This window comes from Sinomonas halotolerans (assembly GCF_039615075.1).
GTDB classification, from domain to species: domain Bacteria; phylum Actinomycetota; class Actinomycetes; order Actinomycetales; family Micrococcaceae; genus Sinomonas; species Sinomonas halotolerans.
This window is the reverse complement of sequence record NZ_JBDFRB010000011.1, coordinates 18,653-105,045: the sequence shown is the minus strand read 5'-3', so window position 1 is coordinate 105,045 and position 86,393 is coordinate 18,653. Positions and strand designations below refer to the sequence as shown.

The 86,393-nt window shown below is 71.7% G+C and carries 82 protein-coding genes, 1 tRNA gene and 1 pseudogene; 38 read left to right on the top strand and 46 right to left on the bottom strand.

The genetic code is table 11. From position 1 onward, the window contains the following. Window positions 1-221 precede the first annotated feature (221 nt). From ABCQ75_RS12520 to ABCQ75_RS12505, 4 genes are all read left to right on the top strand, one after another. A complete protein-coding gene (locus ABCQ75_RS12520) occupies window positions 222-551 on the top strand; it encodes a helix-turn-helix domain-containing protein (protein WP_345883781.1) in 330 nt (109 codons plus the stop codon). Then, window positions 548-1,402, top strand: a complete 855-nt coding sequence (locus ABCQ75_RS12515; protein WP_345883780.1) for an IS3 family transposase — start codon at window positions 548-550, stop codon at window positions 1,400-1,402. The genes ABCQ75_RS12520 and ABCQ75_RS12515 overlap by 4 nt, the downstream gene beginning before the upstream one ends. 99 nt (window positions 1,403-1,501) lie before the next feature. Continuing rightward, window positions 1,502-2,740 carry an AMP-binding protein gene (locus ABCQ75_RS12510; protein ID WP_345885699.1) on the top strand — a complete coding sequence of 413 codons (1,239 nt, stop codon included), beginning with the start codon at window positions 1,502-1,504 and terminating at the stop codon, window positions 2,738-2,740. A gap of 53 nt (window positions 2,741-2,793) precedes the next feature. Next, the gene (locus tag ABCQ75_RS12505; RefSeq protein ID WP_345885698.1) at window positions 2,794-3,675 is read left to right on the top strand and encodes a 1,4-dihydroxy-2-naphthoate polyprenyltransferase; all 882 of its coding nucleotides are present in this window, start codon (window positions 2,794-2,796) and stop codon (window positions 3,673-3,675) included. A gap of 10 nt (window positions 3,676-3,685) precedes the next feature. Here the strand turns inward: ABCQ75_RS12505 and ABCQ75_RS12500 are convergent, their stop codons facing one another. Continuing rightward, the gene (locus ABCQ75_RS12500; protein WP_345885697.1) at window positions 3,686-4,075 is read right to left on the bottom strand and encodes a DUF4229 domain-containing protein; all 390 of its coding nucleotides are present in this window, start codon (window positions 4,073-4,075) and stop codon (window positions 3,686-3,688) included. Window positions 4,076-4,100: 25 nt separating this feature from the next. On the opposite strand from ABCQ75_RS12500, the gene ABCQ75_RS12495 reads away from it, so the two are divergent. After that, complete coding sequence (locus tag ABCQ75_RS12495) at window positions 4,101-4,367, top strand: PLDc N-terminal domain-containing protein (protein ID WP_345885696.1); 267 nt, start codon at window positions 4,101-4,103, stop codon at window positions 4,365-4,367. Window positions 4,368-4,586: 219 nt separating this feature from the next. Here ABCQ75_RS12495 and ccsB read toward each other — a convergent pair whose 3' ends face one another. Genes ccsB through ABCQ75_RS12470 form a run of 5 tightly spaced genes read right to left on the bottom strand, consistent with a single transcriptional unit; the run spans window position 4,587 to window position 9,558 of the window. Beyond that, window positions 4,587-5,726: a c-type cytochrome biogenesis protein CcsB gene (gene ccsB, locus ABCQ75_RS12490; RefSeq protein WP_427916097.1), complete on the bottom strand. Its 1,140-nt coding sequence runs from the start codon at window positions 5,724-5,726 to the stop codon at window positions 4,587-4,589. Next, complete coding sequence (gene resB / locus ABCQ75_RS12485) at window positions 5,723-7,468, bottom strand: cytochrome c biogenesis protein ResB (protein ID WP_345885695.1); 1,746 nt, start codon at window positions 7,466-7,468, stop codon at window positions 5,723-5,725. Before resB ends, ccsB begins: the two co-directional genes overlap by 4 nt. Next, window positions 7,468-8,226, bottom strand: a complete 759-nt coding sequence (locus ABCQ75_RS12480) for a cytochrome c biogenesis CcdA family protein (RefSeq protein ID WP_345885694.1) — start codon at window positions 8,224-8,226, stop codon at window positions 7,468-7,470. Before ABCQ75_RS12480 ends, resB begins: the two co-directional genes overlap by 1 nt. A 1-nt stretch (window position 8,227) precedes the next feature. After that, a complete protein-coding gene (locus ABCQ75_RS12475) occupies window positions 8,228-8,848 on the bottom strand; it encodes a TlpA family protein disulfide reductase (protein WP_345885693.1) in 621 nt (206 codons plus the stop codon). A gap of 41 nt (window positions 8,849-8,889) precedes the next feature. After that, window positions 8,890-9,558, bottom strand: coding sequence for a histidine phosphatase family protein (locus ABCQ75_RS12470; protein ID WP_345885692.1), 669 nt, complete (start codon window positions 9,556-9,558; stop codon window positions 8,890-8,892). 255 nt (window positions 9,559-9,813) lie between these two features. Here ABCQ75_RS12470 and ABCQ75_RS12465 point away from each other — a divergent pair, with 255 nt between their 5' ends. The 4 genes from ABCQ75_RS12465 to ABCQ75_RS12450 all read left to right on the top strand — a co-directional run bounded on the left by ABCQ75_RS12465 (window position 9,814) and on the right by ABCQ75_RS12450 (window position 12,982). Further along, on the top strand, window positions 9,814-10,380 hold the full coding sequence (locus ABCQ75_RS12465) for a YceI family protein (protein WP_345885691.1): 567 nt from the start codon (window positions 9,814-9,816) through the stop codon (window positions 10,378-10,380). A gap of 66 nt (window positions 10,381-10,446) precedes the next feature. Next, window positions 10,447-11,181 (top strand): hypothetical protein, encoded by a 735-nt coding sequence (locus ABCQ75_RS12460; protein ID WP_345885690.1) that lies wholly within the window; start codon window positions 10,447-10,449, stop codon window positions 11,179-11,181. A gap of 165 nt (window positions 11,182-11,346) precedes the next feature. After that, window positions 11,347-12,267, top strand: coding sequence for a hypothetical protein (locus tag ABCQ75_RS12455; protein WP_345885689.1), 921 nt, complete (start codon window positions 11,347-11,349; stop codon window positions 12,265-12,267). 28 nt (window positions 12,268-12,295) lie between these two features. Beyond that, window positions 12,296-12,982, top strand: a complete 687-nt coding sequence (locus tag ABCQ75_RS12450; RefSeq protein ID WP_345885688.1) for a hypothetical protein — start codon at window positions 12,296-12,298, stop codon at window positions 12,980-12,982. Between the two features lie 36 nt (window positions 12,983-13,018). On the opposite strand, the gene ABCQ75_RS12445 is transcribed toward ABCQ75_RS12450, so the two are convergent. Both ABCQ75_RS12445 and ABCQ75_RS12440 read right to left on the bottom strand, forming a co-directional pair. Then, entirely contained in the window at window positions 13,019-13,726 is a 708-nt protein-coding gene (locus tag ABCQ75_RS12445) for a redox-sensing transcriptional repressor Rex (RefSeq protein WP_345885687.1), read from the bottom strand. A 98-nt stretch (window positions 13,727-13,824) separates the two neighbouring features. Beyond that, a complete protein-coding gene (locus ABCQ75_RS12440; protein ID WP_345885686.1) occupies window positions 13,825-14,079 on the bottom strand; it encodes a glutaredoxin family protein in 255 nt (84 codons plus the stop codon). Window positions 14,080-14,143: 64 nt separating this feature from the next. Here ABCQ75_RS12440 and ABCQ75_RS12435 point away from each other — a divergent pair, with 64 nt between their 5' ends. Beyond that, a complete protein-coding gene (locus ABCQ75_RS12435) occupies window positions 14,144-14,953 on the top strand; it encodes an HAD family hydrolase (protein WP_345885685.1) in 810 nt (269 codons plus the stop codon). Between the two features lie 101 nt (window positions 14,954-15,054). On the opposite strand, the gene ABCQ75_RS12430 is transcribed toward ABCQ75_RS12435, so the two are convergent. From ABCQ75_RS12430 to ABCQ75_RS12420, 3 genes are all read right to left on the bottom strand, one after another. Then, window positions 15,055-15,153: a 30S ribosomal protein bS22 gene (locus ABCQ75_RS12430; RefSeq protein ID WP_003792170.1), complete on the bottom strand. Its 99-nt coding sequence runs from the start codon at window positions 15,151-15,153 to the stop codon at window positions 15,055-15,057. 114 nt (window positions 15,154-15,267) lie between these two features. Then, complete coding sequence (locus ABCQ75_RS12425) at window positions 15,268-15,480, bottom strand: helix-turn-helix domain-containing protein (RefSeq protein WP_345885684.1); 213 nt, start codon at window positions 15,478-15,480, stop codon at window positions 15,268-15,270. Between the two features lie 10 nt (window positions 15,481-15,490). Continuing rightward, window positions 15,491-16,621, bottom strand: coding sequence for a 3-deoxy-7-phosphoheptulonate synthase (locus ABCQ75_RS12420; RefSeq protein ID WP_345885683.1), 1,131 nt, complete (start codon window positions 16,619-16,621; stop codon window positions 15,491-15,493). A gap of 374 nt (window positions 16,622-16,995) precedes the next feature. Here ABCQ75_RS12420 and ABCQ75_RS12415 point away from each other — a divergent pair, with 374 nt between their 5' ends. Next, window positions 16,996-17,703: an ANTAR domain-containing protein gene (locus ABCQ75_RS12415; protein WP_345885682.1), complete on the top strand. Its 708-nt coding sequence runs from the start codon at window positions 16,996-16,998 to the stop codon at window positions 17,701-17,703. Here the strand turns inward: ABCQ75_RS12415 and ABCQ75_RS12410 are convergent. From ABCQ75_RS12410 to ABCQ75_RS12400, 3 genes are all read right to left on the bottom strand, one after another. After that, a complete protein-coding gene (locus ABCQ75_RS12410; protein WP_345885681.1) occupies window positions 17,693-18,517 on the bottom strand; it encodes a glycosyltransferase in 825 nt (274 codons plus the stop codon). The two genes, ABCQ75_RS12415 and ABCQ75_RS12410, sit on opposite strands and share 11 nt — an antisense overlap. A gap of 60 nt (window positions 18,518-18,577) precedes the next feature. Then, a complete protein-coding gene (locus tag ABCQ75_RS12405; RefSeq protein WP_345885680.1) occupies window positions 18,578-19,138 on the bottom strand; it encodes an ArsR/SmtB family transcription factor in 561 nt (186 codons plus the stop codon). A 96-nt stretch (window positions 19,139-19,234) separates the two neighbouring features. After that, window positions 19,235-20,476, bottom strand: a complete 1,242-nt coding sequence (locus tag ABCQ75_RS12400) for an acetoin utilization protein AcuC (RefSeq protein ID WP_427916096.1) — start codon at window positions 20,474-20,476, stop codon at window positions 19,235-19,237. A gap of 131 nt (window positions 20,477-20,607) precedes the next feature. Between ABCQ75_RS12400 and ABCQ75_RS12395 the strand changes: the two genes are divergently transcribed. Both ABCQ75_RS12395 and ABCQ75_RS12390 read left to right on the top strand, forming a co-directional pair. After that, window positions 20,608-22,020, top strand: coding sequence for a TrkH family potassium uptake protein (locus ABCQ75_RS12395; protein WP_345885679.1), 1,413 nt, complete (start codon window positions 20,608-20,610; stop codon window positions 22,018-22,020). Window positions 22,021-22,048: 28 nt separating this feature from the next. After that, entirely contained in the window at window positions 22,049-22,717 is a 669-nt protein-coding gene (locus ABCQ75_RS12390; protein ID WP_345885702.1) for a potassium channel family protein, read from the top strand. 106 nt (window positions 22,718-22,823) lie between these two features. On the opposite strand, the gene proC is transcribed toward ABCQ75_RS12390, so the two are convergent. The 7 genes from proC to ABCQ75_RS12355 all read right to left on the bottom strand — a co-directional run bounded on the left by proC (window position 22,824) and on the right by ABCQ75_RS12355 (window position 31,788). Continuing rightward, the gene (gene proC / locus ABCQ75_RS12385; RefSeq protein ID WP_345885678.1) at window positions 22,824-23,654 is read right to left on the bottom strand and encodes a pyrroline-5-carboxylate reductase; all 831 of its coding nucleotides are present in this window, start codon (window positions 23,652-23,654) and stop codon (window positions 22,824-22,826) included. Between the two features lie 247 nt (window positions 23,655-23,901). Continuing rightward, window positions 23,902-24,717 carry a sugar phosphate isomerase/epimerase family protein gene (locus ABCQ75_RS12380; RefSeq protein WP_345885677.1) on the bottom strand — a complete coding sequence of 272 codons (816 nt, stop codon included), beginning with the start codon at window positions 24,715-24,717 and terminating at the stop codon, window positions 23,902-23,904. A 110-nt stretch (window positions 24,718-24,827) separates the two neighbouring features. Further along, the gene (locus ABCQ75_RS12375; protein ID WP_345885676.1) at window positions 24,828-25,847 is read right to left on the bottom strand and encodes a Ppx/GppA phosphatase family protein; all 1,020 of its coding nucleotides are present in this window, start codon (window positions 25,845-25,847) and stop codon (window positions 24,828-24,830) included. Between the two features lie 16 nt (window positions 25,848-25,863). After that, window positions 25,864-26,403, bottom strand: coding sequence for an SseB family protein (locus tag ABCQ75_RS12370; RefSeq protein ID WP_345885675.1), 540 nt, complete (start codon window positions 26,401-26,403; stop codon window positions 25,864-25,866). Continuing rightward, on the bottom strand, window positions 26,400-29,165 hold the full coding sequence (topA, locus tag ABCQ75_RS12365) for a type I DNA topoisomerase (protein WP_345885674.1): 2,766 nt from the start codon (window positions 29,163-29,165) through the stop codon (window positions 26,400-26,402). Before topA ends, ABCQ75_RS12370 begins: the two co-directional genes overlap by 4 nt. A 193-nt stretch (window positions 29,166-29,358) precedes the next feature. After that, a complete protein-coding gene (locus ABCQ75_RS12360) occupies window positions 29,359-30,036 on the bottom strand; it encodes an ArsR/SmtB family transcription factor (RefSeq protein WP_345885673.1) in 678 nt (225 codons plus the stop codon). Window positions 30,037-30,093: 57 nt separating this feature from the next. Then, the gene (locus ABCQ75_RS12355) at window positions 30,094-31,788 is read right to left on the bottom strand and encodes a DUF7059 domain-containing protein (RefSeq protein ID WP_427916095.1); all 1,695 of its coding nucleotides are present in this window, start codon (window positions 31,786-31,788) and stop codon (window positions 30,094-30,096) included. A gap of 35 nt (window positions 31,789-31,823) precedes the next feature. Between ABCQ75_RS12355 and ABCQ75_RS12350 the strand changes: the two genes are divergently transcribed. Continuing rightward, entirely contained in the window at window positions 31,824-32,432 is a 609-nt protein-coding gene (locus ABCQ75_RS12350; protein WP_345885671.1) for a hypothetical protein, read from the top strand. 18 nt (window positions 32,433-32,450) lie between these two features. Here the strand turns inward: ABCQ75_RS12350 and trhO are convergent, their stop codons facing one another. Next, complete coding sequence (gene trhO, locus ABCQ75_RS12345; protein ID WP_345885670.1) at window positions 32,451-33,386, bottom strand: oxygen-dependent tRNA uridine(34) hydroxylase TrhO; 936 nt, start codon at window positions 33,384-33,386, stop codon at window positions 32,451-32,453. A gap of 104 nt (window positions 33,387-33,490) precedes the next feature. On the opposite strand from trhO, the gene ABCQ75_RS12340 reads away from it, so the two are divergent. Continuing rightward, window positions 33,491-34,177: a GNAT family N-acetyltransferase gene (locus tag ABCQ75_RS12340; RefSeq protein WP_345885669.1), complete on the top strand. Its 687-nt coding sequence runs from the start codon at window positions 33,491-33,493 to the stop codon at window positions 34,175-34,177. 42 nt (window positions 34,178-34,219) lie between these two features. After that, entirely contained in the window at window positions 34,220-36,652 is a 2,433-nt protein-coding gene (locus ABCQ75_RS12335; protein ID WP_345885668.1) for a DEAD/DEAH box helicase, read from the top strand. Here the strand turns inward: ABCQ75_RS12335 and ABCQ75_RS12330 are convergent. From ABCQ75_RS12330 to ssd, 7 genes are all read right to left on the bottom strand, one after another. Next, window positions 36,579-36,953 carry an Rv3654c family TadE-like protein gene (locus ABCQ75_RS12330; protein ID WP_345885667.1) on the bottom strand — a complete coding sequence of 125 codons (375 nt, stop codon included), beginning with the start codon at window positions 36,951-36,953 and terminating at the stop codon, window positions 36,579-36,581. The genes ABCQ75_RS12335 and ABCQ75_RS12330 overlap by 74 nt on opposite strands. A gap of 1 nt (window position 36,954) precedes the next feature. After that, entirely contained in the window at window positions 36,955-37,278 is a 324-nt protein-coding gene (locus ABCQ75_RS12325) for a TadE family type IV pilus minor pilin (RefSeq protein WP_345885666.1), read from the bottom strand. A 176-nt stretch (window positions 37,279-37,454) separates the two neighbouring features. Continuing rightward, window positions 37,455-37,766, bottom strand: coding sequence for a DUF4244 domain-containing protein (locus ABCQ75_RS16215; RefSeq protein ID WP_427916098.1), 312 nt, complete (start codon window positions 37,764-37,766; stop codon window positions 37,455-37,457). A gap of 566 nt (window positions 37,767-38,332) precedes the next feature. Further along, window positions 38,333-38,923, bottom strand: coding sequence for a type II secretion system F family protein (locus tag ABCQ75_RS12315; RefSeq protein ID WP_345885665.1), 591 nt, complete (start codon window positions 38,921-38,923; stop codon window positions 38,333-38,335). Then, window positions 38,920-39,867: a hypothetical protein gene (locus tag ABCQ75_RS12310; protein ID WP_345885664.1), complete on the bottom strand. Its 948-nt coding sequence runs from the start codon at window positions 39,865-39,867 to the stop codon at window positions 38,920-38,922. Before ABCQ75_RS12310 ends, ABCQ75_RS12315 begins: the two co-directional genes overlap by 4 nt. After that, window positions 39,864-41,075 (bottom strand): TadA family conjugal transfer-associated ATPase, encoded by a 1,212-nt coding sequence (locus ABCQ75_RS12305; protein WP_345885663.1) that lies wholly within the window; start codon window positions 41,073-41,075, stop codon window positions 39,864-39,866. The genes ABCQ75_RS12310 and ABCQ75_RS12305 overlap by 4 nt, the downstream gene beginning before the upstream one ends. Continuing rightward, window positions 41,072-42,211 (bottom strand): septum site-determining protein Ssd, encoded by a 1,140-nt coding sequence (gene ssd, locus ABCQ75_RS12300; RefSeq protein ID WP_345885662.1) that lies wholly within the window; start codon window positions 42,209-42,211, stop codon window positions 41,072-41,074. The genes ABCQ75_RS12305 and ssd overlap by 4 nt, the downstream gene beginning before the upstream one ends. Before the next feature lie 149 nt (window positions 42,212-42,360). Between ssd and ABCQ75_RS12295 the strand changes: the two genes are divergently transcribed. After that, window positions 42,361-44,028, top strand: coding sequence for a bifunctional 3'-5' exonuclease/DNA polymerase (locus tag ABCQ75_RS12295; RefSeq protein WP_345885661.1), 1,668 nt, complete (start codon window positions 42,361-42,363; stop codon window positions 44,026-44,028). 122 nt (window positions 44,029-44,150) lie between these two features. Further along, window positions 44,151-45,812 carry a WXG100-like domain-containing protein gene (locus ABCQ75_RS12290; RefSeq protein ID WP_345885660.1) on the top strand — a complete coding sequence of 554 codons (1,662 nt, stop codon included), beginning with the start codon at window positions 44,151-44,153 and terminating at the stop codon, window positions 45,810-45,812. A 22-nt stretch (window positions 45,813-45,834) separates the two neighbouring features. Here the strand turns inward: ABCQ75_RS12290 and ABCQ75_RS12285 are convergent, their stop codons facing one another. From ABCQ75_RS12285 to ABCQ75_RS12275, 3 genes and pseudogenes are all read right to left on the bottom strand, one after another. Further along, on the bottom strand, window positions 45,835-46,518 hold the full coding sequence (locus ABCQ75_RS12285; RefSeq protein WP_345885701.1) for an NUDIX hydrolase: 684 nt from the start codon (window positions 46,516-46,518) through the stop codon (window positions 45,835-45,837). A gap of 152 nt (window positions 46,519-46,670) precedes the next feature. After that, window positions 46,671-47,573, bottom strand: a pseudogene (gene nth, locus ABCQ75_RS12280) (endonuclease III); the annotation flags it as partial. Next, window positions 47,471-48,700, bottom strand: a complete 1,230-nt coding sequence (locus tag ABCQ75_RS12275) for a hypothetical protein (RefSeq protein WP_345885659.1) — start codon at window positions 48,698-48,700, stop codon at window positions 47,471-47,473. The gene ABCQ75_RS12275 and the pseudogene nth, both read right to left, overlap by 103 nt. A 295-nt stretch (window positions 48,701-48,995) precedes the next feature. Between ABCQ75_RS12275 and acs the strand changes: the two genes are divergently transcribed. Continuing rightward, the gene (gene acs, locus ABCQ75_RS12270) at window positions 48,996-50,963 is read left to right on the top strand and encodes an acetate--CoA ligase (RefSeq protein WP_345885658.1); all 1,968 of its coding nucleotides are present in this window, start codon (window positions 48,996-48,998) and stop codon (window positions 50,961-50,963) included. Window positions 50,964-51,119: 156 nt separating this feature from the next. Here the strand turns inward: acs and ABCQ75_RS12265 are convergent, their stop codons facing one another. Both ABCQ75_RS12265 and ABCQ75_RS12260 read right to left on the bottom strand, forming a co-directional pair. Next, window positions 51,120-52,145, bottom strand: coding sequence for a LacI family DNA-binding transcriptional regulator (locus ABCQ75_RS12265; protein ID WP_345885657.1), 1,026 nt, complete (start codon window positions 52,143-52,145; stop codon window positions 51,120-51,122). A gap of 1 nt (window position 52,146) precedes the next feature. Beyond that, the gene (locus ABCQ75_RS12260) at window positions 52,147-53,391 is read right to left on the bottom strand and encodes a Gfo/Idh/MocA family protein (RefSeq protein WP_345885656.1); all 1,245 of its coding nucleotides are present in this window, start codon (window positions 53,389-53,391) and stop codon (window positions 52,147-52,149) included. Window positions 53,392-53,599: 208 nt separating this feature from the next. On the opposite strand from ABCQ75_RS12260, the gene ABCQ75_RS12255 reads away from it, so the two are divergent. From ABCQ75_RS12255 to aroQ, 5 genes are all read left to right on the top strand, one after another. Then, the gene (locus ABCQ75_RS12255) at window positions 53,600-54,517 is read left to right on the top strand and encodes a carbohydrate ABC transporter permease (RefSeq protein ID WP_345885700.1); all 918 of its coding nucleotides are present in this window, start codon (window positions 53,600-53,602) and stop codon (window positions 54,515-54,517) included. An 11-nt stretch (window positions 54,518-54,528) separates the two neighbouring features. Beyond that, complete coding sequence (locus ABCQ75_RS12250; RefSeq protein ID WP_345885655.1) at window positions 54,529-55,458, top strand: carbohydrate ABC transporter permease; 930 nt, start codon at window positions 54,529-54,531, stop codon at window positions 55,456-55,458. 70 nt (window positions 55,459-55,528) lie between these two features. After that, complete coding sequence (locus ABCQ75_RS12245) at window positions 55,529-56,887, top strand: ABC transporter substrate-binding protein (protein ID WP_345885654.1); 1,359 nt, start codon at window positions 55,529-55,531, stop codon at window positions 56,885-56,887. A 119-nt stretch (window positions 56,888-57,006) separates the two neighbouring features. Next, window positions 57,007-59,217: an alpha-galactosidase gene (locus tag ABCQ75_RS12240; RefSeq protein WP_345885653.1), complete on the top strand. Its 2,211-nt coding sequence runs from the start codon at window positions 57,007-57,009 to the stop codon at window positions 59,215-59,217. Window positions 59,218-59,287: 70 nt separating this feature from the next. After that, complete coding sequence (gene aroQ, locus ABCQ75_RS12235; protein WP_345885652.1) at window positions 59,288-59,761, top strand: type II 3-dehydroquinate dehydratase; 474 nt, start codon at window positions 59,288-59,290, stop codon at window positions 59,759-59,761. A 56-nt stretch (window positions 59,762-59,817) separates the two neighbouring features. Here aroQ and ABCQ75_RS12230 read toward each other — a convergent pair whose 3' ends face one another. Next, window positions 59,818-61,014: a MarP family serine protease gene (locus ABCQ75_RS12230; protein ID WP_345885651.1), complete on the bottom strand. Its 1,197-nt coding sequence runs from the start codon at window positions 61,012-61,014 to the stop codon at window positions 59,818-59,820. A 129-nt stretch (window positions 61,015-61,143) separates the two neighbouring features. Between ABCQ75_RS12230 and ABCQ75_RS12225 the strand changes: the two genes are divergently transcribed. Continuing rightward, complete coding sequence (locus ABCQ75_RS12225; RefSeq protein ID WP_345885650.1) at window positions 61,144-61,821, top strand: Crp/Fnr family transcriptional regulator; 678 nt, start codon at window positions 61,144-61,146, stop codon at window positions 61,819-61,821. A 123-nt stretch (window positions 61,822-61,944) separates the two neighbouring features. Here the strand turns inward: ABCQ75_RS12225 and ABCQ75_RS12220 are convergent, their stop codons facing one another. The 3 genes from ABCQ75_RS12220 to ABCQ75_RS12210 are packed head-to-tail and all read right to left on the bottom strand — an operon-like array spanning window position 61,945 to window position 63,525. Further along, a complete protein-coding gene (locus ABCQ75_RS12220) occupies window positions 61,945-62,883 on the bottom strand; it encodes an NUDIX hydrolase (RefSeq protein WP_345885649.1) in 939 nt (312 codons plus the stop codon). Beyond that, window positions 62,867-63,370 carry a RidA family protein gene (locus tag ABCQ75_RS12215; protein WP_345885648.1) on the bottom strand — a complete coding sequence of 168 codons (504 nt, stop codon included), beginning with the start codon at window positions 63,368-63,370 and terminating at the stop codon, window positions 62,867-62,869. The genes ABCQ75_RS12220 and ABCQ75_RS12215 overlap by 17 nt, the downstream gene beginning before the upstream one ends. After that, on the bottom strand, window positions 63,367-63,525 hold the full coding sequence (locus ABCQ75_RS12210; RefSeq protein WP_345885647.1) for a Sp36 family protein: 159 nt from the start codon (window positions 63,523-63,525) through the stop codon (window positions 63,367-63,369). The genes ABCQ75_RS12215 and ABCQ75_RS12210 overlap by 4 nt, the downstream gene beginning before the upstream one ends. A 35-nt stretch (window positions 63,526-63,560) precedes the next feature. On the opposite strand from ABCQ75_RS12210, the gene ABCQ75_RS12205 reads away from it, so the two are divergent. The 3 genes from ABCQ75_RS12205 (at window position 63,561) to ABCQ75_RS12195 (ending at window position 67,015) form a co-directional block, all read left to right on the top strand. Next, entirely contained in the window at window positions 63,561-65,840 is a 2,280-nt protein-coding gene (locus tag ABCQ75_RS12205) for a transglycosylase domain-containing protein (RefSeq protein ID WP_345885646.1), read from the top strand. A 10-nt stretch (window positions 65,841-65,850) separates the two neighbouring features. Next, window positions 65,851-66,849: a metallophosphoesterase gene (locus tag ABCQ75_RS12200; protein ID WP_345885645.1), complete on the top strand. Its 999-nt coding sequence runs from the start codon at window positions 65,851-65,853 to the stop codon at window positions 66,847-66,849. An 89-nt stretch (window positions 66,850-66,938) separates the two neighbouring features. Continuing rightward, window positions 66,939-67,015 (top strand) — tRNA-Pro (locus ABCQ75_RS12195). A gap of 313 nt (window positions 67,016-67,328) precedes the next feature. Here ABCQ75_RS12195 and ABCQ75_RS12190 read toward each other — a convergent pair. Beyond that, entirely contained in the window at window positions 67,329-67,493 is a 165-nt protein-coding gene (locus tag ABCQ75_RS12190) for a hypothetical protein (RefSeq protein ID WP_345885644.1), read from the bottom strand. 213 nt (window positions 67,494-67,706) lie between these two features. On the opposite strand from ABCQ75_RS12190, the gene ABCQ75_RS12185 reads away from it, so the two are divergent. After that, window positions 67,707-68,972 (top strand): helix-turn-helix domain-containing protein, encoded by a 1,266-nt coding sequence (locus ABCQ75_RS12185; RefSeq protein WP_345885643.1) that lies wholly within the window; start codon window positions 67,707-67,709, stop codon window positions 68,970-68,972. A gap of 29 nt (window positions 68,973-69,001) precedes the next feature. Here the strand turns inward: ABCQ75_RS12185 and ABCQ75_RS12180 are convergent, their stop codons facing one another. Beyond that, complete coding sequence (locus tag ABCQ75_RS12180; protein WP_345885642.1) at window positions 69,002-69,928, bottom strand: phosphoribosylaminoimidazolesuccinocarboxamide synthase; 927 nt, start codon at window positions 69,926-69,928, stop codon at window positions 69,002-69,004. Then, window positions 69,928-71,244: a phosphoribosylamine--glycine ligase gene (gene purD, locus ABCQ75_RS12175; protein ID WP_345885641.1), complete on the bottom strand. Its 1,317-nt coding sequence runs from the start codon at window positions 71,242-71,244 to the stop codon at window positions 69,928-69,930. The genes ABCQ75_RS12180 and purD overlap by 1 nt, the downstream gene beginning before the upstream one ends. Before the next feature lie 138 nt (window positions 71,245-71,382). Between purD and ABCQ75_RS12170 the strand changes: the two genes are divergently transcribed. After that, a complete protein-coding gene (locus ABCQ75_RS12170) occupies window positions 71,383-72,393 on the top strand; it encodes an asparaginase (protein WP_345885640.1) in 1,011 nt (336 codons plus the stop codon). A 26-nt stretch (window positions 72,394-72,419) separates the two neighbouring features. Further along, the gene (locus ABCQ75_RS12165; protein WP_345885639.1) at window positions 72,420-72,848 is read left to right on the top strand and encodes a sterol carrier family protein; all 429 of its coding nucleotides are present in this window, start codon (window positions 72,420-72,422) and stop codon (window positions 72,846-72,848) included. A 25-nt stretch (window positions 72,849-72,873) separates the two neighbouring features. On the opposite strand, the gene ABCQ75_RS12160 is transcribed toward ABCQ75_RS12165, so the two are convergent. Beyond that, complete coding sequence (locus ABCQ75_RS12160) at window positions 72,874-73,638, bottom strand: SDR family oxidoreductase (protein WP_345885638.1); 765 nt, start codon at window positions 73,636-73,638, stop codon at window positions 72,874-72,876. Between the two features lie 128 nt (window positions 73,639-73,766). On the opposite strand from ABCQ75_RS12160, the gene aceE reads away from it, so the two are divergent. Continuing rightward, entirely contained in the window at window positions 73,767-76,544 is a 2,778-nt protein-coding gene (gene aceE, locus ABCQ75_RS12155; protein WP_427916094.1) for a pyruvate dehydrogenase (acetyl-transferring), homodimeric type, read from the top strand. A 148-nt stretch (window positions 76,545-76,692) separates the two neighbouring features. Beyond that, complete coding sequence (locus ABCQ75_RS12150) at window positions 76,693-77,355, top strand: DUF6766 family protein (protein WP_345885636.1); 663 nt, start codon at window positions 76,693-76,695, stop codon at window positions 77,353-77,355. 66 nt (window positions 77,356-77,421) lie between these two features. On the opposite strand, the gene ABCQ75_RS12145 is transcribed toward ABCQ75_RS12150, so the two are convergent. Continuing rightward, a complete protein-coding gene (locus tag ABCQ75_RS12145; protein ID WP_345885635.1) occupies window positions 77,422-77,568 on the bottom strand; it encodes a hypothetical protein in 147 nt (48 codons plus the stop codon). A gap of 161 nt (window positions 77,569-77,729) precedes the next feature. Next, entirely contained in the window at window positions 77,730-78,485 is a 756-nt protein-coding gene (locus tag ABCQ75_RS12140; RefSeq protein WP_345885634.1) for an IclR family transcriptional regulator, read from the bottom strand. A gap of 199 nt (window positions 78,486-78,684) precedes the next feature. On the opposite strand from ABCQ75_RS12140, the gene ABCQ75_RS12135 reads away from it, so the two are divergent. The 5 genes from ABCQ75_RS12135 to ABCQ75_RS12115 all read left to right on the top strand — a co-directional run bounded on the left by ABCQ75_RS12135 (window position 78,685) and on the right by ABCQ75_RS12115 (window position 84,996). Further along, window positions 78,685-80,067: an NAD(P)-dependent malic enzyme gene (locus ABCQ75_RS12135; RefSeq protein ID WP_345885633.1), complete on the top strand. Its 1,383-nt coding sequence runs from the start codon at window positions 78,685-78,687 to the stop codon at window positions 80,065-80,067. A 33-nt stretch (window positions 80,068-80,100) separates the two neighbouring features. Further along, window positions 80,101-81,699, top strand: a complete 1,599-nt coding sequence (gene aceB, locus ABCQ75_RS12130; RefSeq protein WP_345885632.1) for a malate synthase A — start codon at window positions 80,101-80,103, stop codon at window positions 81,697-81,699. Then, entirely contained in the window at window positions 81,699-83,078 is a 1,380-nt protein-coding gene (locus ABCQ75_RS12125) for a DUF6986 family protein (RefSeq protein WP_345885631.1), read from the top strand. Before aceB ends, ABCQ75_RS12125 begins: the two co-directional genes overlap by 1 nt. A gap of 24 nt (window positions 83,079-83,102) precedes the next feature. Continuing rightward, window positions 83,103-83,915: a bifunctional allantoicase/(S)-ureidoglycine aminohydrolase gene (locus tag ABCQ75_RS12120; protein ID WP_345885630.1), complete on the top strand. Its 813-nt coding sequence runs from the start codon at window positions 83,103-83,105 to the stop codon at window positions 83,913-83,915. A gap of 142 nt (window positions 83,916-84,057) precedes the next feature. Next, window positions 84,058-84,996, top strand: coding sequence for an MFS transporter (locus tag ABCQ75_RS12115; RefSeq protein WP_345885629.1), 939 nt, complete (start codon window positions 84,058-84,060; stop codon window positions 84,994-84,996). 1 nt (window position 84,997) lies between these two features. On the opposite strand, the gene ABCQ75_RS12110 is transcribed toward ABCQ75_RS12115, so the two are convergent. Next, complete coding sequence (locus ABCQ75_RS12110; RefSeq protein WP_345885628.1) at window positions 84,998-85,927, bottom strand: GGDEF domain-containing response regulator; 930 nt, start codon at window positions 85,925-85,927, stop codon at window positions 84,998-85,000. Next, window positions 85,924-86,298: an Hpt domain-containing protein gene (locus ABCQ75_RS12105; RefSeq protein WP_345885627.1), complete on the bottom strand. Its 375-nt coding sequence runs from the start codon at window positions 86,296-86,298 to the stop codon at window positions 85,924-85,926. Before ABCQ75_RS12105 ends, ABCQ75_RS12110 begins: the two co-directional genes overlap by 4 nt. Window positions 86,299-86,393 lie beyond the last annotated feature (95 nt).

The window sequence follows — 86,393 nt, the reverse complement described above, 5'->3', positions numbered from 1 at the left end:
TGAACTGCTCCCGGGAAGTTGGACCGTGAAATTCCGTTCCGTCTTCTGGGGAGCAGTGCATGCGTGTGGAGAGTTCGTTGTCCGTGGGGCAGCGGTCGGCGGCTGTAGCTTTGTTCGAGCAGGGTCTCGCTGATCGTGCCGCGGCGACGCGGCTGGGGGTGTCCCGGTGGCCGGTGCAGCGGCTGTATCGGCGTTGGGTGATCCGTGGCAGAGGAGCGCTGGTGGCCAAGACGACGAAGCGGTCGTACTCGTTCGAGCTGAAGCTGGCGGTGGTGAAGGGCTACCTCGCGGGCGCGGGCTCTGCTGCGGCCTTGGCCAGGGAGCATGGCCTGTCCTCCGGGAAGCTGGTCGAGGCGTGGGCACGCGCGTTCCGGGACGGCGGTGAGGACGCGCTGCGGCCCCGGCCCAGGGGCCGTCCGGCCCGGGCCGGCGGCGCCGCCGCGGGCGAGCTGACCGAGCTGGAGCGGCTGCGGGCGGAGAACGAGCGGCTGCAGGCTGAGAACGCCTACCTGAAAAAATTGCGGGCCTTGAGGGCGCACGGACGGCAGTGAAGGCCCACGCTGTCGCCTCCCTCAAGGCCGAGCACCGCCTGCCGGTGCTGCTCGAGGTGGCCGGGCTTGCCCGGTCGACGTTCTTCTACCATCAGGCCAGGCTCGACCGGGCGGACCCCCGGGCCGGCCTCAAGGACGCGGTCCGGGCGGCGTTCGAGGCCGCGCGCGGACGCTACGGGCACCGCAGGGTGCACCGGGAGCTCGTCAAGGCCGGCTGGCAGGTGGCCAAGAAGACGGTGCTGGAGCTCATGCGCCAGCTCGGCCTGGCCTGCCACGTCCGCCGGAAACGCCGCTACGCCTCCTACCGGGGCGAGGCCGGCCCGGTCGCAGAGAACATCATGGACCGCCAGTTCAGCGCCGAGTCCCCGAACCAGAAGTGGGTCACCGACGTGACCGAGTTCCGGGTCGGCAACGACAAGCTCTACCTGTCCCCGGTCATGGACCTGTTCAACCGCGAGATCATCGCCTACTCCACCGGCCGATCACCGAACCTGCAGCTGGCCACCTCGTCACTGCGCCAGGCACTCACCGCCCTAGGGCCCGGGGAACATCCGGTCGTGCACTCCGACCAGGGGTTCCAGTACCAGCACCGCACCTGGCGGAAGCTGCTCGCCGACGCCGGCGCCACACAGTCGATGTCCCGCAAGGGCAACTGCTTCGACAACGCCGTGATCGAGAACTTCTTCGGCCACCTCAAGGAAGAGTGCTTCCACCACGTCCGCTACCTCAGCATCGAGGCACTCGAGCACGCCCTGCACGACTACATCCGCTGGTACAACAACGAACGCACCTCGCAACGGCTCCAGGGCCTGAGCCCGGTCGAATACCGCGCACAGGCCCTGCCCGCCTAGGATCTCAATAAACCAGTCCAACTATCGGGGACCAGTTCACATCCGACCGCCAGGGACCCCGCATCCGACCGCCAGGGACCCCGCAACGAGAGGCGTACCGTGAACCTCAGCCCCGTGCTCTCAGCGCTCGCCGCGGCACTCGCCGAGGAGGGCCCCGCGGTCGAGTTCGGCCCCGCGGTCCAGCCTGCGCCCCCGACCGGCACAGCGCCGGCCCCCTCGGACGACGCCGCGTGGCGGCTCTGGCGGCCCAGCGAGGCCGCCGCCTCGCTGCCGGAGGGGACGGCCGTCGTCGTGCGCACCTCGGGTTCCACGGGCGCGCCCAAGGCCACCGCGCTCACGGTCGACGCCCTCGCGGCGTCCTCCGCGGCCACCGCGACCGCGCTGCGCGGCGAGGGCCAGTGGCTGCTCGCCCTCCCGCTCGAGTACGTGGCAGGCGTGCAGGTGCTCGTGCGCTCGCTCTTCGCCGGCACGCGGCCGTGGGCGATGGACCTCTCGGACGGATTCACGCCCGGGGCGTTCGCGGACGCGGCAGAGCAGCTCACGGACCCGGTCCGCTTCACCTCGCTCGTGCCCACGCAGCTGCGCCGCCTCCTCGACGACGGCTCGGCCCGCGTCATGGCCGCGCTCGCCCGCTTCGACGCCGTCCTCGTGGGCGGCGCGCCCATGCCGCCGGGGCTGCTCGAGCGGGCGCGGGCCGCAGGGGTCACCGCCGTCGCCACCTACGGCTCGGCGGAGACGTGCGGCGGGTGCGTCTACGACGGCGAGCCCCTCCCCGGCGTCGAGGTGCGGCTCGTCGAGGGCCGCGTGTGGCTGGGCGGGGACGTGGTCGCGGCCGGGTACGTGGGCGATCCGGAGCGCACCGTCGAACACTTCTGCGCCGACGAGGACGGCCGCCGCTGGTACGTCAGCTCCGATGTGGGCGAGTGGGGCGAGGACGGCCGCCTGCACATCCTGGGCCGGGTGGACGACGTCGTCATCACGGGCGGCGTCAAGGCCTCCGCCGCGCGCGTCGCGGCCGAGATCGGATCCCTCCCGGGCGTGCGGGAGGCGTTCGTGGCCGGGGTGGACGACGCCGAGTGGGGCCAGGCGCTCGCCGTCGCCGTGGCGCTCGCCCCGGGGGCGACGGCGCAGGCCGTGGAGGCGGACGCCGTCGTGCGCCTGGGCCGCCTCACCCCGAAGGTGTGGGCCGTCCTCGAGTCGCTCCCGCACCTGCCCAACGGAAAGCCCGACCGCCTCGCGCTCATGGCGCTCCTCGAATCGCTCAGCGCCGACACGGCCAGCGGGAGCGGACGCGGAGCCGGCGGGAAAAGCCACAATGGGGGCCCTCAGGCACCATGAGGCACGCAACCGTCCCCGTCCCCATCACCGACCAGATACAGAGGATCGAACCTGTGGCAACGTTCGCACAGTGGATCTCCGGGTCCCGCCCGAGGACGCTCCCGATGGCGGTGGCGCCCGTGCTGATCGGCAGCGCTGCGGCCTACGGGCTCGGCTCCTTCAAGCCCGTCAACGCGCTGCTCGCCGCGGCCGTGGCGGTCCTGCTCCAGATCGGGGTCAACTACGCCAACGACTACTCGGACGGGATCCGCGGCACCGACGACGAAAGGGTGGGCCCGTTCCGCCTCACGGGATCCCGCGCCGCCGCCCCGGCGGCGGTCAAGCGCGCGGCCTTCCTTGCCTTCGGCGCCGCGATGGTGTGCGGGCTCGTGCTCGTGGTCCTCTCGCAGACGTGGTGGCTCCTGCTGGTCGGGGCCGGGTGCGTCATGGCCGCCTGGGGGTACACGGGCGGGAAGAACCCTTACGGGTACCTCGGGCTCGGGGACGTGTTCGTGTTCGTCTTCTTCGGGCTCGTGGCCACACTCGGCACCACGTACACGCAGGCGGGCACGCTGAGCCCCGAGGCCTGGGCGGGCGCCGTGGGAACGGGCCTCATCGCGGACGCCCTCCTCATGGCGAACAACGTCCGCGACATCCCCACCGACCGGACCTCGGGCAAGCGCACGCTTGCGGTGCGGCTCGGCGACTCGCGGGCGCGCAAGGCCTACGTGCTCATGCTCGCGGTCGCCATGATGACCGCGATCGTGATCGCCCCGTGGAACCCGTGGATGGTGATCGTGCTCCTGCTCGTGCCGGCTTGCCTCACCCCTGCATGGCTCATGCTCGGCGGCCGCCGCGGGAAGCGGCTCATACCCGTGCTGCAGCAGACCGGGTTCATCAACCTCGGCTACGCCGCGCTGTTCTCGCTCGGGATCGTGCTCGGGACGGCACTCTAGGGGCGGCCCTCTACGGGCGGCCCTGGTCCGCCTCAGGCTCCTCGCGCGGCGGCTGTGACGACTGCTCCGGAGAACGCGGCGCCTGCTCCTGGGCGCCCGGCGCCTCCTGGACCGGGTGCTGCGGGGCGCCTGCGGAGCGCTGCGCGTCGTCGAGCGCATCCTCGGCCTGGGCGTCCTCGACCTCGCGGCTCGTGCGCACCTGCTTGCGGCCGCCGAACACCTCCCCCACCTCCGCGGCGGCGCGGTCGCGCTCACGCCGCAGGAACAGGTAGCTCACCGCGAAGGCGATGGCCGCTGCGTACACCGCTGAGAGGATCACGCCGATCCCGAGGGCGAGGAAGACCCCGAAGGGGACCACGAAGAGCACGGTGCGGAGCAGGAAGTACTTGAGGGAATCCACTGGACGAGTTTACTAAAATGGATCTATGCTCCGCGTTCTGCCGTACATCATCGTCCTCGCCCTGTGGCTCTACGGGATGGTTGACTGCGCGCTCAGCGACCGCCGCGGCGTGCGCGGGGGACTGAGCAAGACCGTCTGGTTCCTCATCACCGTCCTGCCGGCCGTGGGCACGGCCCTGTGGTTCTTGTTCGGCCGGCCGCGCAGCTCCACTCCTCCGCCTCCCGCGGGCACGCAGAGGGGCCGCCGCCCGGTGGCACCGGACGACGACCCCGACTTCCTGCGCGGCCTCTGACTCCGCCTGCGCCCCGATCTGACTCGGCCTGCTCCCCGATGGGGTGACCGCTCTCGGGCGAGATGGCCGTTCTCCTGCGGGATGGTCCCTTTCGACGCGTCCAGAGGGACCATCTCGCAGCAAGAGGACCATCTCGGCGTACGGCCCGGCCCGGCCAGCCGATGCCCGGCCAGCCGACGCCCCGTCAGCCGACGGCCGGCCAGCCGACGCCCGCCCGGCTCAGAGCCCCGCGTACGAGTGCAGGCCCGAGAAGTACATGTTCACCACAGTGAAGTTGAAGATGAGGCACGCGTAGCCGACGATCGAGAGCCACGCCGCACGGGCACCGGTCCAGCCGCGCGTGGCCCGCGCGTGCAGGTACGCCGCGTAGACCACCCAGATCACGAAGCTCCACACTTCCTTCGTGTCCCAGCCCCAGAACCGGCCCCACGCCTTCTCGGCCCAGATCGCGCCGAACATGACCGTGAGGGTCCAGCCCACGAACGCGATCGTGTTGATCCGGTAGGCGAGCGTCTCGAGGGTCAGGGCACTGGGCACGAGCCGCATGAACCCGCCCCGGTCCGCCCCGCCCGCGGCGATGCGCGCCTCGCGGCGGCCTTGGATGAGCTGGAGCACTGCCATGGAGAACGTGAGCGTGAACAGCGCTGAGGAGAGCACGGCGATCGAGACGTGGATGATGAGCCAGTAGCTCTGCAGCGCCGGGACGAGGTGGCCCACCGGGGTCCAGAACGAGACAGCGGCCGCGACCATCATGACGGTCGCGAGCCCGAGCACGAACGTACCGAGGAAGCGCAGGTCCCGCTTGATGAGGACCACGAGGAACACCGCGACGACCAGTAGCGCGCCCGTCGTGCAGAACTCGTACATGTTGCCCCACGGGACCCGCCCCGCAGCGAGGCCGCGGGTGAGCACGCCCGCCGCGTGGATCGCGAGACCCAGCACGCTCAGCGCCACGCCGGTCCGGGCGGCCCTGCGCGTGCCCGTGTAGGCGAGCCCCGGGTCCGCCACGACCGCGCCCGCCCCCGGCACCGCGCCCTCACCTGCCGTGCCGTTCCCTGCCGTGCCGTTCCCTGCCGTGCCGGCGTCTGCGGACGACGCCGCCGCCCCCGTCCCGCTCCCGACCGCGGCCGCCGCGGCCGCCGGCTCGAGCGCACGCTCGGCCCACGCAGCAGAGGACGCGTCCCGGGCCCCGGGGGCGCGGCGCCCCTCGGACCGAGCAGCGTCTGCGCGGGCAGTCCTGCCGCCGCTCGTGGCCATGTCCCAGGCGAAGGCGAGGAATGCGACCGTGTAGGTCCCGGCGGCCAGGAGCATGAACAGCTCGCTGTACGCGGCGAAAGTCTCGTTGATCTGGAACATCATGTGTCCTTCTGGGTGGTGTTCGTGGTGCTGGACGGCGCGGCCCCGGCGGGAGCCGGACCAGCGGATTGCGCCGCCGGGCTGCCTGTGGTGCCCCACGCCTCAGCGAGGGCCTCGCGCACGGCCCTCCCCTCGGCGTCGAGCCCGTGGTCCTCGCCGCGGGCGAGCACGCCGTATTCGACCATGGTGCGGCCGTCCTCGTGGCGGCCCGCCCGGATCCAGAGCCGGCGACGGCTGAGGAAGAGCGAGACCACGAGGCCGGCGAGCGAGAAGAGGGCGAAGACGAGCGCGCCGACCTGACCGGGATTGTGGTGGATGTCGAGCGCAACGAAGCGCTTGAGCCCGTCGAAGCTGATCGAGCCCTGCCCGTCCGGGAGCTTGTACGTCTCGCCCGCACCGAGCACGATCCCGCCCGCGGGCTTGTCGCGCCCGTTGACCTGGGTGAGCTTCCCGACGTCCAGCGCGTAGACGTTCTGCGGGGTCCCGGCGTCGAGGCCGAGGTCGCCCACGTAGGAGTTGAGGTTGAGCTGGACGTTGAGGGGATCAGGGTCGGCGCTGTAGGACACGCCGTCCTGGCCCTCCACCGAGGTCGGCAGGAAGAAGCCCACGAACCCCAGCTGCTTGGGCCGGGCGTCCGGGGCCTTGATGACGACCGTCGAGGTGTACACGGCATCGGTCGGGATCGACGGCACGGGGCCCTGGAAGGCGATGCTGCCGTCGCCGCCGCGCACGGTGACCACCGGGGCGTAGCCGTTGCCCACGAGGTACACGCTCGTCCCGCCGATCGTCACCGGGTCGTTGACCTTGAGGATCCGCTGCCGGGCCTCGGCGTCCGGGCCGTCCTTCGTGGTGAGGTAGCCCGTGAAGTCGAGCGGCTGGCCGAACTGGCGCTCGGACTCGCGGTCGTAGCGGACCTCGAACTTGTCCAGCTGGAGCGAGTACGGCTCGAGCCAGCCCGAGTTGAAGTTCGTCCCGGGGGTGAAGGTGTCATAGCCCACGAGGGTGTTGACGAACGTCTCGCCCTCCACGAGCGTGCGCTGGCCGCTGTAGCCGAACAGCCCGCCCACGGCGACCGACACGAGCACGCCCACGAGCCCAGTGTGGAAGCAGAGGTTCCCGAGCTCCTTGAGGTATCCCTTCTCGGCACCCACCGACGGGAAGCCACGGGAGCCTGCCCCCGAGCCTGCCGCCTCCGCGCCGCCCTCCGCGGCGGGGCGGACGTCCACGCGGTAGCCGCGACGGGCGAGGACCGCGGCGGCCTCGCGCACGGCGTCCTCAGGGTCGAGCGCCTTCTCGGCCGGGACCACGAGCGTGCCGTACACCGGCAGGCGGGAGAGCCGCGCTGGGGTGCGCGGCGGCTTCGAGCGCCACGCCTTCCAGTGCGCCCGCGCGCGCGGGATGATGCAGCCGATCAACGAGATGAACAGGAGCAGGTAGACCGCGGAGAACCAGACGGACGAGTAGACGTCGAACATCTGGAGCGCGTCGAGGACCGGCCCGTAGTCGGGGTGGTCCTTGAGGTACTGGGTGACCACCGCCGGGTTGGCGGGCCGCTGCGGGAAGAGCGATCCCGGCACGGCAGCAACGGCGAGCAGGAGCAGGAGGAAGAGCGCGGTCTTCATGCTCGTCAGCTGGGTCCAGGCCCAGCGGAGCATGCCGAGCACGCCGAGGGAGGGGAGCACGACGCCGTCGCGCGCCTTCTCATCCTGGCCCGGCTCGCGCTGGAGGTTCTTCGGATCACTCATCAGACGGGCAGCTCCACGGTTCCGATCCAGATCTGCAGCTGGCTGATCCAATGGGTCCACACGCCGGAGACCATGAGGACGCCCACGAGGATCAGCATGCCGCCGCCGGAGGCCTGGAGGGCCCGGCGGTACTTCTTGAAGAACGCCAGGGCGCCCAGCCCGCGCCGCACACCGAGGGCGATCAGCACGAACGGGATGCCGAGGCCCAGGCAGTACACGAGCGTGAGGAACGCTCCCTTGTACGCGGTGGCGCCCTCGGAGAACGCGAGGAGCTGGACGGCGGCGAGTGTGGGGCCGATGCACGGTACCCAGCCGAGCCCGAATGTCATGCCCAGCAGCGGCGCACCCCACAGCCCGGCGGGCGGGCGGGCATGGACCCGGGCCTCGCGCTGGAAGATGCCGAGGCCTCCCATGAACACGATCCCCATGAGGACGACCACGATTCCGAGCACCTGGGTGAGCCAGCCGGCCGAGATCGCGAGCCAGGAGCCGAGCTGGCCGAACACCGCGCCGGTCGCGACGAAGACGGCGGTGAAGCCCAGGACGAACAGGCCGATCCCGAGCACCATGCGGCCGCGGCGCTGCTTCTCCAGGTCCACGCCGGTCAGGCCGGTCACGTACCCGAGGTAGCCGGGGACGAGCGGGAGCACGCAGGGGGAGAGGAAGGAGACGAGGCCCGCGAGGAGGGCCACGGGCAGGGCCGCCAGGAGCGATCCGTTGAGGACCGTGTCGCTGAACGCGTTCGCGGGGACCCCCACGCTACTCGGCCACCGCGGTGACGAGGAGCGCCTTGAGCGTGCTCCTGTCGAGCTGTCCGAGCACGCGTGCGGCGACGCGGCCCTCCTTGTCGAGCACGAGGGTGGTCGGCACGGCGCCCGGCGGCACCATGCCGGAGACGGCGAGGAGCACTTGGCCGTCCTTGTCGTTGAAGCTCGGGTACCCCACCCCGAACGTCGACTCGAACGCCTCGGCGGTGCCCTTCTCGTCGCGAAGGTTGACGCCGTAGAACTGGACGCCCTTCGGGGCGAACTCGGCATGGAGCGCCTCGAGGTCCGGAGCCTCGATCCGGCAGGGCGCGCAGGCGGCGAACCAGAAGTTCAGGACCGTGACCTTCCCGGCGAAGTCCGCCGAGCTGACCTTGGTGCCGTCGTAGAGGGTGCCCGTGAATGCGACAGGGGCCTTGCGCGTGCCCGCGGCGTACTCGGTGACAGAGCCGTCTCCGGCCACGTAGTTCTTGTTGTCCCCGGCGCGCGCCTGGGCAGCGAGGGGGTCATCGGCGGCGCAGCCGGCGAGGACGGCGGAGAGGCCGGCTGCCGCGAGGGCGCTGGCCGCCGAGAGGAGACGGCGCCGCGTGGGCTGGGGAGTCAGGGGGTTGGTCATGCGCGGTTCCTGGCCGTGGGGCCGTTCGGGGTCGGGGCCACTCAGGCCCCCGGGGTGGTCGAGGCGCCGGGCAGGAGCCGGGCAGCGGGCTCGGAGTATGCGACGGAGAGGACGGCGCCCGTCTCGGCGTCGACGGTGAGGGAGGTCAGGGAGGTCAGGGTGCACTCGCGGCGGCGGGGGTCGTGGGCCAGGCGGCGGCCCTCGGCCTTGAGGCGCGCGGCCCAGATGGGGAGCTGGTGCGCCACGAGGATGGCCTCCGCGCCGTCTCCCCCGCGGTCGACCGCAACGCGCGCCGCGTCTGCCACGGCTGCGAGGACGCGCGCGGCCTGCGCCTCGTATGCCTCGCCCCACGAGGGCCGCAGAGGGTTCGTGAAGTAGCGCCAGTGCCGCGGGTGGGCCAGCTCGCGCTTCGTGACCCGCAGGCCCTCGAAGTGGTTCTCCGCCTCGATGATGCGCGGCTCGGTCTCGACCTCGAGCCCAAGGGCGCGGGCTGTGGGGGCCGCCGTCTCCTGGGCACGGGTCAGCGGCGAGGCGGCGAGGTAGACGAAGCGCGCGCCGTCGTGCACACGTTTCGCGAAGTGCTCGGCGAGGCACCGCGCCATCTCCTGGCCGAGCTCCGAGAGGTGGAACTCGGGGAGCCGCCCGTAGAGCACCCCAGCGGGATTGTGGACCTCGCCGTGGCGCAGCAGATGGACGGTGGAGATGGGCATGGCATCCATTTTCTCAAACGTGACGGGCGGCGGCGAAATCGCGGGGAGTCCGGCGCCGAAAAACTTCTACCTGAAGTAGAACTACCACGCCCCGCCGGGAGTTCCCTGAAGGCCTCGGACGCAACGCCCCGCCGCAGCAGGCCCTGCGTGATCAGCTCTGGCGTGAAGTGCCCCACTCCCCCTTGCGGTCCATGCAAAGGCATGTTTCTATTGAAGGGCCAGATAGTTGACGCTTCAACGAACCTAGGAGTTCCCATGACTCTCCCCCACGGCCTGACCCCCGGAACCTGGACTCTCGACGGCTCGCACAGCGAGATCGGCTTCACCGTCCGCCACGCGGGCATCAGCAAGGTCCGCGGCCGCTTCGGCGAGGCGACCGGGACCGTCGAGGTGGGCCACAGCCTCGCCGAGACCAAGGCCACCGCCGTGGTGAAGACGGCGTCCTTCGACTCGGGCGACGCCAACCGCGACGCCCATGTGAAGGGCCCGGACTTCTTCGACGTCGAGGAGTTCCCGGAGATGACCTTCACCGCGACCTCGATCGCGGCCGACGGCGAGGAGTTCGACGTCACCGGCGACCTCACCATCAAGGGCGTTACCCGGCAGGTGACGATCGAGACCGAGTTCAACGGCGTGGCCGTGGACCCCTTCGGCGCCACCCGGGCCGGCATCTCCGGCGAGACGACGATCTCCCGCAAGGACTTCGGGCTCACCTGGAACGCGGTGCTCGAGGCAGGCGGCGTGCTCGTCTCGGACAAGGTCGTCATCTCCCTCGACCTCGCCTTCGTCGCGCAGCAGGCAGAGCAGGCAGAGCAGGCCTGACCGGGGGGACCGCCGCAGCCGCACCATCCCTAGTGGGACCCCACGGTGCGCTATAGGGTGAGCCCCATGAGCAGCCCCCAGCAGCCGCAGAGCGGCAACAGCCCGTACGGCCAGCAGCCCCAGGGCAGCAACGATCCCCACGGCCAGCAGCCCCAGGGCGGCAGCGGGCCCTACGGCCCCCAGCCGGGCCACGGGCAGCAGGCCCAGCCGGGCTACGGGCAGCAGGCCCAGCACGGTCAGCAGGCCCAGTACGGGGGCCAGCCGTACGGGCAGCAGCCGTACAGCCAGAAGGCCGACGCGAATGCCTACGGCCAGGGCACCGCTTCTCCCTTCCAGATGCCCGCCGATCGACCTCGGTCCTTCCAGGAGGCGATGCCGGTCGGCGGGCTGTCCGGGATCTTCAGCACCGGCGGGCTCCCCACAGAGCTCAAGGTCTCGTACTGGATCTGGCTCGTGGGCGGTGTCCTGGGTGTGCTCTTCGGCTTCTTCGGCCTTCTCGGCGGCATCGCCCTCGCGGCGCTCGCGGGGCCCGTGGGAGTGTTCATCATCGTGCTCGTGCTCATCGGGGTCGTCGTGGCGGCGGCGCAGATCGTGCTCGCGATGAAGATGAAGGAAGGGCGGCAGTGGGCCCGTCTGGGGCTCACTGTCCTCGCCGGCGTCTCCCTCCTCCTGGCGATCGTGGCCTCCGGCGGGGACGGGGGCGGCAACTGGTTCGGCTTCCTCGTCTCGGCCGTCGCGACGGTGCTCATGTGGGTGCCAAAGTCGCAGGCCTGGTTCCAGGCAGTGGCGCCCCGCGCCTGACCCATTCCCCGGCGTGCGCGGCCCCTGCGCCTCGGCACGGGCAGGAACTCGCCCGCCCCGGCAGCCCGCAAGGACTGCCGGGGCGGGCCTCTGAGGGATAGGGTGACCTCAATGCCCCGGGGACAGGCATCAGGTCCCCGGCACATGCCGACGAAAAGGACCATGATGAGCACCCCTCCCGTCCCGCCCTCAGGGGACCAGCCGAAGGATTCCGGGGCCCCGGACGAGGGACCAACGGGTCGTCCCGCACCGCGCTACGGGCAGTACGCGCCGGGTTCCGACGGGAGCCAGGCCCCCGAGCCCGGCCAGCAGCCGGGAGAGCACGGGCAGCAGCAGCCGGGAGAGCACGGGCAGCAGCAGCCGAACCAGTACGGCCAGCAGCCACCCCAGTACGGCCAAGCCCCCCAATACGGCCAGCAGCCGCCCCAGTACGGTCAAGCCCCCCAATACGGCCAGCAGCCGCAGTACGGGCAGCCGGCACAGTACGGGCAGCCGGCGCCGCAGTACGGCAAGTACGGCGAGCAGCCGACCCCGTACGGCCAGCCGCAGTACAACCAGTACTCGTCCGCGCCGTTCGGCGCTCAGCCGAGCGAGGCCGAGGAGCGCAGGGCAGTCCGCTCTGCGTCGCTCATGATGTACCTGACGGCCGCCGCGGAGGCCGTGATCGCGATCCTCGCGAGCATGGTCACGCTCTCCCTGCCGTCCGATGCGCTGCGGGATGTCTTCGAGCAGGCCGGCGGGCCCGCCTCGGGGTTCACCTTCGAGCAGTTCAGCGGGATGATCGGCGGCGTGGTGTGGTTCATCCTCGTGCTCGCCCTGGCCAACGCCGCCGTGATCGCCCTGTGCGCCGCGTTCCTCGGGAAGGGCCGCCGGTGGGCGCGCACCCTCGGCACGGTGTTCCTCTGCCTCGCTGTGGGCAGCCTCTTCGCAGGCGGGCTCTTCGCCGTGGTCACGATCGCACTCGCGGTCACCGCCATCGTGTTCCTCTTCCGCCCTGCGGTGACAGCGTTCCTCGCCCGCGAGAACCGCTTCCAGAATCCCTACGGCCCCGGCGGTCCGCGCCTGGGCAACCCCTACGGGCAGTAGCCCACAACGCAGCAGGGAGGGTGACCCCATGACCCAGCACTCCGACACTCCCGCCCCCCAGGTGCCGCCGCGCGAGCCCGGCTCCCATGGGCAGGCCTGGTCCGACACTTCCCAACCCGCCTCCGGAGGCGGGTTCGGAGGTCCGTGGCCCAGCCAGGTCCCGAGCGGCAGCTTCCCGGGCATGCCTGCGGTGGGCCTCGAGAGGCCGGGGAGCATCAAGGCCTCGTTCTGGCTCATGCTCGCGGCCGGTGTCCTCCCGCTCCTCGGCGTCCCGGCCCTCGTCTCCAGCTCGATCCAGACCCTCCGCGAGTCGTTCGCCGCGGCGGCCCTCCAGACCGGGTCGGACCTCCCGCCCGGAGCACTCGAGCAGGTCGAGGCCCTCATGGTCCCGCTCATCTGGGTGTCCTCGGTGGTCAGCGTGGGCATCTACGTGCTGATCGCCTTCGGCATCCGCGCCGGCATGAACTGGGTGCGGATTGTCGCGACGGTCTTCGCGGGCCTCGGCATCATGGCGACGGTGTTCTCGTTCGCCCTGTTCGCCATTGCGGGCATCCCGCTCGACGCCGCGTATGCGCTCTACCCCGCGGATCCGCTCTGGTACGCCTCCACCCTCGCGGGGTCCCTCGCCTTCTACGGCTCGGTCGTCGCTGCCTGGCTCCCGCCCTCCAACCGCTACGTCGCCGCCCGCCGCGCTGCAAAGCACGGCTATCGGTGACCTGCGCCTGAGCCTGACGGCCCCAGGGCCCTGGGCTCAGGCGGGATCGCCCGCCGGTTCGCCGCTCTGGCCGCCGGACTCGCCGCGCTGGGCATGATAGGCGAGGATCTGCAGCTCGGTGGCCATGTCCACCTTGCGCAGGGTGACGCCCTCGGGGACCTGGAGGATCGTGGGGGCAAAGCTCAGGATGCTGCGCACCCCGGCGGCGACCACCCGGTCGCAGGCGGCCTGGGCTGCCGAGGCCGGGAGCGCGAGCACGGCCATGTTGGTCCGTGTGCGGCGGAAGACGGCCTCGAGGTTCGCGGCGTCCCCGACCCGCAGCCAGCCCACCTCGTTGCCGATGATCTGCGGATCCGTGTCGAGCAGCGCCACGACGTCGAAGCCGCGCGTGCCGAAGCCGCCGTACCTGGCGAGCGCGCGGCCGAGGTTGCCCGCCCCGACGATTGCGACGCGCCAGTCACGGGTGAGGCCGAGTGCCTCGGAAAGGTGCTGGCGCAGGTTCTCGACCTCGTAGCCGACCCCGCGCGTGCCGTAGGAGCCTAGCTGTGAAAGGTCCTTTCGCAGGGTAGCGGAGCTCACCCCCGACACCTCCGCGAGGGCTTCTGAGGAGACGCGCTCCACTCCGTCCGCGAGGAATCCGCCGAGCGCGCGCAGGTAGACGGTGAGCCGTGCGACCACCGCCGGCGGCAGGCCGCGTTCCCCCGCACCAGTGGGTGCCGGGTCCGTGCCGCCTGCTCGTGCCACGCGTGTGCTCCTTGCCTTCGCCCGCCTGCCGCGGGCGGATCCACTCTAGGTCCGGGCCGGCGGGGGCGCCAAAAGCGCTGTCGCCGGCGGGCTGGGCCTCAGCCTCGGCGGGCCGCGGCGACGACCCTCGCGAGCCGGGCCTCGTCGATCTTCCAGAAGTCGCGCTGGATCCCGTCCACAAGGACCACGGGGACCTCCTCGGCGAAGCGGCGGTGGAGGTCGGCGTCGTCGTCGATCCTCCGCTCCGCCCAGGGCACGCCAGCAGCCGAGGCCACCCGGTCCACCGCCTCGCGGGCGGCCTCGCACAGGTGGCAGTCGGTCTTGGTGACGAGGACGATCTCCGGCGTGCGCATGGTCCCACGGTAGCGCGGGCCGGGGCAGTGCGGGTGCCGCCAGAGGCCTCGCTAGACTCGGACCATGCCCGAAGCCACGAAGGAGCAGCGCCCGGTTCGCGCCGCCCCGCCCGCGCGGCCCACCGAGGCGGCCTTCTTCGACGTCGACAACACCCTGATGAAGGGCGCGAGCCTGTTCCATGTGGGCCGCAAGATGCACCAGCGGGGCGCGTTCACGCTGCGCGAGGCCGCCGGCTTCGCCTGGAAGCAGCTCGCGTTCGTGTGGCGCGGCGAGAACCTCAAGGACGTCCACTCGATCCAGGCCTCGGCGCTCTCGCTCGCCGCCGGCCTCCTGAGCGATGACGTCCGGACCCTCGGCAACGAGGTGTACGACGAGTTCATCGAGTCGCGCATCTGGCCGGGCACGAAGGCCCTCGCCGAGCAGCACCTCCGGGTGGGCCGGAGGGTATGGCTCGTCACGGCGACGCCGATCGAGGTGGCCTCGGTCATTGCCGACCGGCTCGGCCTCACCGGCGCCCTCGGCACGGTTGGCGAGATCGAGGACGGCGCCTACACCGGAAGGCTCGTCGGCGAGATCCTGCACGGGAAGGCGAAGGCGGTAGCGGTCGCCGCGCTCGCCGAGCGCGAGGGCCTGGACCTGCGGAACTGCTGGGCCTACTCCGACTCCCACAACGACATCCCGCTCCTGAGCCTCGTGGGCCATCCGGTCGCGATCAATCCGGATGTGCGGCTGCGTGCCCACGCCCGCCTCCACAACTGGCCCGTGTACGACTTCCGCGCTGGCCGCCGGGCCGCGACGCTCGGGCTCAAGCTGGCCACGGTGGGCGGGGCCGTCTACGGGCTGTGGCGCGGGTTCGCCCGCTTCCGCCGCTGAGGCACCCGCCACCGGCCGGAACGCCGCACAGGCAACGCAAGAGGCCCGCCCCCCGGAGGGGACGGGCCTCTTGGCACCTGGCCTCGCGACGAGGCGGCCGCCTACTTCTTGTTGCGGCGCTGGTGACGGGTCTTGCGGAGCAGCTTGCGGTGCTTCTTCTTGGCCATGCGCTTGCGGCGCTTCTTGATAACCGAACCCACGTAAGTTCCTTACAGTAGTGCCCCGGGCCGCTGGCCGGGCGCACACACTGGGCGGCCTTCAACCAACTGCTGGTGACGTGACGTAAAACGTTCCTGAACAGGATACCCCACGCTTCAGGCGGTCTCGCTCCGCCCGTCGACGACGGCCTGCCTGAGGTACTGTTCGACGGCTGCCTCCGGCACGCGGTACGAGCGGCCGAACCGGACGGCGGGCATGTCGCCGGCATGCACGAGGCGGTACACAGTCATCTTCGAGACCCGCATCATCTCCGCCACCTCGGCCACGGTGAGGAAGCGCGAGGTGGAGAAATCGCCCATAGCAGCCATACAAGTAACTCTAGTGGCTGGAGTGGCTCTTGGGAACGCGGCGGCTGCGCGCTGCCGCGGCCAGCTGGCCCAGGACCTGCCCCGTGACCTCCCAGTCCATGCACTTGTCGGTGACGCTCTGCCCGTACGCGAGCTGGGTCCGCCCCGCGGCGTGCGCCTCGACGTCCAGGCTCTGCGCTCCGCCGAGGAGGAAGCTCTCGAGCATGACCCCCGCGATGAGCCCGCCCGACTCGCCGCCGGCGGCCAGCTGCGCGCCGATCTCGAGGGCCACTTCCGCCTGGCGGTGGTGGTCCTTGCCGGAGTTGGCGTGGCTCGCATCCACGATGAGCCGCGGGTTGAGGCCCTTGGCAGCGAGCTTGGCCGACGCGGCCAGCACGTGCTCGGCACCGTGGTTGGGCCCGTCGGCCCCGCCGCGCAGGATGACGTGCGTGTCAGGGTTGCCCGACGTGGCGACGAGTGCGGCCCTGCCCTCGCCGTCGATCCCGAGGAACGACTGGGGCGCAGCAGCGGCTCCGCAGGCGTCGATCGCGACCTGGAGCCCGCCATCGGTGCCGTTCTTGAACCCGACCGGCATGGACAGGCCCGAGACAAGCTGACGGTGGATCTGGCTCTCCGTGGTCCGCGCGCCGATCGCGCCCCAGGCGATGGCGTCCGCGGTGTACTGGGGGCTGATGGGCTCGAGGAACTCGGTGGCGGTGGGGAGCCCGAGCTCGAGCACTCCCAGGAGGAACTGGCGCGCGGCCCGCAGCCCGCCGGCGATGTCATGCGTCCCGTCCAGGTGCGGGTCGTTGATGAGCCCCTTCCAGCCCACGGTGGTGCGCGGCTTCTCGAAGTAGGTGCGCATCACCACGAGCAGGTCCTCCCGGTGGGCGCGGGCGACGACGGCGAGTCGCCTCGCGTAGTCCAGCCCGGCTTCCGGGTCGTGGATGGAGCATGGGCCCACGATCACGAGGAGTCGGTCGTCGAGGCCGTCCATCACGGCCCGCACCTCGTCCCGGCCGCGCTCGACCGTCCTCGCGGCGGAGTCGGCGAGCGGGAGCTCGGCGAGCAGCTGGCTCGGGGTGGGCAGCGGCATGAACTCCGCGACGCGGAGATTCGACGTGGTGGAGTTCTGCTCGGGGGCGAGTGCCTGGGGGTTCATGGGGTTCCTGTCTGGTGCTGTGACAGGCCCTCTGGACCAGAGCCTGCCGTGGAATGGCAAAGGGCAAGGACCGTGAGGTCCCTGCCCTGTTGGCTCTGGAGTCGGTACGCGCGCTCTACGCCTGGCCCTCCAGAGCCAACGCAAAATACGCATACCAACGATTGATCATGCCGCTACGGTAGACGGGCGGAAGAAGGCGCGCAAAGCGGTGTCCGCATCGTGGTCCTGAGAGCGCGTCCATCAATTTGACCAACACGGGCCACGGGGACAAGATGAAGCGCATGCCCCCTTGGTGCGGGGCATGCGCTCAGGAAACGGGCACCTGCAGCAGCACGCGGCCACCTGCCATGGCCGCGCCCAGAAGGAGCGCCCCCATGGCCGCCCGGCCCGACCCCCGCATGACCCACGACCTGTTCCACCTCCTGCTGTCGACGAACGACCTCGCGGAGCTCCTGGAGGGCCTCTCGCGTCGCAGCCACCGCACCCTCGCGTCCTTCGGCGACTACGCCTGCGGGTTCGTCCTCCGCCGCCGCAACCGGCCCGCCGTCGTCGCCGGCTGCACCGCCGCGTTCGGCGAGCGCCTTGCGGAGCGGCTCGAGAGCGGCGACGAGCACCTCGCCCGGCCGCTCCAGCACCGCCGCTCCTCCCTCGTCTCCCCCGCGCCCAGGGAATGGATGGCCGACGCCGGCCATGCCCTGCTCGCCGCACCCGTCGCGTCTGGTCCGGACGGCCACGCCGCGTTCGCCGTGATCGGTCCCCGCCCCCCGCATCCGGCCGAGCAGCGGCTCCTGCTGAGCACCGTGGGCCGGGTGCGCAATGAGAGCTCGTGGGCGCTGCGGCTCGCAGTCCGCTACACCGCGGAGCTCGAGCGCGCCGACCACCGCGCCCGTGCGATGCAGAACCGCACCGTGATCGACCTCGCGATGGGCATCATCATGGCCCAGAGCCGCTGCTCCGCCGACGAGGCCTTCGACGTGCTCCGACGCGCATCCAACCACCGGAACGTGAAGCTGCGTGACGTGGCCGCCGAACTCGTCCAGCGCATCCACCCCAAGCCGCCGGCCACGCTCTTCATCGACTGAGCTGCGCGAGCGCAGCCACGGCTGCCCCCACGCCGTCCTCGGCACGCGCCGCCTCGCCGAGCGCGGCCGCGCGTGCCCGGATGCCGGCGTCGTCCATCGCGTGCGCGAGGCGTGAGGCGAGCCCGTCCGCGGTGAGGCGGCGCTGCGGCAGGGGCCTGGCGGCGACACCGAGGGCATGCATGCGGCGCGCCCAGAACGGCTGGTCCGCGACGAACGGGCACAGGACCTGGGGCCGGCCGGCCCTCGCGGCCGCGGCCGTGGTGCCCGCGCCTCCGTGGTGCACCACGGCCGCGACCCGCGGGAAGAGCGGCGTGTGCGGCACGTGCTCCACGGCGAGGACCCGGCCCGAGTCCGGGACCTCCGAGAGCCCGCCCCAGCCCGTGGCGATGACCGCCCGGACGCCGGCCAGCTCGGCCGCCTCGAGGCATGCGCGCGTGGTGGCCTCCGGATCCGGGCCCGCCATGGAGCCGAAGCCGATGTACACGGGCGGTTCGCCGGCGTCGAGGAACGCCTCGACACGCTCGGGCAGCGCCGCGCCGTGGCTGGCCCGGTTGACCCAGCCGGGCATACCCCACGGGAGGTCGGCGCCCGGCCACGGGAAGGTCCCGGTGGGCACGTAGGAGAGCGCATCCGCGTCCGCGAGCAGGCCGTCGTCGAGCTCCTGGACGGCCAGCCCCGACTCGTGGGCCAGTCCGGCCAGGCGGCGCGGGACCGCAAGCACGGGGGTGTGGCCTTCGGCCGAGAGGCGTTCGCCGAGGGCCAGGAAGGGCTCGATGTCGCCACGCGTCCCGAATGCCGCGAGCAGTGCCTTCATGCCGGGCTCCTCCTGTGCGGTGGACGCCTGGGCTCCGCGGCCCCCTGCTCGCCGCCGCTCCTACCTGCGGCGCCCGAACTTGGGAAGGTTCGCCATGAGTTCCGTGGCCCTCGCGGCCGCGCGCTCCACCGTGCGCTCCACGGTCCGCTGGATCTGCGCAGGCCGGCCGCCTTCCGCGGGCCCCATCTCGCCGGCCGGCCCGGGCAGGACGGCGGCGGGCACTATGGCGCCCGGTGCCGCGGGCGGGGCGGGCACTGCGGGCGCGCCGGCGGGCACGACGGCGGACCCCGCCGGCTCCGCACCTTCCGCATCTTCCGCATGTTCCGCGGCAGCCTCCGGTACGGCCGGCGCCGGGGACACCGGCGCCGTGCGCAGTTCGGCGAGCCAGCCGCCCACCTCGGCCAGGGGCTCGGCGCGGAGCGCGTAGTAGCGCTTCTGGCCCTGGGCTCGCGTGGTCACGAGGCCGGCGTCGCGCAGGACCCGCAGGTGCTTGGACACGGTGGGCTGGCTCGCTTCCAAGGCGTCCACCAGCTCGCCGACCGCCTTGTCGCCCGTCCGCAGCGTGTCGAGGATGTCCCTGCGCGTCCGGTCCGCGATGACGGCGAAGATGTCTGTCCCCATGGGCCCAAGCCTACCGCGCAGCGCCTGGGCCCGACCGACGGCCGGGGCCGCGGGCACGGGCCCGGCCGTACGCCGGGTCCGGGGCGGGACCCGGGATCAGTCGAACCAGGGATCCAGGCCGTGGAAGGGGAAGACCTCCTTGCGCGTGGCCATGATCGCCCTGTCCACGGGGTCGTTCGGGTTGACGCCGATCTCCCACGAGCGCCACCACGTGTCTGCGCCCTCACCCATGAGGACCGGCGCCTGGCGGCCGTAGCGCTCCCGCACGTACTCACGCCACGGACCCGGAGTGGGGGCCGTGAGGGCCACCGGCCGGCCCGCCGCGATGCCCACGAGGTGCGCCCACGAGAGGGGCACGGCGTCGAACACCGCGTAGCCGCCGCCCCCGGTCGCGACCCAGCGGCCGGCGCAGTGCCGGCGGGCGAGCGAGGAGATGCTCAGGGCGGCCTCGCGCTGGGCGTCGATGGTCACGGCGAGGTTGGTGAGGGGGTCGAGGTGGTGGGAGTCGCAGCCGTGCTGGCTCACGATCACCTCGGGCCGGAAGGCCTCCACGAGCGGCGGGACCACGGCGTGGAATGCCCGTAGCCAGCCCGCGTCCCGCGTCCCGGCCGGGAGGGCCACGTTCACCGCAGTGCCGGGGGCGTGCGGCCCGCCGGTCTCGGCCGGGAACCCCGTGCCGGGGAACAGGGTCAGCCCGCTCTCGTGGACGGAGACGGTCAGGACACGGGGGTCGTCCCAGAAGATGCGCTCGGTCCCGTCGCCATGGTGCGCATCGATGTCTATGTAGGCCACGCGGGACACGCCCCGGTCGAGGAGCCGCTGGACGGCCGCGGCGGCGTCGTTGTAGATGCAGAAGCCGCTGCCGCGGTCCGCGGCCGCGTGGTGCATCCCGCCGGCGAAGTTCACGGCGTGGAGCGCAGTGCCGGCGAGCACGGCGTCGGCCGCCTCCAGCGACGCGCCCACGATCCTCGCGCTCGCCTCGTGCATTCCGGCGAACACCGGGTCGTCCTCCGTGCCGAGGCCGCTCTCGGGGGCGGGTTCGGCGGGGTTCTCGCTCACCCGGCGCACGACGGCGATGTAGTCCCTCGTGTGCACGGTGGCCAGTTCGTCGTCGGTCGCCACGTGCGGCGCCACGACGTCCACCCAGGGGAGGCCGAACAGGCCGAGGTCGCGGCACAGGCGCGCGGTGAGGTCGAGTCGGGCCGGGCTCATGGGGTGGTGCGGGCCGAAGTCGTACTCGAGCAGGTCCTCGTGCCACGCGACCTGGGTGGGGAATCCGTCCCGCGTGAGGGCGCCGGGACGGGGCTCCGCCTCCGGCTGCGCTGCGGGATCGGACATGCTGCAAGGCTACCGGACGGCACTGCCCCGCAGTCCGGGGCGCCGGTGGTTTACTGTGACGAGCAGGTCCGCAAGAATCCCGAGGCGCGGACACGATCGACGCGGACAGGACTGACGAGGTACACCCGCCGATGGCCGAGACGAAGCCGATGTGGACCCCCGCGCCGGAACGGGAGGGGCTCGGGCCGCTCACCGGCCCCCGCGACTTCCTCGACCGTGTCGCCGCCTCCTCCCCCGCACGCCTGGCCATGCTCGCGTTCGTCGTGGCCATCGCGCTCTTCACCGCCCTGCTCTCCCTGCCGATCGCCGCCGCGGACGGCCAGCGGACCCCCTTCCACGAGGCGCTCTTCACGGCCGTCTCGGCCGTGACGGTCACGGGCCTCGCGATCGTCTCGACTCCCGAGCACTGGACCCTCTTCGGGCAGGCGTGCATCCTCCTGGGGATCTTCACGGGCGGCCTCGGGACCCTGACCCTCGCCTCGCTCCTGTCCCTCATGGTGAGCCGCCGCCTCGGCCTGCGCGGGCGGCTCATCGCCCAGGAGGCCCTGAACAACTCGAGCCGACTCGGCGAGGTCGGCGAGCTCCTGAGGATCGTCATCGGCACCTCCGTGGTGATCCAGGGCGCCCTCGGGCTCGTCATGGCCGGGCGCCTCACGATCCGGGGCGAGCATCCCTTGGTGGCGGCATGGCACGGCGTCTTCTACGGCATCTCCTCCTTCAACAATGCCGGGTTCGTGCTGCACGAGGCAGGCGCCGCCGAGTTCGCCGGAGACCTGTGGATGCTCGGGCCGATCGGCCTCGGCGTCTTCCTCGGCAGCCTCGGCTTCCCGGTGGTCCTCGGGATCCTCCAGGGCGGCCTGCGCCCGAGCAGGTGGAACCTGCACGTGAAGCTCACCATCACGGTCTCGGTGGTCCTGCTCGTGGCCGGCGCTGTGCTGTGGGGATGGATGGAGTGGGACAACCCGCGCACGCTGGCCGGGATGCCGCCCTGGGAGAAGGCCGTCAATGCGGTCTTCGCGTCCATCAACACGCGCTCGGGCGGGTTCAACGTGGTGGACCAGAACGCGATGGAGGGCACCACGCTGCTGCTCTCGGACGCCCTCATGTTCGCCGGCGGAGGCTCGGTGTCCACGGCGGGCGGCATCAAGGTCACGACCCTCGCCGTCATGTTCCTCGCGATCGTGGCCGAGGCCCGCGGCGTGGACCGCGTGGAGGCGTTCGGCCGCACCATCCCCGAGGGGACGATGCGGGTCGCGGTCGCGGTCATCATGGCGGCCGCGACCTGGATCCTCGTGGGCTGCTTCCTCATGCTCGCGTTCACGGACCTCGCCATGGACCGAGTACTCTTCGAGGTGATCTCCGCCTTCGCCACGGTGGGCCTGAGCACCGGGGTGAGCGCGGAGAGCGGCCCGGCGGGCGCCTACATCCTCACGGTGCTCATGTTCACGGGCCGCATCGGGACGATCACCCTCGCCTCGGCGCTCGCCGTGCGGCAGCGCATCCAGCTCTACCACTACCCCGAAGAGAGGCCGATCATTGGCTAGCACGATCACCCCCACCGGCTCGGCATCCGTGGCCCGACGGCCCAACCCGAACGCCCCGGTCCTCGTCATCGGGCTGGGCCGGTTCGGGTCGGCGACCGCCGAGCAGCTCGTCAAGCAGGGCCGCGAGGTCCTCGCGATCGAGCGGGACACGGACCTGGTCCAGAAGTGGTCGAGCGCCCTCACCCACGTGGTCCAGGCGGATGCGACCAACATCGATGCCCTGCGGCAGCTCGGCGCCCACGAGTTCCAGTCCGCGGTGGTGGGCGTCGGCACGTCCATCGAGTCCTCGGTGCTCATCACCGCGAACCTTGTGGACCTCGGGGTGGAGCACCTGTGGGTCAAGGCGATCACGCCCTCGCACGGCAAGATCCTCTCCCGCATCGGCGCGAACCACATCATCTACCCCGAGGCGGACGCGGGCGTCCGGGCAGCCCACCTCGTGAGCGGCCGCATGCTGGACTTCATCGAGTTCGACGACGACTTCGCGATCGTCAAGATGTACCCGCCCAAGGAGACCCAGGGCTTCACCCTCGCAGAGTCCCAGGTGCGCTCGAAGTACGGCGTGACGATTGTCGGGGTCAAGAGCCCGGGCGAGGACTTCACCTACGCGCAGCCGCACACCAAGGTCAGCAGCCGGGACATGCTGATCGTCTCCGGCCACGTGGACCTGCTCGAGCGGTTCGCCGCTCGGCCGTAGGACGCGCGGCACGGCACAGCCGGCCGTGACCTGCCTGTGGGACCGCCGGTCCAGTTCTCAGAAGCACGGCCGCATGCTTCAGGAGCTGCCGCGCCCCGAACGCGGGTCAGCCGAGCTCGCGCGTGATCTCCCGGGCGCGGGCGGTGGCCGCGGCAGCGCCGTCGGCGATGATGCCCGGGAGGCCCCGCTCGTCGAAGACCGCGATGGCGCGCTCCGTGGTGCCGTTCGGGCTCGTCACCCCGCGTCGCAGCTGGGCGGGGTCCGCGCCCGGCTCGGCGAGCATGAGCCCGGCACCGACCACGGTCTCGCGGGCGAGGACGAGCGAGAGCTCGCGGTCGAGGCCGAGCGACTCCCCGGCCGCAGCCATGGCCTCCGTGAGGTAGAACGCGTACGCGGGGCCGGACCCGCTCACGGCGGAGACGGCGTCGATCTGCTCCTCCGGGACCTCGACGACGACCCCCACCGCGGAGAACAGGTCCACCGTGCGCTTGACGTCCTCGTCAGAGGCGTGGGTGCCGCCCGAGACCGCAATCACGCCGCGGCCCACCCGGGCAGGCGTGTTGGGCATGGAGCGCACCACGGGCTGCCCATCCGGGAGCGCCCTCTCGAGCTGGGCGATCGAGACGGCGGCGGCCACGCTGACCACGACCGCCGAGGGCGAGAGCACAGGCGCGAGCGACGCCGCGAGGTCCGCGATGCCCACCGGCTTGACCCCGAGGACCACGACTGCGGCGCCGCGCACCGCCTCGAGGTTCGCCGCCTCCTCCTCACCGGTCGCGATGACGGTGACACCGTGCCTCTCGGCGAGCTCCGAGGCGCGGCTCGCCCGGCGCACGGTGGCGACGATGTCCCGTGCGGGGACGCCGGAGGCGAGGAGTCCGGCCATGATGGCCTCGTTCATGGAGCCGCAGCCGAGGAACGCGATCTTGTTGGTCATGGTCCCCATCCTGCCAGTCCCGCCCCCGCGTGCACATTCACAGTGATCTCCCAGCGGAATCCTTGGTTCCGTCAAGCAGCCGACGCGTACAGTTGAACCACTCATTAGGTGCGAGTGATGGGGCCGGCGGTTCTCCGGCGGTCCCCGGCGCCGGGGCGGTGCAGGAGATTTCCCCCCAATGTCTCCCGCAGGACCGCCCCGGCGTTTCGCGTTCCGGGCAGTTCTGGCCCAGCCCGCCTCGCTCCGGCTAGTCCACCGCTACGGTCTGGCCCAGATGCGTCCGCGCGAAGGCGAGCGTCTGCGCCAGGAGCCGCTCCCGGTCTCCGGCCCCCCGGGCCTTGCGCGTGCTGATCTCGGCCACGATGGCGCCCTCGAATCCGTTGCCGGCCAGATGCTGCAGGCACTCTGCCACGCGCTGGGTGCCCTGGCCCGGCACGAGGTGCTCGTCACGGAACGTGCGCCCGGACCCGTCGGTCAGGTGGACGTGGCGCACGGCGTCCCCGAGCGCCTTGAGGGCCTCGAGGCTGTCCTCCCGCGCGGTCGCGGCGTGCGAGAAGTCCCACGTGACGTCCCGATAGCCCTGTCCGACCGGGTCCCAGTGCGGGAGGTAGGCCAGGGTCTCGCGCCCGCGCACGCGCCACGGGTACATGTTCTCCACCGCGATCCGCACCCCGAAGGCGTCCGCGAGGTCCCTCACGCCGTGCGCGAACGTCTCGGCGTAGTTGCCCTGCCACCGGAAGGGCGGGTGGACCACCACGGTGTCGCACCCGACATCGAGCGCCATCCTGCAGGACTGGCTGATCTTGTTCCATGCCGAGCCCCACACCTGCTGGGTGAGCAGGAGCGTGGGCGCATGGATCGAGACGATCGGCTGCGAGTAGCGCTCCGCGAGATGGATGAGCTCATCCGCCTTCTGGCTCGTGGCGTTGTTGGTCACCATGACCTCCACGCCGTCGAAGCCCAGGTCCGAGGCCACCGCGAAGGCGTCGTGGACGCTCAGCGGGTAGACCGATGCGCTCGAGAGCGCTACGGGGATGTGGCGGTCGGTCTCGGTGGGCTCCATGGGCGCTCCCTGTCCTGTCGTTCCGCGTGCGGTCTCGCCTGCCGTCTCGCCGGGGCCCTGGCGGGGGCCCGCGTCGTCCGGCTGCACCGGACCGTCATCCGGCACACTGTTCATGCCCGCGACCTCGCAGGATGAACCCTCGCGGAGCGGAGGCGCTCGCTCTGGATCGGTCCGATGTGGGCGGGCGGCTCGAGGGGGCCCTCGAACACGAGCTGGTCGAGGCGGCGCAGGATCAGGCCCTCGCGCAGCGCCCACGGGCAGATCTCCACCTCGTCGATCTCGAAGAGCTCCATCGCGGCCTCGGCGGCGAGAGCGCCGGCCAGCACCTGACGCGCCCTGGCCTCCGACACTCCAGGGAGGTGCATCCGGTCCGAGGCGGCCATGGCCGAGATCCGCTGGGTCCACAGGCCCAGGTCCGTGCGTGTGAGGACCCGGCGCACGTACGGGCCGGCTGCGGACGGCGCGGCGCCCGCGATCCTGGCGAGGGAGCGGAAGGTCTTCGAGGTGCCGGCCACGAGGTGGGGGCGGCCCAGCGGCGCGAACTGCCTGGCCACGGGTCGGAGCGTCTCGCGCACATAGCGGCGCAGGTCCTTGACGCTCTTGGCGCTCGGGGGGTCCTCGGGAAGCCAGTCGCGGGTGAGCCGCTGGGCGCCCAGGGGCACGGACGTGGCGACCGACGGGAGGGAGTCGTTCCCCATTGCGAGCTCGAACGATCCGCCGCCGATGTCGAGGTCGAGGATCATCCCCGCGCCCCAGCCGTACCAGCGCCGCACGGCGAAGAACGTCATCGCGGCCTCTTCGCGGCCCGTGAGCTCCTGGAGGACCACGCCCGTCTCGGCCCTCACCCGTTCGAGGACGTCCTCGCCGTTGGCTGCCTCCCGGATCGCCGAGGTGCAGAACGCGAGGAGGTCCTCGGCGTCGTGCCTTCCCGCGAAGGCCCACGCTTCCCGGACGAACCCGACGAGCTCGGCCTGGCCCTGCTCGCTGATGCGGCCGCCGTCCTCGAGGTGCTTCACGAGGGAGAGGGGCCGCTTGTGCGAGGCGTAGGCGACCGGCTGCGCGCCCGGATGGGCGTCCACGAGGAGCAGGTGAACGGTGTTCGAGCCGATGTCGAGGACGCCTAGACGCATGAGCCCATTATTCCCGTCAGCGGTCCCCGCCGGACCCGCCCTGTGCGCCGGGGCCCTGATCGGCCTCCTCGGCGTCCGCGGGCCGGAAGTCGCGCAGGACGGCGGCCACGTGCTCCGTGCTCAGCTCGAACCCGAATGCGGCGCCCGGATTGAGCACGAGCCCGAGCTCCGTCCCGAGGTTCTGCAGCAGGAGGGCGCCCTGCGTCTCCACCACCATGGGCGCATGCTCGATGAAGTCCGGGCGCACCCGCTGCCGATGCGTGAAGGCCGCCACCACCGGCTGGCCGTCGCCGTTCGTGAGGACGAGAGGCTCCACGTACTCGGTCTCGCCGGGCACCGGCTCCGGCACGAGGAGGCACACGATGCTGTTGAGGAAGGCGAGGATCGGGGCGGTCTCGGTGTTCTCGCCCGTGGAGCCGTCCGCCACCTCGAGGGCCGCGGCGAGCGCCTCCTCGAGCTCGTTCAGCGGGGCGGGATCGAGGTGAGGCTCGCCGCCTCCCTGCTCCGCGCCTCCTCCGGGTCCCGTCCCGATGCTGTTGCCGTCTTCTGTGCTCACTTCGCTCCTGCCCGCGCGCGGCCGCCAGCCGCGCGCCCGCGCGATGCCGGCCGCTTGGCCGGGCCCTTCGCGCGCTTCTCGGCGAGCAGCTCGATGGCGCGTTCGCGCGTGAGCTCCTCGATGGCTGTGGCCCGTGGGACCGTGATGTTGGTGACGCCGTCCGTGACGTACGGGCCGAACCGGCCCTCCTTGACGACGATCGGCTTGCCCGACGTCGGGTCCTCGCCGAACTCGGCCAGCGGCGCCGCGGCGGTCCGCCCGCCGCGCTGCTTGGGCTGCGAGTAGACCTCGAGCGCCTGCTCGAGGGTGATCGTGAAGATCTCCTCCTCGCTGCCGATCGAGCGCGAGTCGGTCCCCTTCTTCAGGTACGGGCCGAATCGGCCGTTCTGGACCGTGATCGCGTTGCCCTCCGCGTCCTCGCCGAGCCGCCGTGGGAGGGTGAGCAGCTGGAGCGCCTCGTCCAGGGTGACCGTGTCCACAGTCATCGACTTGAAGAGGCTCGCCGTGCGCGGCTTGACCTTGGTGGGCTTCTTGGGCGGCTTGGGCTTGCCGTTCTTGTAGTACTCGACCGGCTGGGCCGCGAGCTGCTCCTCGGTCGGCTCCTCGATGACCTCCGTGACGTACGGGCCGTAGCGGCCGTTCTTCGCCACGATCGTGTGCCCCGTGTGCGGGTCGGCGCCGAGGACCCGCTCCTCGGGGCCCGCGCTCTCCATGAGCTCGCGCGCCTTGTCCGCGGTGAGCTCGTCGGGGGCGAGGTCGTCCGGGACGTTGGCCCGCTCCGGGGCGGTCCCCTCGGGGGCGTCGGCGGGCAGCGGCTTCTCGAGGTACGGGCCGTACTTGCCCACGCGCAGCACGATCCCGGGCGCGATCTCGACCGAGTTGACCTCGCGCGCGTCGATCTCGCCGAGGCCGCTGACGATCCTCGTCAGGCCCGGCGTGTGCTCGTCGCCGAAGTAGAAGTGGCTCAGCCAGTCGGCGCCGGCCTGCTCGCCGGCCGCGATCCGGTCGAGGTCCTCCTCCATCTCCGCCGTGAAGTCGTAGTCCACATAGTCGTGGAAGTGCTCCTCGAGCAGGCGCACCACGGAGAACGCGATCCAGCTCGGCACGAGGGCCGTGCCGCGGGTGCGCACGTAGCCGCGGTCGATGATGGTCGAGATGGTCGCGGCGTACGTGGACGGGCGGCCGATCCCCCGCTCCTCGAGCGTCTTGACGAGCGAGGCCTCCGTGTAGCGCGGCGGGGGCGAGGTCTGGTGCCCGCCCGGGGTGAGCTCCACGGCGTCGAGCCCCTGGCCCTTCGCAAGCGCGGGCAGGCGCCCGCCCTCCCCTGCCGAGGACGGGTTCTCGCTGTCCTCGCGGACCTCGTCGCGGCCCTCCTCGTAGGCGGCGAGGAAGCCGCGGAACGTGATGACGGTGCCGGAGGCGGCGAACTCGGCGTCCCGGCCGGCGGCGGCACCGGAGGCGGTGGCGCCGAGGCGTACGGTCGCGGTGGAGCCCTTGGCGTCCTCCATCTGAGAGGCGACGGTGCGCTTCCAGATGAGCTCGTAGAGCCGGAACTCGTCCTTCGAGAGCTGCTGGGACACCTGGGCCGGAGTGCGGAACGAGTCGCCCGCGGGGCGGATGGCCTCGTGGGCCTCCTGCGCGTTCTTGGACTTCGAGGCGTACACGCGGGGACGGGTCGGGACGTACTCGGTGCCGTAGAGCTCCGAGGCCTGGCGACGGGCGGCCGTGACCGCCTGGTCGGACAGCGCGGTCGAGTCCGTACGCATGTACGTGATGTAGCCGTTCTCGTACAGCCGCTGGGCGAGCTGCATCGTCACCCGGGCCGAGAAGCGCAGCTTGCGGGCCGACTCCTGCTGCAGGGTCGAGGTGGTGAACGGTGCCGCCGGACGCCGGGTGTACGGCTTCTCCTCGACCGAGCGGACCGTGAAGGCGGCCGCGGCGAGTCCCTCGGCGAGGGCGCGGGCGGCCGCCTCGTCGAGCAGTTCCGCGTTCTTCGCCGTCAGGCGGCCCCGGTCGTCGAAGTCCCGGCCCGTGGCCACCTTCCTGCCGTCCACGGCGGCGAGGCGGGCCGAGAAGCTCCGTGCCCCGCCGGCGTCGTCCGCCCCGTCCTGCAAGGCGAAGGTGCCCACCACGTCCCAGTAGTCCGCAGTGCGGAACGCCATGCGCTCGCGCTCGCGCTCGACGACGAGGCGGGTCGCGACGGACTGGACGCGGCCCGCGGACAGGCCGCCCGCGACCTTGCGCCACAGGACCGGGGAGATCTCGTAGCCGTAGAGCCGGTCAAGGACGCGGCGGGTCTCCTGGGCGTCCACGAGCGAGGCGTCCACGTCCCGCAGCTCGGCCATCGCGCGCTGGATGGCCTCCTTGGTGATCTCGGGGAACGTCAGCCGGTGCACGGGCACCTTGGGCTTGAGGACCTCGAGCAGGTGCCACGCGATGGCCTCTCCCTCGCGGTCACCATCGGTGGCGAGGTAGAGCTCGTCGGCGTCCTTGAGCTTGGCCTTGAGCTCCGCGACCTTCTTCTTCTTGTCCGGGGACACGACGTAGTAGGGCTCGAAGCCGTTCTCGATGTCCACGGCGAACTTGCCCATGGACGTCTTCTTGAGCTCGGCCGGGAGGTCCGAGGGCTGCGGGAGGTCGCGGATGTGGCCCATCGAGGCGTCCACCTCGAATCCCTCGCCCAGGTACTGGGCGATGGTCTTGCTCTTGGCCGGCGACTCCACGATCACGAGCTTCTTGCCGGTTCTAGCCTTCGTGGCCACGCTACTCCTGTCGGAAACTGCACGTGCTGCAGGAACTGCCGTCTGGGCGCGGCGAGGCCGCGCAAGTCCCTAGTTCACCATACGACGGCGGGAGGCGCGCAAGCGTGGCACCCTGCATGTGGACGGCCGCGCCTGGCGCGGCGGGCGTCGCGCGGCCGCGCAGCACGGATGGGCCCCCGGCCGTGCGGGCCCGTCAGGAACCGCCGGCGGCTGGGCTGGGGACGTCCTTGGCGGTGCCCCGGCGGGCAGGCTTCGCGGCAACGGCACGCCCTGCGTCCCGCAGCTCGGGGAGCATGGACCACAGGACGTACATGCGCTCGGCCTCCTCCGCCTCGGGCACGTCGGCGGCCTCCTGCTCGAACTCCTCGAGGAGTTCGAGCATGCGCTTCTTGAAGCGGGCGCGCTGCTCGAGCGTGAGCTTGATCGTGTTGCCCGAGACGACCATGACGGGCGACTCGTCCGGCTCGCCGCGGCGCCGGGCCGCGTCACGGAGCTTCGCATGCGTGGAGATGCGGTTGCGCAGGGACTCGAGCTCGAGGTCCACGATCGCGAGGCCGGGGGTCTGCCCGATCGCGGCCGTGTCCAGGTTCAGGTCCGTGCCGGCCGCCTTCCAGCGGCGTTCGCGCCCGTCCCCGTCACTCGGCGCATCGACGACGATGCCCCACTTCTTGAGGGCCCGCAGGTGGTAGCTCATCGCACTGGGCGTGAGCCCCGTGAACGCCGCCAGCTCCGTGGCGGTGCGGCTCTGCTGGCTCGAGTAGAGCTCGTTGATGGCCTCGAGCCGCGCGGCGTGCGCGAGGGCCCGGATGGCCTTGGGGTCGGTGATCCGCACGGGATTCTCGGTGCGGGGACTGCGCTTCTTGTCGGTCATGCTGCTTTTTCGTCGTCGTGATGTTGGAGTGTAATAAACGGCACAGCCCTTGGAATGTCAAGCTTTCTCTTCAGGTTCTGCGGGTGTTGCGGGCAGGAGGAAGCCCTCGAGGATGAGGGTCGCCGCCTCGTCGAGGAGCCGGTCCCGGAAGCCGTCGTCGTCCCGCCCGAGGAGCCCCGCGAGCGCCGCCGCGATCTGCCCCGCCGTGAGGTCGCCGTCGCACGCCGAGACGAAGCCCGCGAGCTCCGTGCTCAGGAGGGACGTGCGGCGGAAGCCCGCGCCCTGGCGCACGAGGATCACGCCGGGGTGCTCCGCGCCGGGGCGCTGGTGGCGCTCCTCCGTGACGTCGTCCGCGACCACCAGGCGCTCGCCCGCGATCGCCGCGCCGCGCCCCGGGCCAGGCTCGACCGCGCCCCGCGCCGCGAGCCAGTCCGCGCGCTCCACCGCCGCGGCCCAGTGGGGGCCGATCGGCTGCTCGAGCGGGTGGGTGAGCGCCTCGAAGCGTCCGAGCCGGGCCTGGCCCGGGCCCGGCCGGCGCAGCCAGACCATGCCGAAGCCGATCCCCGTGGTCCCGCGCGAGGCGAAGTCGTCCAGGTACGCGGCGTACGCAGCCTCGTACGCGCCGGGGTCCCGCTGCTGGGACGCGTCCGCGAGCCACGTCTCCGCGTACTGCTCGGGGCTCGCCTCCTCGCGCTCGAGCACCCACGCGTCCAGCCCCTCCGGGACCCAGCCGCGCACGCGCTCGTCCCACGGCGATCCCTCGGGGATCTCCCAGTTGGCCAGCATCTGCGCGGTGCCGCCCTCGGCGAGGACCGCGCCGACCCCCGCGACGAGCCCGGCCACGAGCTCATCGCCGGGCAGCCCGCCGTCGCGGTACGTGAACTGGTCCTCGGCCTGCTCGTCCCGCGCGCGGGGCGTGATGACGAACGGCGGGTTGGACACCACGAGGTCGAACCGCTCCCCCGCGACCGGCTCGAGGAGCGAGCCGCGGCGCAGCTCGAACCGCTCCTCGGGCCTGTCCGGGTCGATCCCGAGCGCCCCGGCGTTGAGGAGCAGGTTGAAGCGCGCGAACGCGAGGGCGCGCTCGGAGACGTCGGTCGCCACGACGTGGCCGGCATGCTCGAGCAGGTGGAAGGCCTGGATCCCGCACCCCGTGCCGAGGTCGAGGGCCCGCGCGACCGGTCGTCGCGCCGTCGCCTGGACCAGCGTCGCCGAGGCCTGGCCGATCCCGAGGACGTGGTCCGTGCGCAGCACGCCCGGCCGCTGATGGGCCGCGAGGTCGGAGGCGACCCACATCCGCGTCGCGCCCGCCGCGCCGTCCCACTCGTACGGGCGGAGGTCCGCCGCGGCGGCGAGCAGGCCGGCGTCGTCCGCCTCCTCGGCGAGGCGGAGCCGGAGCAGGCCCTCCGCGCCGAGGGCGGGCAGGGCGGCGTCGAGGGCCGCGCGCCCCAGCGGCCGGGCGAGGAGGAAGAAGCGCACGACGGCGGCGAGCGCCGCGCGCGCCGGGTCCCCGCCGTCCGCCGCTGCCCGCGTGGCGAGAAGAGCGGGCACCGTCTGGTCGCGCGAGAGCGCCTCGTGCGCCGCGGGCCCGAGGAGCTCGGCGACAGCGCCGACTGTGTAGTCCAGAGCGGTGAGGTCCACCGCGAGGGCGGCGAGGAGGTCGGGCCGGTCGGAGGCGGGGGCGTGCGGGTGCTCATGGCTCACGCTGGTCACCTGAGGAAGTCTAGGCGCCCTGCGTCCCGCAGCAGGCATGGCCGGGCGGCACCCCGTGCGCGCACAATGTGGACATGCCCCTGCCGAGCCGCCCTCGCGGGATCGGCCGCCGTTTCCGGGCGGCCGCTCTGGCTGCCCTTCCCGCTGCCGCCGTCCTGCTCGCGGGCTGCTCGTATGCATATGACGACGGCCTGCCGCCCCTGGGCGGGCGCGCGGCCTCTGCGTCGGCGTCGGCGTCGGCGGCGGCAGCAGCGTCCGCAGCGGCCCAGGAAGCCTCCCGGCGTGCGCAGGGCAGGGCGTGGCACGCCCAGAACCAGCAGCCGGGAATCCTCGAGCCTCCGGGCGACTATGGCTGGGCCTCGTGGATCCTGCCGGACCAGAGCGGGCAGTCCTTGGAGTTCCGGGTGGACACCGTCTGGCCAGGCCGCGCGCCGCGGACCCTCGAGACCGACGTGCCCGCGGGCACTGTCACGGTTCGCTTCGCGTGCCGGGGCAGCGACACCGCGCGGCTCACGGTGACGACCGAGGCGGACGGGCGGCGTTCAGAGCCGATCGCCCTGGACTTCGAGTGCAGGATCCCGCACGCGCGGACGATCGAGGTGCCCAGGGCCATGGCCCTCGGTGTGACCATGGCCGCGGTCGGCTCGCCCGCCAACGTGGCGTTCCGCATCAGCCGGCCCTAGGCGGGGTGGGCCGGCAGCCTAGCCGGAGCGGGCCGGCAGCCCTGCGCGGGGATGCGCGCCCTCCGCGCTGCAGCCGGCAGGGCACACGAGCGGTTCCCCTGAACCCACGCAGTCGCTGCAGAAGAGCGTGAGCTCACGGCACGCGAGGTTCGCGCAGTTGTGGAAGTCGGAGGTGGGGGCCTCGCACCGGGCGCACCGTCCGATCGTGGTGGCAGTCTCGCTGAACTCGAGCCGCATACGGCGGTCGAACACGTACAGCGAGCCCTCCCACAGGCCCTCGTCCCCGTACTTCTCGCCGTAGCGCACGATCCCGCCGTCGAGCTGGTACACCTCGCGGAAGCCCCTCTTGCGGAGGTGCGCGGTGAGGACCTCACAGCGGACCCCGCCGGTGCAGTAGGTGACGAGGGGCTGGTCCTTGAGGGCGTCGTACTTCCCGGAGTCGAGCTCGGCCAGGAAGTCGTGGGTTGTGGAGGTGTCCGGCACCACTGCTCCGCGGAACCGGCCGATCTGGGCCTCGAAGGCGTTGCGGCCATCGAAGAAGACCACCTCGCGGCCCTCCTCGCGGCGCTCGTCCACCAGCCTGTGGAGCGCCTCAGGGGTGAGCCGCTCGCCGCCGCCCTGGACCCCGTGCTCGTCCACCGTGAGCTCTCCGGGCGCGCCGAAGGACACGAGCTCGGGCCGGACCTTGACCGAGAGCCGGGGGAAGTCAGCGGCGCCGCCCTCACTCCACTTGACGTCGATGCCCTTGAAGCCGGGGTACTCCTTGGTGCTGCGCACGTACCGCTTGACCGCGTCGAGCTCGCCGCCGACGGTAGCGTTGATCCCGTCCTTGGAGACGATGATGCGGCCCGTGAGGCCGAGCCCCTCGCAGAGGGTGCGCTGCCACAGCCTGACCGCCTCGGGGTCGGGCACGGGGGTGAAGCAGTAGAAGAGGACGATCCGGTGCAGAGCCACCCATCAAGGGTACGCGCGTCCGCATCGGTGCCGCGGCCTTCGTGCCCGGTGTCAGTTGAGTTACGGACCTTATCAGGCACCGCGGCTGCCGGTATCGTCGAGCTATGGCTGAGGCATCGCTGACCGAACTTCTGGACATCTGGGTCGAAGGCTGGGCCTCCACGCGTGGATACGACCTGCGGGACGTCGGCTCGTTCAAGGCCGCTCTCCTCACCGACAGGTCCGGGGACTGGGAAGCGTTCGCGGCCAACCCCAGCGACGAGGAGTTCGGCGCCCTCGCCTCGTTCGTCGCCGAGACCCCCGCCCGCATCCTGACGGTGCTGACGGAGGACCACGTCGCGTACCGTGCCCTGGCCGAGAAGCATGGCCTCCAGGTCCTCAGCGCAGAGCAGGAGCTCATGGTCATGGACTTCGCGGACAAGGACGTCGAGGACCCGTGGCTCAATGACGACGAGCTCAAGCACACCACGGACATCCAGGACCACAGCGCCGCAGTCACCGTCACAGGCGAGGGCGGTGCGCTCGCAGCGAGTGGACACGTCGCAGTCGTGCGGGGCTACGCCGTCTTCGACCGGATCGTCACCGAGCCCGCGTTCCGCCGCCGCGGGCTGGGGAGCTTCGTGATGCGCGCCCTGACTGCCGCCGTGAGCGAGCACGGCCTGGACCAAGGACTCCTGATCGCCTCGACCGACGGACAGCACCTCTACCACCACCTGGGCTGGAGCGACGTCTCCGGCGTGCTCGTGCTCGGCAATCCCGGCACGAGCGCGGGCTCCTCGCTCAGCGACTGACACCCTTCTCCCGCAGAGCGGCCCGGCTGGCAGAATGCTCCCGTGGCTGCTCATGATTCGCTCGTCCCGCTGCTCGGCCGTTCGGCCGAGCCCGCGGAGCTGCGCCACGTCCGCACTCTCCCCGCCCGCGCGGCGCAGCACGCCCCGTGGCCGGAGTGGGTGCACCCGGACCTCGTCGCGGCGTACGCCCGTCTGGGGATCGGCATGCCCTACACGCATCAGGCGGAGGCGGCCTCCCTCGCACACGCGGGCTCCCACGTGGTCCTCGCAACCGGGACGGCCTCGGGCAAGTCGCTTGCCTACCAGCTTCCGGCGCTGGACGCGGTGCACCGCTCTGAGCTCAGGGTCGCGGCGGAACCGGGGCGCATCCATGACGATGGCGCCGCAGTCCTCTACCTCTCGCCGACCAAGGCGCTGGCCGCGGACCAGCTCGCGGCGCTCCGCTCGCTGAGACTGCCGACTCTGCGCGCGGAGACCTATGACGGGGACACGGACACGTCCGCGAGACGGTGGATCCGCGACCACGCCAACGTGATCCTCGCGAATCCGGACATGCTGCACTTCGGCATCCTCCCCAACCACGCCTGGTGGGCGGGGTTCTTCCGCCGGCTGCGCTACGTGGTCGTGGACGAGGCCCATTCCTACCGGGGTGTCTTCGGATCCCACGTGGCCAACCTCCTGCGGCGCCTGCGGCGGGTGTGCTCCCACTACGGCTCCTCCCCCGTGTTCATCGCCGCGTCGGCAACCTCTGGTGATCCGGAGTCGTCGGTCGGGCGGCTCATCGGCTCCCCGGTCGTGGCCGTCACCCAGGACGGATCGCCCCACGGAGCCACTGAGGTCGCCTTCTGGGAGCCGGCGCTCACCGAGGCACACGGCGAGAACGGCGCGCCGCAGCGCCGGACGGCGATCGCTGAAGTCTCCGACCTCCTGGCCAGCCTCGTCGCGGCCAGGGTCCGCACCATTGCCTTCATCAAGTCCCGGCGAGGGGCCGAAGCCATCGCCTCGATCACCCAACGGCATCTGGACGAGGTGGATCCCAGCCTGCCGTCGCGGGTCGCCGCGTACCGCTCCGGCTACCTGCCCGAGGAACGCCGCGAGCTCGAGCGCCGGCTCCGGTCCGGCGAGCTCCTCGGAGTGGCGAGCACCTCGGCCCTCGAGCTCGGGATCGACGTGGCGGGCCTCGACGCCGTGCTCGTTGCGGGCTGGCCGGGGACCCGGGCATCGCTGTTCCAGCAGATCGGGCGGGCCGGCCGGGCGGGCCAGGAGGCGCTCGCTGCCTTCGTGGCAAGCGACGACCCCCTCGACACCTATCTGGTCAACCATCCGGAGGCGATCTTCGACGTCTCGATAGAGGCGACGGTCCTCGACCCGTCGAATCCCTACGTGCTCGGCCCGCACCTGTGCGCCGCGGCAGCGGAGAAGCCGCTGACAACCGCTGACCTTGCCCTGTTCGGCCCCACCACGGAGTCGCTGCTGGGCCAGCTCGAGGCCCAGGGCTACCTGCGCCGGCGCCCGTCCGGCTGGTTCTGGACCCATTCCGAGAGCGCCGCGGGCATGGTGAACCTCCGGGCGGACGGAGGCGGTCCCGTGAGCATCATCGAAGCGGAGACCGGCCTCCTCCTGGGCTCGATGGATTCGCCCCAGACCCACTACCAGGCGCATGAGGGCGCGATCTACGTGCACCAGGGCGCGAGCTATCTCGTGGAAGAGCTCAATGAGGCCGATCGCTGCGTGGTGGTGCGCAGGGTCAACCCGGACTACTACACGACTGCACGGGACCTCACGACCGTGGACGTCCTGAGCACGCAGCGCAGCGAGCAGTGGGGTCCGGTGGGAGTGCACTTCGGGGAGGTGAAGGTCACGACGCAGGTCGTCTCCTTCCAGCGCAAGGCCCTCGTCTCGAACGAAGTCCTCGGTGAGGAGCCCCTCGAACTCGGCGCACGGGAACTGTTCACGAAGTCCGTCTGGCTCACCATCCCGGAGCCGACGCTCGCAGGTGCCGGGCTCATCGCGGCCCAGTTCCCAGGGGCCCTGCACGCTGCGGAGCATGCTGCGATCGGGCTCCTGCCGCTTGTCGCGTCAAGTGACCGGTGGGACGTGGGCGGCGTGTCGACCGCCCTCCATGCCGACACCGAGGAGCCGACCGTCTTCGTGTACGACGGGCACCCAGGGGGAGCCGGCTTCGCGGAGCGTGGTTTCGACCGGATGCGCGACTGGCTGGCGGCGACGCTCGCGGCCATCGAGGCGTGCGAGTGCGAGACGGGCTGCCCCTCGTGCGTCCAGAGCCCGAAGTGCGGCAACAAGAACAATCCGCTCGACAAGTCGGGCGCCTCGGCCCTCCTCGCCACGGTGCTCGCCCACTCCCGAGGCGCGGGCGAGGACCCGGCCGGTCACGCTCGGCTCAGGGAGGCGGCCCAGCCCGTGCCCGGCCGCGCACCGGATCCCACGGTGCACCCGTCTCGATCTGGACGATGACCCGCACTGCGCTCCTGGGGGCCTCGACCTCGCAGACGACGAGTTCTGCGCCGTTCGCCTGAGCCACGCGTTGCGCGGCACCGCAGGCGGGCCCCGATGTGAGTCCCCGTTCGGCGTCCGCCGCCGCGAGGGCCGCGAGGTCGGCTGCCCCCGCGGCCCTCGCCGAGGCAGCGAGAGCCTGCCCGAACAGGGCTACGGCACCGCATCCGAGGACAAGGAGCAGCCCGAGCCCGAGTGCGAGGATCGTCCCCGCACCCCGTTCCCGTTCCGTTCGCGGTGCGACCGTCCGAGGGGAGGGCATGTCAGGGCGTCCCTTCGTGGCTGAGTGTCGCCGCAGCGATGGCGCGGAGTCCCGCGGCGCTCCCCCACGCACCCGGCACCGGAACCGTCACGGTCACCGTGACGAGTGTGCCTGAGGAACTGACGTGATGGACGGCGTCGGCACCGGCCACCCGGGACACTTCCCGGGCGACCTCCGCAGGCGGCTCGCCTCTCGCCATTCCCCGCGCCGCTGCCCTTGCGGCCTCTTCGGCACGGATCTGGCTCACTCCGGCCAAGGCGCTGCCCACGAGGACAGCGACGAGGGCGATCACTGCCGGGAGTGCGACTGCGAACTCCGCGGTCACGGCACCCTCCGACTCCTCCCGCGCCGCCGCCCTCGGCGTAGGGTGAACGGGACCTCGCAGGCTCGGGCTCCCCGCGCCCCGCAGAGCCTGGAGCCGTACACTCCTCGCCGCCCGGCGCCCAGCACCCCGCGGGGCCGCGGCACCCGTGCCCGGGCCCCGAGCCCCGCGGACACACCTCATGGGAGCGCCAGAGCCGCTCGGATGATGTTGAGCAGGAACCCTCGCACTTCATCACTGCGCATGATGACGACGAGAAGGCCCGCGAAGGCTACGGCGGCGATCGTCGCGATGGCGTATTCCGCGGTGGCCATCCCCTGCTCGCCGACCATCCTCCGGCCGAGCCAGAGACGCAGGAGCTCCCGCTGGACTGCCATCCGGCGCCGGATGCGGCGGACGGCTCGGAGCACGGAGGGCCTCCGAGCGGCGGGGGTCCGGGAACCGAAGGCAGCGCGGGCCACTGCGGCGCTCGTGCCCAACGGGACCTCGATTCCCCTACCGAGACCGTCTCCCGGTCCTCCAGAGCCAGCCCAGCCTCGCGCGGGAGCGCCGGCCGCGGCGCCGGGGAACAGTTCGATCACGCGCGCACCGCCGTGACGGTCAGAGGGAACGGGCTGCCCGGGTGTTCGGCGCTCAGGGTCTTGGCCCTGCGGATCCGGGCGTCGCGCCTCTGGGCGCCCGGCCCCTCGGCTTTCCGGATCTGGGTGCCCGGCCCCTCGGCTTTCCGGAACTGGGTGCCCGGCCCCTCGGCTGGTGCTCTGTGGATCCGTGCTCTCCGGGTTGGGAGCTTCGGAGCCCACATGCGCGAGGCTTGGGACCGCTGCCCCCGGGCGTCGCGGATCTCCAGTGGTGCTCGGCACGGTCCCGGTGGGACACGCGCCCGCTCCCGCGGCGGATACTGCTGCGGTCATGGTTCCTCCTCTGCTCTGCCGCCTCCAGAAGGCGACCGTGGTGGTGGCCCGCGCTGCGGGTCTGGACCCCTGCCGGGGCCGACCTGCCGGAATGGTCCGACAGGAACTTGGTGCGGCCGTCCGCGCCGCGTAACCCGGACGCCCGTTCAGCCGCTGGGAAACATCGCCAGGAACACCGGAACGACCCCCAGACACAGGAAGGCCGGCAGTGAGCACGCGCCGAGCGGAACCACGAGGCGCACGCCCAGGGCCGCAGCCCGACGCTCGAGCTCGCGATGGCGGCGGCGCCGCAGCTGGCGGGCCCGGGCGAAGAGGAGCCCGGCCGAAGGCGCTCCCGTTGCCGCCGCGAACCGGAGGGCTTCCCTGACCTCCGCGACGGCCTCCACCCGGTCGCCCGCAGGCCAGGCGCTCTGCCAGTCGACGCCCAGCCCAAGCGCCGCCGCCGCCCGCGCGAGAACAGGCGATGATGGGCCAGGACAGGCCCGCGACACGACCTCGAGTGCGCGCGGCAGCGCCAGCCCGCTCTGGAGCATGGCGCCCACGAGCTCGAGCATGAGGGCCGAGTCGAGGTCCGCAGAAGCAGCGCCGGGAGCGTGTGCCCCCGGGATGACCGTGCTGGCAGCACTGTGACAGGGGGAACCCGTTCCCACGATGTGATGGAGACGGAGCCGCGGGCTGCCCATGGCGAGAAGGGTCGCACCGAGTGCGGCGACGATGGAGAGGACCACGGTGCTCACCGTTCCTCCGATGCGCTCCGGACAAGGCGGGCGGACCACGCCCGGCCGAGGAGGGCCAGGGCGATCCCCGTCCCCAGGCAGGCCATCCCCAGTGGTGTCGAGAGCAGCAGGCCCAGCGGATCCACGCCCATCAGCATCCCGATCCCCAGACCGGCCAGAGGCAGGAGCCCCAAGACCTTGGCGGTTGCCTGGGGACCGGCCAGAGCCACAGCTCGGGCCGCAGCGGCGTCTGCGTCCGATTCGAGCTGGACTGCCAGGCGGTCGAGGACAGCCGCGAGCGGTGCGCCCGAGGACTCCGCCGTCTCAACACAGGCTGCGACGCTGAGCCACACAGCGGTGTCCAAGGCACCGTGCCCCCCGCGCCCCGCACCGGGGGCGGAACGGCCCAGACCGGGACGCTGCGCACCGGGCCCCGGTGCCTTCGAGGCTGCCTGATTCCTGCCAGATGTCCTCGCGGCGGCGGCCGTCCTGATGGCTTCGCTGACGGGACGCCCGAGCGCAGCAGCCCGGGCTGCCGCCTTCAAGACGTCGACCGCCCCCTCCTCGGGGCCGGCGGCACCCGGCCGGATGCCGTGTGGCGAGCCGGTGTGCTGCTCGTTCCCACCCGCACCACCGGTCCGCTCGAGGGCGGCCACGGCCTGCCCCCACATCTGGTCCGGAGAGCGTCCCGCCCGCAGCAGCGCCGAAAGCTGGCCCATGAGTGCGGCCAGGGCATGGAGATGGTCACCGCTCCGGTGGCGGGGCCCCGGCCTCCGGAGCGCGGTCCAGGGGTTCCCGCTGCTCCACTGCGGAACCGCTGTTCCTCGCGCGCGTCCCGGCCCGGCCCCTGCCCCGCCCCGGAGGACGTCGAGGATCCGGGCAGCCCGCAGTTGCGGCCAGCCGAGCAGGACCGTCCAGAAGAGCGCCGCAGCCACGAGTGCCGGGCCGGCGGGGAAGGCGCTCACGACGCCGCCTCGGGGACCGGGCCGTCAACGGAGGGCAGTCCAAGGAGGCGTGCGAGCGCGGGCCATCCCGGTCCGCGGCGGCATCTGCCCCGCTCGGGTGCCCCGGCCCAGGCTCCGGCGCGTACTAGCGCATCCGTCACCGTGAGCCGGCCCCCCTGCTCACCCACCACGGCGATTGCAGCCACCTTGCGGCCCTCGGGCGTCCGCTCGAGATGGATGACCGCTTCCAGAGCAGTCGCCGCCTGCAATGCCGTCGCGTCGGGACTCATGCCGGCGAGGGCACCGAGAGCGGCGATCCTGGCGGCCACGGATCCCGCGGTGTTGGCGTGAACGGTGCCTGCCCCGCTGTGTCCCGTGTTGAGCGCCGAGAGGAGCTCGCGCACCTCGGCGCCGCGGCATTCACCCACCACCAGCCAGTCGGGCCGCATGCGCAATGCCTGGCGGACAAGCTCGGCCAGGCCCACGCCGCCCGCGCCCTCGACGTTGCCGTGGCGCGCCTCGAGGGTCACCGTGTGAGGGTGTTCGGGGGCGAGCTCAGCAGCATCCTCGACGAGCACAACACGCTGCTCGTCCGGAACAAGGGACAGGAGTGTGGTCAGCAGCGTCGTCTTGCCCGATCCGGTGGCGCCGCTGACGAGGAAGCTCCTTCCCTGGCGTACAAGGGCCTCGAGCACCCCGCGCTGGTCGGCCAGGAGCGCTCCCGAGGCCTCGAGCTCGTCCAAGGTGACCGAATGCTCCCTCCGGATGCGCACGGAGAGGAGCGTCCCGGAGGTCGAGACTGGCGGAAGGACGGCGTGCACGCGGTAGCCTCCGCTCAGGCGCACGTCCACGCACGGACTGCTGTCATCAAGCCGCCGTCCGCCTGCAGCCACGAGCCTGACTGCCAGCGCCCGGACCGCGTCTTCAGTGGGAAAGGCGATCCCGCTGGCCTCGAGGCCGCGGCCGCGGTCGATCCATACCTGGTCTGGACTGTTGACGAAGATGTCAGTCACCTCCGGGTCGTCGGCAACGCACTGGAGGGGACCGAGGCCCCTCAGCTCGGCCGAGATGAGCTCCACCGCGGCCAGCGTGCCAGCCGTTCCGAGGAGGCGGCCGGTGCCGCGCACGGCGGCGGCGATCCCTGCTGCCGTCACAGGCCCGGGCTCCGCGAGCACCGCACGGCGCACCTCGTCGAGCAGGCCGTCGTCGACCCGCCGCTGGCCCCTCACCGGCCGTCCCTCCGGACCCGTCCGACCGAGGGCGCCGCCGCAGGCTCGTCCGGTCGCTCTGGAAAGGCCTCGAGGACCTGGGCTGCGAAGCTCCGTACACGGCGAAGGCGCGCGAGCGAGAGCAGGGTGCCTGCCTCGGCGGCGGCGCCAGCTCCTCGCAGCCGTGGGAGCCGGGCCGCAAGGGGGCAGCCGACTGCCTCCGAGATCTGCTCGGCGTCGATCCCCTCGGCGAACGGTCCGCGGACCACCGCTCCGAGCGGGACCGGCGGGAGCTCGTGGATGAGCTGTGCAGCCGAAAGCACAGCCCCCAGACGGCCAGGGACAACCATCAGGAGCCTGTCGCTCGACCACGCGAAGTCCTCCAGGGATTCCCGGCCCCGGCCGATGTCGACGACGACCAGGTCATAGGCCGATCGCGCGGCGTCCAGGACCCCGGACACGACGGAGGCGGGGACGCGGGCGGCGCGCTGCGCTCCCGCGGGCCACGAGAGCATTGACAGTCCCCCCAGCTGTGGCACGGAACCGCTGAGCTGCCCAGGATTGATCTGACCGCTCGCACCGACCAGGTCCGGCCAGTGCAGCCCCGAGGGAGGGTGCTCGCTCAGGGCAGCCTCGAGCCCTCCTGCGAGCCTGTCGCCGTCGACCAGCAGGGTGGAGGATCCCGCGAGGGCGCATGCACCTGCGAGCAGGGCGGCCGCGGTCGAGGCTCCGGCTCCGCCGCACCCTCCCAGCACGCCGAGGACCGCGCCCGCAGGCCCGTCCGCCCGGCGGCGGCCCAGGAACTCCACGAGCCAGCCCGCGGCGTCGGGCAGCTCTGCGACGTGCTCGACCCCGAGCGCGGCGGCACGCTGCCACAGCTGTGCCCGGTCCGCCCCCCGGGCCACGAGCACCGTCGAGCTGCGCCGCTGGGGCGGCACCTCGTGCACGTCCGCCCCGAGCAGCACGATGTCGCTGCGGGACCACAGGCCCTCGGCCTGCTCCGCTGTCGGGGCTGCCTCGAACGGGACGCCCGCGACAGCGGCCGCGCGGGCACACTCCTCGAGGAGCGCCTGGTCCGCGGTGACGCAGCACACGGCTGTGCCGTCCGGGGGGAGCCAGGGCCCGGCCGGGCCTCCGGCTGACTGTTCGATCGCCATGGACCTCACCCTTCCGGGGATGCGCAGGGCAACGGAACGGGGCCCGCGCGATATGTGGACAACACGCCGACACGTGCACCTGTGGAGGAGGAATGGCCGTTGATCTGGCCCGGCTCGGGCGCCCGTGGCGTTCAGGGAGAATGAGGCCCATGTACCGACTCGTCGCCAGTTCCGCGGACGGCGGCGCCGTGCTCCAGCGGCTCGATGCGGCCGGCACGCCGGCCGATTCCCCCGAGGAAGTCTCCGCCCAGGACTTCGCCACGGCGGTGCGGCGCATCGAGACCGCGGAGCGCCCCCGCTGGGCCTGGCTGCGCACTGCCGAGACCTACCCCGCGCTCCTCGCCGCAGGAGCGGACGTCGGACGCTGCCACGACCTCTCGCTGTGCGCGGCGATCCTGCGCAATTCTGCCCGGGTCACGGACTACACGCCGCTCGACGGGATCACCACGGACGGCGTGCCGACAGCGCCCGGCAGCCTCCCGCCGTCGGCCGTCTCGCAGCTCCAAGGGTCCCTCTTCGAGCCGGGACCCCCTCCCGGGCCGAGCCCTGGGCACCTGCGCGCCGAGCTGGCCGCCCAGCTCGCTGCCGTCGGCCGCTCGCCTGCGCGGGCGAGGCTCGCGCTCCTGCTCGCCGCGGAGTCTGCGGGCTCCCTCATCGCAACCGAGATCCAGCACGCCGGAGTGCCGTGGGACACCGGCGTGCACGACGCCCTGCTCCGCGAGCGGCTGGGCCCGCGCCCGTCGAACGGAGCCCGGCCCGCACTCCTGGAGGCGAAGGCCGCAGAGCTGCGAGCCCTCCTCAACGCGCCACAGCTCAACCCGGACTCGCCCCAGGAGCTCATGCGCGCACTCCACCGCGCAGGCATCGATGCCCGGACCACCCGGGCCTGGGAGCTGCGGGAGTTCACCCACCCCGCGATCGGGCCGCTGCTCGAGTACCGCAAGATGGCACGGCTGCTCTCGGCAAACGGGTGGGCGTGGCTCGACGCCTGGGTCAGCGACGGGAGGTTCCGGCCCGAGTACGTGGTGGGCGGGGTCGTGACGGGGAGATGGTCATCCCGGGGCGGCGGTGCGATGCAGATCCCGGGGGACGTGCGCTCCGCGGCCCGTGCACTGCCCGGCCACCGGCTCATCGTCGCGGACGCGTCCCAGCTCGAGCCGCGGGTCCTCGCAGCCCTCGCCGGGGACGAGCCGATGGCTGCGGCAGCGCGCGGCCGGGACCTCTACGCGGGGATCGCCGAGGCCGGCTTCGGCGGGGACCGGGCGCAGGCCAAGGTCGCCCTCCTGGGCGCGATCTACGGCGCGACGACCGGGGAATCGGGCCGGCTGATGCCGCAGCTCACCCGGCTGTACCCGCGCGCCGTCCGCTTCGTGGAGCAGGCGGCGCGCGACGGCGAACGCGGCCTCACGGTTTCGACGCACCTCGGGCGGAGCACGCCCGCGCCCTCCGAGAGGTGGGTGCGCTCCCAGCGCACGGCGTCCGCGGACGAGCAGCGCAGGGCCGACGCCCTGGCCCGCGACCGGGGACGGTTCACCCGCAACTTCGTCGTCCAGGGAACGGCGGCCGAGTGGGCCGAATGCTGGATGGCCGAGCTGAGGGTCCGTCTCCGCAGGATCGCGCAACGCGGCCTCACGGCCGAACTCGTGTACTTCCTGCACGACGAGGTCATGGTCCACGCCGAGGACGCCGCGGTGGCCGAGTGCGCCAAGGCCGTCGAGGAGGCGGCGGGGGCGGCCGGGCGGCTCCTGTTCCCGGGAGCTCCAGTCGAGTTCCCGTTGAGCGTGGCCGTGGTGGAGTCCTACGACCAGGCCAAGTAGCACTTGTCCTCCACAGGCGGGCGGAAAGAGCCCGGTTGTCCACATCCGGGTCTTCACTGGCGCGGTCGGCCGCGACCTCGTCCTAGCGTGGTCACGTCACAGCAGGCGGGGGAAGGGCAAGGATGACGGTCATCGCAGTCGATCCGCAGAGGATTGCCGAGGGGGCAGAGCACACCGCCTCCGCCCAAGAGCAGGTCCACCGGGCGGTCGAGGCGCTCGCGACGGGGCTTGCGGCCAGTGGAGGGATGGCCGGCTTCGATCCGGCCGGGTCCGACTGGGCAGCCGCGTACGATCCTGCCGCGTCCCGCTTCCTGGGCCTCACTGCGGAGCTCGCGGACCATCTGGGCGGCCACGTCCACGCCCTCAACGAGGCGGCTGCCGGCTACCATGCGAGCGAACACTGGTTCGGCGACGCGCCCGTCCCGGGACCCGCCCCGATGGCATCGCACGGGACAGCGCCGCGGCCCACGGTGCCCCAGGCCGCGGGCGGCCTCCCGTTCGCCCACCCGGACCCGATCACCTCCGTACTCGTCCAGGCAACCGGTGTCGTCTGGCCGAACGGCGACGCCGGTGCCCTGCGGCGGGCATCCGCCCAGTGGTCCTGCCTCGCAGGGGCGCTCGCCGCCACCCGGGCGTCGTCGATGGCAGCCGCGCGGGGGATCCTCGACCGGATGGCGGGACCGATGGCGGCCGCCGCAGTGAGCCGTTCACGCGACCTCGAAGACGGCCTCAGCGGCCTGGGCAGAGGCGCCGAAGAGCTCGCCAGCTCGTGCGCAGAGCTCGCAGAGCACATCGAGACGACTCACCGTGAGCTGCAGAACGAGATCCTCGAGCTCGCCCGGGACACCGCCATCAGCGCCGTGGTCGGGGCCGCGGTCTCCGCACTCACGTTCGGCGTGGGCGCACTGGCCGCCGGGACGGCAGCTGCCGCGCGGATCGGGACCACGGCATGGAGGCTCAAGGTCCTCTTCGAGAAGCTGGCCACGCTGGCCCGGACGATCGCGGACAAGGTCAAGCGGGTCAAGGACGCCTTGGAAGCACTCGCGGGCCGGATGTCCACATGGGCGACCGGCCGGTTCCCCGGCACGACCCGGCGCGTCTGGGCCGCCGCGGACTGGGCAGGCAGGGCGACCGACAGCTGGGCCTTCTCCTTCCTCACCCAAGGACCCGTCGCCGCCCTCGCCAAGCTGCTCGACAAGTCCATGGCCGCTCTCGCCGGGCGCGCAGGTGAAGCCGCAGCGCAGCGCGCCCTCGTCCTGGGCTGGCGGAGGGACGTGCCCGGCGTCCGCCGGGCCCTTGCCCACGCGGCGGCCCTCCCGGGCCCGGTCGGGGCGGGCGGGCGGTCCGGGCCCGTGGCCGGCACGCCAGCGCAGATCGTGGCCCGCGCGGCCGAGCGCGGCAGGGACACGCCGGCGGCGCGGCTGGCTGAGCAGTCGAAGGAACCTCTCACGCGCATCGCCAAGCAGATCGTCCCGCCGGCAGTCGAAGGGTCCGCGGAAGCCACCGGCGAAGGGCCTCGTGCCGGGGAGTCCGGCTCACGTGAGGATACGACCCTGCAGCTCGGGGGCGGACTCTCCGTGGACCTCAAGGCCGCGACCGTGAGCGGGGTCTTCGGCACCGGGGCCCAGATCCGCCTCCCGGGCCGGCTCGGGGACACGGTGGAACGAGCCGGCAAGGTCGCCGAAGCCGCCGACCTCGACGAGAACTACTGGGTGGACCGCGTCGAGAATGCGGCGGTCTTCGGGCCGAAGCCTCCAGCGAGGCCGCTGGTGCCGGCGGCATGAGCTCGGGCCGGCCGCCCGGGCGTCAAATCTGGGGCTCGACAGGCTGTTCGCGCGTCCGGTCCCAGGGAACCGCCCACCCGAGGGCTTCGAAGAGCGAGTCCAGCACCATGGCCGTGAAGCCCCAGACGAGCACCCCGTTGACGGTGAAGGCCGGGCTCGCGAACCGGGACCCCCGTCGGTTGAGAACAGCCATGACCCGGTTGTCCGGGTCGAGGAGGTCGCGGACCGGGCTCCGGAACACCTGAGCAGACTCTCCGAAGTCGACGACGTCCACCGGCGACGGCGACGCCCACCAGCCGACGACCGGCGAGACCAGGAAGCCGGTGTAGGCCATGCCGAGCGGCGGGAGCTCCCCGAGGATGTGGACCCCGGAGGGGTCGAGGCCGGTCTCCTCCTCCGCCTCGCGGAGGGCGCACTCCACGAGCGAGGCGTCCTCAGGGTCCAGGCTGCCCCCGGGGAAGGCCACCTGGCCCGGGTGGGAACCGAGCGTCGCGGCGCGTTCAAGGAGGAGGACATCCAGCTCCGCTGGCGCGATCGGACGGGCGGACGCTGCCAGCACGTCGTCGAGCGCCCCGAAGAGCACGAGGACGGCGGCCCGCCGGAAGTCCCCCGTGAGGGTGCGGGGATGCCAGCGGCGGTCGAACGGGTCCGTCCGGCCAGCCTGGATGTCGGCGACGATCCTTTCGAGGTCGGCACGGGCGTCCACCGCCCCGGAGCTCACTGCGCGACCTCCCTGTCTCCGGTGCCGCCGGTCCCCGGGCCGCCGTTCGTGAGGCCTCGGTTCCCGGAGGGGCCGCTTCCGGGGCCGCCTGCGGGTTCACCGCCGACAGGCCCGGCCGCAGCGGCAGACGCTGCGGCCTCAGTCCGCTGGCGGATCGAGGCCGCGCTCGCAGCATTGGCGACCATCTCGGCGTGGAGCCCCTCGCGGCCCGGAGCGAGCTCGAAGCGCAGAAGCTTCCTTGCCTTCCCGGGATCGGTCTCGCCGATGCCGAAGGACGGGCAGAGCGGGGCGACCGGACAGGCGCCGCAGGCGGGGTTGCGGGAGAGGCACACCCGCCGGCCATGGAACACCACACGGTGCGAGAGCATCGTCCAGTCGCGGCGCTCGAAGAGCTCCATGACGTCCCGCTCGACGACGATCGGATCCTCCGACCCCGTCCACCCGAAGCGCCGGGCGAGCCGTCCGAAGTGCGTGTCCACGGTGATGCCCGGGACACCGAAGGCATTGCCCAGGACGACGTTCGCCGTCTTCCGTCCCACGCCCGGCAGTGTGACGAGCTGCTCGAGCCTTCCGGGGACGGCGCCGTCGAACTCGTCGACGATCTTCTGCGAGAGGTGGTGGACACTGCGCGCCTTCGCCCGGAAGAACCCCGTGGGGCGGATGATCTCCTCGATGTCCGCGAGCTCGGCCTCGTGCATGGCCCGTGGGTCCGGGTACTTGCGGAACAGCTCGGGCGTGACCTGGTTGACCCGGACGTCCGTGGTCTGCGCGCTCAGGACCGTGGCGACGAGCAGTTCGAAGGGGTTGCGGAAGTCCAGCTCGGCGTGGGCGTACGGGTACGCCTCAGCGAGGACACGGTGGATCTTCCGTGCCCTGCGCTTCAGTGCGAGGGGGGACTCGGCGGTGGCCCCACGGCCGCCACCTGCCCGGGCCGCGCTCAGCCCCGCTCGATTCCGGACAGCTCGCGCAGGACGCCGATCCGCCCGTCCGTGTTCTGCACGACGAACTCGTGGCCACGGTCCTGGAGAGCGAGGATCCATTGTCCGGGCTCGAGGACGAAGAGGGGGTCGCCGGTCATGGGGTCGACGGCGGTGCGCGGGTGGTTGACCGCGAACCAGAACGCCTCGAACTGCTGGTGGGGCTCGTCGGCACCTCCCGCCACGCCCTCGCCCGGCCCGGCACCGGCCACGGGGAAGGCCGCGGTGGCGGGCGCCTCGGGGGCTGGGGAACCGTACGCTTCGCCATCCGCCAGGCCGAAGGAGCTCTCCTCGGGCGCGGCGTCCAGAGGCCCGGCGTCCACGGGTGCAGGTCCCTCAGGCTCGTCCGCCGTGGACTCCGAAGGAGCCTGCGTTCCGCCCGCAGGCTCTGCGCCGAGGCGTTCTGCACCAAGGGGTTCTTCACCAGCGGGGCCCGGACCCACCGGTCGAGCAGTCGAGAGTTCGTCGCCGAGTGCCGGGGCGGCCGCGGTCTCGGCGCTCGCAGCCTCCTCGGACGGGTGCTCCCCTCTTGCTGGTGCAGCGCCAACAGGTGCAGCGCCAACAGGTCCAGCGCCGACAGGCTCGACGGGGAAGGCCCCGGAGCCCGCGGCCATGGGGTCGGCCCCGTGGCCGGCCCATGGCGCGGCCGCCGTGCCGGCTGGGACGGCGGCCATCTGGCCCGTGTGCCGGTGGACGGGGGCGACGGCGTCGCGGGCCACGATGTGCGCGGGAGTGGCAGCACGGCCGTCGAAGTCACCGGCGAACGGCGGGATGAGCCGGGCCGCAGTGGTGGCGGCGACGAGCGCAGCGGCGCCCAGGAGCCCGACGACCGCGCCCGGCGTGAGTGTTGTGACGGTGAAGACGAAGTAGTACGAGCAGCACAGCACCGCGGAGACGGACGCGAACTGGTCCACGGACAGGGACCCGACCCGCAGCGACCGGCGGGGTTCGAGGCGGCGCCACACGAACAGAGCCGCTGCGGCAGCGGGGACGAGGAAGCCGACCGCGAGGAAGAACAGGTTCTGCGCGTTCCACAGGTTCAGCAGGGCGTTGCGCTGGATGAGTGGCAGGAGCGATCCGATGAACGTTATGAGCACGCCGCCCAGAAGGGTCACGTCGCGCAGGGTGAACGGCCCGAGCACGGCCTCGTTCCGATGCTCCGCTGCAGGGGTCTGGCTGGGGTCGGTCATGAGTCTCTCCTTCTCCTCATCCTGCGATTCAGCCTAGCCAACCCGAGCACACCCACCTAGACGAGCGGCGAGCGGGAGGCGCCGCTCGGCGTCGGGCGCCTACCGCCCACCGCAGGAATGCGCCCGCCCGCCGCCTGAGTGTGACGCATGCAACTCTCCCGCTGCCTTCCGAGGACTAGGGTGTACACAGGCAGAGATGTGCGCCCCCTCACGTCCGGATGCGAGCCTATGCGGCCCGCAGCGGCGTGCGGGCGCCGTCGCTGGACGTTGCGAAGAACGAGCCGAAAGGACGCCCATGTCCCAGGAAACCGTCAAGGGAGACGCCTTCGAGAACCTGCTCCACGAGGAGCGTCAGTTCCCGCCGTCGGCCGAGTTCGCGGCCGCGGCGAACCTCGGCCCGGAGATCTACGCCGAGGCCGACGCCGACCGTCAGGCGTTCTGGGCCGCGCAGGCGCGCAGCCTCCTCACCTGGTCGAAGGACTTCGAGCAGACCCTCGACTGGTCCGAGCCGCCGTTCGCAAAGTGGTTCGTGGGCGGGGAGGTCAACGCCGCGTACAACGCCCTTGACCGGCACGTCGAGAACGGCCTCGGCGACCGCGTGGCAATCCACTTCGAGGGCGAGCCCGGCGACACGGAGACGATCACCTATGCCGAGCTGACCGAGCGGGTCAAGCGGGCCGCGAACGCCTTCGAGGCCCTCGGCGTGGCCAAGGGCGACCGGGTCGCGGTGTACCTGCCGATGATCCCCGAGGCCGTCGTGACCATGCTCGCGTGCGCCCGCATCGGCGCGGTCCACTCCGTCGTATTCGGCGGCTTCTCCGCGGATGCGCTCCGCTCCCGGATCGACGACGCGGAGGCCAAGCTCGTCGTGACCGCGGACGGCACGTTCCGCCGCGGCAAGCCGTCCTCGCTCAAGCCCGCCGTGGACGCAGCGCTCGAGGCGCCGGGGCACACGGTGCAGAACGTCGTCGTCGTGCGCCGCAACGGCGAGGACGTCGCCTGGACCGAGGGCCGTGACCTGCACTGGTCCGAGCTGCTCGAGGCCGCCTCCCCCGAGCACACCGCCGTGGGGCACGACGCCGAGCACCCGCTGTTCATCCTCTACACCTCGGGCACCACCGGGAAGCCCAAGGGCATCCTCCACACCACCGGCGGCTACCTGACCCAGACGGCGTTCACCCACTCCGCAGTGTTCGACCTCAAGCCCGAGACGGACGTGTACTGGTGCACAGCCGACGTCGGCTGGGTCACCGGGCACTCCTACGTGGCCTACGCGCCCCTGGTCAACGGCGCGACCCAGGTCATGTACGAGGGCACCCCGGACGCCCCGCACCAGGGCCGCTGGTGGGAGATCGTGCAGAAGTACAAGGTCTCCATCCTCTACACGGCGCCCACCGCGATCCGGACCTTCATGAAATGGGGCCGCGAGATCCCGGACGGCTTCGACCTCTCCTCCCTCCGGGTCCTCGGCTCGGTCGGCGAGCCGATCAACCCCGAGGCGTGGATGTGGTACCGGGACGTGATCGGTGGCGGCGAGGCCCCGATCGTGGACACGTGGTGGCAGACCGAGACAGGCGCCATCATGATCGCCCCGCTCCCCGGCATCACCGCTACCAAGCCCGGCTCGGCGCAGGTCCCGCTCCCCGGGATCGCCGTGGACGTGGTGGACGAGAACGGCCAGTCGGTGCCGGACGGGCACGGCGGCTTCCTCGTGGTCCGCGAGCCCTGGCCGTCCATGCTCCGCACCATCTGGGGCGATCCGGAACGGTTCAAGGACACCTACTGGTCCCGCTTCGAGGGCATGTACTTCGCCGGCGACGGCGCGAAGAAGGACGAAGACGGCGACGTCTGGCTCCTCGGGCGCGTCGACGACGTCATGAACGTCTCCGGCCACCGCCTCTCGACCACCGAGATCGAGTCCGCACTGGTCTCCCACCCGTGGGTCGCGGAGGCCGCTGTGGTGGGCGCCGCGGACGAGACGACCGGCCAGGCAGTGGTGGCGTTCGTCATCCTCCGCTCGGACGCGCAGGCCGGAAGCGGGGACGAGGCCGCCGCGGAGCTGCGCAACCACGTGGGCAAGGAGATCGGCCCGATCGCCAAGCCCAAGCACGTCCTCATCGTCCCCGAGCTGCCCAAGACCCGCTCGGGCAAGATCATGCGCCGGCTCCTCAAGGACGTCGCCGAGGGCCGCGACCCGGGCGACGCCACCACGCTCGCGGACCCGGGCGTCATGCAGCAGATCGCGGCGGACCTCCGCAAGTAGGTCTCGCCGCTCCAGGGCACGCACGACGACGGCGCCCCACCCCCGGGCGGGCCACAGAGGCGAGGGGCCCGGAGCACGCGAAGCGTGTTCCGGGCGCCGCTGGGGAGGGGCGCCGTCGTCGTCCGTCGCCTCGCACCGGACTGACGGCCGCTTCCCTCAGGGGCAGCCGCAGGACGACCGGGGCACGAGTTCGGCCGGGAAGATCCGGCTCTGCGTGGGCACCCCTACCTCGGCGTCGATGAGGGCGTCCACGGCGGCGCGGGCCATCGCCTCGATCGGCTGCGCAACGGTGCTCAGCGGGGGCCAGCTGTACTCCGCCTCGGCCGAGCCGTCGAAGGAGAAGATCGCGAGGTCCTGGGGGATCTTCAGCCCAGCCTCGTGGACCGCCCGCAGGAGCCCGACCGCCTGGAGGTCTGAGCTGACGAAGACGGCCGCGGGACGGTCCACACCCGCAATGAGGTCCCGGCCGGCACGGTAGCCGCCCTCACGGGTGAAGGGCACACGCAGCACCGGCCCTTCAGGGAGGCCTGCCTCCCGCACACCCTGCCGCCAGCCGACTTCGCGCGCATCGAGGTCCCCGCCGGTGTTGGTGCCCATCACGAGGCCGATGCTGCGGTGGCCGTGCCCCACGAGGTGCTCGACGGCGGCCCGGGCGCCGTCCTGGAAGGCGACCCCCACGGAGTTGAACCCGGGGGCCTCGGAGCTGTGGTTGAGCAGGACCGCAGGGATCTCGGCCTGCTCGAGGTCGGTCAGGTCAGGATCGAACAGCACGCTGCAGAGGAAGACGCCGTCGACCCGCCGGCTCACGAGGTTCTCGACGAGGCGCCGCTCGGTGCGGAGCGAGCCGTCAGAGTCGGCGAGCAGCATGGCATATCCGCGCTCGGCGGCGGCGACCTCCACGGCCCGCGCGAGCGAGGCGAAGAACGGGTTGGTCGCATCCGGCACCACCATTCCGAGCATCTCCGAGGAGCCGAGCTTGAGGGCGCGGGCCGCGGCATTGGGGCGGTAGCCCAAGGCGGTGATCGCCTTGCGCACCTTGGCCTCGGTAGTCGGTGAGACGCGCTTGGGCCCGCCGTTCATGACATAGCTGACGACGGCGGTGCTCACGCCGGCGAGGCGGGCGACGTCCTTGCGGGTGACGGCCGGCTTGGCAGGCGCAGGCTGATGGGGCATGGCGACCATGCTAGTGGCGCCCGTCCAGCAGCCCGCGCGGCCCCCGCCGCTCGAGCGCGATCGGCGCGTCCCCGAAGTCGGGCACCGGGAGGCGCTCGCCGCCGCGCAGCGCGGACTCGTGCGCCACGATGCCGGGGAGCGTGTAGCGGGCAGCCTCCCACGCGTTGACGGTCGGGAGGGTTCCACGGCTGACGGCCGTGGCGAAGTCGTCGACGAGGAAGTGGTGGCTTCCCTCGTGGCCGTTGGGCAGGCCGCGCAGTTCGGCGGGGAGCCGCCCGGAGTCGTGCACCGGGGCGAGCCCCGAGACGAAGGCCTCGCGCAGCGCCGGGGCGACGTCGGCCAGCGAGGGGTCGTCGAGGTCGACCGTCCGGTGGGCCCGGAGCTGGGCTGTGACGTCTTCAAAGCCCTCCTTGTCCTGCCACACCGCGGCCTCGACGAGCTGCTCGAAGCTTCCCTCGGTGCCGAAGAAGCGGAACCGGCTCTCGCGGAGGTGGGAGGGGTAGCCGACCCGGCGGAACTCGTTGATGCGCATGGATCCGCCCCCGGCGAGCTCGAACAGGGCCGTGGCGTTGGAGAAGTCGTTGCCGAACATGCTCACGTCCCGGTCGAAGACGCCGTCCCCGCGCTCGTCCCGCACGCCGATGCAGCTCACGCTCACGGCATGGCCGCCGATCGCGCCGAGGACGCCGCCGACGGAGTGGGTCGGGTACAGCATGGGCGGGTAGCTCGCGGTCCGCTTCCAATCGGCGCCGCCGGAGTACTGGTAGGCCTCGTAGAAGCCCAGGTCCATGTCGTGTACGTAGTCGCCCTCGGCGTAGAAGATGCGCCCGAAGGCACCCTCCTCGCGGCGGCCACGGGCGTAGACGGTCGCGGGGTTGTAGTAGCTCGTCTCGCCCATCATGTAGGTCAGCCCGGTCTCGCGGACCGCCTCGATGATCTCGGCGATCTCGCCCTCGCTGATCGCCATGGGCACGGCCGAGTAGACGTGCTTGCCCGCGCGCAGTGCATCCAGGACGAGGGGGCCGTGCGTCCAGCGCTGGGTGAAGATCGCGACGGCATCGAGCCCGCCGTCGTCGAGCATCGCCTCGAACGTCGGATGGGTGCCGTCGAGGCCGAGTCGCTGCACCAGCGCCTCCGCTCGCTCCGGCAGCACGTCCGTGACGTGGACCGAGGAGATCTCCGGGTGCGCAGCGAAGAGCTTTGCGAACTGGCCGGCGAACTGGCCTGCGCCGACGATGCCGAGGCGGAAAGTCATGCCCCGAGTGTCGCAGCGCCGGTTACTCGAGTCAATATCTGCCAGACTCCTTTCACGTCTCGCCCCGGAATTCCACAATCGCCTCTTGCCAGTTATTGAGTTACTCGTGTAGATTCCTTCCAGCTGTTACCCACGTCACATCGGAGGATCGACGATGACCACCACCACCGCCTCAGGAGCACCCCCGGCCCGCCGGGACTCCGGACGCATGCCGCGGCGGGCGGGCACCGCCGCCTCCACCCCGCGGGGCAGCGGACTGTTCGGCGGAGACTTCAAGGTCGCACTGCTCTTCATCGCTCCCGCGATGATCGGCTTCATCGCCTTCTTCCTCGTCCCGACCATCCGCGGCGTCTACCTGAGCTTCACGGAGTACAGCATCCTCGGGGATCCCGAGTGGATCGGGGGCAAGAACTACGCGGCGCTGGCCAAGGACCCGCTGTTCTGGAACGCCCTGGGGGTCACGGCCCAGTACGTCGTGATCAACATCGCGCTCCAGACGGTCCTCGCCCTCGGGATCGCCCTGCTCATGGACCGCGTGGCCAAGTCCACCCTGATCCGGGGAACGCTCCTGCTCCCGTACCTCATGTCGAACGTCATCGCGGCGCTCCTCTGGTTCTGGATGCTCGACTACCAGATCGGGATCGTCAACCAGCTCATCGATGGCCTGGGACTGCCCCGAGTGGCGTTCTTCGGGAGCGAGGAATGGGCCATCCCGACCCAGGCGCTCATCAACACGTGGCGGCACATGGGCTACACGGCGCTCCTGATCTTCGCGGGCCTGCAGGCCATCCCACGGCACCTCTACGAGGTGGCTGACCTGGACGGCGCCTCCCCGGTCCAGACCTTCACGCGGATCACCCTCCCGCTCCTGCGGCCCGTGCTCGTCCTGGTCCTCGTCGTCACGGTCATCGGCTCGTTCCAGGTGTTCGACACCGTCGCGGTGACGACGGCGGGCGGTCCGGTCAACGCGACCCGTGTGATCCAGTACTACATCGTGCAGAAGGCGTTCACGGAGTCCGACTTCGGCTACGCGTCGGCCATCGCCGTCATCCTCTTCCTCATCCTCGCGCTCGTGGCCTTCATCCAGATGAAGTTCCTGCGCGGCAACGAGTCGGACCTGGACTAAGGAGTCCCGCCATGACCACCGCACTCATCCCCCAGACCGAAGGCCGCGCCGCGGGAGCACGCCGTCGTCCCCTCAACTGGCGGCGCATCGGGGCTTGGGCGCTCCTTGTCCTCGCGATCGCCGTCACCGTCGCCCCCTTCTACTGGGTCCTCCGGACGGCCCTCTCGACCAACGGCGCGCTGGCCGCCAATTCGGGCAGCCTGCTGCCCACCGAGTTCAGCCTGGGCGCGTTCAAGCGCGTCTTCGGCCTGCAGACAGCCCAGGAGGCCATCGCAGAGGGCGGTTCGGGCGCAGCGATCGACTTCTGGGTGTACCTGCGCAACTCGGTCCTGTTCGCCTCGATCACCACCGCCGGCGCCGTCTTCTTCAGCGCCATGGCCGCGTACGCCTTCGCCCGGCTGCGCTGGAAGGGTCGCGACGCAGTCTTCAGCCTCTTCCTGGGCACCATGCTCGTCCCGCCGATCTTCACGGCGCTGCCGAACTTCCTGCTCATCAAGAACCTCGGCCTGCTCAACACGATGCTCGGGCTCGTGCTGCCGTACGTGTTCATGACCCCGTTCGCGATCTTCTTCCTGCGGCAGTTCTTCCTGAACATGTCCCGCGAGGTCGAGGAGGCCGCGATGCTCGACGGCGCCAAGCACCTGCGGATCTTCTTCCAGATCGTGCTGCCCAACGCCGCGGCCCCGATCGCAACGCTGGCCCTCCTGACGTTCATCGGCCAGTGGAACGAGTACTTCTGGCCGCTCCTGGTCGCCTCGGAGCCGGACGTCCGCGTCCTCCAGGTGGGCCTGGGCGTGTTCAAGTCCCAGTCCCCCCAGGGCGCACCGGACTGGTCAGGCCTCATGGCCGCCACGCTCGTCTCTGCCCTCCCGGTCCTGATCCTCTTCGCCGCCTTCGGCAAGAAGATCGTCAACTCGATCGGATTCTCGGGCATCAAGTAGGCCCGATCCACAGACCCTCTCCCCCGACAGATCCGTCACACCCATGTCCGAAGAAAGGACACCCAGAAAGATGAAGAAAGCACTCGCTCACAAGGCGTGGGGCGCCGTCGCCCTCGCGGCCGCCGCAGGACTGGCGCTCACTGCCTGCGGAGGCGGCAGCTCCGAGGGCGGAGAGTCCGCCAAGGGTGAGATCAGCTACTGGCTCTGGGACGCCAACCAGCTCCCCGCCTACCAGCAGTGCGCCGACGACTTCACGAAGGCCAACCCGGAGATCACGGTCAAGATCACCCAGCGCGGCTGGGACGACTACTGGTCCACGCTCACCAACGGCTTCGTGGCCGGCACGGCCCCGGACGTCTTCACCGACCATCTCGCCAAGTACCCGGAGTACGCGGGCAAGAAGCAGCTCCTGGCCCTCGACGACGCCGTCTCCAAGGACAACGTGGACCTCAGCCAGTACAACGAGGGCCTCGCCGACCTCTGGGTGGGCCAGGACGGCAAGCGCTACGGTCTCCCGAAGGACTGGGACACCGTGGCCCTCTTCTACAACAAGAAGATGCTTGCCGATGCGGGCATCTCCGAAGAGGAGATGAAGAACCTCACGTGGAACCCGCAGGACGGCGGATCCTACGAGAAGGTCATCGCCCACCTCACGGTGGACAAGAACGGCGTCCGCGGCGATGAGCCCGGCTTCGACAAGAACAGCGTCGCTGTCTACGGCCTCGGCCTCGCGGGCTCGGGCTCTGGCCAGGGCCAGACCGAGTGGAGCTACCTCACGGGCACCACCGGCTGGACGCACACGGACAAGAACCCCTGGGGCACCAAGTTCCAGTACGACGACGCGCGGTTCCAGGAGAGCATCGACTGGTTCGCCGGACTCACCGAGAAGGGCTACATGCCCAAGCTCGAGACCACCGTGGGGGCGAGCATGCCCGACACGTTCGCGGCCGGCAAGTCCGCCATCAACGCCAACGGCTCGTGGATGATCGGCCAGTACACCGGCTACAAGGGCGTCGAGGTCGGGATCGCACCGACCCCCGAGGGCCCGGAGGGCAAGCGTGCCTCGATGTTCAACGGCCTCGCCGACTCGATCTGGGCGGGCACGAAGAAGAAGGACGCCGCGGTCAAGTGGGTCGAGTACCTCGGCTCCGCCGCGTGCCAGGACGTCGTCGCCTCCAAGGCGGTCGTGTTCCCGGCCGTGAAGTCCTCCTCGGAGAAGGCAGCCGAGGCCTTCAAGGCCAAGGGCGTTGACGTCTCCGCCTTCACCCAGCACGTCGAGGACAAGACGACGTTCCTCTTCCCGATCGCGGACAACGCGGCGAAGGTGGACGGCATCATGAAGCCGGCCATGGACGCGGTCGTCTCCCGCAAGGCCCCGGCGAGCTCGCTGACGCAGGCCAACGAGCAGGTCAACGCCCTCTTCAAGTAGGCCGCGGCCAGCCCTGATCCGCGGGGCCCGGCGCACGCCGCGCCGGGCCCCGCACCGAACGCAGTCCACGCACCGAGCGCACCTGCGCAAGCACCCCTGAAAGCGAAGCCATGCACCCCATGACACCTCTGCACCTCCAGGCAGCCGGCACGAGTCTCGTGCTCGCCTTCGACTCCGGCGAGGCCCAGATCGTCCACTGGGGCGCCGCGCTCGGCGACTCCCTCCCTGACCTCGGGCTCCTCACGCCCCCGGTCGCCCACTCGGCGCTGGACATTCCTGTGGTTGCAGGGCTCGTCCCCCAGGCGTCCTCGGGGTGGATCGGGCGGCCCGGCCTGCGCGGACACCGCAGGGACGACGCCGGCGTCTCCGGCTTCGGTTTCTCTCCCGCGCTGCGGGTCGTCGCCGCCGAGGCGAGCACCGACCCGGGCGACGGGCCGGCGGGGGCGAGCACCGCCGTCGTGCGCCAGAGCGATGCCGAGGCCGGACTCGAGGTGACCACCTCACTCCGGCTCCACCCGGGCGGGCTCCTCGAGCTCACCCACACCCTGGCCAACACGGGCGAGACCCCGTACGCCCTCGAGGAGCTCGGCGCCGTGCTCCCGGTGCCGGGGGACGCCGCGGAGCTCCTCGACCTCACCGGCCGCTGGTGCCGCGAGAACCACCCCCAGAGGCACGCGATCGCGCAGGGCACGTGGGTCCGCTCGGGCCGCCACGGCCGCACCGGCCACGACTCCTCGCTCCTCGTCGCCGCCGGCACCGCGGGCTTCTCGAACCGTTCGGGCAAGGTCTGGGCCGTGCACTTCGGCTGGTCCGGGAACCATGAGCAGTACCTCGACTCGCTCGCGGACGGCCGCCGCATGCTCGGCGCGGCAGAGCTGCTCGGCTCGGGCGAGGTCGTCCTCTCGCCCGGCGAGTCGTACACGACGCCGGCACTGTACGCCGCCTACTCCGACCGCGGTCTCGACGGCGTCACGGAGCGCTTCTACGAGTGGTTCCGTGCGCGCCCGCACCACGTGGGCACCCAGGGCGAGGCCGGCGGCTCGGGAAGGGCGCGGCCGGTGGTGCTCAACACATGGGAGGCCGTCTACTTCGACCACCGGCTCGAGCCCCTCATCGAGCTGGCCGAGTCCGCGGCGGAGCTCGGCGTGGAGCGCTTCGTGCTCGACGACGGGTGGTTCCGCGGGCGCCGCGACGACACTGCTGGGCTCGGCGACTGGTACGTCGACGGTGAGCTGTGGCCCGAGGGCCTCACGCCGCTCATCGACGCCGTGCGCGGCCACGGCATGGAGTTCGGCCTGTGGGTCGAGCCCGAGATGGTCAATCTGGACTCCGATGTGGCGCGCGAGCACCCGGACTGGATCGTGGGACCCGCCGCGGCCTCGCACAAGGACGGCGGCCGCCTCGCGCACGAGTGGCGGCACCAGCACGTCCTCGACCTCGTCAACCCCGAGGCGTGGCAGTACATCTACGATCGCCTGGACGCCCTCCTGTCCGGGAACCGGATCAGCTACCTCAAGTGGGACCAGAACCGGGACCTCGCCGAGCACGGCAGCGGCGGCAGGCCGTCGGTGCACGAGCAGACCCTCGCCGCGTACCGGCTCTTCGACGCGCTCAGGGCCGCCCACCCGCACGTCGAGATCGAGTCCTGCTCCTCGGGCGGGGCCCGCGTGGACCTCGGCATCCTCGAGCGGACCGACCGGGTCTGGGCCTCGGACTGCAACGACGCCCTCGAGCGCCAGACCATCCAGCGCTGGACCCAGGCCGTCCTCCCGCCCGAGCTCGTGGGCGCCCATGTGGGGCCGACGCACTCGCACACCACCGGACGCGTCCACAGCATCTCGTTCCGCGCCGCGACGGCCCTGTTCGGGCACTTCGGGATGGAGTGGGACATCCGCCAGGCGACCCCCGCCGAGCGCGGGACGCTCCGCCGCGCCATCGCCCTCTACAAGCAGCACCGCGGCCTCCTCCACTCGGGCCGGCGGGTCAACGCGGACCTCGCGGAGGCCAACCTGCGGCTGCACGGCGTGGTCTCGCACGACGGCGAGGAGGGCCTGTTCTCGGCCGTCGCCCTGGGCACGCTGGCGGCAGAGATGCCGGGGCGCGCGGGCATCCCGGGGCTCGATCCGGCGCGGACGTACCGCGTGACGCCCGTGCTCCCGACGCCCGACGACGCCGACTGGCGTGACGCGTTCACGCAGATCGCCCCGCCTGCGTGGCTGTCCGAGGGCGCGGAGGCCACGGGCCGCTTCCTCTCGGAGGTGGGGCTGCCGCTGCCGATCCTGCGGCCCGAGCACGCCCTCGTCCTCCGGGTCGAGGCGACGGCCGGCTGATCCCGGCACCCAGAAGTGCGGCGGCGCATCCACGCGGTGCGCCGCCCCACGTGCGCCTAGAGTGGGGCACATGATGGAAGAGACGCCCCGCGGCACGATCCTCGTCCTGAACGGACCCAACCTGAACCTGCTCGGGACCCGTGAGCCCGAGAAGTACGGCACCGCGACCCTCGCGGACGTCGAGCGCCTGTGCGCCGAGGCGGCAGCCCAGCACGGGCTCGAGGTCCGCTGCGTGCAGTCCAACCACGAGGGCGAGCTGCTCGACGCGATCCACGCGGCCCGCACCACGGCGCTGGGGATCGTGGTCAACGCGGGCGCGTACACGCACACCTCGGTCGCGATCCGCGACGCGATCTCGGCGGTCCAGCTCCCGGCTGTCGAGGTCCACATCACGAACGTCCACGCCCGCGAGGAGTTCCGCCACCACTCGTACCTGAGCGATGTCTGCCACGCGGTCATCGCCGGGGCCGGGACCCTCGGCTACCGCTTCGGCATCGACTACCTCGCAGACCTCACCGCTCCCCGCCAGCTCTCCCGGGCCTAGGCTGCTCGGCTCGTCCAGGGCCTGGGCCTGCTCGGTCGTCCAGCCCGGCGCGCGCCCTACTTCCGGGTGCACACCCCGGGCTGGACCGGCTGGGCGAGCGAGGGGGCGCGCTCCACGACCGGCGCGATCTCCTCCATCGTGATCGCGTAGCCGACCCCGGCCGTGGACTCGCTCTTGGCGAAGATGGCGCCTGTGATCCGGCCCTCCTTGGTCAGGAGCGGTCCTCCGGAGTTGCCCTGCTGGACGTTGCCCGAGAGCTGGTAGACCCGCTTGGCCTCCTCATTGCCTCCGTAGATGTCGGGGGCGAGAACCGTCGTCGTGCCCTGGATGACCGCCGGGCGCATCTGGAAGGGACCGCCCAGCGGGTAGCCGGCGAAGGCGGCCGCGGTGCCAGCCGGGCTGGTCCTGGTGAGGGGCAGCTGCGGGACCTGGAGCCCCTCGACCGCGATGACGGCGATGTCCTGGGCGGCGTCGAAGTACACGACCCGCCCGGTCCGTGCCCCGCCGCCGTCCTGGAGCTCGACGACGGGCTCCGCAACGCCCGCAACGACGTGGGCGTTGGTCATGACCCGGTCCGGCGCCACGACGAAGCCGCTGCCCGTCTGGTTCTGCCCACACTGGTACGCGGTCCCGGTGATGCGGAGCACGGACTGTGCCGCAGCCCGCAGCTCGGGGGTGTCCGCCGCCGCGTCGGGGACGGGCACGGGCTCGGCCGGCCCTCCGATCCCCTCGATGACCTTCGGGAGGCCGTCCGCGAACACGAAGGCCCTCAGCGCAGCGGCCTGCTCCTTGACGGGGCCGGGCGTGAGGTCGTCGATCGCCCTGATCACCTTGGAGCCGGCGATCTGCTGCGAGACCCAGGGGATGCCGATGCTCGAGACCGTGAAGGCCGTCATGGAGATGATGAGCGCGGTGGCGATGAGGCTCACGAGCCCGCCGAGCACGCGGTCGACGCCGCCGGCCCCCTTGGAGCGGATGCCCCGCCGCACGCGGTGCCCGAGCGCCGAGCCCGCGCCGTTGCCGACCGCCATGAGCAGCACTGCCGTGATGACGACGCCGGCCGCCCGCCAGCCGCTGTCCGCGAGCGCCTGGCTGACAAGCGGCACCGCGAAGAAAGCCACCGCCCCGCCGGCGAGGAAGCCGAGGATGCCCCCGAGGCTCACGACGAAGCCCGCACGGGCGCCGTTGGCCAGATAGCCGATCAGCACGAGCACGAGGACCACGTCGAGGAAGGTCACACCGAAGAGCACCATCGGAGTCTATCGGCGGGGGCTGACAGTCCCTGCCACACGCGCCCCGGTGCCAAGTTCGTCACAAAGGTCCGCAGGATCTGAAACAATGAGCGGAGCGCGTGACCACGTATTGACTTTGAGGAGACTGAATTGGACATCGAAGTGCTGCGCCGGGCCCCCCTCTTCGCCACACTCGACGACGATGCGTTCCGACTGCTGATGGACGAGCTCACCGAGGTAGACCTCTCCCGAGGCGCCTCAGTGTTCCGCGAGGGCGACCAGGGCGACCAGCTCTACTTCATCGTGTCCGGCAAGGTCAAGCTCGGCCGCACGTCGCCGGACGGCCGCGAGTCACTGCTCGCGATCCTCGGCCCGGGCGAGCTGTTCGGCGAGATGGCGCTGTTCGATCCGGCCCCGCGCAACGCGACCGCGACCGCCGTCTCCGAGACCCGCCTCGCGGGCCTCAAGAACGAGGCGCTCAACACCCTGCTCCGCAGCCGCCCAGAGGTCTCGGCGCAGCTGCTCCAGGCGCTCGCCCGCCGCCTGCGCCGCACGAACGACTCGCTCTCGGACCTCGTCTTCTCGGACGTCCCGGGCCGCGTCGCGAAGGCCCTCCTGGACCTTGCCGACCGGTTCGGCCGACCCGCCACGGACGGCGTCCTCGTGGCGCACGAGCTGACGCAGGAGGAGCTCGCCCAGCTCGTGGGAGCCTCGCGGGAGACGGTGAACAAGGCCCTCGCCGAGTTCGTCCAGCGCGGCTGGATCCGCCTCGAGGCGCGCGCGGTCGTGATCCTCGACATGCAGCGCCTCCGCCAGCGCTCGCGCTGAGCCTGACGCCGGCGCCGCCGGCGAGAAGTGCGAAGGAGCCGGACCCGAGGGTCCGGCTCCTTCGTCATCCAGCCGTCAGCGCCGGGAGAGTGCACTGGGGGCCGCGGGTGCCGAGGCGGCGGCTCAGCCCGCCTCAGGGCGGGGCACAACGTGAAGCGCCTCGGTCGGCGGGGCGACGGCGGCTCCGGGAGCCTCGACCTCGAGGAACAGCTGGCCGCCCTCCTCCACGAGCTCGGCCTGGTACGTGTGCGTGGTGCGCTTGATGCTGAGGTAGGCAATGCAGCCTTTTGCCTTGCCCATCTTCGCGAGCATGATCTCGAGGGCCGGCACGAGGAGCTCGGAGAGGGTCTGGCCGCGTGTGTCCGGCTGGCCGATCCTGTCGCCGAGGTTCGTGGTGTCCCGCTCGGCGATGACCGCTGCGGCGGGCACCCATTCGCCCCACACGCCCCTGCTGGGCAGGAGAGCGGGCGTCTGGCCGGCCGGCGCCGTCGCGGCGAAGTAGCGGGTGTCGAAGCGGCGGTGGGCGAAGTCCGGGCTCACCCAGTGGACGAGCGGGCGCAGGAGGTCCGTGCGCAGCCCGAGCCCGCGCTTGGAGAGCAGCTCGGCGAACCCGACCTCATGGTCTGCGAGCGCCTCACGGGCACGGATCCAGTCGCCCGTCCCCGTGCTCTCGACCACGCTCGAGTCGTCAGAGCCGGCGAGGAGGACCCCGGTCTCCTCGAAGAGTTCCCGGATTGCCGCCACCACGTGCACGCGGGCCGTCGAGTAGTCCGGTGTGCCGAGGATCTCGGACCACTGGCCTACGGAGGGGCCGTACCAGTCGAACGAGTCCTCGTCGGCGTTCTCAACCGAGCCGCCCGGGAAGGCGACGATCCCGAGCGGGGACTCGCTTCCGCGGTAGGCGAGCCACGTCTCGGTCCCCGTCGGGCAGTCGCGCACGAGGGCCACCGAGGAGGCGAGCCGCGGAGTGCGCGGCGTCCTGTCCTCCTCGGCGAGCCAGCTGCGTGCGGCGCCCTGGAGCCGCTTGGGCAGTAGGAAACGACGCTTATGCGAAGTCGGCAATCAGCTCAACCTCTACGGGGGCGTCCAGCGGAAGGACCGCAACACCGACGGCGGAGCGGGCGTGGGTGCCGGCCTCGCCGAAGACCTTGCCGAGGAGCTCGGAGGCACCGTTGATGACCCCCGGCTGGCCCGTGAATGCCGGGTCAGAGGCGACGAAGCCCACGACCTTGACGATGCGCGTGATCCGGTCGAGGTCCCCGATCTGGGCCTTGACCGCAGCCAGCGCGTTGATGATGCAGAGCTCGGCGTACTTCTTCGCGTCCTCGGCGGTGACGTCCGCGCCGACCTTGCCGGTCGCGGGCAGCTGGCCCGAGATGAACGGCAGCTGGCCGGACGTGTACACGGTCGAGCCGGTGGCGACCGCGGGGACGTACGCGGCCACGGGGGCAGCCACCTCGGGCAGCGCGAGACCGAGGTCTGCGAGGCGGCGTTCGACGGCGCTCGTCACCTCGGTGGAGCCGGCCGTCTGGGGGGTTGAATCGGTCACGCCTGCTTCTCCCTCTTCATGTACGCCACCAGGCCGTTCCCGCCCGGTCCCTGGACCACCTGGACGAGCTCCCACCCGTCCTCGCCCCACTGGTCGAGGATCTGTTTGGTGGCGTGGACGATGAGCGGCACAGTGGCGTATTCCCAGGCGGTCATGAGGCCAGCGTAGCCGCTCCCGTAGACTCGTACACATGGCTTCTGGCAAGAACCCCGTCTTCGACACGGCCACAACACTGGGCAAGATCCTCGCGTTCCTGGGCGTGAGCGCGATCGGCGGAGTGCTGGTCGCGGGCCTCATGGTGCCCGCGGCGGCTGTCACCGGGAACGCGGCGAACGGCTCGGTGCAGTTCTTCGACAGCCTTCCGAGCGAGCTCACCGTGGAGACCCCGGGCCAGGTCACGAGGGTCCTCGCCGCGGACGGCTCGGAGATCGCCTCGCTCTTCGCGGAGAACCGCACCTACGTCCCGCTCAAGTCGGTCAGCCCGAACATGGTGGACGCGCTCATCGCGATCGAGGACTCGCGCTTCTACGAGCACGGCGGGGTGGACACCACCGGCATCCTGCGCGCCGTCGCCGCCAACCTCCGCGGCAGCCGCCAGGGCGCCTCGACGATCACCCAGCAGTACGTCACGAACGTCATCAATGACGCGCTCATCGCCCAGGGCAAGGACAGCGATGTCGTGCTCAACGGCCAGAAGGGCGTGGGTGACAAGCTCCGCGAGATGAAGCTCGCGATCGCGCTCGAGAAGAAGTACTCGAAGGAGGAGATCCTCGAGGGCTACCTCAACATCGTCTTCTTCAACCGCAACGCCTACGGCGTCCAGGCCGCGAGCCAGTACTTCTTCTCCGTGGACGCGAAGAAGCTCTCCATCCCGCAGGCGGCGCTCCTCGCGGGCCTCGTGAACAGCCCCACGCTCTACAACCCGGAGACCAACCCGGAGCAGGCGCTCGAGCGCCGCAACCTCGTGATCGACGCCATGCTCCAGCACGGCAAGATCACCCAGGAGGAGCACGACAAGGCGATCGCGACCCCCATCAGCCTCAAGATCAAGGCCCCGCGCCAGGGCTGCGCGTATGCCAAGCAGGCACAGTACTTCTGCGACTACGTGCTCCACACGGTCCTCAATGACCCCGCGTTCGGCGAGACCCCCGAGGACCGCGAGAAGAAGGTGTTCCGCGGCGGGCTGACCATCAAGACCACGCTCGACCCCCGCCTCCAGGGCCCGGCCCAGGAGCAGGTGGACCGCACCGCCGGGGCCAACCCCGACAAGTGGGGCGCTTCCCTCGTCTCAGTCCAGCCGGGGACGGGCAAGGTGGTCGCCATGGCGCAGAACACCCGAATGCTAGAGAAGCAGGGCCTCCGGTTCACCACGACCTACAACTTCAACGTGGACCGCAAGGACGCCAGCGGCAACGAGCTCGGCGGCGCGGCGGGCTTCCAGCCCGGCTCGACCATGAAGCCCTTCACCTTCGCAGCGTGGCTCAACGAGGGGAAGACTGCCACGCAGACCGTGGACGGCTCGCGGCGCGTCTACCCGCTCAACTATCCGTGGAAGACCACCTGCAAGCCGGTCACGGGCGCGTACAACGACGCCGAGGAGGGCCTCGGCGCGGCACCGACCCTCCAGAACGCCGAAGAGGGCTGGTACCGGCCCCTCGCGGTCAACGAGGGCCTCTACAACTCGATCAACACGGCCACCTACGCCTCGGCGGCCGGGCTCGAGGACTTCTGCGACATCCAGCGGATCGTGGACGCCGCCGGCATGCACGACGGCGAGGGGCAGGACAAGAAGCTGGACATGTCCACGCTCTCGAGCCTGCTCGGACCGTTCAACGTCTCGCCGCTCACCATGGCCAGCGCGTTCGCGGTCTTCGCCTCGAACGGCACCTACTGCGCGCCGATGGCCGTGACCGACGTGCTCGACGGCCAGGGCAAGCGGATCGGCGGCCAGGCGCCGAACTGCAAGAAGGACGTGGTCAAGCCGGACGTGGCCAAGGGCGTGAACTGGGTGCTCCAGGACGTGCTCAAGAAGGGCTCGGGCTCGTGGAACTACATCCCCAAGCCGAGCGTGCCCGCCGCTGCCAAGACCGGCACGAACAACAACAACTCCCAGACGTGGATGGTCGGCTACACGACCGGGCTCTCCACCGCCTCGTTCTTCGGCGAGGCACTCAACGACTTCTCGGCCCGTGACGGCCGGAACGTCACGGTGAACGGGCAGTTCTACGAGCAGATCGACGGCGCCTACATCGCCGGCCCGCAGTGGGGCGGCTACATGCAGCGCGTTGCGGGCCTGTACCCGGGCGGGGAGTTCGAGAACCCGCCGCAGTCCATGATCGGCAACCCGCAGCCCACGCCGCGGCCCACGGCAACGGTGGCCCCGACTGCCCCGGCGGGCGGCGGCTCGGACACGCCGACGCAGCCGAGCGCGCCGGCCCCCGAGCCGACGAAGCCGGGCAGGGACAAGTAGCCCGGCCCCGATGAGCGGACAGGACCTGATGGCGGCCGCCCCGGCGGGACCAGTCCCACGCGGCGCCGCCCAGCGGCTGGGCGCCGCCGTGGCCCGCGGTGCGCGGCGGACCGCGATCGTCGCGGGCCTCGGCGCGAGCGCGGGCCTCGCGGCCGCCGCGTACGGCTGGTGGGAGAAGGACCAGTTCGGCCTCCGCGAGGAGACCGTCCCTGTGCTCCCCCCGGGCGCGCGGCCGGTCCGCGTCCTGCACCTGAGCGACATCCACTTCGTGCCCGGCCAGGACAGGAAGGCGCGCTGGCTCGCCGGACTGGCGGACCTCGAGCCTGACCTCGTGGTGAACACGGGGGACAACCTCAGCCACACCGACGCGGTCCGCCCGCTCCTGTCCGCTCTGGGCCCGCTGCTGCGGATCCCGGGCGTGTTCGTCCCGGGGTCGAACGACTACTACGCCCCGATCCTGCGCAATCCCGCCGCCTACTTCCTCGGTCCCTCCAGCCGCACGCCCCTCCCCCGGCGGGTCGAGCTCGACTGGCGCGCGCTGTTCGCGGGCTTCGGCGCCTCCGGCTGGGTCAACCTCACCAACCGTGCGCAGTCGCTCCAGTTCAACGGGGTCCGCTTCGACTTCTCCGGCGTGGACGATCCGCATCTCGGCCGCGAACGCTACGCCGACTGGCCCCGCGGCGCCTCAGGCCATGAGGCCAAGCCGCACGTGAAGGTGGCCGTGGCCCACGCGCCCTACCAGCGCGTGCTGGACCATTTCACGGACGCCGGCGCGCACCTCATCCTCGCGGGGCACACGCACGGCGGGCAGCTGTGCATCCCCGGGTACGGCGCGCTCGTCTCCAACTGCGACCTCCCCACGTGGAGGGCCAGAGGCCTCACGGAGTGGCAGAACGGCTTGCGCACGACGCCGCTCAACGTCTCCGGCGGCATCGGCACGTCGCGCTTCGCACCGGTCCGCATCGCGTGCCGGCCCGAGGCCGTCCTGCTGACGCTCATCGGCCGCTGAGGCGAGGGGACCGCCGATCCGGATTTCGTCCTGCGCAGGCGATCGGGTACTCTAGTGGAGTTGCTTCGGGGACTGCCCGGGCAGCGGATCGGGATGTAGCGCAGCTTGGTAGCGCGCTTCGTTCGGGACGAAGAGGTCGCAGGTTCAAATCCTGTCATCCCGACCATGCAGGGCCCCGTGGCGCCAGACGCTGCGGGGCCCTTCTGCATGCACGGACCCCTCGACGCTGCCGGAGGTCCTTCTCGCGCGGACATCGAGAGGGGGGGGGGGGGGGGCGCCCCCCCCCCCCCCCCCCGCGCCCCCCCGCCCCACCACCCCACCCGCGCCGGGTGGTCTGCCGCGCGCTCCCATCGCGGGGCCCCCCGGGCAGCCGCCGGGGGCGCCTCTCGCGCAGGCAGCATGCTCAGCCTCAGAGCGCTGCCTGCCTGCACAGGACTGCGACCATGGCCGCCGCAGCCTGGACCGTCATGGGATCGCGGCTACACGCCGTCGGCAGGCTCCGACATCGGATCCGGCCAATTGCCGATCGCCGTCGGGGCGGACATAGGATCCGGCCAATTGCCGATGGCCGTCGGGGCCACCGCCACACCGGAGAGGGCCAGCGAGCCGCCGAGCGCAAGCGCGGCGATAATCTTCTTGAGCATGATCGTGTCCTCGGATGATTTCAGTCCCGAAGACTTTTCGGGACGGGTGCGTCGTGTCGGGCAGGGCGTGCTTTGTCATGGTTGACATTCAAAGTAAAATGTTTTCTACATTGGCTGTCAAGCAATCGGCACTTAAGCACGGGCTTCGAACGGTTCAGAAGAAGGACATTGAGACACATCGGCAGGGAATGCCGTCAGGGCCAGGAGGTCACCGTGGGGAGTGGATTCGGCGAGAAGCTGAGGGCCGAGCGCCTCGAGCGCGGGCTCACGCAGGCCGAGCTCGGGAAGAACCTCTATTCGCCGAGCTATATCTCGCTGCTCGAGACCGGCCGCCGCGAACCCACCGCCGAGGTCATCCAGGAACTCGCACGGCGCCTCCAGCTCGCGCCCAAGGCCCTCGAGGCCTGGAGCCAGCCGGTGAGCGCGAATGATGCCGAATACGTCCTGGCCGGGCTCTATGCCCGTCAGGCGTGGGACCTCCGTGACTATGCGCAGGCAGCCACCCACGCCGCGACCGCCGCGCAGTTCGCCTTGGACGGGAAGAACAACAGCGCATGGTGGAACATGACGTACATGCAGGCGGAATGCCTCATGAAGCAGGGCGAACTCGCCGAATGCCAGCGCATTGTGCAGCACCTTCTCGAGCACCCGATTGTGGCGGAGTCCAAGGGCCTCGCGGTGCGGGCCCGCCAGATGCTCGCCGCGGTGTGCCACGGCCTCGGACAGCTCAGCACGGCGATCGAGCACGCCCGCGAGGCGGTCCGTCTCGGCTCCGAGCTCCCGGACGGCTCCACGATCTACGTGGGCGCGCTGCGGGCCCTCATCGGCGCCCTGGCCGAGAGCGGGCGGCTCGAGGAGGCCTGGGAGCACTGCCTCGTGCTCGGCACGCTCGTGGACGGGGAGGCCATGGGCCAGCTCGCGGGCGAGGTCGAGTGGGTGATCGGCAACGTGGCGTTCATGCGCGCGGACTACGAGGAAGGGGTCAGGCACCACGAGCGCGCGGCCCATCTCCTCTCCCCCGCGAACGACATCGAGCTCTGGGCCCGGTTCAACAAGGCCTCGGCAGCGGTGCGCCTCTCGGGCGGGATCATCGAGCCCAGCACGCTGGCCGCGATCGAGCGGGCCGAGCTCGCGCTGAGCATCGTCGGCGGCTCGCGCACGGAGGAGCTCGAGGTCAGCTTCATCCGCGCCCGCTGGCTGTACCTCAATGGGGACATCGCCCAGGCGATCGAACTCCTGCGCACCATCCACGCGGAGAAGTCCGTGCTCGGGCGCCATACCGCCGGGGAGGTGGCGCTCCTGCTGGGCCGCGCCCTCAAGGCGATGGGCGAGCCGGAGGAGGCACTGGAGATGCTCAAGGACGCCCGTGAGCAGTTCAGCTACGCGGGCGCCTCGGACAAGGTCCAGCAGACCATGGACGCCATCCTCGAGATCCGCCTCGCCGCCCAGCGCGCCGAGCAGGCGGCCCAGACTCGCTGAGCAGCCTGCCGGCCGGACCGCCCGGACTCTCAGGCGAAGGCGCGGCCCGTGAGGCGCTCGTAGGCCTCGACGTAGCGGGCCCGGGTGCGCTCGACGACGTCGGCCGGCAGAGCGGGCGGCTCGTCGCCCGAGGACCGGTCCCACCCGGACTCGGCGGAGGTCAGCCAGTCGCGCACGTACTGCTTGTCGAACGAGGGCTGTGCGCGGCCCGGCTCCCACGTGGAGGCGTCCCAGAAGCGGGACGAGTCCGGGGTGAGCACCTCGTCGCCGAGCGTGATCTCGCCCGTCACGGGGTCGAGCCCGAACTCCACCTTCGTGTCCGCCAGGATGATCCCCCGCTCGCGGGCGATCCCCTCGGCCTCCCGGTAGATCGCGAGGGTGAGGTCGCGCAGACGGGCGGCGGCGTCGTCGCCCACCATCCCGGTCACGTCCTCGTAGGTGATGTTCTCGTCGTGCTCGCCCACCTCTGCCTTGGCGGACGGCGTGAAGACCGCCTCGGGCAGGCGCGAGCCGTCCTCGAGGCCCTCGGGGAGGCGGATCGCACAGACGGTGCCGTGCTCGCGGTACTCCGCGAGGCCGGAGCCGGTGAGGTAGCCGCGCGCGATGCACTCCACCGGGTACATCTCGAGACGGCGGCAGACCATGGCGCGGCCCACCACCTCGGCGGGGACCCCGTCCTCGACGGTCGTGCCGAGCACGTGGTTCGGCACGGAGAGCTGCTCGAACCACCACAGGCTCAGCTGCGTGAGCACGCGGCCCTTGTCCGGGATGGTGCTCGAGAGCACGTGGTCGTACGCGGAGATGCGGTCGCTGGCCACCACGAGGACGGCGTCCGGGAACGCCTGCTCGTCCTGTGGCTCGTAGAGGTCGCGCACCTTGCCCGAATAGACATGGGTCCAGCCCTCGAGCACCGGCGCCTGTGCGGCGAAGCCCTTCGACGCGTCGAATGCCGCCATCACTGCGCTCCTGCCGTGCGTGCCGCGTGCCGGCCTGCCGGCCCGGGGACCGTCACCTCGCCGCGCTCGGCGCGGGCGCCGATGTCCCGGCGGAACTGCCCGCCGTCGAGCGTGATGAGGTCCATGCCCGCGTAGGCGCGCTGCCGCGCCTGGGCGAGCCCGTCGCCGAGCCCGACGACGGCGAGCACGCGCCCGCCGGCGGAGACGACCTTCCCGTCCTCGGCGAGCCTGGTGCCCGCGTGGAGCACGTGCACGCCCTCGACGGCGGCGGCCTTCTTGAGGCCCCTGATGCGGTCCCCCGTGCGCGGGGTGTCCGGGTAGTCCTTCGACGCGAGCACGACGGCGACGGCGGTCTCGGGCGACCAGCGCAGCTCCTCGGCGCGGTCCAGCCGCCCGGTCGCGGCCGCGAGCAGCAGCGCGCCGAGCGGGGTCCTGAGGCGGGCGAGGACCGCCTGGGTCTCCGGGTCGCCGAAGCGCGCGTTGAACTCGATGACGCGCGTCCCGCGGGAGGTGAGGGCGAGGCCGCAGTAGAGGACGCCGACGAACGGCGTGCCGCGCTGGGCCATCTCGTCCACGGTGGGCTGGGCCACCCGCTCGATGACCTCCTCGACGAGGGTCTCGGGCGCCCACTCGAGGGGCGAGTACGCGCCCATGCCGCCGGTGTTGGGCCCCTGGTCGTCCTCGCCGATGCGCTTGAAGTCCTGGGCCGGCTCGAGCGGGACCACGGTCTTGCCGTCGGAGATGACGAAGAGGGAGACCTCGGGGCCGTTGAGGTACTCCTCGATGACCACGGAGCCGCCGGCATCGAAGCACGCCTGGGCGTGGGCGATGGCTGCCTCGCGGTCCTCCGTGACGACGACGCCCTTGCCTGCGGCGAGCCCGTCGTCCTTGACCACGTAGGGCGCGCCGAACGCGTCGAGGGCGTCCGCGGCCTCCTCGGCGGTGGTGGCGACCCGGGCCATCGCGGTGGGGACCCCGGCCTCGGCCATGACCTGCTTCGCGAACGCCTTGGAGGCCTCGAGCTGCGCGGCCGCCCGGCTGGGGCCGAAGACCGGGATCCCGGCCTCGCGCACGGCGTCCGAGACGCCTGCGGCGAGCGGCGCCTCGGGCCCGACCACCACGAGGTCCACGCCGAGCTCCTGCGCGAGGGCGGTCACGGCCTCGGGGCTGTTGGCGTCGATCGCATGGGTCGGGACGACCTGCGCGATCCCGGCGTTGCCGGGCGCTGCATGGACCTCAGTGACACCGGGATCGGCCAGCAGGGAGCGGACAATGGCGTGTTCGCGGCCGCCGGGGCCGATGACGAGAACCTTCACGTGCCAAGGGTATCCGCCGGGCCCTGCGCGGCGCACTCTGCCCGGTTCACAGATGCGCACTGCAGAAGCCGCGACAGAACGGGCCGCTGCGCGCCCTGTCTCCCGGGCCTGCGCCCCGTGCCTGCTTACACTTCAGGCATGGCCCCCCACGCAACCTTCTCGGCGGATGCAGCCGTCGAGCTCGCCGTCATCGAGCGCAGCGGCTTCATCGAGTCCCGCCACATCGGCTCAGCGATCGTGCTCGCCGGAGACGGCACCGTGGTGACGGAGCTCGGGGACGTGCGCACCCCTGTGTTCGCCCGCTCCACCCTGAAGCCCTTCCAGGCACTCGCCTCGATGCGGGCCGGGGTCCCGCTGCGCGGCGCCCAGGTGGCGCTCGCATGCGCGTCCCACGTGGGCTCCATGGACCACATGGACGTGGTGGAGGGCATGCTCACGGCGGCCGGACTGCGCGAGGAGGACCTCCAGTGCCCCGCTGACTGGCCCTCGGACGAGAACGCCCGGACGTGGCTCGTGCGCTCGGGCCGGGGCCGCAGCCGGCTGGCCTTCAACTGCTCGGGCAAGCATGCCGCCTTCCTTTGGGCGTGCACGGTCAACAGCTGGGACCGCGGCAGCTACCTCGAGCCCAACCACCCTCTGCAGCAGCGCGTGCGCTCCGCGATCGAGGAGTATGCCGAGGAGCGGGTCGCGCACCTCGGGATCGACGGCTGCGGGGCACCCGTCGCGGCGCTCTCCCTCGCGGGCCTCGCACGTGCTTACTCGCAGCTCGCGACCTCGCCCGGCAACCCGTTCGCGGACGCCCGCGCGGCCACGATCGCGACGTCCATGCTGGACTACCCGTGGGCCGTGCAGGGTGTGGGGCGCGAGAACACGGTGGTGATGGACGAGCTCGGGATCATCGCCAAGCTCGGCGCCGAGGGCCTGCTCGTGCTCTCTACCCCGCAGGGCGCGACCGCCGCCGTCAAGATGCTCGACGGCAACGTCCGCGCCACGACCCTTGTGGGCCTCACCATGCTCGCGGCCGCCGACGCCGTGGACATCCCGGATGTCGCGCGCGTCCTCGAGAGCGTCGTCACGCCTGTGCTCGGGGGCGGGCGCCCGGTGGGCCGGATCCGCCTCGGCGGGGCCGTCGCCGCCCTGCTCGACTAGCTCCCGCAGCCCACAGGAGGTATCGCATGGCGTCACGCCGGAAGATCACGCACGACGCCGGCCGGGCGGCCCTCGCACAGTGGCTCGCCGCACGCTCCGGCGAGGCCGGCGCGACGGAGACGCGCGCGGCCGAGGCGGGTGACGGCGTCGTGCGCCCTCCGCTGGTGCTGCCGCGCACAGCGCTCGCGACCGCCGTCCGCTACACGCTCGAGGAGCTCGCGGCGCGCGCCCCGGGGAACTCGGTCGAGGTGCGGGTGCCGCCGTTCGGCGTCGCGCAGTGCGTCGAGGGGCCCCGGCACACGCGCGGCACGCCGCCGAACGTCGTCGAGACGGACGCCGAGACCTGGCTGGCACTCGCGACTGGCGAGCAGGCCTGGGCCGCGGCCGTCGGCTCGGGCAGGCTCAGCGCCTCCGGCACGCGGACGGACCTGAGCGAGTTCCTCCCGCTCGCGTAGGGCACGCCCGTCGCGCCGGGCCCCCTCAGCCCCGGCCGACGAACGGCATGCCCGCGGCCGTGATGAGGAGGTTGCCCACGGTCGCCTCGCGGGGCAGCGACGCCATGAACGCGACGGCGGCCGCGGCCTCCTCGACGGGGAAGGTGGGCTCCACGCGGCGCGTGCCGTCGGCCTGGAGGGCGCCCTCGCCGACCCCGAGCGCAGTCATGATCTCGGTCTGGGTGTTGCCGATGTCGATCTGCCCGCACGTGATCCCGTAGGGGCGCCCGTCGAGCTCGATGCTCTTGGTCAGGCCCGTGATGGCGTGCTTGGTGGTCGTGTAGGCGGCCGAGCGGGGCCGCGGGCTGTGGGCGGAGATCGAGCCGTTGTTGATGATCCGCCCGCCGGCCGGCTCCTGCGCCTTCATCGCGCGGAACGCGGCGGCGGCGCACAGGAAGCTCCCTGTCAGGTTCACGGCGACCGTGGACTCCCAGCCCTCGAGGCCGATCTCGCCCACGTCGCCTGCGGGGCCGAAGGTGCCGGCGTTGTTGAAGAGCACGTCCACGCGCCCGTAGGCCCGCACGGCCTCGGCGAAGAGGCGCTCGACGTCGGCTGGCCGGGTCACGTCGCACGGCACCACGAGAGCGGGGCCGGGCTGCGCGGCCGCCGTTTCCCGGAGCGCGCCCTCGCGCCGGCCCGCAAGGACGACGTTCCAGCCGTCCGCGAGCAGCCTCCGCGCCACCGCGCGGCCGATCCCGCTCCCCGCGCCCGTCACGACCGCAACGCGCGGCGCTTCTTCACTGGCGTTCATCGAGCCTCCGTAACTTGACGAGCGTCACTCGAGACGGGACGCTTGTTCTCACATCGTAGTATTCAATTTCCGAAATATGGAAGTTATCGAATGGGCGCGTGCGACCCGCGCGCAGGAACGAGGTTGACGTGTTGATTGGAGAGCCTACCCAGACGCTCGGCGGCTCGGCCCCGGCTCCTGCCCTGGACCGGGACCCGGAGGAGACGGCCGAGTGGATCGAGTCCTTCGACTCGCTCGTGGCGGAGCAGGGCACGGAGCGCGCCCAGTTCATGGTCAAGAACATCCTGCAGCGCGCGGGCGCGCAGAGCGTGGGCGTGCCGATGGTGCACACCACGGACTACGTGAACACCATCCCCGCGGACCAAGAGCCCGCCTACCCGGGCGACGAGGAGACCGAGCGCCGCTACCGCGCATGGATGCGCTGGAACGCTGCCGTAATGGTGCACCGCGCGCAGCGCCCGGGCATCGGGGTCGGCGGCCACATCTCCACCTACGCCGGCGCGGCCACCCTCTACGAGGTCGGCTTCAACCACTTCTTCCGCGGCAAGGACCACCCCGGCGGCGGCGACCAGGTCTTCTTCCAGGGCCACGCCTCCCCCGGCATGTACGCCCGCGCGTTCATGGAGGGCCGCCTGAGCGAGGAGGACCTCGACGGCTTCCGCCAGGAGAAGTCCCGCGAGGGCCACGCGCTCTCCTCCTACCCGCACCCGCGCCTCATGCCCTCCTTCTGGGAGTTCCCCACGGTGTCCATGGGCATCGGTCCCATGAACGCGATCTACCAGGCCCAGTCCAACAAGTACCTGCACAACCGCGGCATCAAGGACACCGCGGACCAGCACGTGTGGGCGTTCCTCGGCGACGGGGAGATGGACGAGCCCGAGAGCCGCGGCCTGCTCCAGCTCGCCGCCAACGAGGGGCTGGACAACCTCACCTTCGTGGTGAACTGCAACCTGCAGCGCCTCGACGGGCCGGTGCGCGGCAACGGCAAGGTCGTGCAGGAGCTCGAGGCCTTCTTCCGCGGCGCCGGCTGGAACGTCATCAAGGTCGTCTGGGGCCGCGAGTGGGACTCCCTCCTGTCCAAGGACCGAGAGGGCCACCTCGTCCGGCTCATGAACGAGACCCCGGACGGTGACTACCAGACCTTCAAGGCCGAGTCCGGCGGGTTCGTGCGCGAGCACTTCTTCGGCCGGACCCCCGAGACCAAGGAGCTCGTCGCGGACCTGGGCGACGAGGACATCTGGAACCTCAAGCGCGGCGGCCACGACTACTGGAAGGTGTACGCCGCCTACAAGGCGGCCACCGAGTTCAAGGGCAAGCCCACGGTCATCCTGGCCAAGACGGTCAAGGGCTACGGCCTCGGCTCCCACTTCGAGGGCCGCAACGCGACGCACCAGATGAAGAAGCTCACGCTGGCCGACCTCAAGGACTTCCGCGACTACCTGCAGATCCCGATCACGGACGCCCAGCTCGAGGCGGACCCGTACCGGCCGCCGTACTACCACCCGGGCATGGACGCCCCCGAGATCCGCTACCTCCTCGGCCGCCGCGCAGCCCTCGGAGGCGCGGTCCCCGAGCGCCGCAGCCGCCACGCGGAGGTGACGCTCCCGCCGTCGTCCGCCTACGCCGTCGCCGCACGCGGCTCGGGCAAGCAGCAGGCGGCGACGACCATGGCGTTCGTGCGCCTGCTCAAGGACCTCATGCGGGATGCGGAGTTCGGCCGGCGTGTGGTCCCGATCGTCCCGGACGAGAGCCGGACCTTCGGCATGGACGCGTTCTTCCCGACGGCGAAGATCTACAACCCGCACGGCCAGAACTACCTCTCGGTGGACCGCAACCTCGTCCTCGCGTACAAGGAGTCCCCAGCCGGCCAGCTCATCCACCCGGGCATCAACGAGGCTGGGGCGGTCGCGGCGTTCACGGCGGCCGGGACGTCCTATGCCACGCACGGCGAGCCGCTCGTGCCGGTCTACGTCTTCTACTCGATGTTCGGCTTCCAGCGCACCGGCGACTCCTTCTGGGCCGCCGCGGACCAGATGGCGCGCGGCTTCATCATCGGCGCCACGGCCGGCCGCACGACCCTCACGGGCGAGGGGCTCCAGCACGCGGACGGGCACTCCCCGATCCTGGCCTCGACCAACCCCGCGGTCGTCACGTGGGACCCGGCCTACGGGTACGAGATCGGGCACATCATGCGCGCGGGCCTCGAGCGCATGTACGGCGGCAAGCACACCGATCCCAACGTCATGTACTACCTGACCGTCTACAACGAGCCGATCGTCCAGCCGGCCGAGCCCGAGGGCCTCGACGTCGACGCGCTGCTGGCGGGCATGTACCGGCTTCCCGGCGGAACCGGCAGCGAGGTGGACGACGCCGTCGCGCGCCTTTCCGCCGACGCCCCCCGCGCGCAGCTGCTCGCCTCGGGCGTCGCGGTGCCGTGGGCGGTCGAGGCGCGCCGGATCCTCGCCGAGGACTGGGGTGTGGCGGCCGACGTGTGGAGCGTGACCTCGTGGACCGAGCTGCGCCGGGAGGGCCTGGCCGCGGAGGAGCAGGCCTTCCTGCACCCCGAGCTCGAGGCCCCCGTGCCGTTCGTGACCCGGCAGCTCGCCGGCACATCGGGCCCCGTCGTCGCCGTCTCCGACTATATGAAGTCCGTGCCGGACCAGATCCGGCAGTTCGTCCCCGGCGACTACGCGGTCCTCGGCGCGGACGGCTTCGGCTTCTCCGACACCCGGGCCGCCGCCCGTCGGTTCTTCAAGATCGACTCGCACTCCGTCGTCGCGCGCACGCTCCAGTCGCTCGAGCGCCGCGGCGAGGTCCCGGCCGGTGCCGCGCGCGAGGCGATCGAGAAGTACCGGCTCCTGGATGTCACCGCGGGCACGACCGGCAGCGCGGGGGGCGAGAGCTAGCCGCGCCCTCGCACAGGCTGCCACCGGCGGCCCTTCCAGGACAACGGGAGGGCCGCCGGCACCTTCTCCCGGTGCGTGATCCCGTGCGAGGCGGGTAGAAGACAGGCAGAACGCCCGGTCAGGGCCGACGCTGAGAGAGGACGCCACCGTGAAGAGATTCCTGAAGAACAACGGACTCCTGCTGGCCAACCTCATCCTGTTCCTCGCCTTCCTCGTGGGAACCGCGATCAGCGGGTGGCACCAGTACAACGAGGACCAGCTGGCCCACGGCCAGGCCATCGAGACCCTCGGGGGCTACATCACGAGCGGGGCCTTCATGGAGGCCGTCTTCGAGAACTGGGAGTCCGAGTTCCTGCAGATGGGCATGTACGTCGTGCTCACGGCGTACCTGTACCAGCGGGGCTCTTCGGAGTCCAAGCCGCTCGGGAAGCCTGCGGAGCAGGACCAGGACCCGCGCACGGCCGAGGTCAACCCGGACACCCCGTGGCCGGTGAAGAAGGGCGGCTGGGTCCTGGCCGTCTACGAGCACTCGCTCTCGGCGCTCTTCTTCATCCTCTTCGCCCTCTCGTTCATCCTGCACGCAGTCGGCGGCGCCGAGGACTACAGCTCGGAGCAGGCGGCCCATGGCGAGCCCGGCGTGACGGTCTGGGAGTACCTCGCCACGAGCCGGTTCTGGTTCGAGTCGTTCCAGAACTGGCAGAGCGAGTTCCTCGCCGTGGCCGTGATCGTCGGAGCGTCCGTCTTCCTGCGCGAGCGGCGCTCGGCCGAATCGAAGCCGGTAGCCGAGCCGCACTACTTCACGGGCGCCTGATCCACTGGCCGCCTGAACAGGCCGCCCACTGCGCGCGGGCGACGGAGAGGGCCGTGGGCCTTCCTCTCAGTCCGCCGGCGCGGCGAAGATCCGCAGGAGCCGCCGGAGCGGCGGGTCCTGCGGCTCGCGGCGCACCGAGAGGTCTGGGTCGATGTTGGACACCTGCGGGATGTAGGCGGCCTGCACGGCTGGAGTGGGCTCGCTCGTGGGCATCGGTCTCCCCTTCCCCTTGCGTGTCACCTCCGAGATAGTTTCCACTATCTGAAAGTTTTCTCTTGTCATACGAAATGGTATGCCAGATTCACAGGAAGAGGCAAGGGTCGGACGTGTCCGATCAAGGGTCGCGCGAGGGGCCCGCGGGATGGGCAGGCCGGCTAGGCCCTCGCAAGCTCGCCCGAGATGGCCGCTGCAGCCTCCCGCAGGAGGGGGACGGCGCGGTCGCCGAAGGACTCGTCGACGCGGGAGACGGGGCCCGAGACAGAGATCGCCGTGGGCGTCGGGGCGCCGGGCACGGCCATGGAGAAGCAGCGCACCCCGATCTCCTGCTCCTGCTCGTCGATTGCATAGCCGCGCTCGCGGATGCCGGCCAGGTCCTCGAGGAGCCGGTCGATGTCGCCGATGCTGTGCGCAGTCGGAGTCGGCATGCCGGCACGGGCCACGATCCCGCGGACCTGCTCGTCGTCCAGCTGCGCCAGGATCGCCTTCCCCACGCCCGTGTCATGCGTGTGGGCACGGCGGCCCACTTCCGTGAACATGCGCATGGCGTGGGGCGAGGGGACCTGGGCGACGTAGATGACCATGTCCGAATCGAGGACGGCCATATTGGACGTCTCCCCGAGGCGGTCGACGAGCATCTTCAGCTGCGGCCGCGCGAGCGCGCCGAGCTGCTTGTTGGCACCCTCGCCCAAGCGGATGAGGCGCGGGCCGAGCGCGTACCGACGGCTCGGCAGCTGCCGCACGTACCCGAGGGACACGAGCGTCCGGAGGAGCCGGTGGATGGTCGGCAGCGGGAGCTCCGTGGAGGACGAGAGCTCGCTGAGCGTGACGTCCCCGCCCGCGTCCGTGATGAGCTCGAGCAGTTCGAAGACACGCTCGACCGACTGGACGCCGCCTGAAGCCTTCTCGGCCATGGGCCCTCCTCGGGTGCAGGAGCTGCACCGGCAATAAATTATCCGCATGCCGGAAAACTCCGGTCTGAATCACGATACAGCACGGCCTCCGGGACTGCGGACGGCACTCGCGAGGACTTGCTTTTTCCGATATGCAGAGAATAATATCCGTACTACGGAAAACGTCTCAGGCGGAAGCCTCTCACCCAAGGATGATTCAATGGCGAGTCCCAGCCCCGGCAACTCCATCACCCTGCGCGTCAGCGCCCCGAGCCGCATCAGCATCACCGGCGAGCTCGCGACCGCCGTCGCCGCAGCTGGTGCACCCGTCACGGCCCTGGACATCAGCGAATCCCATCACGAGCAGCTCGTCGTGGACATCACATGCAACACCACGTCCGAACAGCACGCCGAGGAGGTCGCCGCTGCCCTCGAGGCGCTCGACGGCGTGAGCGTCCGCAAGGTCTCGGACCGCACGTTCCTCATGCATCTCGGCGGCAAGCTCGAGGTCGTCCCCAGGGTGCCACTGCGCAACCGCGACGACCTCTCGCGCGCCTACACGCCCGGCGTCGCGCGCGTCTGCCGCGCGATCGCCGAGAATCCGGACGACGCCCGCCGCCTGACGGTCAAGCGCAACACGGTGGCGGTCGTGACCGACGGCACCGCGGTCCTGGGCCTGGGCAACATCGGCCCTGCCGCCGCGCTGCCGGTCATGGAGGGCAAGGCGGCCCTGTTCAAGCAGTTCGCCAACGTCGACGCGTGGCCCGTGTGCCTCGACACCCAGGACACCGAGGAGATCATCAGGATCGTCAAGGCGATCGCCCCCGTGTACGGGGGCGTGAACCTCGAGGACATCGCCGCACCGCGCTGCTTCGAGATCGAGTCCCGCCTCCGCGAAGAGCTCGACATCCCCGTCTTCCACGACGACCAGCACGGCACGGCCATCGTGACCCTCGCTGCCCTCGTCAACGCGCTCAAGATCGTCGGCAAGAGCATCGAGGACGTCCGGATCGTCGTCTCGGGCGTCGGCGCGGCGGGCAACGCGATCATCCAGCTCCTGCAGGCCCAGGGCGCGCGGAACATCGTCGCGTGCGACCGCCGGGGCGCGATCCACTCCGGGCAGGACCACACCGACGCCCACCGCGCATGGATCGCGGAGAACACCAACCCCGAGGCCTTCTCTGGGACGCTCGTCGAGGCGCTCAAGGGCTCCGACGTGTTCATCGGCGTCTCCGCCCCCAACCTCTTCGGCCCCGACGAGGTCGCCACGATGGCCGAGGACGCGATCGTGTTCGCCATGGCCAACCCGGACCCCGAGACGGACCCGGTGGCCGCCGCCGAGCATGCCGCCGTAGTCGCGACCGGCCGCAGCGACTTCCCCAACCAGATCAACAACGTCCTCGCCTTCCCCGGGGTGTTCCGCGGGCTGCTCGACGCTGGCGTCGCGGACATCACCCCTGCGATGCTGGTGGCGGCAGCCGGCGCCATCGCAGCCCGCGTGTCCGACGAGGAGCTCAATCCGAGCTTCATCGTCCCGAGCGTCTTCGATCCGCACGTGGCCCAGGACGTCGCCGCCGCCATCGTCGCCGCGGTCAACGCATAAGCCGCCCACCACAGACTGCAGAAGGAGCCTGGCATGGCCATCCACGTGACCGATCCGATGCCTGTCCCCCGCGCCGACGGAATCCTCACGCCCGCCGCCCTCACGTTCATCGAGCAGCTCCACCGGCACTTCGCCGGAGAGCGCCGCGCACGGCTCGCAGCCCGCAGGGAGCGGCGGCTCAAGGCCGCCCGCACCGGCCGGCTCGGGTTCCTGCCCGAGACCGCGCACATCCGCGCGGACGACTGGAAGGTCGCGCCCGCGCCCGAGCCCCTCCAGGACCGCCGCGTCGAGATGACCGGCCCCGCGAGCCCGGCCAAGATGGCCATCAACGCGCTCAACTCGGGGGCCAAGGTGTGGCTCGCGGACATGGAGGACGCCTCGAGCCCGCACTGGGGCAACGTCGTCGACTCCATCCTGAACCTGCGCGACGCGGCCCGCGGCACGCTCTCCTCCACCGGGCCCGAGGGCAAGGAGTACCGCCTGCGCACCGACGCGCCGCTCGCCGTCGTCGTGACCCGTCCGCGCGGCTGGCACATGGACGAGCGGCACATCCTGATAGACGGCGAGCCCGCCATCGGCGCGCTCGTGGACTTCGGACTGCACTTCTTCCACGTGGCCAAGCCGCTCATCGAGTCCGGCCGCGGCCCCTACTACTACCTGCCGAAGATGGAGAGCCACCTCGAGGCCCGCCTGTGGAACGAGGTGTTCGTGTTCGCGCAGGACTACCTCGGCATCCCCCAGGGCACCATCCGGGCCACCGTCCTCATCGAGACGATCCCCGCCGCGTTCGAGATGGACGAGATCCTCTACGAGCTGCGCGACCACGCCTCCGGCCTCAACGCCGGCCGCTGGGACTACCTGTTCAGCATCATCAAGTACTTCCGGGACGCGGGCGAGCAGTTCACGCTCCCCGACCGCGCCTCGGTGGCCATGACGGCCCCGTTCATGCGCGCGTACACCGAGCTGCTGGTCAAGACGTGCCACGCCCGCGGCGCCTTCGCGATGGGCGGCATGGCCGCGTTCATCCCCAACCGCAGGGACCCGGAGACCACCGCCGCGGCGGTCGAGAAGGTCCGCGCGGACAAGACCCGCGAGGCCAACGACGGCTTCGACGGCTCGTGGGTCGCCCATCCCGACCTCGTCTCCACCTGCAGGGAGGTCTTCGACGCGGCGCTCGGGGACCGGCCGAACCAGCTGGACAGGCAGCGCCCTGAGGTGGCCGTGACCGCCGAGCAGCTCCTCGACGTCGCCTCCGCGTCCGGCGAGGCGACCGAGGCGGGACTGCGCCTCAACCTCTACGTCGCGGTCGCCTACACGGCCGTGTGGCTCTCGGGCAACGGCGCCGTGGCGATCCACAACCTCATGGAGGACGCCGCGACCGCCGAGATCTCGCGCTCCCAGGTGTGGCAGCAGATCCACAACGGGGTCGTCCTCGCGGACACGGGCAACACGGTCACCCGGGAGCTCGTCGAGCGGCTCCTGGGCGAGGAGACCGAGCGCCTGCGGGGCGAGGTGGACGCCGAGGCGTTCGAGGCGTACTACGCGCCCGCCAGCCGCCTCATCGCGGACATCTGCCTCTCGGAGGACTACACGGACTTCCTCACCACCCCGGCCTACGAGCTGGTGGGCTGATGGGCCAGGCTCCGATCCCCACCGGCCGGCCCACTCCCGTCTTCACCGACTCGGACTTCGAGAGGCTCGACGCCGGCCTGGCCGACACCGACCGTCTGCTCGCCAAGGGCTACCCCGGCGACTCCGGCACACGCCAGCCCGTCCACACGGTGTACGTGCCGGCGGACCGCTTCGCCCCCTCGCTCCCGGCGGAGTGGGGCGAGGCGGCCCTCGCCGCGGCCGAGGAGGCCGGCGGCGTCCGTGGCCTCGCCGAGCTCGTGGGACTGCCGCCGGAGCTCGCCGCGGAAGTGGCCCCGCGCGTCGAGGACAAGCTGCGCACCGAGCCCATCGAGGACCTCCGCATCGACTTCGAGGACGGCTACCTCGCCCCGGCGAAGGCGGCCGCACTGCACGGCGGTGCCGGTGGCGATGCCGACGCTACCGAGGACGCCGAGGCCCTCAGGGCGGCAGACGCCGTCGTGCGCGCCGCTTCCGGCAGCGCGGGACAGCCGGGAGGCACGACGCCGTTCATCGGCATCCGCTTCAAGTGCTTCGAGGAGGCGACCCGCCGGCGCGGGCTGCGCACGCTCGAGCTGTTCGTCTCGCGGCTCGTCGAGGCGGGCGGCGGCCCGGAGTCGCTGCCCGACGGGCTGGTCCTCACGCTGCCCAAGGTCACGACCGTGGACCAGGTCCGGGCGATGGTCTACGCGGTGGAGCGCCTCGAGTCCGCGCTCGGGCTGCGCCCTGGCCGCCTCGGGTTCGAGGTCCAGGTCGAGACCCCCCAGCTCATCATCGGCCCGGACGGCTCGCACCCGGTCGCGCAGCTCCCCCACAGGGCCGTCGGGCGCATCACGGCGCTGCACTACGGCACGTACGACTACTCGGCTTCCCTCGGGATCGCCGCCGCCTACCAGTCCATGGAGCACCCCGCGGCGGACTTCGCCAAGGAGGTCATGCAGCTGGCCGTGGCCGGGACCGGCATCCGCCTCTCGGACGGCTCCACCAACGTTCTCCCGGTGGGCGGTCCCGACCAGCGGGCAGACGCCTGGAGGCTCCACGCCCGGCTCGTGCGCCGATCGCTCGAGCGCGGCTACTACCAGGGGTGGGACCTGCATGCCCACCAGCTGCCCACGCGGTACATCGCGACCTACGCCTTCTACCGCGAGGGCCTGGCGGCCGCCACTGCCCGCCTGCGCAACTACGTGGACCAGACCCCGGGCGCCGTCCTGGACGAGCCGGCCACGGCCCGCGCACTCGCCGCGTTCGTGCTGCGCGGCGTGCAGTGCGGCGCGGTGGGCGGGGACGAGGTCCTCGCCGCGGCCGGCCTGGCCGAACCCGAGCTGACGGCCCTCGCGCATCCGCGCCTGGCGCAGCAGCTCCCCGCTCCCCTTTCCCACTGACCGACTGACCGATCCGAGGATTCCATGGGCAAGTACTACTCCCCCGAAGGCGGCCTCCCGCCGCAGACCCACCTGACCACAGAGCGCGCCATCGTCACCGAGGCGTACACCGTCATCCCGAAGGGCGTCCTGACGGACATCGTCACGTCCAACCTCCCGGGCTTCACGAACACCCGCTCGTGGATCATCGCGCGCCCCATCTCCGGCTTCGCGACGACGTTCTCCCAGCTCATCGTCGAGATCGGCCCCGGGGGTGGCGCGCCCAAGGCCGAGTTCGAGGCCGGCGTCGAGGGCGTCGTGTTCGTGGTCCGGGGCACCGTGAACCTGACCCTGAACGGCGAGGCCCACACGCTCGAGGAGGGCGGCTACGCCTACCTCGCCGCAGGAGACGAATGGGGCCTCGAGAACGTCTCCGACGCCCCCGTCTCGTTCCACTGGGTCCGCAAGGCGTACGAGCGCCTCGAAGGCTACGAGGCCAAGAGCTTCGTCACCTCGGACACCGAGGTCGAGCCCCGCGAGATGCCGGATACCGAGGGCGTCTGGAAGACCACGCGCTTCGTGGACCCGGACGACCTCGCCCACGACATGCACGTGAACATCGTGACGTTCCAGCCCGGCGGCGTGATCCCGTTCCCCGAGACCCACGTCATGGAGCACGGCCTGTACGTCCTGGAGGGCAAGGCCATGTACCTGCTCAACAAGGACTGGGTCGAGGTGGAGGCCGGCGACTTCATGTGGCTGCGCGCCTTCTGCCCGCAGGCCTGCTACGCGTCCGGCCCGGGCCAGTTCCGGTACCTCCTCTACAAGGACGTCAACCGCCAGGTGAAGCTCACCTGAGGCGCCGCGGGCGCCGTCACCTCCGTGCACCCGGGTGGGCAGGGACTAGCGTGGGGACTGCCATGACGTCCCTTCCCCCGCTGCCGTGGGCGGTGCTGCTGCACGCGGTGTTCCTCCAGCTCTCGGCGTACACCGTGCGGACGTGTGGTGGCTCCTGGCCTGGAACACGGTGCTCGGGCTCGGGCACCTCATCAGCCTGCTCGGGGAGCAGAGCCGCATCGCGCGGAGCCGCTCCGGCAGCGGAGGGCGGAGCCTCGACTCCCTCTTCGGCATCTACACGTTCGCCGGATCCCTGGGCCAGGCCCTCGCCCCGGCCCTCCTGGCCGTGGTGGGCGGGAGCGCGGTGCTGCCCGCGACCGGCCCGCTCTTCGGCTGGTACCTCGCGGCCGCCGTCGGCGTCCTCGCCGCGACGGCCGTCATGGTGGCGAGGCCGCGCGGCGGGCGGGCCGGCCGCACTGGCGGGGAGCCCGGCGTCGTGCGCGGACCGGACGGCGGGACAGCGCCCGCGCCGCGGCTGCGCGATGCCCTCGCCGGGAACCCCGCCGCGCGCCGCCCTCTCGTCTCCTCGATCGGCGTCTCGATGATGGTGCTGTGCGCGATCGACCTGCTGCAGGTGTACCTGCCGGCTCTCGCGGTCGAGCGCGGCGTCCCGGTGGCTGCCGTAGGTGCCCTCCTCACGCTGCGCGCCGTCGCGACCATGGCCTCGCGCCTCGTGCTGGGCCGGCTCGTGCTGCGGCTCGGGCGGCCGCGGCTCATCCTGTGGGCCACCGCGGCCGGCGCTCTGGCCGTGGCCGCCGTCGCGGTGCCGCTGCCGGTGTGGGCGCTCGGCGCGGTGCTCGCGGTGGCCGGATACGCGCTCGGGATCGTGCAGCCGCTCACCATGACCGTCGTCTCGCTCTTCGCCCCGCCCGGGACGCGGCTCGCCGCGCGCATCACCGCGAACCGTCTCGGGCAGACCGCCATCCCTCCTGCCGTGGGGCTCCTCGCGGGGACCCTCGGTGCGGCAGGGGTCTTCGCCGCGACCGGTCTGGCCCTCGGCGCCGCGGCCGGGGCGTGGAAGGCCGTCCAGCCGCGCCGGTGACTCAGCGGCCGGTCCGGTCCGCGTCCTCGCTCAGGGCCACGGTGTTGCGCCCTGCCGCCTTGGCGGCGTAGAGGGCCCGGTCCGCCTCTGCGAGCATCGTGTCGAGGTCGGGGCGGTGGCCCTGGGTATAGGCTGACGCGCCCGCGCTGACGGTGACGACGCCGGCCGGGCTGCCCGAGTGCGCGATCGCGAGGGCCTCGATCGAGGCACGGGCGCGCTCCGTGGCGGCCTTCGCCCCGGCCCACGACTGGTTCGGGAGGACCAGCAGGAACTCTTCGCCGCCGAACCGGTACACGCCGTCGCCCCTCCGGCTGCCGCCCGCGAGCGCGGCCGCCACTTCCTGCAGCACGCGGTCGCCGGCCTGGTGCCCGTACGTGTCGTTGTACTCCTTGAAGCGGTCGACATCGCACATGGCCAGAGCGTAGTCCTGCCCGTACCGCTCGGCGCGCTCGTGCAGCGTGTCCAGGTCCTCGGTGAGCTTGAGGCGGTTCGGCAGTCCGGTGAGAGGGTCGGTCCTCGCCTGCTCGGAGAGCACCGCGCGGTACCGGGCGAGCTGGGCGTGGAGGCTCGTGACGCGCTGGGCGACCAGGAGCCGCGAGTGCAGGACGAAGGGATCGAGGGGCTTCGCCACGTAGTCGTCTGCCCCGGCCTCGAGCCCGGCGAGGACGTCCTCGCGGGCGTTGAAGGAGGTCAGGACCATGAGGTACGTGTAGGCCTCCTGGCCGTGCGCGCGGATGGCACGGCACAGCTCCAGCCCGTCCATCCCCGGCATCACGAGGTCCGTCACGACCACGTGGGGCTCGTACCGCTGGAACATCTCCCACGCCGAGTCGCCGTCGTCGGCCACGAGGCATTCATGGCCGGGCCGCTCCACCGCAGCCTGCGCCACGAGGCGGGATCCGGGGTCGTCGTCCACGACCAGAACTCTCACTGTCCTTCCTCCTGCACCTGTCCTAGGTCCTCCTGTATCCGGTCGAGCTCCTCGTCCACGCGTGAGAGCTCGGCCTCGAGGCGGTCGAGCGCGTCCTCGCCGGGCGCCCCTCCCGAGCGGCCGGCCGCCTCGAGCTCGGCGCAGAGGTCGGCCACGCGCGAGGCCCCGATGTTGGCGGCCGAGCCCCGCAGCCGGTGGGCCGCACGGAACAGCGGTTCGCCCCCGCCGTCGGCCGCCGCCGCCCGCAGGTCCCGCAGTCCCCACTCCGCCTCGTGCCGGAAGGCCTCCGCCGTGGCCGGGAGCAGGCCCTGCCCATCGGCGGGGCCGAGCTCCCTCAGCACGGCGATCCGCTCCGGATCGAGGGCAGGCACGGGGGCGGGAGCCGACGGCGTGTCCCCGGCCGCCGGAGCCGGGGACACGCCGTCGGTCGCCCCCCCCCCGGGGGGGGCGGGGGCCCCCCAAACGG

What these genes read in the sequence shown, in the direction of transcription:
- ABCQ75_RS12495 (WP_345885696.1), top strand. Translation starts at nt 4,101, where the DNA reads ATGCTCCGCGTTCTGCCGTACATCATCGTCCTCGCCCTGTGGCTCTAC.
- ccsB (WP_427916097.1), bottom strand. Translation starts at nt 5,726, where the DNA reads ATGATGTTCCAGATCAACGAGACTTTCGCCGCGTACAGCGAGCTGTTC.
- resB (WP_345885695.1), bottom strand. Translation starts at nt 7,468, where the DNA reads ATGAGTGATCCGAAGAACCTCCAGCGCGAGCCGGGCCAGGATGAGAAG.
- ABCQ75_RS12475 (WP_345885693.1), bottom strand. Translation starts at nt 8,848, where the DNA reads ATGACCAACCCCCTGACTCCCCAGCCCACGCGGCGCCGTCTCCTCTCG.
- ABCQ75_RS12470 (WP_345885692.1), bottom strand. Translation starts at nt 9,558, where the DNA reads ATGCCCATCTCCACCGTCCATCTGCTGCGCCACGGCGAGGTCCACAAT.
- ABCQ75_RS12465 (WP_345885691.1), top strand. Translation starts at nt 9,814, where the DNA reads ATGACTCTCCCCCACGGCCTGACCCCCGGAACCTGGACTCTCGACGGC.
- ABCQ75_RS12460 (WP_345885690.1), top strand. Translation starts at nt 10,447, where the DNA reads ATGAGCAGCCCCCAGCAGCCGCAGAGCGGCAACAGCCCGTACGGCCAG.
- ABCQ75_RS12455 (WP_345885689.1), top strand. Translation starts at nt 11,347, where the DNA reads ATGAGCACCCCTCCCGTCCCGCCCTCAGGGGACCAGCCGAAGGATTCC.
- ABCQ75_RS12450 (WP_345885688.1), top strand. Translation starts at nt 12,296, where the DNA reads ATGACCCAGCACTCCGACACTCCCGCCCCCCAGGTGCCGCCGCGCGAG.
- ABCQ75_RS12440 (WP_345885686.1), bottom strand. Translation starts at nt 14,079, where the DNA reads ATGCGCACGCCGGAGATCGTCCTCGTCACCAAGACCGACTGCCACCTG.
- ABCQ75_RS12435 (WP_345885685.1), top strand. Translation starts at nt 14,144, where the DNA reads ATGCCCGAAGCCACGAAGGAGCAGCGCCCGGTTCGCGCCGCCCCGCCC.
- ABCQ75_RS12425 (WP_345885684.1), bottom strand. Translation starts at nt 15,480, where the DNA reads ATGGCTGCTATGGGCGATTTCTCCACCTCGCGCTTCCTCACCGTGGCC.
- ABCQ75_RS12420 (WP_345885683.1), bottom strand. Translation starts at nt 16,621, where the DNA reads ATGAACCCCCAGGCACTCGCCCCCGAGCAGAACTCCACCACGTCGAAT.
- ABCQ75_RS12415 (WP_345885682.1), top strand. Translation starts at nt 16,996, where the DNA reads ATGGCCGCCCGGCCCGACCCCCGCATGACCCACGACCTGTTCCACCTC.
- ABCQ75_RS12410 (WP_345885681.1), bottom strand. Translation starts at nt 18,517, where the DNA reads ATGAAGGCACTGCTCGCGGCATTCGGGACGCGTGGCGACATCGAGCCC.
- ABCQ75_RS12405 (WP_345885680.1), bottom strand. Translation starts at nt 19,138, where the DNA reads ATGGGGACAGACATCTTCGCCGTCATCGCGGACCGGACGCGCAGGGAC.
- ABCQ75_RS12400 (WP_427916096.1), bottom strand. Translation starts at nt 20,476, where the DNA reads ATGTCCGATCCCGCAGCGCAGCCGGAGGCGGAGCCCCGTCCCGGCGCC.
- ABCQ75_RS12395 (WP_345885679.1), top strand. Translation starts at nt 20,608, where the DNA reads ATGGCCGAGACGAAGCCGATGTGGACCCCCGCGCCGGAACGGGAGGGG.
- proC (WP_345885678.1), bottom strand. Translation starts at nt 23,654, where the DNA reads ATGACCAACAAGATCGCGTTCCTCGGCTGCGGCTCCATGAACGAGGCC.
- ABCQ75_RS12380 (WP_345885677.1), bottom strand. Translation starts at nt 24,717, where the DNA reads ATGGAGCCCACCGAGACCGACCGCCACATCCCCGTAGCGCTCTCGAGC.
- ABCQ75_RS12375 (WP_345885676.1), bottom strand. Translation starts at nt 25,847, where the DNA reads ATGCGTCTAGGCGTCCTCGACATCGGCTCGAACACCGTTCACCTGCTC.
- ABCQ75_RS12360 (WP_345885673.1), bottom strand. Translation starts at nt 30,036, where the DNA reads ATGACCGACAAGAAGCGCAGTCCCCGCACCGAGAATCCCGTGCGGATC.
- ABCQ75_RS12355 (WP_427916095.1), bottom strand. Translation starts at nt 31,788, where the DNA reads ATGCCTGCTGCGGGACGCAGGGCGCCTAGACTTCCTCAGGTGACCAGC.
- ABCQ75_RS12350 (WP_345885671.1), top strand. Translation starts at nt 31,824, where the DNA reads ATGCCCCTGCCGAGCCGCCCTCGCGGGATCGGCCGCCGTTTCCGGGCG.
- ABCQ75_RS12340 (WP_345885669.1), top strand. Translation starts at nt 33,491, where the DNA reads ATGGCTGAGGCATCGCTGACCGAACTTCTGGACATCTGGGTCGAAGGC.
- ABCQ75_RS12330 (WP_345885667.1), bottom strand. Translation starts at nt 36,953, where the DNA reads ATGCCCTCCCCTCGGACGGTCGCACCGCGAACGGAACGGGAACGGGGT.
- ssd (WP_345885662.1), bottom strand. Translation starts at nt 42,211, where the DNA reads ATGGCGATCGAACAGTCAGCCGGAGGCCCGGCCGGGCCCTGGCTCCCC.
- ABCQ75_RS12295 (WP_345885661.1), top strand. Translation starts at nt 42,361, where the DNA reads ATGTACCGACTCGTCGCCAGTTCCGCGGACGGCGGCGCCGTGCTCCAG.
- ABCQ75_RS12290 (WP_345885660.1), top strand. Translation starts at nt 44,151, where the DNA reads ATGACGGTCATCGCAGTCGATCCGCAGAGGATTGCCGAGGGGGCAGAG.
- ABCQ75_RS12275 (WP_345885659.1), bottom strand. Translation starts at nt 48,700, where the DNA reads ATGACCGACCCCAGCCAGACCCCTGCAGCGGAGCATCGGAACGAGGCC.
- acs (WP_345885658.1), top strand. Translation starts at nt 48,996, where the DNA reads ATGTCCCAGGAAACCGTCAAGGGAGACGCCTTCGAGAACCTGCTCCAC.
- ABCQ75_RS12265 (WP_345885657.1), bottom strand. Translation starts at nt 52,145, where the DNA reads ATGGTCGCCATGCCCCATCAGCCTGCGCCTGCCAAGCCGGCCGTCACC.
- ABCQ75_RS12260 (WP_345885656.1), bottom strand. Translation starts at nt 53,391, where the DNA reads ATGACTTTCCGCCTCGGCATCGTCGGCGCAGGCCAGTTCGCCGGCCAG.
- ABCQ75_RS12255 (WP_345885700.1), top strand. Translation starts at nt 53,600, where the DNA reads ATGCCGCGGCGGGCGGGCACCGCCGCCTCCACCCCGCGGGGCAGCGGA.
- ABCQ75_RS12250 (WP_345885655.1), top strand. Translation starts at nt 54,529, where the DNA reads ATGACCACCGCACTCATCCCCCAGACCGAAGGCCGCGCCGCGGGAGCA.
- ABCQ75_RS12245 (WP_345885654.1), top strand. Translation starts at nt 55,529, where the DNA reads ATGAAGAAAGCACTCGCTCACAAGGCGTGGGGCGCCGTCGCCCTCGCG.
- ABCQ75_RS12240 (WP_345885653.1), top strand. Translation starts at nt 57,007, where the DNA reads ATGACACCTCTGCACCTCCAGGCAGCCGGCACGAGTCTCGTGCTCGCC.
- aroQ (WP_345885652.1), top strand. Translation starts at nt 59,288, where the DNA reads ATGATGGAAGAGACGCCCCGCGGCACGATCCTCGTCCTGAACGGACCC.
- ABCQ75_RS12230 (WP_345885651.1), bottom strand. Translation starts at nt 61,014, where the DNA reads ATGGTGCTCTTCGGTGTGACCTTCCTCGACGTGGTCCTCGTGCTCGTG.
- ABCQ75_RS12210 (WP_345885647.1), bottom strand. Translation starts at nt 63,525, where the DNA reads ATGACCGCCTGGGAATACGCCACTGTGCCGCTCATCGTCCACGCCACC.
- ABCQ75_RS12205 (WP_345885646.1), top strand. Translation starts at nt 63,561, where the DNA reads ATGGCTTCTGGCAAGAACCCCGTCTTCGACACGGCCACAACACTGGGC.
- ABCQ75_RS12200 (WP_345885645.1), top strand. Translation starts at nt 65,851, where the DNA reads ATGAGCGGACAGGACCTGATGGCGGCCGCCCCGGCGGGACCAGTCCCA.
- ABCQ75_RS12190 (WP_345885644.1), bottom strand. Translation starts at nt 67,493, where the DNA reads ATGCTCAAGAAGATTATCGCCGCGCTTGCGCTCGGCGGCTCGCTGGCC.
- ABCQ75_RS12180 (WP_345885642.1), bottom strand. Translation starts at nt 69,928, where the DNA reads ATGGCGGCATTCGACGCGTCGAAGGGCTTCGCCGCACAGGCGCCGGTG.
- ABCQ75_RS12170 (WP_345885640.1), top strand. Translation starts at nt 71,383, where the DNA reads ATGGCCCCCCACGCAACCTTCTCGGCGGATGCAGCCGTCGAGCTCGCC.
- ABCQ75_RS12165 (WP_345885639.1), top strand. Translation starts at nt 72,420, where the DNA reads ATGGCGTCACGCCGGAAGATCACGCACGACGCCGGCCGGGCGGCCCTC.
- ABCQ75_RS12160 (WP_345885638.1), bottom strand. Translation starts at nt 73,638, where the DNA reads ATGAACGCCAGTGAAGAAGCGCCGCGCGTTGCGGTCGTGACGGGCGCG.
- ABCQ75_RS12145 (WP_345885635.1), bottom strand. Translation starts at nt 77,568, where the DNA reads ATGCCCACGAGCGAGCCCACTCCAGCCGTGCAGGCCGCCTACATCCCG.
- ABCQ75_RS12140 (WP_345885634.1), bottom strand. Translation starts at nt 78,485, where the DNA reads ATGGCCGAGAAGGCTTCAGGCGGCGTCCAGTCGGTCGAGCGTGTCTTC.
- ABCQ75_RS12135 (WP_345885633.1), top strand. Translation starts at nt 78,685, where the DNA reads ATGGCGAGTCCCAGCCCCGGCAACTCCATCACCCTGCGCGTCAGCGCC.
- aceB (WP_345885632.1), top strand. Translation starts at nt 80,101, where the DNA reads ATGGCCATCCACGTGACCGATCCGATGCCTGTCCCCCGCGCCGACGGA.
- ABCQ75_RS12125 (WP_345885631.1), top strand. Translation starts at nt 81,699, where the DNA reads ATGGGCCAGGCTCCGATCCCCACCGGCCGGCCCACTCCCGTCTTCACC.
- ABCQ75_RS12120 (WP_345885630.1), top strand. Translation starts at nt 83,103, where the DNA reads ATGGGCAAGTACTACTCCCCCGAAGGCGGCCTCCCGCCGCAGACCCAC.